This window comes from Flavobacterium sp. GW823-FHT04A11 (assembly GCF_058796535.1).
The window spans coordinates 865,071-980,413 of sequence record NZ_CM179503.1 but is presented as its reverse complement, the minus strand read 5'-3'; the positions used below and the strand labels follow the sequence as shown (position 1 = coordinate 980,413).

Annotated in this window: 78 protein-coding genes (1 of these 78 only partly in view); 54 read left to right on the top strand and 24 right to left on the bottom strand. The window is 35.5% G+C overall.

What is annotated here, in order from left to right; genetic code table 11:
- Positions 1-29 precede the first annotated feature (29 nt).
- The 4 genes from AC3QL1_RS04315 to AC3QL1_RS04300 all read left to right on the top strand — a co-directional run bounded on the left by AC3QL1_RS04315 (position 30) and on the right by AC3QL1_RS04300 (position 2,902).
- Positions 30-974 (top strand): OmpA family protein, encoded by a 945-nt coding sequence (locus AC3QL1_RS04315; RefSeq protein WP_492497529.1) that lies wholly within the window; start codon positions 30-32, stop codon positions 972-974.
- Between the two features lie 165 nt (positions 975-1,139).
- Complete coding sequence (locus AC3QL1_RS04310; protein ID WP_492495399.1) at positions 1,140-1,391, top strand: hypothetical protein; 252 nt, start codon at positions 1,140-1,142, stop codon at positions 1,389-1,391.
- Entirely contained in the window at positions 1,384-1,680 is a 297-nt protein-coding gene (locus AC3QL1_RS04305; protein ID WP_492495397.1) for a type II toxin-antitoxin system RelE/ParE family toxin, read from the top strand. Before AC3QL1_RS04310 ends, AC3QL1_RS04305 begins: the two co-directional genes overlap by 8 nt.
- Positions 1,681-1,864: 184 nt before the next feature.
- On the top strand, positions 1,865-2,902 hold the full coding sequence (locus AC3QL1_RS04300) for an aldo/keto reductase (RefSeq protein WP_492495395.1): 1,038 nt from the start codon (positions 1,865-1,867) through the stop codon (positions 2,900-2,902).
- A 114-nt stretch (positions 2,903-3,016) separates the two neighbouring features.
- Here the strand turns inward: AC3QL1_RS04300 and AC3QL1_RS04295 are convergent, their stop codons facing one another.
- The 6 genes from AC3QL1_RS04295 to panC all read right to left on the bottom strand — a co-directional run bounded on the left by AC3QL1_RS04295 (position 3,017) and on the right by panC (position 9,537).
- Positions 3,017-3,463: a DUF4262 domain-containing protein gene (locus AC3QL1_RS04295; RefSeq protein WP_492495394.1), complete on the bottom strand. Its 447-nt coding sequence runs from the start codon at positions 3,461-3,463 to the stop codon at positions 3,017-3,019.
- Positions 3,464-3,466: 3 nt separating this feature from the next.
- Positions 3,467-5,431 (bottom strand): transglycosylase domain-containing protein, encoded by a 1,965-nt coding sequence (locus AC3QL1_RS04290; protein ID WP_492495393.1) that lies wholly within the window; start codon positions 5,429-5,431, stop codon positions 3,467-3,469.
- 147 nt (positions 5,432-5,578) lie between these two features.
- Positions 5,579-6,940 (bottom strand): DNA repair protein RadA, encoded by a 1,362-nt coding sequence (gene radA / locus AC3QL1_RS04285; RefSeq protein ID WP_115845021.1) that lies wholly within the window; start codon positions 6,938-6,940, stop codon positions 5,579-5,581.
- Positions 6,940-8,094, bottom strand: coding sequence for an alpha/beta hydrolase (locus AC3QL1_RS04280; RefSeq protein ID WP_492495392.1), 1,155 nt, complete (start codon positions 8,092-8,094; stop codon positions 6,940-6,942). Before AC3QL1_RS04280 ends, radA begins: the two co-directional genes overlap by 1 nt.
- Before the next feature lie 199 nt (positions 8,095-8,293).
- On the bottom strand, positions 8,294-8,644 hold the full coding sequence (panD, locus tag AC3QL1_RS04275) for an aspartate 1-decarboxylase (protein ID WP_026727479.1): 351 nt from the start codon (positions 8,642-8,644) through the stop codon (positions 8,294-8,296).
- A 14-nt stretch (positions 8,645-8,658) separates the two neighbouring features.
- Positions 8,659-9,537, bottom strand: coding sequence for a pantoate--beta-alanine ligase (panC, locus tag AC3QL1_RS04270; protein ID WP_492495391.1), 879 nt, complete (start codon positions 9,535-9,537; stop codon positions 8,659-8,661).
- Between the two features lie 78 nt (positions 9,538-9,615).
- Here panC and AC3QL1_RS04265 point away from each other — a divergent pair, with 78 nt between their 5' ends.
- From AC3QL1_RS04265 to AC3QL1_RS04210, 12 genes are all read left to right on the top strand, one after another.
- Positions 9,616-10,422: a glycogen/starch synthase gene (locus AC3QL1_RS04265; RefSeq protein WP_264535504.1), complete on the top strand. Its 807-nt coding sequence runs from the start codon at positions 9,616-9,618 to the stop codon at positions 10,420-10,422.
- A gap of 21 nt (positions 10,423-10,443) precedes the next feature.
- Positions 10,444-12,060: a BamH family beta-barrel-assembly machinery protein gene (bamH, locus tag AC3QL1_RS04260; RefSeq protein WP_492495389.1), complete on the top strand. Its 1,617-nt coding sequence runs from the start codon at positions 10,444-10,446 to the stop codon at positions 12,058-12,060.
- A gap of 9 nt (positions 12,061-12,069) precedes the next feature.
- Entirely contained in the window at positions 12,070-13,920 is a 1,851-nt protein-coding gene (glmS, locus tag AC3QL1_RS04255; RefSeq protein WP_492495388.1) for a glutamine--fructose-6-phosphate transaminase (isomerizing), read from the top strand.
- A 460-nt stretch (positions 13,921-14,380) separates the two neighbouring features.
- On the top strand, positions 14,381-17,197 hold the full coding sequence (locus tag AC3QL1_RS04250; RefSeq protein ID WP_492495386.1) for a carboxypeptidase-like regulatory domain-containing protein: 2,817 nt from the start codon (positions 14,381-14,383) through the stop codon (positions 17,195-17,197).
- Positions 17,198-17,268: 71 nt separating this feature from the next.
- Positions 17,269-18,738 (top strand): SGNH/GDSL hydrolase family protein, encoded by a 1,470-nt coding sequence (locus AC3QL1_RS04245; protein ID WP_492495385.1) that lies wholly within the window; start codon positions 17,269-17,271, stop codon positions 18,736-18,738.
- 233 nt (positions 18,739-18,971) lie between these two features.
- Positions 18,972-20,483, top strand: a complete 1,512-nt coding sequence (gene atpD, locus AC3QL1_RS04240; RefSeq protein WP_115845029.1) for a F0F1 ATP synthase subunit beta — start codon at positions 18,972-18,974, stop codon at positions 20,481-20,483.
- Positions 20,484-20,564: 81 nt separating this feature from the next.
- Positions 20,565-20,846 carry a F0F1 ATP synthase subunit delta/epsilon gene (locus AC3QL1_RS04235; protein WP_492495383.1) on the top strand — a complete coding sequence of 94 codons (282 nt, stop codon included), beginning with the start codon at positions 20,565-20,567 and terminating at the stop codon, positions 20,844-20,846.
- Between the two features lie 239 nt (positions 20,847-21,085).
- Entirely contained in the window at positions 21,086-21,721 is a 636-nt protein-coding gene (locus AC3QL1_RS04230) for an NAD(P)-dependent oxidoreductase (protein WP_492495382.1), read from the top strand.
- Positions 21,722-21,801: 80 nt separating this feature from the next.
- Positions 21,802-22,938, top strand: a complete 1,137-nt coding sequence (locus AC3QL1_RS04225; RefSeq protein WP_492495381.1) for an aminotransferase class I/II-fold pyridoxal phosphate-dependent enzyme — start codon at positions 21,802-21,804, stop codon at positions 22,936-22,938.
- Positions 22,939-23,035: 97 nt separating this feature from the next.
- Positions 23,036-23,653, top strand: a complete 618-nt coding sequence (gene bioD / locus AC3QL1_RS04220) for a dethiobiotin synthase (RefSeq protein ID WP_492495380.1) — start codon at positions 23,036-23,038, stop codon at positions 23,651-23,653.
- A 101-nt stretch (positions 23,654-23,754) separates the two neighbouring features.
- Positions 23,755-25,026 (top strand): adenosylmethionine--8-amino-7-oxononanoate transaminase, encoded by a 1,272-nt coding sequence (bioA, locus tag AC3QL1_RS04215; RefSeq protein ID WP_492495379.1) that lies wholly within the window; start codon positions 23,755-23,757, stop codon positions 25,024-25,026.
- Between the two features lie 142 nt (positions 25,027-25,168).
- Positions 25,169-26,338 (top strand): beta-ketoacyl synthase N-terminal-like domain-containing protein, encoded by a 1,170-nt coding sequence (locus AC3QL1_RS04210; RefSeq protein ID WP_492495377.1) that lies wholly within the window; start codon positions 25,169-25,171, stop codon positions 26,336-26,338.
- Positions 26,339-26,419: 81 nt separating this feature from the next.
- Here the strand turns inward: AC3QL1_RS04210 and AC3QL1_RS04205 are convergent, their stop codons facing one another.
- From AC3QL1_RS04205 to AC3QL1_RS04195, 3 genes are all read right to left on the bottom strand, one after another.
- Entirely contained in the window at positions 26,420-29,422 is a 3,003-nt protein-coding gene (locus AC3QL1_RS04205) for a DUF8693 domain-containing protein (protein WP_492495376.1), read from the bottom strand.
- A 267-nt stretch (positions 29,423-29,689) separates the two neighbouring features.
- Positions 29,690-33,826 carry a DUF8693 domain-containing protein gene (locus AC3QL1_RS04200; RefSeq protein WP_492495374.1) on the bottom strand — a complete coding sequence of 1,379 codons (4,137 nt, stop codon included), beginning with the start codon at positions 33,824-33,826 and terminating at the stop codon, positions 29,690-29,692.
- A 476-nt stretch (positions 33,827-34,302) separates the two neighbouring features.
- Entirely contained in the window at positions 34,303-34,773 is a 471-nt protein-coding gene (locus tag AC3QL1_RS04195; protein ID WP_492495372.1) for a regulatory protein RecX, read from the bottom strand.
- A 287-nt stretch (positions 34,774-35,060) separates the two neighbouring features.
- Between AC3QL1_RS04195 and AC3QL1_RS04190 the strand changes: the two genes are divergently transcribed.
- The 3 genes from AC3QL1_RS04190 (at position 35,061) to AC3QL1_RS04180 (ending at position 51,770) form a co-directional block, all read left to right on the top strand.
- Positions 35,061-40,565 (top strand): DUF8693 domain-containing protein, encoded by a 5,505-nt coding sequence (locus tag AC3QL1_RS04190; protein WP_492495371.1) that lies wholly within the window; start codon positions 35,061-35,063, stop codon positions 40,563-40,565.
- Between the two features lie 594 nt (positions 40,566-41,159).
- The gene (locus AC3QL1_RS04185; RefSeq protein ID WP_492495369.1) at positions 41,160-47,732 is read left to right on the top strand and encodes a DUF8693 domain-containing protein; all 6,573 of its coding nucleotides are present in this window, start codon (positions 41,160-41,162) and stop codon (positions 47,730-47,732) included.
- A 189-nt stretch (positions 47,733-47,921) separates the two neighbouring features.
- Positions 47,922-51,770 (top strand): DUF8693 domain-containing protein, encoded by a 3,849-nt coding sequence (locus AC3QL1_RS04180; RefSeq protein WP_492495367.1) that lies wholly within the window; start codon positions 47,922-47,924, stop codon positions 51,768-51,770.
- Between the two features lie 49 nt (positions 51,771-51,819).
- Here the strand turns inward: AC3QL1_RS04180 and AC3QL1_RS04175 are convergent, their stop codons facing one another.
- From AC3QL1_RS04175 to AC3QL1_RS04160, 4 genes are all read right to left on the bottom strand, one after another.
- Complete coding sequence (locus AC3QL1_RS04175) at positions 51,820-52,686, bottom strand: cupin-like domain-containing protein (protein ID WP_492495365.1); 867 nt, start codon at positions 52,684-52,686, stop codon at positions 51,820-51,822.
- Between the two features lie 81 nt (positions 52,687-52,767).
- On the bottom strand, positions 52,768-53,856 hold the full coding sequence (bioB, locus tag AC3QL1_RS04170; RefSeq protein WP_492495364.1) for a biotin synthase BioB: 1,089 nt from the start codon (positions 53,854-53,856) through the stop codon (positions 52,768-52,770).
- A gap of 173 nt (positions 53,857-54,029) precedes the next feature.
- On the bottom strand, positions 54,030-54,467 hold the full coding sequence (locus tag AC3QL1_RS04165; protein WP_492495362.1) for a hypothetical protein: 438 nt from the start codon (positions 54,465-54,467) through the stop codon (positions 54,030-54,032).
- A 352-nt stretch (positions 54,468-54,819) separates the two neighbouring features.
- Positions 54,820-55,749, bottom strand: a complete 930-nt coding sequence (locus AC3QL1_RS04160; protein ID WP_492495360.1) for a bifunctional riboflavin kinase/FAD synthetase — start codon at positions 55,747-55,749, stop codon at positions 54,820-54,822.
- 194 nt (positions 55,750-55,943) lie between these two features.
- Here AC3QL1_RS04160 and AC3QL1_RS04155 point away from each other — a divergent pair, with 194 nt between their 5' ends.
- The gene (locus AC3QL1_RS04155) at positions 55,944-58,586 is read left to right on the top strand and encodes a zinc-dependent metalloprotease (protein WP_492495358.1); all 2,643 of its coding nucleotides are present in this window, start codon (positions 55,944-55,946) and stop codon (positions 58,584-58,586) included.
- A 60-nt stretch (positions 58,587-58,646) separates the two neighbouring features.
- Here AC3QL1_RS04155 and AC3QL1_RS04150 read toward each other — a convergent pair whose 3' ends face one another.
- Positions 58,647-59,222, bottom strand: a complete 576-nt coding sequence (locus AC3QL1_RS04150) for a ComF family protein (protein ID WP_492495357.1) — start codon at positions 59,220-59,222, stop codon at positions 58,647-58,649.
- A 203-nt stretch (positions 59,223-59,425) separates the two neighbouring features.
- Between AC3QL1_RS04150 and AC3QL1_RS04145 the strand changes: the two genes are divergently transcribed.
- From AC3QL1_RS04145 to AC3QL1_RS04125, 5 genes are all read left to right on the top strand, one after another.
- Positions 59,426-60,964 (top strand): glycine--tRNA ligase, encoded by a 1,539-nt coding sequence (locus tag AC3QL1_RS04145; protein WP_492495355.1) that lies wholly within the window; start codon positions 59,426-59,428, stop codon positions 60,962-60,964.
- A 265-nt stretch (positions 60,965-61,229) separates the two neighbouring features.
- Entirely contained in the window at positions 61,230-62,033 is an 804-nt protein-coding gene (locus tag AC3QL1_RS04140) for a LytR/AlgR family response regulator transcription factor (RefSeq protein WP_492495354.1), read from the top strand.
- 177 nt (positions 62,034-62,210) lie between these two features.
- Positions 62,211-62,462 carry a hypothetical protein gene (locus tag AC3QL1_RS04135; protein ID WP_492495352.1) on the top strand — a complete coding sequence of 84 codons (252 nt, stop codon included), beginning with the start codon at positions 62,211-62,213 and terminating at the stop codon, positions 62,460-62,462.
- A 104-nt stretch (positions 62,463-62,566) separates the two neighbouring features.
- Positions 62,567-64,624: an ATP-binding protein gene (locus AC3QL1_RS04130; protein WP_492495351.1), complete on the top strand. Its 2,058-nt coding sequence runs from the start codon at positions 62,567-62,569 to the stop codon at positions 64,622-64,624.
- Entirely contained in the window at positions 64,614-65,312 is a 699-nt protein-coding gene (locus AC3QL1_RS04125) for a response regulator (protein ID WP_492495349.1), read from the top strand. Before AC3QL1_RS04130 ends, AC3QL1_RS04125 begins: the two co-directional genes overlap by 11 nt.
- Before the next feature lie 84 nt (positions 65,313-65,396).
- Here AC3QL1_RS04125 and thiL read toward each other — a convergent pair whose 3' ends face one another.
- On the bottom strand, positions 65,397-66,443 hold the full coding sequence (gene thiL, locus AC3QL1_RS04120) for a thiamine-phosphate kinase (RefSeq protein WP_492495347.1): 1,047 nt from the start codon (positions 66,441-66,443) through the stop codon (positions 65,397-65,399).
- A gap of 200 nt (positions 66,444-66,643) precedes the next feature.
- On the opposite strand from thiL, the gene AC3QL1_RS04115 reads away from it, so the two are divergent.
- Positions 66,644-67,576 carry a 1-phosphofructokinase family hexose kinase gene (locus AC3QL1_RS04115; protein ID WP_492495345.1) on the top strand — a complete coding sequence of 311 codons (933 nt, stop codon included), beginning with the start codon at positions 66,644-66,646 and terminating at the stop codon, positions 67,574-67,576.
- A 427-nt stretch (positions 67,577-68,003) separates the two neighbouring features.
- Complete coding sequence (locus AC3QL1_RS04110) at positions 68,004-68,486, top strand: DinB family protein (RefSeq protein ID WP_492495343.1); 483 nt, start codon at positions 68,004-68,006, stop codon at positions 68,484-68,486.
- Positions 68,487-68,549: 63 nt separating this feature from the next.
- Here the strand turns inward: AC3QL1_RS04110 and AC3QL1_RS04105 are convergent, their stop codons facing one another.
- The 3 genes from AC3QL1_RS04105 to lepA all read right to left on the bottom strand — a co-directional run bounded on the left by AC3QL1_RS04105 (position 68,550) and on the right by lepA (position 72,662).
- Positions 68,550-69,509, bottom strand: coding sequence for a helix-turn-helix transcriptional regulator (locus tag AC3QL1_RS04105; RefSeq protein WP_492495341.1), 960 nt, complete (start codon positions 69,507-69,509; stop codon positions 68,550-68,552).
- Between the two features lie 264 nt (positions 69,510-69,773).
- Positions 69,774-70,394, bottom strand: coding sequence for an outer membrane beta-barrel protein (locus AC3QL1_RS04100; protein ID WP_492495339.1), 621 nt, complete (start codon positions 70,392-70,394; stop codon positions 69,774-69,776).
- Positions 70,395-70,865: 471 nt separating this feature from the next.
- Entirely contained in the window at positions 70,866-72,662 is a 1,797-nt protein-coding gene (gene lepA / locus AC3QL1_RS04095; RefSeq protein WP_492495337.1) for a translation elongation factor 4, read from the bottom strand.
- A gap of 466 nt (positions 72,663-73,128) precedes the next feature.
- Here lepA and AC3QL1_RS04090 point away from each other — a divergent pair, with 466 nt between their 5' ends.
- Positions 73,129-73,359 carry a hypothetical protein gene (locus AC3QL1_RS04090; RefSeq protein ID WP_492495336.1) on the top strand — a complete coding sequence of 77 codons (231 nt, stop codon included), beginning with the start codon at positions 73,129-73,131 and terminating at the stop codon, positions 73,357-73,359.
- 37 nt (positions 73,360-73,396) lie between these two features.
- On the opposite strand, the gene AC3QL1_RS04085 is transcribed toward AC3QL1_RS04090, so the two are convergent.
- Complete coding sequence (locus AC3QL1_RS04085) at positions 73,397-74,131, bottom strand: NUDIX hydrolase (protein WP_492495334.1); 735 nt, start codon at positions 74,129-74,131, stop codon at positions 73,397-73,399.
- On the bottom strand, positions 74,131-74,847 hold the full coding sequence (locus tag AC3QL1_RS04080) for an NUDIX hydrolase (RefSeq protein WP_492495332.1): 717 nt from the start codon (positions 74,845-74,847) through the stop codon (positions 74,131-74,133). The genes AC3QL1_RS04085 and AC3QL1_RS04080 overlap by 1 nt, the downstream gene beginning before the upstream one ends.
- A gap of 389 nt (positions 74,848-75,236) precedes the next feature.
- On the opposite strand from AC3QL1_RS04080, the gene AC3QL1_RS04075 reads away from it, so the two are divergent.
- From AC3QL1_RS04075 to AC3QL1_RS04005, 15 genes are all read left to right on the top strand, one after another.
- Complete coding sequence (locus tag AC3QL1_RS04075; protein ID WP_492495330.1) at positions 75,237-76,730, top strand: xylulokinase; 1,494 nt, start codon at positions 75,237-75,239, stop codon at positions 76,728-76,730.
- Positions 76,731-76,732: 2 nt separating this feature from the next.
- Positions 76,733-78,052 (top strand): xylose isomerase, encoded by a 1,320-nt coding sequence (gene xylA, locus AC3QL1_RS04070; protein WP_115847780.1) that lies wholly within the window; start codon positions 76,733-76,735, stop codon positions 78,050-78,052.
- 47 nt (positions 78,053-78,099) lie between these two features.
- Positions 78,100-81,231 (top strand): SusC/RagA family TonB-linked outer membrane protein, encoded by a 3,132-nt coding sequence (locus AC3QL1_RS04065; RefSeq protein ID WP_492495328.1) that lies wholly within the window; start codon positions 78,100-78,102, stop codon positions 81,229-81,231.
- A gap of 10 nt (positions 81,232-81,241) precedes the next feature.
- A complete protein-coding gene (locus AC3QL1_RS04060; protein ID WP_492495326.1) occupies positions 81,242-82,813 on the top strand; it encodes a RagB/SusD family nutrient uptake outer membrane protein in 1,572 nt (523 codons plus the stop codon).
- A gap of 23 nt (positions 82,814-82,836) precedes the next feature.
- The gene (locus AC3QL1_RS04055; protein ID WP_492495325.1) at positions 82,837-84,207 is read left to right on the top strand and encodes a hypothetical protein; all 1,371 of its coding nucleotides are present in this window, start codon (positions 82,837-82,839) and stop codon (positions 84,205-84,207) included.
- Positions 84,208-84,284: 77 nt separating this feature from the next.
- Positions 84,285-86,768, top strand: coding sequence for a beta-galactosidase GalB (galB, locus tag AC3QL1_RS04050; protein ID WP_492495323.1), 2,484 nt, complete (start codon positions 84,285-84,287; stop codon positions 86,766-86,768).
- A gap of 28 nt (positions 86,769-86,796) precedes the next feature.
- The gene (locus tag AC3QL1_RS04045) at positions 86,797-89,193 is read left to right on the top strand and encodes a glycoside hydrolase family 31 protein (RefSeq protein WP_492495321.1); all 2,397 of its coding nucleotides are present in this window, start codon (positions 86,797-86,799) and stop codon (positions 89,191-89,193) included.
- Between the two features lie 272 nt (positions 89,194-89,465).
- Complete coding sequence (locus tag AC3QL1_RS04040; RefSeq protein ID WP_492495319.1) at positions 89,466-91,472, top strand: glycoside hydrolase family 97 protein; 2,007 nt, start codon at positions 89,466-89,468, stop codon at positions 91,470-91,472.
- Positions 91,473-91,549: 77 nt separating this feature from the next.
- Positions 91,550-93,130, top strand: coding sequence for a GH39 family glycosyl hydrolase (locus AC3QL1_RS04035; RefSeq protein WP_492495317.1), 1,581 nt, complete (start codon positions 91,550-91,552; stop codon positions 93,128-93,130).
- Between the two features lie 47 nt (positions 93,131-93,177).
- A complete protein-coding gene (locus AC3QL1_RS04030) occupies positions 93,178-95,415 on the top strand; it encodes a glycoside hydrolase family 3 C-terminal domain-containing protein (RefSeq protein ID WP_492495316.1) in 2,238 nt (745 codons plus the stop codon).
- A gap of 144 nt (positions 95,416-95,559) precedes the next feature.
- Positions 95,560-96,798, top strand: coding sequence for a glycoside hydrolase family 5 protein (locus AC3QL1_RS04025; protein WP_492495314.1), 1,239 nt, complete (start codon positions 95,560-95,562; stop codon positions 96,796-96,798).
- 104 nt (positions 96,799-96,902) lie between these two features.
- The gene (locus AC3QL1_RS04020; RefSeq protein ID WP_492495312.1) at positions 96,903-98,852 is read left to right on the top strand and encodes a sialate O-acetylesterase; all 1,950 of its coding nucleotides are present in this window, start codon (positions 96,903-96,905) and stop codon (positions 98,850-98,852) included.
- Positions 98,853-99,084: 232 nt separating this feature from the next.
- On the top strand, positions 99,085-101,430 hold the full coding sequence (locus AC3QL1_RS04015; protein ID WP_492495310.1) for a glycoside hydrolase family 95 protein: 2,346 nt from the start codon (positions 99,085-99,087) through the stop codon (positions 101,428-101,430).
- A gap of 190 nt (positions 101,431-101,620) precedes the next feature.
- On the top strand, positions 101,621-102,079 hold the full coding sequence (locus AC3QL1_RS04010) for a Panacea domain-containing protein (protein ID WP_492495308.1): 459 nt from the start codon (positions 101,621-101,623) through the stop codon (positions 102,077-102,079).
- Between the two features lie 7 nt (positions 102,080-102,086).
- Complete coding sequence (locus tag AC3QL1_RS04005) at positions 102,087-102,449, top strand: hypothetical protein (protein ID WP_492495307.1); 363 nt, start codon at positions 102,087-102,089, stop codon at positions 102,447-102,449.
- Between the two features lie 21 nt (positions 102,450-102,470).
- On the opposite strand, the gene AC3QL1_RS04000 is transcribed toward AC3QL1_RS04005, so the two are convergent.
- A complete protein-coding gene (locus AC3QL1_RS04000; RefSeq protein WP_492495305.1) occupies positions 102,471-103,034 on the bottom strand; it encodes a CvpA family protein in 564 nt (187 codons plus the stop codon).
- A gap of 293 nt (positions 103,035-103,327) precedes the next feature.
- Here AC3QL1_RS04000 and AC3QL1_RS03995 point away from each other — a divergent pair, with 293 nt between their 5' ends.
- The 3 genes from AC3QL1_RS03995 (at position 103,328) to AC3QL1_RS03985 (ending at position 105,383) form a co-directional block, all read left to right on the top strand.
- Positions 103,328-103,684 carry a hypothetical protein gene (locus tag AC3QL1_RS03995; protein WP_492495304.1) on the top strand — a complete coding sequence of 119 codons (357 nt, stop codon included), beginning with the start codon at positions 103,328-103,330 and terminating at the stop codon, positions 103,682-103,684.
- A gap of 109 nt (positions 103,685-103,793) precedes the next feature.
- Positions 103,794-104,813 carry a phenylalanine--tRNA ligase subunit alpha gene (locus AC3QL1_RS03990; protein WP_115847795.1) on the top strand — a complete coding sequence of 340 codons (1,020 nt, stop codon included), beginning with the start codon at positions 103,794-103,796 and terminating at the stop codon, positions 104,811-104,813.
- Positions 104,814-104,975: 162 nt separating this feature from the next.
- Complete coding sequence (locus AC3QL1_RS03985; protein WP_053473414.1) at positions 104,976-105,383, top strand: hypothetical protein; 408 nt, start codon at positions 104,976-104,978, stop codon at positions 105,381-105,383.
- Between the two features lie 132 nt (positions 105,384-105,515).
- Here the strand turns inward: AC3QL1_RS03985 and AC3QL1_RS03980 are convergent, their stop codons facing one another.
- From AC3QL1_RS03980 to AC3QL1_RS03970, 3 genes are all read right to left on the bottom strand, one after another.
- Positions 105,516-106,511 (bottom strand): NAD(P)H-dependent glycerol-3-phosphate dehydrogenase, encoded by a 996-nt coding sequence (locus AC3QL1_RS03980; RefSeq protein WP_492495302.1) that lies wholly within the window; start codon positions 106,509-106,511, stop codon positions 105,516-105,518.
- Between the two features lie 382 nt (positions 106,512-106,893).
- On the bottom strand, positions 106,894-108,051 hold the full coding sequence (locus AC3QL1_RS03975; RefSeq protein WP_492495301.1) for an iron-containing alcohol dehydrogenase: 1,158 nt from the start codon (positions 108,049-108,051) through the stop codon (positions 106,894-106,896).
- A 166-nt stretch (positions 108,052-108,217) separates the two neighbouring features.
- The gene (locus tag AC3QL1_RS03970; protein ID WP_492495299.1) at positions 108,218-108,982 is read right to left on the bottom strand and encodes a type 1 glutamine amidotransferase domain-containing protein; all 765 of its coding nucleotides are present in this window, start codon (positions 108,980-108,982) and stop codon (positions 108,218-108,220) included.
- An 85-nt stretch (positions 108,983-109,067) separates the two neighbouring features.
- Between AC3QL1_RS03970 and AC3QL1_RS03965 the strand changes: the two genes are divergently transcribed.
- The 8 genes from AC3QL1_RS03965 to AC3QL1_RS03930 all read left to right on the top strand — a co-directional run.
- On the top strand, positions 109,068-109,973 hold the full coding sequence (locus tag AC3QL1_RS03965; RefSeq protein WP_492495298.1) for a LysR family transcriptional regulator: 906 nt from the start codon (positions 109,068-109,070) through the stop codon (positions 109,971-109,973).
- A 123-nt stretch (positions 109,974-110,096) separates the two neighbouring features.
- Entirely contained in the window at positions 110,097-110,789 is a 693-nt protein-coding gene (locus tag AC3QL1_RS03960; protein ID WP_492495297.1) for an NUDIX hydrolase, read from the top strand.
- 74 nt (positions 110,790-110,863) lie between these two features.
- A complete protein-coding gene (gene prs / locus AC3QL1_RS03955) occupies positions 110,864-111,697 on the top strand; it encodes a ribose-phosphate diphosphokinase (protein WP_492495295.1) in 834 nt (277 codons plus the stop codon).
- Positions 111,698-111,808: 111 nt separating this feature from the next.
- Positions 111,809-112,144: a hypothetical protein gene (locus AC3QL1_RS03950; protein WP_078006797.1), complete on the top strand. Its 336-nt coding sequence runs from the start codon at positions 111,809-111,811 to the stop codon at positions 112,142-112,144.
- Positions 112,145-112,146: 2 nt separating this feature from the next.
- Positions 112,147-113,007 carry a hypothetical protein gene (locus tag AC3QL1_RS03945; protein WP_492495293.1) on the top strand — a complete coding sequence of 287 codons (861 nt, stop codon included), beginning with the start codon at positions 112,147-112,149 and terminating at the stop codon, positions 113,005-113,007.
- Between the two features lie 167 nt (positions 113,008-113,174).
- Positions 113,175-114,263: an adenylosuccinate synthetase gene (locus AC3QL1_RS03940; RefSeq protein ID WP_492495291.1), complete on the top strand. Its 1,089-nt coding sequence runs from the start codon at positions 113,175-113,177 to the stop codon at positions 114,261-114,263.
- A gap of 7 nt (positions 114,264-114,270) precedes the next feature.
- A complete protein-coding gene (gene ybiA, locus AC3QL1_RS03935; RefSeq protein ID WP_492495290.1) occupies positions 114,271-114,798 on the top strand; it encodes a riboflavin biosynthesis intermediates N-glycosidase in 528 nt (175 codons plus the stop codon).
- Positions 114,799-114,812: 14 nt separating this feature from the next.
- On the top strand, positions 114,813-115,343 hold the 5' portion of the coding sequence (locus AC3QL1_RS03930; protein ID WP_492495289.1) for an ADP-ribosylglycohydrolase family protein. Its footprint extends 417 nt past the window's final position; the window shows 531 of its 948 coding nt (coding positions 1-531); it begins with the start codon at positions 114,813-114,815; the stop codon falls past the right edge of the window.

Genomic DNA, 115,343 nt, shown 5'->3' with positions numbered 1-115,343 from the left:
AGCCCCAAATAAAAACCAAAAGAATAATGATGATTAAAAAAGCCTCCATTGGATTACTCGTTGTAGCGTTATCCATGACTTCGTGTGTTTCTAAGAAAATTTACAACGATCTTGAATCAAAGTATTCAGATCTTAAAAAAGAAAACCGTTCTATCGCTGATCAAAATGCTGATTTACAAAAAGCCAAAAATCAGTTGGAATTAGATCGTGATAAATTAACAAAAGATCTTGCAAGTACAAAAGATGATCTTGCCAAACAAAAAGCAGATTTAGCAGCAGAGCAAAAAAAGTACAAAGTATTACAGGATTCATACAATGCGCTTGAAAAAAACAGTAACGATGCTTTAGAAAGTAACATGGCTAAAAACCGTGAATTACTGGCACAGTTAGAAGCAAAATCAAAAAAATTAGCCGAAGAACAAGCACGTCTGGATAAAACAGCAAGCCGACTTAACGAACTTGAAGCAATGATTGCAGCCAAAGAAGCAGCAATGAAAAAACTGAAAGAAACGTTGTCTAAAGCTTTAAATGGTTTTGAAGGTAAAGGTTTGACAGTAGAACAGAAAAACGGAAAAGTGTATGTTTCTATGGAAAACAAATTACTTTTCAATTCAGGAAGCTGGGCTGTAGGCACAGAAGGTAGAAAAGCCGTTGTAGAACTTGGAAAAGTATTGGGAGACAATCCTGATCTTTCGGTTCTTATTGAAGGACATACAGATGATGATCCGTATGCCGGTTCAGGACCAATTGCAAACAACTGGGATTTATCTACTAAAAGAGCAACAGCAATTGTAGCTATTTTAAGTGAAAACACTAAAATCAACAAACAAAAATTAACAGCAGCAGGTCGCAGCGAATTTTCTCCCCTTGCGAGTAATGCTACCCCGGAAGGAAAAGCAAAAAATCGCAGAATCGAAATCATCTTAACACCAAGATTAGATGAAATCGCTGATATGTTGAATAGTATAAATTAAGTTGCTGAGGCTCTAAGAGGCTAAGTTTCTAAGTTTTTTATAAAAAGGTTCAAAGTTTTACTTTGGGCCTTTTTTGTTTTTGAAAGTTTCAATATTAGGTTATTTAAAGTCATACTTATATTGAATTTATATTTTTGTAACTTTGAAATTCAAAAAACTAGAATTATGGGACTTCCCGAATTAAAAGATAAAATACGAAATCAATTAGATTTAGCAGATGAGAAAGTACTCCGTATTGTCTCTTCAGTATTTGATAATTATTTAAACGAAGTTGTGTCGTACGATGCAAACGGAAATCCTTTGACCTTATCTGAATATCATAATAAGGTTGAAGAAGGCTTGAATGACGTTAAATATAATCGAATAATTTCGCAAGAGGATTTATCAAAAGAAATGCAGGATTGGGATAATGAGTAATATTAAAATTGAAGTTTTCTGGACAAATGCTAAACAGGATTTAAAAGAAATTTACATTTTAATAAAAAAGAAAATATCTAAAGAGACGGCGCTTAAAATAAGAGATGAATTATTTAATAGTCCAAATGATATCGTTTTTACTGAACAATTTCAATTGGACGAATACAGATTGGATTGCAGAAGAATTATAGTAAGAAATTTTAAAATTCTTTATCAAATAAAAGAAAATTCAATTTTTGTGATTAGGGTTTTTAATTCATTTCAAGACCCGATAAAAAGTTTAAAATAAAAAGGTTCAAGTAAAACTTTGAACCTTTTTTGTTTATCAAAAACAAAACTTAGCAACTTAGAATCTTAGCCACTCAGAACCTTTAAAATAAACCTTATCCTTTTTTTAACTTTTGTAAAATTTTCATTTGCAAAATCCCTTTGTACCTTTGGGCCTATGCCACTTTGAACCTTAAAAAGAAAAAATGAAATACACTACTTTACCCAACACAGATATAAAAGTTAGTAAAATATGTCTCGGAACAATGACTTTCGGGCAACAAAATACAGAAGCTGAAGGGCACTCCCAAATGGATTATGCGCTGGAACGCGGCATTAATTTTTTTGATACTGCCGAAATGTATTCTGTTCCTGCAAGCGAAGCCACTTATGGAAGTACAGAAAAAATTATTGGAACGTGGTTTAAGAAATCAGGAAATCGTGAGAAAGTAGTTTTGGCTTCAAAAATTGCGGGACCAAATGCGAATTTTGGCTATATGCGCGAAAAAGTCGATTTCTCGCCTGCAAGTATTAAATATGCATTAGAAAATAGTTTAAAACGTCTGCAAACAGATTATATCGATTTATATCAAATGCATTGGCCGGAACGACAAACCAATTATTTTGGACAACGCGGTTACAAAGATTTTGATGACCAATGGGAAGATAATTTTAGAGAAGTTCTGGAAACTTTTGATGGATTTATCAAAGAAGGGAAAATAAAACACATTGGTGTCTCAAACGAAAATGCGTGGGGAATGATGCGTTTTCTCGAAGAAAGCAAATACCAGAATCTTCCAAGAATCAAAACGGTTCAAAATCCGTATAATTTACTAAATCGTCTTTTTGAAGTTGGTTCTGCCGAAGTTTCAAAACATGAGAATGTTGGTTTATTGGCGTATTCTCCTTTAGCATTTGGCGTTCTAACAGGTAAATTTTTGACTGGAGAAGCACATCCAAATGCGAGAATCAATCTTTTTCCGCAATACACGCGTTACAATAGCGAGCAATGTGCACAAGCAACAAAATTGTATCAGGAAATCGCTCAAAAGCATGGATTAACGTTAACAGAACTTGCAATGGGATTTGTTTTGCAGCAGCCATTTCTAACAAGTGCAATCATTGGTGCAACAACAATGGAACAATTAAAAGAAAACATCGATACAATTGATGTCTTTTTATCAAAACAAATTTTAACCGAAATCGCCGCAGTTCAGGCAATAATTCCAGATCCTGCACCGTAATTAGAGATTTATATAAATACGAATTCCACAAATTTTCACAGATTAATAAGTGAAGTTTGTGGAATTTTTTATTTATTAGAGTTGCTGCTAATTAATCTGTTTTATAGGTCAAATTTAAAAATCTCCAAATATTTTTTGATCGTAATTGTAATTAGTTTCATTTGGGAAATTTCCATTTAAATCTGGGAAAATCAACTGTAGATATTCATATTTACGATCTTCATAAAATTTAATAGAAGTAAGAACATATTCTTCTAAATCTTCATTGTTAACTTTTATAAAATAAACGGGAAATCTATCGGTTAAATCACCAATCTTTATATTTAATGGAATTTTTTCGAATTTATATTTTTCGACATAACTTTCAATTAATTGACCTGAGAGATTTGGTCCAAGTCCAGAAATAAATAATTCAGGAACTTTAAAATTTTCAAATATTCCGGTTGAATATGCAAAAGGTGTAAAGTCTTTTTCTTCTAATATTGCTGTAGTATGATAACCAATGTTTTTGATGTTGTCATAAACTCGCTTAAAATATATTTCCCTTTTATTTTCCTCCATCTTTTAAAGATCAAATTCCTCTTCCATAGATAAAGAATCGTTTTTAACCGCAATTGAATCCGGTGCTTTTATTCTAATCAACGAGCGCGCATTTCCAGAAATATAAACCGGTAATTGACCAATCGTATCTTCTGGAATTAATAAGCCACGGCGGAACATCAAGTTTCTTAAGAATTTTTGATTCTTAACGGCGTAATCTTTTAGGTTTCCTTCATCGTTAAACTGATACATGAATTTTCTCGGTTTCGGAATAATAGTAGCCAAAAACAAACATTCATCTACATTTAAAGCCGAAGGACTTTTCTGGAAATAAAAATGACTCGCTTCGCCAATTCCGTATACATTTGGTCCCCATTCAATAATGTTGAAATATACTTCGAGCATTCTTTGTTTGCTTACTACACGATTATTTTCGAGAATATAAACAAGCAAAATTTCTTCCAGCTTACGCGAAAGTGTTTTTTCGCGGGTCAAAAAAACGTTTTTAATCAATTGCATGCTAATCGTACTGGCACCGCGAGAGAATTTCTTAGTTCGGATATTCTTTAGAATAGATTGTTTGAAAGCTTCATTTATAAATCCGCGATGAGAGAAGAACGATGGATCTTCTGTCGTTAAAACACATTTTTGTAAATAAGGTGAAATTTGATCCAAAGGTGTATAATTCGGATTTGCATTTCCAACTAAAACAGGACGCTGCAATACATTTTGAATAATAGCACGATAAACGAATTCACCGTTTAATTTATTCAGATCGGCTTCGCCATATTTCGTAATTCTTAAATCTTGTTTGTTTAGTTTACTGTCAAAAACTAATGTATTTGGTTTGTTTTTATTGAATTTGAAATCCAGATTATAATTGAAATCCCCCGTTGCTTCCATTCCCTGAAAGTGCGTAAACAATCCGTCAGGTAATGAAACAATAAAATCCTGAGCCTTCATTTTCGGAATATCAACTTTCAAAGTATAAACCGTGTCTTTTTCAGTATTATAAGAAATATAAGGTTTTACTTTTATCTTATTCAATTGCATTGTCGAAGTGCTGTCAATCGAAATAAAATCGTCGCCCAATAAAAAACGATAATCAAAACGGGCATTTTTAATGACAACATCTTTGCTGGCAATTTTTGGATGGTTGATTTTTAAATTAGTGATAGAAGTATAACCGTCAATGTGCAATTCGCTTCCGTCTTTATCAATGTTCGCCACATTAAGGCGAATCGAATCAAAACTCGCTTTAAAATTATAACGTTCATCCAAATAAGGAACACGAATGGCGCCGGTATCTAAATTGAAAAAACGAATATCTGCTTTTTTATTTCTCGGATCTGCAAAACCTTTTATGTTCCAGCGCTGATCAAAATTCTTGCTTTGAACATGAAGATTGGTTTCAAGCTGTTTGTTGTCTAAAACGAGTTTATTGATCGCAATAGAAGCTTTTTTGCCATTATCATCAATTTTAAAATTCAGGTTTTCCAATTTCATATCCGTCGGAACCAAATTCAGTAATTTCGAAATAATTCTATAGGCAAATGTCCCGTATTTACGCTTTTCATTGGTGTCAGAATCTTCTTTGTCTCTTTTTAAAAAGGCATCAAAGTTGCGGACTTTTCCTTTTTTTACGAATTGAATGTAGCCGTTGTTGATTTTTAAAGTTCCAACCTGAACATCTCCAATAAGTAAACTGGACAAGCTAATGCTGGTTTCAATTTTTTGAATGTGACAAAGTGTATCGGCATTATTAGGAACTAAAATTACATCTGTTAGTTTAATCCCGGACAATCCTTCAAAAGAAGCTGATTTTACAGAAAATTTACTGTCATATTCGGTATTCATTTTCAGGGTTACTTTTGCAATGGCTTGCTTTAAAAGCGAATCACGAAAAAAGTATAAACCTAAAAAAAGCACTCCTAATACCAGAACAAGTATCAGAAGTGCTTTGTATATTTTTTGTTTTGGAAATTTCATAAAGTGGGTTTATAAAAATTTAAGGTATGTCTGGCATAAATATTTTTTTGCCACGAATTTCACGAATTAAAAAATGCCATCAAAATTGCCTGTAGGAATCAATAAATTTAAATAAAATTGGTGCTAATTTGTGGCAAACAAAAAAAATTAACCAAAAAGAAAACTGGCGACATCTTCAATTTTAGCCACGAGTTCAATTTTGATTCCTGTATTTTTCAGGGCGATTTTATTGTATTTGGAAACAAAGATAGTGTTGAATCCTAGTTTTTCGGCTTCCTGAATACGCTGGTCCACACGATTTACGGGGCGAATTTCTCCGGATAAACCAACTTCGCCGGCAAAACAAAATCCTTTCGTTATCGGAATATCTTCATTTGAAGATAAAATAGCGGCAACAACAGCTAAGTCAATTGCAGGATCATCAACAGAAATTCCTCCGGTTACATTCAGGAAAACATCTTTTGCGCCTAGACGAAATCCGGCTCTTTTTTCTAAAACTGCCAGAATCATGTTTAGCCTTTTGGCGTTGTAACCAGTCGTACTGCGCTGTGGCGTTCCGTAAACTGCTGTACTCACCAAAGATTGTATTTCGATCATTAGCGGACGCATACCTTCCATAGTCGTGGCAATTGCAGTTCCCGACATTTCTTCGTCTTTATGCGAAATCAATATTTCAGACGGATTGCTGACTTCTCGCAAACCGCTTCCTAACATTTCATAAATTCCCAATTCGGCAGTAGAACCAAAACGGTTTTTTAGCGAACGCAAAATTCGGTAAACGTGATTTCTGTCGCCTTCAAACTGCAAAACGGTATCGACCATATGTTCCAGAATTTTTGGTCCGGCGATGTTTCCGTCTTTCGTAATATGGCCAATTAAAATAACCGGAATATTGGTTTCTTTCGCAAACTTGATCAACTCGGCGGTTGTTTCTCTAATTTGAGAAATACTTCCGGCTGTTGATTCAATATAATCGGTATGTAAAGTCTGGATTGAGTCGATAATGACAATTTCCGGTTCAATAGCTTCAATTTGTTTGAATATATTTTGCGTTTTGGTTTCGGTCAAAATATAACAATTGTCACTGTTTGGCGTGATTCTTTCGGCACGCATTTTTATTTGTTTCTGACTTTCTTCTCCAGAAACATATAAAGTTTTATAAGGTAATTTTAATGAAATTTGAAGCAAAAGCGTACTTTTTCCAATTCCCGGTTCACCGCCTAAAAGCGTTAATGACCCTGGAACCAAGCCTCCGCCAAGAACACGATTCAATTCGCCATCAGTAGTATTCATTCGAATTTCCTGAGCTGAATCAATTTCATTAATTTTTAACGGGCGTGGCGCTTTACTGGTAGAAGTCGGTTCACTTTTCCACGCCACTTTTTCCTGCTTCTGAATAATTTCTTCGGCAATAGTATTCCATTCTTTGCAGGCATTACATTGCCCTTGCCATTTGGCATATTGGGTTCCGCAATTCTGGCAAAAAAAGGAAGTTTTAACTTTAGACATTATTTTGTTTTTTTAGCAAGCGTATTCATTTCGTCGATTTTCTCGTACATCACATCTTTATTCAAATCGCCAATTGGCTCCATTTGCGAAGCGTTTTGGTATTTTTTTGAAGCTCTTTTAGGATCTCCCATTTTTTCGTACATCAATCCCAATTCATATTCTCCAAGCATTGCTTTAGGATAATTTACGTTTCCAATTTCGGCCATTTTGCCTAATTCGTCGTACGCATTCTTTTTTAAGATCAGGTTTTCAATGATTTTGAAATCACTCATTCTTACCGGAATCTGAACGCCTAAAACCTTTGACATTACATTGTATTTATTTTCCAGATAATCGGCATAACCCGTTTCAAGAACAGCAATTTTATCATTGTATTCGGCAGAATTTATAGGCCTGTAAACTTCAAAAATCTGATATAAAGCACTCGGAATCGAATGTAGAACTTCAGTGTAATGTGTTGTTCCTTTAAACAAATCGTATTTATAATTTACCAAAGGATTATTGGCAAGCTTAATATTACTGTCTAATTTTTCGATTGGTTCTTTGATTTTTTTGTTATCACCATCGGCAGCAGACAAGTAGTAGAAGAAAGGTTCTGTTACTTTAGCAAATTTCTCTGGAATTCGAACTTCCATTTTAGGAGCAAGTTCAGGACTTAAACAGATATAAGCATTAAAAAGAGGCTGTTCTTTATACAAATAAAAATTGATAAAACTTGCCGTAACATCATGACCGGCAATGATTCTGAAAGGTGCAGTACGGTATTTCTTTTCGATATACGGAACTAATTCTGCTCCAATAAACTCAAAAAATTCAGCTCCTTTTTCAAAAGGAAGTCCGGTATTTTGATCGATTGTTGTATCGTCTTCGCGTTCGTCATTTTTATTTTGGTGAACACCAATAATAATCATCTCAGGCAAATCGCCCCAATAAGAGCCATAACTTACAGCTCCGGAAAAAGGATCAAATAAATAATCACCGTCTAATAAATATAAAACAGGATATTTTTTTTCAGGATTAGCTTCGTAAGATTCCGGAAGTCCGATGGTTATTCTTCGTTCTTCTCCAAGTTTTTCAGATTTAATGTTGTCGAATTTCTTTTGTGCAAAAGCAGAAATAGAAATTAAAGCAAATAGTAAGTAAACTTTTTTCATGATTTGGGGTATTTCAGTGAATTAAAAAGTATTGAAATAGTGTAGCAATATAACATTTTATTTGCTTTTTTATTATTGTAGGAATTTTAAAAATAACATTGAGTTTTTATCTTTAAAAATAATATTGAATTAAAGCCAATAAAATACTGTTTGTTCCAAGGAAAATGGCACAAACTAAATGAATAAAGTATAGGAAAGCTTATGTTAGCGAATTATCGTTTTCATTTGGGAAAATGATCCATGGTTTGAAGGTTTTTGCTTCTTCAAATTCCAGGGTTGCATAAGATATAATAATGATGATATCATCTTTTTGAACTTTTCTGGCTGCAGGACCGTTCAGGGTAATTTCGCCTGAATTTTTTTCTCCCTTAATAGCATAAGTTTCAAAACGTTCTCCATTATTAATGTTAACGATAGATACTTTTTCGCCTTCAATTATGTTTGAAGCCTCTAGTAAAGTTTCATCAATAGTAATACTGCCAATATAATTTAAATCGGCTCCGGTTACTTTTACTCGATGAATTTTAGATTTTATAACTTGAATTTGCATGTTGCAAAGGTAAATTAATTTAATGAAATGGTGTCAATCAACCTGATAGAATTAACAAATACTGCTATAAATGCGCGGTAATTTTTGTCTTTACTTTTGTGATCGATAGGTAATAATGTGGATTCGTCAGCAATAACAAAATATTCCAGGTCAAACTTTTTGTTGTCTTTGAAAGAATTTTCGACGAATTCAATTGTTTCTTCCGGACTTTTGGTTTTGAATATTTCTTTTGCTTCGGTTAAGGTTTTGTAAATAATCGCTGCTTCTTTTCTTTCGTCAGGAGTTAAACGTTCGTTACGGGAACTCATCGCGAGCTGATTTTCTTCTCTAAAAATAGGGCATCCCACAACATTTACCGGCATATGGTTTTTTTCGACCATTTTTTTAACAATCTGCAATTGCTGAAAATCTTTTTCACCAAAATAAGCATTAGTTGGCGTTACAATTTCAAATAGCCTTTTTACGATCGTGCCAACACCATTAAAATGTCCAGGTCTGAATTTTCCTTCCATTTGATTTTCTAATCCGTCAAAATCAAAATCCTGAGAAACGGTGTTTCCTTCGTAAATATCTTCAACAGATGGAGCATATAAAATCATTTTATCGCTCAAACCACGCATTTTTTTAACGTCTTCTTCTAAAGTTCTTGGGTATTTTGCAAGATCTTCAGGGTTGTTGAACTGAGTAGGATTGACGAAAATACTTACTACGGTATCGTCGTTTTCTTTAAGAGATCTTTGCATTAAAGCCAGATGCCCTTGGTGTAAAGCGCCCATTGTAGGAACAAACCCGATGGTCGAATTTGCCGTTTTGATAGTTTTTAAATAGGCTATCAAAGCTACTTTACCGTAGAAAATATGCATGTTGGTATTATTAAAATTTAGTGCAAACATAATATATTAGTTATAAACTGCATAAATTTTTGTAATTTTGCAACGTTTTTATTACCAAAAATTAAGTAAAATACTATTATGAAAGATAAGAGGATATTATATGTATCATCTGAAGTCGTGCCTTATTTGGCTGAAAATGAGGTTTCTTTAATGTCTTACGACGTTCCGAAAATGATTAATGATCAAGGAGGTCAGATAAGAATTTTCATGCCAAGATATGGAAATATCAACGAAAGAAGACACCAGTTGCATGAAGTTATCAGACTTTCAGGGATGAATTTGGTAGTGAATGACTTAGATATGCCATTGATTATTAAAGTAGCTTCAATTCCGAAAGAGAGAATTCAGGTGTATTTTATTGATAATGATGAATATTTCAAACGTAAAGCAACTTTTGCTGACGAAGAAGGAGCGCTGTATCCTGACAACGACGAAAGAGCGATATTTTTCGCAAAAGGAGTTGTTGAAACAGTAAAAAAACTAAACTGGGTTCCGGATATTATTCACGTTCACGGTTGGCTGGCTGCAATGCTGCCAATTTACATGAAGCACTACTATAAAAACGAAGCTTTATTTTCTGAAACAAAAATTGTAACCTCAGTTTATGGACAATCTTTTGATGAAAATCTGGATTTGGAAATGATCAATAAGGTTAAATTTGATGGAGTTCCGCATGAAGCAATTGCTGATTTAGAAGTTCCAAATTACGAGAATGTTCTAAAAGCTAGTATATTACATTCTGATGCTGTTATTATCGCATCTGAAAATGTATCTCCAAGTTTAACAAAATTTATAGAATCTTCAGGAAAACCTTTTTTACCTTTCGCCACGAAAGATGCATTCGCAGAAGCGTATACAAATTTCTATAAAACGATGGGGCTTTAAATTTTAACTTTATTTTTAAACATGTATAATACTTCTTTCTTTAAGAAAATTCTATTAATAAGTACAGTAGTTCTTTTATATTCTTGCGACAAAGATTTTAATGCGATTGGTGATGATTTGATTGGAGACGATCATTTTGGTCTTGAAGCAGAACACTATGATGTTTTGGCTTACAATCAGGAAATAACTCCTATTCAGTCAAATTCTTTAATAGTTAATGCTTTAGGAATTTATGATAATCCTGTTTTAGGCACTACTACCGGAAACTTTGCTACACAAGTTGCTCTTTCAAGTTATGCACCAAGTATTGGCGAAGAGCCAGAAATAGTTAGTGTAGTATTAAGTATACCTTATTTTAGTCATGGAACTAGTATAAGTGCTGAAGGCGTAACTACATATAAATTAGATTCTATTTATGGTGCTCCAAACGGAAAAATCAAATTAAGTGTTTATGAATCAGGTATTCAGATGCGTGCTTCTTCTTTTGAGAACGGAACAGAGACAGCTCAGTTATATAATACTGATATGGATACAGAAACAGGTGTTTCAGATTATCTAAATTTTAATACTAAAAAACTTGGCAATCGACTAAATGATAGTAGTGTTCCATCACAAAATGAAGAGTTCTTTTTTGATTCCAGCGAAATAAGTGATGTAACTACTGGCACGGATGGTAAAGATGTTACTACCAAAGTTGCACCTGAAATGCGTTTAAATTTAAATAAAGCTTTCTTTGTAGATAAAATTTTAAAAGCTCCTGCTGCAAAATTGGCTTCTGCTGATGTTTTTCAGGAATATTTTAGAGGATTATATTTTAAAGCAGAAAAGTCAGGAAGCAATCCAAGCAATATGGCTTTGATTAATTTTGCACAAGGTAAAATTACGATTAAATATAGAGCTAAAACTGATATTACTACTGATGGAGATACCAAAGAGGATAGAAGTTTGGTAATTAACCTGACAGGAAGTACTGCTAGTTTGCTTAATGATGTTAAAGATTCAAATTATCTTAATGCAATACAGAATCCGAAGGCAACTGGAGATGACAGGCTTTACTTAAAGGGCGGTCAAGGATCTTTAGCAGTTTTAGAACTTAAGGACTTTGCTTCTAAATTACAAACCATCCGAGATAATAAATGGATGGTGAATGAAGCCAATTTGATTTTTCATATTGATGCGGATAAAATGGCCGTAAAAGGTGCTGATAATTTACAAGCTAATGAGCCAAAAAGAGTTTATTTATATGATTTAGATAATAATATTCCTATTGTTGATTATGCTGCAGATGGATCGTCAAGTATTACATCTGATCCAAGAATGACAAAAGTTATTTATGGAGGTATTATAAACTTGGATGAAACTACTAAAAGAGGTACAACTTATAAAATTAGGTTAACAAGTCACATTCGAAATCTTATCAAAGATGCAACTGCAAAAAATGTACGATTAGGATTAGTTGTTGTTGATGATATAAATGTTGTAGCTTCAAATAAATTGAAATTAAAAAACAGTGTTATTTCAGAAGCACCGAGAGCAACAGTTTTAAATCCGTTAGGTACGGTGTTATTTGGAGGCACAAGTGCTGTTCCTGATGCTAATAAACTACAGCTTGAAATTTACTACACGAAACCAAATTAATAAATATATATGTGTGGAATTGTTGGATATATAGGTCATAGAGAGGCTTATCCTATTGTAATAAAAGGCCTCAAGCGGCTGGAATACAGAGGATATGACAGTGCCGGTGTTATGTTATATGATGCCAAATCTGGTGTAAAAGTCTGTAAAACAAAAGGTAAAGTTTCTGATCTTGAAGCAAAAGCTAAAGATGATTTTAAAACAAGCGGAACTATAGGAATTGGGCATACACGTTGGGCAACTCACGGAGTTCCAAATGATGTAAACTCACATCCGCATCTTTCAAACTCAGGTGAATTAGTAATTATTCACAACGGAATTATTGAAAATTATGCACCGCTTAAAGAAGAATTAATTAAAAGAGGCTATACTTTTAAATCAGATACAGATACAGAAGTATTGGTAAACCTGATTGAAGAAGTTCAGAAAAAAGAAAATATTAAACTGGGTAAAGCAGTTCAGATTGCTTTAAATCAGGTTGTAGGCGCTTATGCGATTGCGGTTTTTGACAAGAAAAATCCAAACGAAATAGTAGCAGCAAGATTAGGAAGTCCGTTAGCAATTGGGGTTGGAGAAGGAGAGTTCTTCATTGCCTCTGATGCTTCGCCTTTTATCGAATATACTTCGAATGCAATTTATCTGGAAGATGGTGAAATGGCAAATATTAGATTGCACAAGCCTCTTAAAGTTAGAAAAATAAAAGATGACTCTTTAGTCGATCCTTATATTCAGGAACTTCAAATGAACTTGGAGCAGATAGAAAAAGGCGGTTACGATCATTTCATGCTTAAAGAAATTTACGAACAGCCAAGCGTTATTAAAGATACCTACAGAGGAAGACTTCATGCAAATGAAGGAATTGTTCAAATGGCAGGTGTTGAAGATAACCTGGAGAAATTCTTAAACGCAAAACGTATTCTAATTGTTGCTTGCGGAACTTCATGGCACGCAGGTTTAGTAGCAGAATATATTTTTGAAGAGTTTACCCGTATTCCTGTCGAAGTAGAATATGCTTCAGAATTCAGATACAGAAATCCAATTATCAATAAAGATGATATTGTTATCGCTATTTCTCAATCAGGTGAAACGGCAGATACAATGGCGGCTATTAAATTAGCAAAAGAAAACGGTGCTTTTGTTTTTGGAGTTTGTAACGTAGTTGGTTCTTCTATCTCAAGAGAAAGTCATGCAGGTGCTTATACGCACGCTGGACCAGAAATTGGAGTGGCTTCTACAAAAGCATTTACAACTCAAATTACTGTTTTAACCATGATCGCATTGCGATTAGGAAAAGCAAAAGGAACGTTGTCAAATTCTGATTTCCACGCTTACTTGCAAGAATTAGAAATAATCCCTGAAAAAGTAGCAGAAGCATTAGAAACTAATGACAGAGCAAAAGAAATTGCAGCAGCTTTTAAAGATGCTCCAAACTGTTTGTACTTAGGTCGTGGATATAACTTTCCAGTTGCTTTGGAAGGTGCTTTAAAACTAAAAGAGATCTCTTATATTCACGCAGAAGGTTATCCGGCTGCAGAAATGAAGCACGGTCCTATTGCCCTTATTGATGAGCATATGCCAGTTATTGTAATTGCGCCAAAACAAGGTCATTATGATAAAATCGTAAGTAATATTCAGGAAATAAAATCAAGAAGCGGTAAAATTATTGCCGTAGTTACAAAAGGTGATACACAAGTGCGTGAATTGGCCGATTATGTAATCGAGATTCCTGAAACTTCAGATGCTTTATCACCGCTTATTACTACAATTCCGTTGCAATTACTTTCTTATTACATTGCTGTAATGAGAGGTTGTAATGTCGATCAGCCACGTAACCTGGCAAAATCAGTTACTGTAGAATAAAAGTTTATAGATATAGAATGTTAAAAAGCGAGACTTAGGTCTCGCTTTTTTTTATGGTTTAAAGTAAGGTGATTTACTATTGATAGAAATTTGATTCTGTGGTTTTTCATTCAACATAAGTTAAAGTCTGCGAATGAAGTAAAAGCTCACAAACTAAACTTATGATAAAGCATAAATGTTAAAAAAGCGAGATTTATGTCTCGCTTTTTTTATTTGTCGAATTTTTTTTATCGCCTATGTATTTTTATTAAATCCGCATTTTTTGGGTCTATTTTTATATGTATGCATACTATTTAAGTTTTGAAAAGCTTCGTTGTTGTAGTTAATTTAACAAAAGCGAATATGGAAAAGTTAAAATAGTGGCAAAAAACATATGGTATATTAATTTTTTTTAACGTTTTTTTATTAATACTAAAATTATTTGTAAATTGGTTGCATAAACTAACAAAAACCTAAACCAATGAGAGGATATTTACTAATTATGTTGTTTTTCTGTGGGATTTCCTTTGCGCAGAATACAGTTACCGGTACAGTGACCGATAGTAACAAACAATCTATTCCCGGAGCCAATATTAATGTAGTGGGAAGTTCGACCGGAACTTCTACTGATTTTGATGGTTCTTTTAAATTGAATACTGCTGCTAAACCGCCTTTTACAATTAAAGTTTCGGCAGTGGGATTCGAAAGTAAAACAATAAATGTGACTTCGTTAAACCAAAACATTAGTGTGGTTTTGAAAGATGAAGAAACTAAATTAGATGAAATTGTGGTTTCGGCTTCGAGAACTCCTGAGCGTGTAATTGAGTCTCCGGTTACTATTGAAAGAATGGGACTTCAGGAAATCAAGAATACTACCGCAGCTACTTTTTATGATGGTTTAGAAAACTTAAAAGAGGTTAACTTTAATACCAGTAGTATTTCCTTTAAATCGATAAATACTCGTGGTTTTGCTACAGTGGCCAATACGCGTTTTATGCAGTTAGTTGATGGAATGGATAATTCGTCACCGGCTTTAAACTTTGTGTTGGGTAACTTAATTGGTATTTCTGATATTGATGTAGCAAGTGTCGAACTTTTACCTGGAGCTTCTTCTGCACTTTATGGTGCTAATGCTTTTAACGGTATTATGTTTATGACGAGTAAAAGTCCTTTTGCAAATGAAGGAATAAGTGTTTATTATAAATATGGACAAACAAGTCAGGATGCTGCAGGAACAAACGATTACAATGATTTTGGAATCAGAGCTGCAAAAGCATTTACCAAACATTTTGCATTGAAGGCAAACTTCACTTATATGGAGGCTTCTGAATGGATCGCAGCCGATACGAGAAGTATGACAGGGGGTTCTGTTGGACATGCAATGAATCAAAATTATGATGGATTGAATATATATGGAGATGAGGTTACGACTTTTATTCCAAATGTTGGACAGGTTAGCAGAACCGGATATCGTGAGCAGGATTTAACGGACAATAAAGTTAAAAGTATGAAGGCTGATTTTAGTGCTCATTTTAAACCTTGGGCAAACGATACTGAAATAATCTTACAATATAAAATTGGTACAGGAAGTACTATTTATCAGGGAGCAAACAGATATGCCTTAAAAGATTTCTTAATGCAACAGGGTAAATTTGAGATAAAAGGGAAAAACTTTTTTGGAAGAGTTTATTTTACAAGTGAAGATGCGGGAAATTCTTATGACATGAGATTTGCTGGCTGGAACGTTAACAGATTAGCAAAATCAGATAAAAACTGGTTTACAGATTACGGAACAGCTTTTCAATTGTCTTCTGCTGTACTTGGTCTTAATGCAAATGACGCTGCAAATTATGCCAGAAATTTTGCTGATTATAATGTGTCACCAAATTTACCATTAGTTCCAAATACAGATCCTCTTAATCCAGGTGCTCCAAGATCACCAAGATTTGAGCCGGGTTCTGCGCAATTTAAGAATGCACTTAATACGGTTACTTCTAATCCTGACTTAACTGAGGGAGCTAAATTTATCGACCATTCAAAATTATATCATTCAGATGTCAATTATAACTTTAGAGATATTATCAAATTTGCCGAAATTCAGGTAGGTGGTTCATGGAGAAAATACATCATGGATTCTGAAGGAACAATCTTTACAGATTATGATGGTCCAATCGAATATAAAGAATACGGGGCTTATGCACAATTGCAAAAAAAATGGATGGACGACAGATTGAAATTTACAGGATCTGTACGTTATGATAAAAGCCAGAATTTTGATGGTAATATTTCTCCAAGAATCTCTTTTGTGTATTCTGCAGGTGAATCGAAAAGACATAATTTCAGAGTATCTTATCAAACAGGTTTCCGTAATCCAACTACTCAGGATCAATATATTGGTTTAGATTTAGGGCCATTTGCTTTAATTGGTTCTGCAGCAGACAACTTAGATCGTTTTCAGGAAACTCAACCGGTTAGTGCTGCTGGTCAGGCTATCCCAGGCGCAGGTATTGGACCAACAGTTAACTTATCAGGACGCAGTGCTTATGAAAACTCGTATACATTAGCCTCTGTTCAGGCATTCGTAGCATCTTCAAACCCTGCTGATCTTAAAGTAGCAAATCCAAGATTAGTAAAGCCGGAAGAAGTACAGGCTTTTGAAGTAGGATATCGTACAGTTGTTCAAAATGATTTGTCGATTGATATCAACGGATATTACAATATTTATAATGACTTTATGAATACTTCAAGAGTAATCACGCCTTATTACGGAACAGTAGGGACAAATCCTGCAGATGCAAGCGTTGCGTTAGGTTATGCTGCTTTGGCTTTTGGTGACAGAAGAGTGTATCAGGTTTATACGAATACAACTGCTCAAATCACATCGTTAGGTTTTGGAGTTGGTTTATCTAAAAAAGTATATAAAGATTTTGAAGTAGGAGTTAACTATAATTATGCTCAATTTGATTTTGATCAAACAGAAGATCCAAGTTTTGTTGCCGGATTTAATACTCCGAAACACAGAATTAAAGGTTCCTTCGGTAATGCCAAAGTAACTAAAAACTTAGGTTTTAATGTGAATGTAAGATGGAACACCGAATATTTATGGCAATCTTCTTTTGGAGATGGAATGATTCCGGAAAACACAGTGCTTGACGCTCAGATTAATTATGGTATTCCAAAATTAAAATCAGTTATTAAAGTGGGAGCCACAAATCTTTTTGGAAAAGATTATCTTCAGGTAGTGGGTGCAGGTATGATTGGTCAAATGTGGTTTGCTTCATGGATAATTAATCCATAAATGAAAATGAGTTGATCAAAGTTTTTTCTTTCAATAAAAAAGAAAGAGGTAATAATTTAAAAGTTAATAACATGAAAAAAAATATAAAATGGCTATTATTGGTTTCTTTAACCTTTATGGCGGCTTGTAATAATGATGATAATGATAATACGCCAGAAGAGGTTCCTGTAACAGCCGGATCTGCAGTTTTTGCAAAATATGTGGCTCTTGGGGATTCTTTTGCAGCAGGTTATAGTGATAATGCCTTATTTAAAAAAGGTCAGGAAAACGGCTATCCTAATATATTGGCGCAGCAGTTTGCAGCAGCAGGTGGTGGTACTTTTACAACTCCATTTATGAATGATAATATTGGAGGATTGCTTTTGGGAGGAAATGTTGTGGCAGGAACTCGTCTGTATTTTAATGGGACGGCACCGGTTAATGTGGCTGCAAAACCAACAACAGAAGTTACGGCACATCTTACGGGTTCGTTTGGTAACTTAGGTGTTCCGGGTGCTAAAAGCTTTCATTTGCTGGCTGCTAATTATGGAAACGTTGCCGGAGTAGCATCAGGAGCTGCAAATCCGTATTTTGCCAGATTTGCCAGTACACCTTCAACAACAGTTTTGGCAGATGCCGTAGCGCAGGATCCAACATTCTTTTCTCTTTTTATTGGGGGAAATGATGTTTTGGCTTATGCAATTTCTGGAGGAGCCGGAAAAGATCAAAAAGGAAATCTGAATCCTGCTACCTATGGAAGTAATGATATAACAGATCCAACTGTTTTTGCAAACGTTTATTCAACTTTAGTTACAGGTTTAACAGCAAAAGGAGCAAAAGGAGTTTTGGCAAATTTGCCATATATTACTGCTTTGCCTTATTTTACAACCGTTCCTTATAACCCTGCAACGCTTACAGAAGCTTTAGCTACACAGTTAAATGCTGGTTACGCACCTTATAATGCTGGTTTGAAGCAGTTAAATGATGGTAAAATCTTGTCAGACGATGAATATGCCAAAAGAAAAATAGTTTTTAAAGCAGGTCTTAATGCAGTAGTAATTGTAGATAGTTATTTAACAAATTTTTCAGCTGCAGGTCTTCCATCGTATAGACAAGCAACAAAAGAAGATTTAGTTGTGTTATCTGCAAGAACTTTTATAGGAACAACTGTGGGTGGTGATCCGACAAAAGTTAATGGGCTTTCTGTTCCATTAGCAGATAATTGGGTTTTAACGAAAGACGAAGCGCTGGAGGTTAAAAATGCGACAGATGCCTACAACACAACAATTTCCGCAATTGCAACCGAAAAAGGTTTGGCATTTGTTGATACGAGAGCTGTTTTGACACAATTATCAAGCGGAGGAATTAAATTTGGAAATTTTAGTTTAACATCAGCGTATGTTACGGGAGGAGCTTTTTCTTTGGACGGAATTCACCCGAGTGCAAGGGGCTATGGCTTAATTGCTAATATATTCGTAGATGCAATTAATACAAAATACGGTTCAACATTGCGCCATGTTGATTTGAGTACTTACCCAATTCAATATCCTGCATCATTATAAAAGACCATTTTTTTTCGAAAAAAGCCGCTCATTTAAAAATGCAGTGGCTTTTTTTATTTGTGAAAAAAATTACCATTTTAGATATTTGAAGCCTGACTTTTAGGAATCAAACAAAATCATGGTATTTTTTATGAAAAAAAAATTGATTTTATATTTTAAAAAATTATCTTTGCGCTCTGAAAAAAGAGGTATTTTCGATAAACCTAAATAGCTATTTAATAAATACATAAGTAATGTCAAAAGTAATAGGAAAAGTTGCTCAAATCATTGGACCAGTAGTTGACGTAGTTTTCAACGGTAAGGATGTTGAACTTCCAAAAATTTATGATTCACTAGAAATCACTAAAAAAGACGGAACATTGTTAGTTCTAGAAGTGCAATCTCACATTGGAGAAAACACTGTTCGTACCATTTCTATGGACTCTACAGACGGTTTGTCAAGAGGATATGAAGTAGTTGGAACAGGAAATCCAATCCAAATGCCAATCGGTCCAGATGTATATGGAAGATTATTTAATGTAATTGGAGATGCAATTGATGGTTTAGGAAACTTGCCAAAAGATGGTGATAATGGATTGTCTATTCACAGATCTGCACCAAAATTCGAAGATCTATCAACTTCATCTGAAGTTTTATTCACAGGTATTAAAGTAATCGATTTGATTGAGCCTTATGCAAAAGGAGGTAAAATTGGATTGTTTGGTGGTGCTGGTGTTGGTAAAACAGTATTGATTCAGGAGTTGATCAACAATATCGCAAAAGGTCACGGTGGACTTTCAGTATTCGCAGGAGTAGGTGAAAGAACACGTGAAGGAAATGACTTGCTTCGTGAGATGTTAGAGTCAGGAATTATTAAATACGGTGATGATTTCATGCACTCTATGGAAAATGGAGGATGGGATTTATCTAAAGTAGATATGCCAGGAATGAGAGAGTCTAAAGCTACTTTCGTTTTCGGACAAATGAATGAGCCTCCTGGAGCTCGTGCACGTGTGGCACTTTCAGGATTATCTATCGCTGAGTATTTCCGTGATGGAGCAGGAACTGATCAAGGTAAAGACGTATTGTTTTTCGTTGATAACATCTTCCGTTTTACACAAGCAGGTTCTGAGGTATCAGCACTTTTAGGTCGTATGCCTTCTGCAGTAGGATACCAACCAACTTTGGCAACAGAGATGGGAGCTATGCAAGAGCGTATTACATCTACAAACAAAGGATCTATTACATCTGTACAAGCGGTTTACGTTCCTGCGGATGACTTAACTGACCCGGCGCCTGCAACAACGTTTGCTCACTTAGATGCTACAACAGTATTGTCTCGTAAAATTGCTGAGTTAGGTATTTATCCAGCGGTTGACCCGTTAGATTCTACTTCAAGAATTTTGACTCCTCAAATTTTAGGAAATGAGCACTACGACTGTGCACAAAGAGTAAAAGAGATTCTTCAAAAATACAAACAATTGCAGGATATTATTGCGATCTTAGGTATGGAAGAATTGTCAGAAGAAGATAAATTATCAGTATCAAGAGCACGTCGTGTTCAACGTTTCTTATCTCAGCCATTCCACGTAGCGGAACAATTTACAGGTATTCCTGGAGTTTTGGTTGACATTAAAGATACTATCAAAGGATTCAACATGATTATCGACGGTGAGTTAGATCATCTTCCTGAAGCAGCTTTCAACTTGAAAGGTTCTATTCAGGATGCTATCGAAGCTGGAGAAAAAATGTTAGCTGAAGCTTAATATAATTATGAATTATGAGTTATAAATTATGAGTTTCAACTCACTTATAACTCATAACTTATAACTCATAACTAAAAAAAGATGATTTTAGAAATAGTATCACCAGAAGCAAAATTATTTTCAGGAGAAGTAACATCTGTTACATTGCCTGGAGTTGATGGAAGCTTTCAAATATTGAATAATCACGCTCCTATTGTTTCTATTCTGGAAAAAGGAACTGTAAAAATTGCAGCTCCAAAATTTAGTTTTTCTAAAGAAGTAGCGGGCAAATTCACGAAAGTAAATGAACAGACCTATACATTAGAGATCAATTCAGGTACAATCGAGATGAAAGACAATAAAGTAATTGTTTTAGTTGACTAAGACGATTTCAAAATAAATTTAAAAGCCATTCGCTAATGTGAATGGCTTTTTTATTTGGAAAAAACATAAATAAACAAAAGCCAGTCAATCATATTTGGCTTTTATTTTTTATTTTTGAAGTATTAGAATCTCTTTATAAAATATTGATCGTTACATAAAAGCTCAGTAAGCTTTTGTGATTGTGCTTTTCAAGTTGATAAAGCATAATATACCTATGTCAAATTTTATAAAGAAATCTCATGAAAAATATAAATAAAGTTGCCGTTTTAGGCGGTGGAGGAAGAACTGGAAAATATCTTGTAAACCAGTTATTAAAAGAAGGATTTAGCGTAAAACTTTTACTTCGACATCCTGAAGATTTTACAATCCAAAATACAAACATCGAAATCATCAAAGGTGACGCAATTGATTCTAAAAGTATTCAATTGTTGCTTGAAGGCTGTGATGCTGTTTTAAGTACAATTGGTCAGCGTCAGGGCCAACCACTTGTGGCAAGTGCAGCAACAATAAATGTGCTCAAGTCGATGAAAGATTTAAATATCAATCGCTACATTTTATTGGCCGGAATAAATATCGATACACCTTTTGATAAAAAAAGTGCTAAAACTACTTTAGCTACAGACTTTATGAAAACCAATTATCCCATAATTCAGGAAGATCGCCAAAGAACATATGATCTTTTGGTAAATAGTGTTGTAGATTGGACATTGGTTCGGGTTCCGTTTATTGAATTCACTACTGTCAATTCAGATATTATAGTTGATCTTGAGGATTGTCCGGGTGATAAAATAAACGCCGGAGATATTGCAAACTTCATGATTGATCAGATTAAGGATGATAAATTCATTAGGAAATCTCCGTTTATAACCAATTAATAAAACTTTAAACATTAACGGCGGGCGATATCAAACCCGCTGTTTATTTATATTGAGATCAATTTCATAACTTTGCTTTTATGAAATTACCTGAAAATCTTATACAGAAACTAGAGAATCGAAAGCAAAATAATTCGTTGAGAAAATTGCCGAGTTTTAATAATCTTGTCGATTTTTCTTCTAACGATTATATTGGGTTTTCAAAGTCAGAAGCTATTTTCAAGCATACGCATCATTATTTAGTTGAAAACGAAATCATACAAAATGGCGCAACAGGTTCCAGGCTAATTTCGGGGAATCATGATGCATATCAAAATGCGGAAATTTTTATTGCGCATTTTCATGAATCAGAATCGGCTTTAATTTTCAATTCGGGTTACGATGCCAACGTTGGTTTTTTTAGCGCTGTACCGCAACGAAATGATGTTATTTTATATGATGAATTAAGTCATGCTTCTATTCGCGATGGAATTGTAATGTCGAATGCTAAATCGTATAAATTTAATCACAATGATTTTGAAGATCTGGAGCGATTAATTCAAAAATTTCCAGATACAAATATCTACATAGTTACAGAAACCGTTTTTTCTATGGATGGCGATAGCCCGAATTTGGAAGAATTAGTTTCACTTTCTGAAAAATACAATTGTTATCTGATTGTTGATGAAGCGCATACTTTGGGTGTTTTTGGTGAAAAAGGAGAAGGTTTAACCCAATATTTAAATCTTCACGATCGAATTTTTGCCCGAATAATGACCTTTGGAAAAGGTTTAGGTTGTCATGGTGCAGCAGTTTTAGGCAGCTCTGATCTAAAAGAATATCTGGTCAATTTTGCACGCAGTTTTATTTACACCACGGGATTATCACCACATTCTGTTATTACGATTCTTACCGCTTACCAACATTTGGAAATCGAAAAAGAAACAATTGAAAAATTGCGTCAGAATATTGTGTTTTTTAATCAGCAAAAGAATTTATTAGGATTAAAGCCAATGTTTGTCCGAAGTAAATCTGCCATTCAATCCGCTATAATTCCGGGAAATGAAAACGTCAAAAAGCTGGCGCAACAACTTCAGGATAAAGGTTTTGATGTAAAACCAATATTGTCGCCAACCGTTCCGGAAGGTCAGGAGCGTTTGCGTTTTTGTATTCACAGTTATAATTCAGAAGAAGAAATTAATGCTGTTTTAGCGTTATTGGCTAACTTTGTGTTCTAATAATTTTTACACAGAGCTTCACAAGAAAAAGCACAAAGCAGCACAGAGATTTTGTGAATCTTTTTTTGCTTTGTGAATCTCTGCGAAACAAAAGCTTATGAAACTATTTATAACCGGTATTTCTACCGATGTTGGTAAAACAATAACTTCGGCAATTGTTGTTGAAGCGCTGGAAGCAGATTATTGGAAACCTATTCAGGCAGGAGATTTAGATAATTCTGACAGTCATAAAGTAAAGTCTCACATTTCAAATTTGAAATCGCAATTCTATCCCAATTCTTATCAGTTAAATACACCCGCAAGTCCGCATTTAGCAGCAGAAATTGACGGAATTACAATTGATTTGAAACAAATTTTGGAACCAAAAACAGAAAATCATTTAGTAATTGAAGGTGCCGGCGGAATTTTTGTTCCGTTAAACGAAAAAGATTCGATTATTGATTTAATTCAACCCGATTATAAAGTGATTGTAGTTTCAAGGCATTATTTAGGAAGTATAAATCATACTTTATTGACTATTGAAGCCATTCAAAACAGAGGATTTAAGGTGGCCGGAATTATCTTTAGCGGAAGCGAAAACAAATCAACCGAAAGTTTAATTCTGAACAAAACCGGAATAAAATGTATCGGCAGAATTGATGAAGAACCATATTTTGATCAAAATGTAATTAAAGAATACGCTGATTTATTCAGAGATAATCTTCTAAATTTATAGAGCAATGAATATAGAATAAAGAAAATAGACTTTCCTATCTTTGTCAAAATTATAGAAGTCTAGTCTTATTTCTATACTCTCTATTCTATTTTCTAAATACCATGACTTTAACAGAAAAAGACAGCCAATACCTTTGGCATCCTTATACACAGCACAAAACATCTCAAGCTCCAATCGCTATTTCAAGAGGAGAAGGAGCATTGCTTTGGGACGAAAACAATAAAGAATATATTGATGCAATCGCCTCTTGGTGGGTAAATCCGTTTGGGCATAGTAATAAATTTATTGCCGATGCGATTTACAAACAGTTAACCACCTTAGAACATGTTTTGTTTGGAGGTTTTACACACGAACCCGCGATAAAAGTTGCTGAAAAACTGATAGAGATTTTGCCTAAAAATCAACAAAAAGTATTCTTTTCGGATAATGGTTCTACAGCAGTTGAAGTTGCTATAAAAGTCGCTTTACAGTATTTCTTCAATAAAAATGAAAAGCGAACAACGATTATTGCTTTCGAAAATGCATTTCATGGCGATACTTTTGCCGCAATGGCAGCAAGCGGAATTTCATTTTATACGCAGGCATTTCAGGGAATGTTTATTGATGTAGTTCGAATTCCGGTTCCGGTAAAAGGGCAGGAGCAGGCAAGTTTTGATGCTTTACAAGAAGTAATTAAAAATCATAATTGTGCCGGATTTATTTTTGAACCTTTAGTACAAGGAGCAGCGGGAATGGTGATGTATGAGCCGGAAGCTTTGGCGAAACTGATTCAGATTTGTGCAGCAAATAAAGTCCTGACGATTGCTGATGAAGTGATGACAGGTTTTGGTAAAACAGGAAAAACCTTTGCAATGGATTATGTTTCAGAGCAACCGGATATGATTTGTTTGTCCAAAGCCTTGACAGGAGGAACAATCCCGATGGCGATCACGACTTTTACGCAAGATGTTTTTGATGCTTTTTATGATGATGATATTAATAAAGCATTATTTCACGGACATACTTTTACGGCGAATCCAACAGGTTGTGCGGCAGCTCTGGCGAGTATCGATTTATTGCAGACTGCGGAAATGCAGGCTAATATTGCAAGGATAAATGCAAGTCATTTGAAGTTTCAACAGAAAATTGAAAATCATGCAAAAGTGATTACCGCGAGAACTTTAGGTGTTATTTTTGCAGTTGAAATCAAATCAGATTCAGAAGAAAGTTATTACGGTTCAATGCGCACAAAACTCTATAATTTCTTTATTGATAAAGGCGTTATTTTACGTCCGGTTGGTAATATCGTTTATATTTTGCCTCCGTATATTATGACGGATGAACAGCTTCAAAAAGTATATAAAACAATTGAAGAAGCGATTGAAATGGTGTAATTTTGCTTTGCCCACAGATGGTACGGATTAAACGGATTTATGCGGTTGCTAAATTTATAATCGGTGAAAACCTGTTAGATCAGCGTCATCAGCGTGCCATTTTTAATAAATCTCCGCGGACTTTGCGGTTAAATAAAATATTTTGAATACACAAAAAATAGCCATAACAGCTTTTTCTTCCATTTCTCCTTTAGGAAATAATGTGGATGCTGTATGGGAAAAATATCTCGACGATAAACACTGTTTTTCCAAGCAGTTTTTAGATCAGCAGGAAACATCCGTAGCAGCTCTGGAACCTGAATCAAAACAAATTGTTGCAGAAGTTCGGGAATCTGATATCAAATATAAATTTCTGGATGATTCTGTTTTGTTCGCTTTGGAGGCTTCGCGAAAAGCGGTGCAAAAAGCGGGCTGGAAAGAAGATGATGTTTTTGGAATTAATATTGGTTCTTCCCGAGGAGCTACTGATTTATTCGAAAAACATTACAAAGAATATATCGATACAGGAAAAGCACAGACGCTGGCATCTCCAACAACAACTTTAGGAAATATTTCGTCCTGGATTGCACATGATTTACAAAGCGCTGGTCCCGAAATTTCGCATTCTATAACCTGTTCTACTGCCCTTCATGCATTATTAAATGGAGTTGCATGGTTAAAATCAGGCATGGCGGATAAATTTTTGGTAGGAGGAAGTGAAGCACCTTTAACTGATTTTACAATTGCCCAAATGCGTGCTTTAAAAATCTATTCCCGTATTGATCAGGAAAAAGAACCTTGGCCAAATCTTGCTTTTGATTTTGAAAAAACGCAAAACACTATGATTTTAGGCGAAGGCGCAGCGGTTTGTTGTTTAGAAGTCGGAGAAAAAGAAAATGCCATTGCGTATGTAACAGGAGTTGGTTATGCCACCGAAATTTTAGAGCATAATATTTCGATTTCAGCAGAAGCAGATTGCTTTCAAAAATCTATGAAAATGGCTTTGAAAGATGATAATTTAGAAGATATTGATGTAATCGTAATGCACGCGCCGGGAACTATAAAAGGCGATTTAACAGAATTGCGTGCCATAGAAAAAGTGTTTGGCGAAAAATTACCTCTATTAACGACTAATAAATGGAAAATAGGACACACTTTCGGGGCATCCGGAATATTGAGTCTGGAACTTGCACTTTTAATGATGGAGAAGAATACTTTTATAGATGTTCCTTTTTCAGAAAACCAAAACCAAACAAAACCCATTAAAAAAGTATTAATTAATGCTGTTGGTTTTGGTGGAAATGCAGTTAGTATTTTGATTGAAAAAGCATAAAACTTTACCAAAATATCAAATAAAAAAATCCCAAATTCCTATCTGGAATTTGGGATTTTTTTATTTGATGATTATAATTCTTTAATTAAAAATAATCTTTTTAGTAGCTGTAAAGTCATTATCCAGGGTAACTTTTACCAAAAGAACCTGATTGGCCGATGGCAGGTTTTGGATCTGAAGTTCGGTTGTTCCGACTTTCTTTTTATTGTAAAGCAGTTTTCCCGTTACATCAAAAATGGTTACTTCCTTAATATTTTCTTTTGAAGAAAGAACCTTGATGGTTTTCTCTTTTACAGAAATCACAAGTCCGTTTTCAGTGTTTTCAAAATCTCCTGTTCCCAGTGTTTTGTTCGTGTAACGCAGTACAAAACGATCGGCAAATGTTCCTTTTTCGGTTGTAAAGGTATAATCGCTTGTTTTCAGGTTGTTTATAGTCCCTGTTTTCTTGTCTTCCAGATAAATGTTCTGATTGGTTAAATCGCCGTCTACCTCATCAATGGAAATCGTGAAATCTCCCGCAACTGTAGTTCTGTATCCAATTGGAACCAAATCTGTGTCTGTAAAAGGCAATGAACGCGCCTGGATTACATAATTGTTGCCATTGGCCACACTGTAAAAATCAAGGTACGGATTGGCATCAAAACTCACCCCGTCGTATCTGTTTTCATATTCATTGGTGGCACCTTCCACATATCCTACCAGCATTTGCTTGAAGGCCCCTCCTGCATTTTTCATGTTCAGCCACACGCGGTGTCTTTCAGAGCTTGCAGCCGATTTGAAAAACTGGCTGTTGTTGGCCGCCCCAAGACGCATGCCGTTGTTAAAGGTAACCGTTCCGGCAGTAGCGGCGCTGATAAAAAAGGATTGTCCCGCTCCAACATCTCCTGATGGTTTGGCGTTATTATTTCCGGGAATGCTTCCGCTAAGGGCAGATTCCTGAGTTGCAACACCTCCCGTCTGGTTATAACTGGCATAATCCGTTGAGCTGTATTGGTATGCCCCTGATAAAACCACAGGGGTGTTATGGGTCCAGAAATAAAGTGTTCCGTCTAAAAACGTATTGTCATCCAAAAATTTCTTGGCATTCAGTGCTGACGGATAAGGGTTTCCTACCAGATAGTATTTCCCTGCAGTCATGGTTTCCCCTGTCAGGGTTCCGTTATTAGGAACACCTATGAAAGAAGCTGTATAATCTGCTTTTGCCGTATTGGAATACGTATTTGGTCCGCGGATGATATATCCTTTTCCTACCACCATATTGGTGTTTACATTGGTTGATACCCAACTGTTTCCGTTAAAGCCATAGAATTTATCGTAAGAAGATGCCGGTGAAACATCAATAAGCTTTTGAGGGCTTACCGGTGTTGACCAGTATACGTAATCGGCCTGGCGGATCTGCGCCGCGATACGTCTGTAGCTAATCTTTCCTGAGTTGATACCGGCCGTATTGTTTACCTGAACAAGGCTTGAGTGGTTGTCAAAAGTCAGCGATGCTGTTGGTGAAACGGTAAGTCCGTTTACGATGTTCAACGTTCTGCTCGAAGGAACCGTGATGCTGATTCCCGGATTAAGGGTCAGTGAACAGGCCGTTAAATCGGCAGATACCGTAAAAGCTCCGGCAATAACCGCCGCTTTTGTAGCATCAGGCGTGCCGTTTGACCATGCTGTACCGTTCCAGGTTGTGGAGGATTGGTCTGTAATTACCACATTTCCTGTTGCCGGAGATTTACAACCTGTACTATTTGTTACTCTAAAAGTATAGGTTCCTGCTGCAAGTCCAGTAACGGTATAACTTGTTCCTGAACCAGTAGTTGTAATAAGTCCGGGACTTCTTTCTAATGTCCATGTTCCGGAAGGAAGATCTGTTAATGTTACGGTTCCTGAAGCACTGCAATTTACAGGGCTTGGAGTTCCAACTGTTGGAGGCGTTAATAAAACAGTTGTTGTTGCAATATTATCATTAATTGTTTGTCCCGAAATATCTTCAACAACATTTAAGGAAGGATCTTTTCCTGTAACTTTTGCTGAATTAACCACTCTTCCGGCAGCAACATCTGCGGCGGTAATCGTATAAGTTCCGGTTAATGTTACCTTGTCTCCAGGTGCCAAATAAGCAATTGGATTACCAACAATAGTCGGCACTAGCGGATCTGTAACCTGAATATCAGTTATTGGCACATCTCTGGTGTTGGTAACTTCAAAAGTATAATTGATTTTATCTCCTAATTTGCCACAAGATGACATTGACGCTTTCTTAACAAGGCTTAGTTCTGCAATTTTTAAGGAGTTACTGTTAAAAGCAATGAAAGCACAATCTGAACTACCCGAAAAAGTAACTACAAAACGATCTACTTGCGCAGCATTACTTGCGTTTATGCCAAATGCACTTGCTTCAATTCCTAACATTCTAATATCTCTGGTGGCTGCAGGAGTAAAAGCAACAGCCCCATTATCAGCTCTGAACAAATCAAGGCTGTATGTACCAATTGCAGTAACGGCATCAAATTTTATAGAAAGTATCGTTCCCACAGTATTTCCTGAAGCATCTATAAATTTGAAGGTGTCATATTGGTTTCCCGGTTCGGCAACCTGAGTTACAATAATGTCCGGAACATTATCATTTAAACCGGCAATATTTATATTATTGGTTCCAATTTTAAATTCGGCTGTACCTGCTTTTATGTTTGCAATACCGGTTCCAATACTTAAACCATTAGTTCCGTCAGTAAGTCTGGAAGCAAGTTCTGCGCCCGTAGAAGTTGTTCCTGTTAATGGCGGACGTAAAGATGCTGTAGAAGCTGATTCGTCTATCATTGAACCTTGGAGATAATACATGCTTGTATCTAATCCTAAGGTTTGAATTTTTAAAGCCCTAAATTTTTGAGCATTATATGTTACTCCATTTGTATTAAGAGCGTTATCATTTACACCTGTAGAATAGGTAACTCCATTCCATGAAAATGCTAATAAATTGTTTTCTCTATCAGGTCGGTTTCCAGCTGCAGTTACAGCATTTGATGTCCAATATCCTTTCCAGTCCGTATGAATTCTTGACACAGGAATAATGGTACTTTGGCTTATCATTTTAAAAGAAATCAGAAAAAAAAGTATTCCTAAATTTTTTAAAAATAAAGAACGAATTGACAAAAGTCTTTTTGGGGTCATACAATTTTTGGGTTAGTTTGTTTTGATTATTAATTTGGGGATTGCTAAAGTCTCGGTAGGTTATTAAACTGCTAGCAATTAATTTTTAGATAGTTATAGTTATTATTCAATTTCGATATGCCATTACCCGAAAAATCCGGCAACTTTCGTTGTCGGATTTCTCATATCTTTATTTAAATTACAAAATCAATTAAAAATTATTTTCTTAGACATGACATAGCCATTTTCTAAAGTTACTTTGGCAATCAATATTTGATTACCTGATGATAAATTTGATACTTGTAATTCTGTTGTTCCTACTTTGTTTTTGTTATAAAGCTGTTTTCCTGTTATATCATAAATCGCAATTTGACTTATATTTTCCTGAGACGACACTATTTGTATTGCTTTATTTTTCACTGAAACTAAAACTCCGTTTTCAACATTTTCAAAATCTCCTGTTCCTAAGGTTTTGTTTGTATAACGAAGAACAAGACGATCGGTAAAAGTTCCTTTTTCGGTTGTGAAAGTATAATCACTTGATTTTAAATTATGTATTTCGCCTGTTTTCTTATCCTCCAGATAAATATTCTGATTCGTTAAATCGCCATCAACTTCATCAATAGAAATCGTAAAGTTTCCTGCAATTGTCGTGCGGTATCCTAAAGGAACCTGATCAGAATCCCTAAAAGGTAATGCACGAGCCTGAATAACATAATTATTTCCGTTGGCCACACTATAAAAATCAACATACGGATTGGCATCAAAACTAACTCCGTCATATCTGCTTTCGTAGTCATCAGAAGCTCCTTCAACATAACCTACCAACATTTGCTTGAAAGCTCCTTCTTCATTCGTCATGTTTAACCACACACGATGTTTTTCAACTTCTCCTGATTTTGCTGTAGCAGATTTAAAAAACTGACTGTTACTTGTTCCTCCAAGTCGCATTCCATTATTAAAAGTTACGGTTCCTGGAGTAGCTGCGCTTGCAAAAAAGGATTGACCTGCACCAATTTTTCCTGTTGGTTTACTATTATTACTTCCAGATTTGCTTCCGCTAATTGCCGGTTGTCCGCCAACACCACCTGTAATGTTATAACTCGCATAATCAGTTGAACTATATCTGTAAGCTCCTGCTAAAGTTACCGGAGTATTGTGAGTCCAGAAATATAGAGTTCCTTCTAAAAATGGATTGTTTGCTATAAATTTATCAGCATCCATTCCAGACGGATAAGGATTTCCTACCAAATAAAATTTACCGGCAGCTAATGTCTGGCCTGAAAAAGTACCATTATTTGGGACTCCAATAAATGAAGCCGTATAATCAGCTTTTTCAGTAGTCGAAAAATTGTTTGGAGCACGAATGATATAACCTCTTCCAACAATCATATTATTATTGACGTTGTTTGATACCCAATTATCACCACTAAAACTATAAAATTTATCCTGAGGCGATAAAGGCGACACGTCTATAAGTCTTTGAGGACTCACCGGTGTTGACCAATACACGAAATCTGCCAGACGAATTTGCTCGCTTGTACGTTTGTAAGTGATTTTACCTGTGTTAATATTATTTGCTGTATTCGTTTGTAATAAACTTGAATTATTTTCAAAAACTAAAGAACCATTTGCTTCTACTGTTATTGCATTTTCAATGGTTAAAGTATTTGTACTTTCTACTACCAATGAAGCTTTATTGTTTACAGTAAGATTGTATGCATTAGAAGATGCGTTGGTGCCAGAGATAGCCGGTTTGTTTGTAATATTCGTAAGATCTGGTATTACAACACAATCAGATGCAGTTGGCACTCCGTTTGGAGACCAGTTTGCAGCAGTATTCCAGCTTGTACTAGTTGCCCCTGTCCATGTTTTATTAGAAGGAGCATTAACAGTTACAGAGATTGTAGCAGATACACATCCTGAACTATTTTTTGTTGAAAGATTATAAGTTCCCACGGCAACTCCAGAAAATACACCGCTGGTATTTGAATAAGTTGTTCCGTCTATACTGTATGTTATTCCAGTGGCTGGTGTTGGTGCAGAAAATGTTATTGTTCCTGTGTTTACACCACAAGTTGGTTGTGCTGTTACAGATGCTGTTGGCGTAACAGGTTTTGGATTTGTAATAAAAGCTCCTGAAACAGCGCTGGTTGCAGTACCACATCTTCCAGTTACAATACAATAATAATATACTGTTCCTATAACACTTGATTGCGGAGTATAAGTATTTGTTCTTGCACCGTTAGCCGTATTTAATGAAGTTCCTCCAGTATTACTATTAGAATTATTGCTATACCATTGATAAGTTAATGTACCTGTTCCTGTTGCCGTTACTGATATTGGAGAAAATGAGTTTCCAATACATTGTGATTGTGTAGCAGTTGATTGTGAAGTTATTGCTGTTGGAGCATCAACATCTATTCTTGTTTCTATTGCATATTCTATTGGACAATTTCCAGATTTTATAACCGCTCTATAAGTTCTAAAGGCTGTTAAAGTTTCTGTTGGCGTATAAGTTGTTAAGTTTGCCGTACCTGGAATTGCAGTATACGTTGCATTATTAAAATCATCACTATACTCCCATCTCAAAACTTTACTTGCGTCAGGATAATCCAAATCGCCGCTTAAAGCATATAATTTTAAAGTTGGGTTTGTGTTCCCTGGACAAATATGAGTTCCGCCTTTCGTTCTTCCTCTGTCAATTACTGCTATAGTTACAGTCGCTACTGTAGAATAAGCCGAAGCACATCCTCCATTCGTTACTAAAGCTTTATAGTATCTTGTTGCATTAAGATTTCCCATTTGGGCACTTGTCAACGTTGCAGAAGTGGCTCCGTTAATATTTGTAAACGCATTATTATCACTAGAAACCTGCCATTGAATAGTTCCTGTATTTCCTGTTAATGTAATATTATCCGGTTGATTTCCTGAACAAATAGATTGTGATGAAGAAGCTGTACCGCCTACGCTTGCAGCATTTACAGTTATTCTTCCTGTTGCAGCTATATTGCCACAGCCCGTTACTAATGTAATATTATAATCAAAAACTCCTGATTGTGATGGTGTTCCCGAAATTGTTACTGTGGATTTATCAGCAGATAATGCCGCACTTACTCCTGTTGGAAGATTGGCTGATGAATTAATACTTGTTACTCCTGAAACAGTATGCGTAATTGCTGTTATAGCATTATTTATACATACTTGTGGACTCGATGAAGCTGTACTTACAGTATTATTCGCAACTGTTACAGTATTAGTTGCAGCAGAAGTTGTAGAACATCCGTTTGAATAATTTACAGTAACTGTTTTACTTCCAGCCGTTTTCCATTGCAATACAACTGAATTACTGGTTGCACTTGTTGATCCTGAAATAACGGTGTAATCTGTTCCTAGAGTTCCCGGAATACTCCAAACATAATTTGATTTTCCGGATTCTGTTGTATAAGTAACATTTGTGTTAGGGCAAACAGTTCCTGAAGGTGCTGTTGTAAATGTTGGAGTTGAACCCGAATTTACTGTTACAGCGATATTATTTGAAGCATTACTTGGGCAATAATAACCGCCTTTTGTTGTTGTTACCGAATAGTTTCCGGCAGTTGTAACCGTTATACTTCTTGTTGTCTGACCATTAGACCATAAATAATTATCCTCAAGACTTGAGGTTAATACTACACTACCGCCTTGGCAAAAGGTTGTAGAACCTGTTGCTGTAATTGTTGGAGTAGCAGTTTTATTTCCTGTTACGTTTACATATTTGTATTTTTTCGCATTCGTTTTACAGTCATTTGAAACTTCAACTGTTAAATTATCTTGTGAGCTTCCAACAGTTACCGTAATCGAGTTTGTGTTAGCTCCTGAAGTAATTGTCCATCCTGAAGGAACTGTCCAAACGTACGTTTTTGCATTTGCAACCGGAGGAATTGAATAAACCTGACCTGTGTTTCCCTGACATTGCGGAGACACTCCCGTTATTTCACCAGTAGCTCCTAAATCAGCAAAAACAGTAACCAGTTTTTGAGAAGTCTTATCAGAACATCCAGATTGCGTTAAAGTATAAATTACATAAGCAGTTCCCGGTGCTTTACCAACTGCATTGGCATTTTGTCCGTTAGGTGATACTTGTAAAACTGCAGGGTTTGAAGATGACCAAGTACCACCTCCCCAACCCGTCGAGTAAAAAGATTCTGTGGCGCCAACACATATTTTATCCGTATTACTATTTACTGTACCTGCATTTGCACCACATTGTGCATTTGAGATAGTAGAATTTAGTGCTAAAACAAAAATGATAAATGTTCTGATATAAATTTTAGAAAATTTTAGATCGGAAACAAATGGCATATTTCTTTTAGAAATTAAATTTTTCAAAAAATCTCCAAATGAAAAAGATAAATTAGTAAAAAGTGAAATACAAAAAAGTAAAGTTTTTTTCATGTTAAATGTTTTCTATCAGGTTGTTATGCTGGCATAATAAATTTGACCGAGCAAAGATAGATACATCTACGTGTTTGTATGAAACGAGGATTTCAGAAGAGCTGAATAATCGTTGAAATGTTAAAATAGTCGTTGAAATACACTTAAAAAATGACGATTCTGTGTTATTTCTTATAAATTGACAAAGTTAAAAATAAGAAAAATCGCTAATATATGCCCAAATCACATAATATTTTTGAGCTAATTATCAAAAAAACGTCAGATATGGTGAATTATTCTCAAAATAGTGATTTTCTGACATTTAGCAAAATTCTTAAATTTATAAGTTTTTTTTGATCCTAATAAGAAGTCTCAAAGCGATTTTACTCACAACTTTTTTTGGGCTAAAATTGATCCGGATTTTGTTCGAATTCTTTCATTTTATCATAAACCAAATTACTTTCATATCCTCTTCGTAATAAATAATCACAAAATTTCTTTCTTTTTTTGAGGCTGTTTTTTTCGTGAATACTTTCCCAGCATCTTTCTGAAAGCTGATCAAAAGTGTTTTGATATTCTTCTGCAGAAATTTCTTTTAATGCCAAAGTAATATTCGTCGCAGAAATTTGTCTGGCTTTCAATTCATTTGTAATTCTTATTCTGCCCCAATGTTTAATTCGGTGCTTACCTCTGGCAAAACTGCATGCAAATCGGGTTTCGTTCAAAAAATTATCTTCAATTAAACGAACAATAATAGTATCAATTTCTTCAGAAGTCATTTTTAAATCATAGAGTTTTGAAATCACTTCAGCGTGGCAGCGCTCCTGATAGGCGCAAAAATGTTCTAGTTTTTGTATTGCTTCAGTGATTGTCATGATTTAAGATGAAATTTAGTGGTGTTAAAATATTGTTGATTATTAGCAAAAAGTAGGAATTTGTAGATAAATGGGTATTTTTTTAAGAAAACAAATATATAAAACCTAAATATATATATTTTTTGTAAGTAAATTTTACTTTTATTTCATTAACTGTCTTTATTTCAGTAACTTAGATATAATGCGTTTTTAAGAAAAAAGATACATCCGGATTGATCACAATACTAATGATTTTTTTCCTTAAAGATACTATAAGCCAAATTATAATTAATCTAAATACCACCATTATGAAGCTAAAATTATCTTTACTATTATTTATTATCTGTGCCTCTTTATGGGCTCAACAAAGAATACATCAATTCACCGCAAGTGGTTCATTATTCGTTCCAGCCGGAATTACAAGCATAAATGCTCAGGCTTGGGGAGGTGGTGGTTCAGGTGGTGCGGCTAGCCAACCAGCTGTGCTAACTGGAAGAGGAGGGGCCGGAGGAGGAGGAGGAGCTTATGCCGCCGCTGCAATTACAGTAACACCCGGAACAACAATAAATACCGTTGTTGCATTACAGACGCCAGGGTCAACTGGTGATGGTGCTGCGGGTGGCTCTTCTACTATTACTGGTTTTACAAATGTTATTTTTGCTGGCGGAGGATCTGGTGGAGGAGCTAATTTAACGGGAAATACTCCTACCGGAGGCGCCGGTGGAATAGCAACATTTGGAACTACTAAAACAAATGGTGCAGCGGGAGGTGCTGGATCTACAGCAGCTTTTGCTTTATTAGTATCAGGAGCGGGAGGAAATGCCGCTAATACTGCGGGAGGTGGCGGAACCGGAGGAGCTGGTGTTGGAAGTGGACTTGGCACAGTTAATATAGCAGGAAATCCAGGAAACCTTTATGGAGGCGGAGGAAGTGGCGCAATGAACACTAATAACAGTGTAAGTGCTGTCTACAATGGAGGTGCTGGTGCTGCTGGTCATGTGACTCTCGATTATACCTGTACGACATATAGCCTTTCTGCAACGACAGCTGCCAATACATGTATCACATTAGGAACCACTACGGTAACCCTTACATCATCAGCAGCAAATTTACCTGTTGGAACTTATACAGTAACTTATAGCCGAAGCAATCCGTCTGCAACCGGACTTACCGCAAGTATGACAGTTACAACTGCAGGAACAGGAACTTTTACAGCAACCGGATTTACGAATGTTGGAACAAGTACAGTAACAATTACCAATCTGGCATCTGGAGATTGTACTTATGCCGTTACAGCAAATAATACATCAGCTGTGTTTACTATCTCTCCAGTATCTGTGGGAGGAACTGTTGGTGGCGGAACTACAATTTGTAGTGGTTTTGCAAGTGGTACATTAACATTAACCGGGAATACTGGTACAGTTGTAAAATGGCAATCTTCTGTAAACCCTTTTTCAACTTGGACTGATATTGCAAATACAGCAACAACTTATACTTCCGGAGCACTTACTCAAACAACGCAATTTAGAGCAGTTGTTCAAAGTGGAACATGTGCCGCTATCGAGTCAGCTTTCACGACAGTAACTGTAAATCCTTTGCCGACTATTACACTTGGAACGGTTGCACCAGTTTGTACAAGTGCAAGCGCGCAAAATACGACTTTAGCTTATACGTTAACTACAAATTCACCCACAACATACAGCATTACATGGAATGCGTCACCAACCAATACTTTTGCAGCGGTTACAAATGCTGCATTACCTGCAAGCCCAATTACGATTGCCGTACCTGCAGGAACAGCTGCAGGAACTTATACCGGAACAATAACAGTTAGAAATGCAAACAATTGTACTTCGAGCCCGGGAGTGAATTTTAGTGTTGTGGTAAATCCTTTGCCGACTATTTCGCTTGGAACGGTTGCACCGGTTTGTACAAGTGTGAGTGCGCAAAATACTACTTTGGCTTATACGGGAACTACAAATTCTCCCACAACATACAGTATAACCTGGAGTGCTTCACCAACATTTGCGGCGGTTACAAATGCTGCATTACCGGCAACGCCAATTACAATTGCCGTACCGGCGGGAACAGCTGCGGGAACTTACACCGGAACAATAACAGTTCGCAATGCAAATTCTTGTACATCAAGTCCGGGAGTTAATTTTAGTGTTGTGGTAAATCCGTTGCCAACAATTACGCTTGGAACGGTTGCACCGGTTTGTACAAGTGCAAGTGCGCAAAATACCACTCTGGCTTATACGGCAACTACAAGTTCTCCGACGACATACAGTATAACATGGAGTGCTTCACCAACCAATACTTTTGCAGCAGTTACAAATGCTGCATTACCCGCAAGTCCAATTACGATTGCCGTACCGGCGGGAACGGCTGCAGGAACTTATACCGGAACAATAACAGTTCGCAATGCAAATTCTTGTACATCGAGTCCGGGAGTAAATTTTAGTGTTGTGGTAAATCCTTTACCTACTATTACCCTTGGAACGGTTGCGCCGGTTTGTACCAGTGCGAGTGCACAAAACACGACTTTGGCTTATACGGCAACTACAAGTTCACCGACGACATACAGTATTACTTGGAATGCTTCACCAACCAATACTTTTGCAGCAGTTACAGATGCAGCATTACCGGCAAGCCCAATTACGATTGCCGTACCTGCGGGGACTGCTGCAGGAACCTATACCGGAACAATAACGGTTAGGAACGCAAATTCTTGTACATCAAGTTCAGGAGTAAATTTCAGTGTTGTGGTAAATCCTTTACCAACTATTACTCTTGGAGCGGTTGCACCAGTTTGTACAAGTGCGAGTGCGCAAAATACAACTTTAGCTTATACGGCAACTTCAAATTCGCCCACAACATACAGTATTACCTGGAATGCTTCACCAACCAATACTTTTGCAGCAGTTACAGATGCTGCATTACCCGCAAGTCCAATTACGATTGCCGTACCGGCGGGAACAGCTGCAGGAACTTACACTGGAACAATAACAGTTCGCAATGCAAATTCTTGTACATCAAGTCCGGGAGTAAGTTTTAGTGTTGTGGTAAATCCTTTACCAACAATTACTCTTGGAACGGTTGCACCGGTTTGTACAAGTGCAAGTGCGCAAAATACGACTTTGGCTTATACGGGAACTACAAATTCTCCGACGACATACAGCATTACATGGAGTGCTTCACCAACCAATACTTTTGCAGCGGTTACAAATGCTGCATTACCCGCAAGCCCAATTACGATTGCCGTACCGGCGGGAACGGCTGCAGGAACTTACACCGGAACAATAACAGTTAGAAACGCAAATTCTTGTACATCAAGTTCGGGAGTAAATTTCAGTGTTGTGGTAAATCCTTTACCTACTATTACCCTTGGAACGGTAGCACCGGTTTGTACAAGTTCGAGTGCGCAAAATGCATTATTAAATTATACAGGAACGACAAATTCTCCAACAACATATAGCATTGTTTGGAATTCAGTTCCTGCTAATACTTTTGCAGCAGTTACAAATGCTTCATTGCCTGCTAGTCCAATTACAATAGTTGTACCTGCCGAAACTCCTGCGGGAACTTACACCGGAACAATAACAGTGGGAAATGCTAACAATTGTAGTTCTGGCACAGGAGTAAATTTTAGTATTATTGTAAATCCTTTACCAACTGTAACACTTGGAACTATTACACCAGTATGTGCCAGCGTTAATGCACAAAATGTAACATTGCCTTATAGCGGAGCGACAAATTCACCAACAACTTACAGTATTGTTTGGAATTCATCTCCAGCTAATAGTTTTGTACCCGTTACAGATGCTGCTTTGCCGGCAAGCCCAATTACGATTGCCATACCTGCGGGAACTTTAGCCGGAACTTACATTGGAACTTTAAGAGTGAAAAACGCAAATGGATGTGCAACTGACCCGGGATTAAATTTCAACGTAACGATTAACCCGTTACCATCAGCTCCCGTAATTGGAACCATAACTTCGCCAACATGTCTTGTCCCTACAGGAAGCATTGCTTTGAGTGGATTGCCTCTTGGCGGTACGTTAATTAGATATCCGGGTGCTATTACAGAACCTTATTCCGGAACAACGGTTACTATAGCAGGTCTTTCTGCCAATATTTATACTTTTACAGTTAATAATGGAACATGTACTTCATTACTTTCTTCAAATGCCGTAGTGCCGGGATTAGTTACCAATACTTATACCACTTCCTGGTCTAATGGAACACCCACACTGGATCAGAATATTGTTTTTGCAGGAGATTATGTTTCAGCAGGCGGAGGTTCAGGAAACATAAATGCATGCAGCTGTACTGTCAATTCCGGGGTAAATGTTACAATACAATTCCTGGATACTTTGACTATTCTTAAAGCATTGACCAATAATGGAGGAACCGTAAGTTTTGAAAATAATTCCAGCTTGATACAAAATACAAACGCGGTCAATACAGGAAACATTTCTTATAAACGTACAAGTTCACAAATTCGCATGGCCGATTATGTGTATTGGTCGACACCGGTTAATCCGCAAAGACTTATTGATGTTTCACCATTATCGCCTTTGGATAAATTTTATGGTTTTAATGGTACAACATGGGTAGCAAACAGCCCATATAGCAATATGATAGTTGGTAAAGGTTATATCATTCGTGGACCAAGTAATTATTCAAATAGTGTAAAAACCGATTATACCGCTTCCTTTGTTGGTGTGCCAAATAATGGCAATCTATCTGGAGAAACAGTAACAGGAGGTAATTTTTATTTGCTTGGAAATCCTTACCCGTCGGCTCTTGATTCAAATCTCTTTTTAAGTGCCAATACTTTTTTAGACGGAACACTTTATTTTTGGACACATAACACTCCTGTTGTGTTGTCTGGTGCATATCAATACAATTCAGATGATTATGCAAGTTATAATTTGACCGGAGGCGTTGGTACAGGACAAGCTGCTCCAAGTGGTACGCCAGCAAATAACAATAGTGTTCCAACCGGTAAAATTGCTGCCGGACAAGCATTTTTCGCAACTGCAAATAGTGCCGGTACAGTATCATTTAGCAATGCAATGCGCTTGGGAGGAGCAAATAATACCCAGTTTTTTAAAGCTTCAGATGCCTCATCCGAAAGACACCGTTTATGGCTGAACATGACAAATACAGGTGGAGCTTTTAAACAAATGCTGATTGGTTATGTTGAAGGTGCGAGTAATGAATATGAAAGCAGTTTTGATGGAAAAACTTTCGACGGCAATCCGTATCTGGATTTTTACAGCATAGGTAATGATCGAAAATATGTTATTCAGGGTCGTGCATTGCCTTTTACAGAAACAGATGTTGTTCCCTTAGGTTATCGCAGTACAATTGCGGGTGATTTCACAATTTCTATAGATCATGCAGATGGCGATTTAAAGAATCATGCTGTTTTCATAGAGGACAAAGCGACTAATACCATTCAGGATCTGCAAGTTGGTAATTATACTTTTTCTACTTCAACCGGAACTTTTACAGATCGTTTTGTATTGCACTTTTCAAATAACACTTTAGGAATTGGTGAATTTGAAACAAGCAATCAAGATATTCTCGTTGCTGTACAAAATGAAGTCATTACCATTAGTTCAAATGCCGACAAAATAAGTACCATTTATATTTATGATCTGTCGGGCAAAATGATTTACAAAGAGACTAACGTTTCAGACACTGTTTTGAAAATTGATGATTTAAAAATTAAAAAACAGGTTCTGTTGGTAAAGGTAATTTTAGACACAAATACTACCAAAACCTACAAAATAATCTTCTAAAAAAGTAAGATTTAAAATTTTAAAAAAGTCCACTTATTTATTTTAAGTGGACTTTTTTTGTGGGAAAAAATAACTTATGGAGATTAAAAAATCTTACTTTTTCTTCTTTGAAAGATTTTTCTTTAACATAATAAAACGCATTTCTACACTTATTATGTTTTTTGGGAGAAAAGTTAATTTTTCAATGAAAACATTTGTAACAAACTCATTTTTATACTTTATTTGGAATAGAATAATCTTAAAAGGAATATTTTATTTTAAAAAGTTCTGATATTTAAATAGTTAGCTTTTTCAAGAAATTGAATAAGGTTTTGACTTATTATTTTCAAAAATTATTTTGTAAATAAATGCTTTCAAAATGTTAAAATTTATTTTAACACAAAGAAAATAAAACCGTTTCAATCGAAAAATCGTAAGTAATTAAACGTCAGGATTTTATTTTTTCCATAAAGAATACCAATAAAGCCCCAAAGACATAATCACAAATACCACTACATTATGATTAGAAAACTACTCCTACAAGTTCAATCTTTATTATTTAATTCTTCCCAAAAAAAGATTTTTATTCCTAGTGTAAGGCTACTTTGTCTGGGGATGTTTTTTGTTGTTTCATTTGCGAATGCGGCAACTTTTTATTCAAGACAAAGTGGTAATTGGAACACAAGAAGCACTTGGTCTTATACTTCAGGTGGTGGACAAGTTCCAAATGGAGTATATCCTGTAGCGGGAGATATCGTTCATATAGAAGGAGGCTATACTGTTACTTTAACAGCGAATGCGGCCTGTTCAACAGTAGATTTTTCAACTGCAACCAACAATTCATTAGTGCTTGCTGGTTTTACATTGAATGTATCCGGAAATATTACAATTCCAAGAGCTTCAAGCACACTAAACACTTTAAATGTTGGATCCGGTACTTTGACTGCCGCATCAATTGACTTTCCAACAACAGGAAGTGCGGTGAGACATAAAATAATTATTTCAACAGGTACAGTGACTGTTTCAGGAAGTATTGCTACAGATAGTCCTACTGCAACAAGTGCAACAATTGAGTTTACCGGTGCTGGTACATTAAGAGTTGGCGGAGATTTTTTCTCTAGTGGTGGAGGAGCATTAACGCAAAGTACAGGTACAGTTGAATTAAATGGAACAAATCAAACATTTAACAATTTTACTTATTATAATCTTATATTATCAGGAAGTGGTACCAAAACATTTTTTACAAATGCTGCAACTTCTGTTACAAATAGCTTAACTATAAATTCAGGAGTAAATGCAAATTTAGGTACATTCACTCATACTGCAAATAGATTAACATTGGGTAGTACTCAAGTACTTCCAAGTTCATGGGGAAGTTCAACTTCAAGTGCAACAAATAAAAGCGATGTATATTTTACAGCTACAACTGGCCAGATAAATGCTACAACAAGTACATGTTCAAATTTCTCTACAGTAACGCCAACTACAAATGTTTCTTTTAATACTTTAAATAAAACAACATTAGCCACAAGTACTACTGCTTATGAAGATTTCACAACTGATAGTCCAACTACGGTTGCCAAAACGCAATATTATGCTCTTACTGTAAAAGGAAATACTGGCGGTGATGTTAACGGTTATTATTCTGCGTTTTTTGACTGGAATAATGACGGTGATTTTGATGATTCTGGTGAATATTTTCAAGTAGGTACAATTAGAAATTCTTCAGGAACAGACTCAAAAGTGACTTCTGTTTATATACAAATTCCTTCTACTGCTTTTACAGGAACCATCAAAATGCGCGTAATAGGAAGAGTTGGAGGTTATAATACAACACCTTGTGCCATAAGTGGAAGTACAGGGCAAATGGAAGATTACAAAATCACTATTCAGGATGTTTGTACAGGAAGCACAGCTCCCGGGAATACTTTATCAACAGCAAATCCAGTTTGTGCAAGCACGCCACTTACATTATCATTACAAAATCAAAGCACTATATCAAGAGCCGCAACTTATGAGTGGGAATCTTCAATAGATGGCGGGGCTACCTGGTTAAGTGCTACTCCGGCACCAAAGAATTTTTTCTCTAGTGATTTTTCTACAGTGCCTGCAAGTACCAATGTTTATGGTGCAGCTTCTATTACAGGAGGTGAATTAGTTTTAACACCTGCTACAGGATCTCAAATGGGAGGCTTTGTTATTCAGACAACACCTGGTTCAAATATGAATCCGTTTACTGTTAATTTTAATTATACAGTTAGCGGAGGAAATGGAGCAGATGGATTTAGTTTAAGTTATGCTTCAAATATAAATAATGATGCAGGAGGAGGAGAAAGCGGAGAAGGATCTGGTATTGTTGTTCAATTCGATACTTATGATAATGAAGGAGTTGCGACAGGAAGCCGTGTTAGGATTCTTTATAATAGTGTTCAGCTTTTTGACACTGCCATTGATGCTCCTTTTAACCTTTTGACAGCAACTAAAAGAAATGTAAATTTAAATGTTGATGCAAATGGTGTATTATCACTTAGCATTGCCGGAACAGTTTTTATCGCAAATCTTCAATTGCCGGCAGCTTACCTTTCAGCTGATAAATCGGCCTGGAAATTTAAATTCTCAGGAAGAACAGGTGGAAATTACGATAAACACGCTATAGACGATTTGTCTATTAAATTCCTTGATGTTTCAAATGCAGCATCAACATATACAACTACACAAACAGTTCCAACTCAATATCGTGCTAAAGTAACATGTGGGGGTACAACATTAACTTCTACTGCAATAACAGTTAACATGATTTCTGCGGTAGTTAATCCAATTACTGCTTCAATTTGTTCGAAAATAGCTTTTACCGTAACACCAACAAACGGTACTAATGGAACTGTTCCATCAGGAACAACTTATACTTGGCCAATTCCTGTAGTAACAGGAGGAATAACAGGAGGTGCTGCAAGTGCTGGTACACCTGCGAGTATTACCGGAACATTAACAAACCCAACGACTGTTGCACAGACTGCTACTTATACAGTTACACCAACTACTTCAGGTTGTGTTGGAGTTCCTTTTACGGTAACGGTTACTGTAAATCCTGTACCGACACCAACATTTACTGCTCAACCAGTAACACCTACTTGTGTTGGTACTTCTGTAACTTATACAACACAAGCATCAATGAGCAATTATGTTTGGGGATTTCCTGGAGTTGCAGGAACAGATTATGTAATTGTCTCTGGAGGAACCAGTGCTGATAACACTGTTACATTAAGATATTTAACAACAGGCAGCAAAACAGTAACTATTAATTATACAAATGCAAGCACTTGTACGGCAGTTACGGCAACTTCTTCATCAGCAGTTACTGTAAATGCTTTGCCAACTCCAACATTTAATGCACAGGCACCAGCAACAACATGTATTGGTACTTCTGTAACTTATACGACACAAGGATCTATGAGTGCTTATGCATGGGGATTTCCGGGAGTTGCAGGAACAGATTATACAATTGTTTCTGGTGGTACAGCCGGAACAAATACTGTTACTTTAAAATATTTAACCGCTGGAAGCAAAGTAGTGACTATTAATTATACAAATGGGAATGGATGTTCTGCAGCTACGCCAACTTCTTCTTCAGCAAGTATTGTAAATGCGTTGCCAACTCCAACATTTACTGCAGAGCCAGGAGCATCAGCATGTATTGGTATATCTGTAACCTATACGACACAAGGATCTATGACAGGTTATACATGGGGATTCCCTGGAGTTGCAGGAACAGATTATACAATTGTTTCCGGAGGTACAGCGGGAACTAACACCGTTACTTTAAGATATTTAACAACAGGAAGCAAAACAGTAACTATTAATTATACAAATGGGAATGGATGTACTGCAGCTGCTGCGACATCTTCAACAGCAACTACTGTAAATGCATTACCAACTCCAACATTTACTGCACAACCGGGTACAGCAACTTGTATCGGTACTTCTGTAACTTATACTACACAAGCATCTATGAGTAATTATGTTTGGGTAATTCCGGGTATTGCAGGCACAAATTATGCAATCGTCTCTGGAGGAACTAGTGCTGATAACTCAGTTACATTAAGATATTTAACAGCAGGAAGTAAAACAGTAAATGTTAATTACACAAATGTTAGTGGTTGTACTGCTACTACAGCAACATCTTCAACGGCAACTACTGTAAATGCTTTACCAACTCCAACATTTACTGCACAAGCAGGAACAGCAACTTGTATCGGTACTTCTGTAACCTATACAACACAAGGCTCTATGACAGGTTATGCATGGGGATTCCCTGGAGTTGCAGGAACAGATTACACAATTGTCTCTGGTGGAACTAGTACTGATAACACTGTTACATTAAGATATTTAACAGCAGGAAGCAAAACGGTAACTATTAATTATACAAATGGAAATAGCTGTACGGCAACTGCTGCAACATCTTCAACAGCAACTACTGTAAATGCTCTACCAACTCCTACATTTACTGCACAAGCAGGAACAGCAACTTGTATTGGTACATCTGTAACTTATACGACGCAACCATCTATGAGTGCTTATGTATGGGGATTTCCTGGAGTTGCAGGAACAGATTATACAATTGTTTCCGGAGGTACAAGTGGAACTAACACTGTTACATTAAGATATTTAACAGCAGGAAGCAAAACGGTAACTATTAATTATACAAATGGAAATAGCTGTACGGCAGCTTCTGCAACCTCGTCAACAGCAACTACTGTAAATGCTTTACCAATTCCAACTTTTACTGCACAGCCAGCATCATCAACTTGTATTGGTACTTCTGTAACTTATACTACACAAGCATCTATGAGTAATTATATCTGGGGATTCCCCGGAGTTGCAGGAACAGATTATACGATTATTTCTGGAGGAACCAGTACTAATAACACGGTTAGTTTACAATATTTAACTTCTGGAAGCAAAATAGTAACTATTAATTATACAAATGGAAATAGTTGTACTGCAGTTGCAGCAACATCTTCAACAGCAGTTACAGTAAACCCATTACCAGTTATATCAACACAACCACAAGCTCTTGTAATTTGTGAAGGTTTAAATGGAAGTTTTATTGTTGCAACTTCTGCTACAAGCCCAACATTTCAATGGGAATATAGTGCAAGTGCATCAGGACCATGGACAATAACAAATGCTGCAGCTGGTGTTTCAGGGCATACTACAGCAGCTTTATCAATAACAAATGTTCCGGTAAGTTATTCTGGTAACTATGTTCGTTGTATTGTAACAAGTAATGGCTGCAGTACTATTTCAAATGCCGCTTTACTAACTGTAAACCCGGCACCAACAGCACCAACTTTAGGAACACCAACTACTGTTACGTGTACAACTTTAGGAAGCGTAACATTAACAAACTTGCCTGCAGGCAGCTGGACACTTAATCAAACTGGTTTTGTTTCAAACACAATAAACAATTCCGGAACAAGTTATACAGTTACAGGACTTGCAGCAGGAACATATCGATTTACAGTTAGCAATGGTACGTGTACTTCTGTAGTTTCAGCAGATGCAATTGTTGTTGACCAATCCTCCACAACTTGGAACGGTACAGCCTGGTCAAACGGCACGCCAGATGCTACAAAAGCGGCGGTTATTGCAGGAGCTTTCACGGTATCTGCCGATTTAACGGCCTGTTCACTGACCATTAATCCGGGAATCAGCATCACGGTGCCTTCAAGCAGAACCTTGAATATCGTAAACGGACTTACCGTTTCACCAACAGCATCGCTGACTTTTGACAACCACTCAAGCCTTGTTCAGGTAAACAATACGGCCGGTATCAACTCAGGAAAGATTACCTACAGACGTATCGCGGCGCAGATCCGCCAGGCGGATTATGTATACTGGTCAACACCGGTAAGCCCGCAAAAGCTTATTGATGTGTCACCGGCATCTTCTTACGATAAATTCTATGGCTTTAACGGAAACAGTTGGGTATCAACCAATGTAAACACCAATATGGTGGTAGGAAAAGGATATATCATCCGCGGACCAAACACCTATTCCAATACGGCAAAAGCAGATTATACGGCTTCCTTTATCGGTGTACCAAACAACGGAACCCTGACAGGGGAAACCATGACTGCAGGGAAATACTATCTGGTAGGAAACCCTTATCCGTCAGCACTGAATGCCAAGAAATTTTTGGATGACAATACGTTTTTAGACGGAACACTTTATTTCTGGACGCATAACACGCCTGTAGTTTTATCAGGGGCATACCAATACAGTTCAACGGATTATGCCAGTTATAACCTGACGGGAGGTGTTGCAACTCAGGAGTCTGCCCTTAGCGGAAGCATACCGGGTAACAACAATGCCAAACCATCGGGAGATGTTGGAGCGGGACAATCCTTTTTTATCAGCGCGGCTACTGCCGGAACGGTTACCTTTAACAACGGTATGCGTCTTGGGGCGGCCAACAACAGCCAGTTTTTCAAATCGGCTGCAGGCTCTGAAAGACACCGCGTGTGGCTGAACATGAAAAATGCAGGAGGGGCCTTCAAGCAAATGCTGGTAGGTTATGTGGAAGGTGCCACCAATGAATATGAAAACAGATACGACGGGGTGAGTTTTGATGCCAATCCGTACCTTGATTTTTACAGTGTGGCCAATGGCAACAATTATGTAATCCAGGCGCGTTCATTGCCTTTTACAGACACGGATTTGGTTCCACTTGGATACAGAACTACAGTTGCGGGAGATTTCACCATCTCTATTGATGAGGTAGACGGTGATTTAACCAGCCAGAATATTTATCTGGAAGACAAGAAAACAGGGACTATAAACAACCTGAAAACGAGCGATTATACCTTTACAACCGAAAAAGGAACATTTGCCGATCGTTTTGTACTGCGTTACACCAACAAAACACTGGGAACAGGAGATTTTGAAAACACAGAGAACGGACTTTTGGTTTCGGTAAAAGAGAAAACCATCAAGGTTCTTTCTTCAAAAGAAAATATTAAGGAAGTAACCATTTTTGATGTAACGGGAAAACTGCTTTATAACAAAAAGAAAGTCGGAACAACCGAACTGCAGATCCAAAACCTGCCATCGGCCAATCAGGTTCTTTTGGTAAAAGTTACACTGGATAATGACTTTACAACAACTAAAAAAATTATTTTTAATTAAAGAATAAATAAATTTGTTTCTAAAAAAGACCCGCTTATGCGGGTCTTTTTTTTTGGTTTTTTTAGTTAGAAAATGAGCTTATTAAAATAATTAAAATATCACGGTAAGTGGGTATTGCAGGATATTAAAACGAATTATAAATTTAGTCCGATTCTTACAAATAATTCTAACTAGATTTTTCTTTCCATTTTGATTAAAAGAATACTCCTTTCGTTTGTCTTGGCTTTATGCTTCATAAGTCCGAAACTTTCAGCGCAACAAGGCAAGGTCGACATCACTTTTAACACACTTGATGACGGATTAAGCGGAGATGGTTTCGACAATATAGTTCGGACTTTATCGATGCAACCTGATCAAAATCTGCTTGTTGGGGGAGATTATTTAAATCTTAACGGCGTACCTTCTCCTTATTTTACCCGATTAAGTCCTGAAGGTATAATCGATACAAACTTTCATACAGGAACTGGCTTTAATGGTAAAATTTATACTTCACATATTCAAAGAGACGGAAAAATAATTGTTGGAGGAAGTTTTACTTCTTATAATGGAAATAATGCAGGCAGACTTATCAGACTAAATCAAAATGGCTCAAATGATGCAGCTTTTACTACCAGTATTGGCGCAACAACCGGAATTATTTATGATGTTTGCGAACAGGCTGATGGAAAAATTATAATTGTCGGCAGCTTCACAAAGTACAATGGCGTTACAGTAAATAGAATTGCGCGTATTTTGCCCGACGGAACGCTGGATTCAACTTTTAATACCGGAATCGGATCACCATCAAATATTACAAATGTTGCAGTTTTACCCAATGGAAAAATAATATTGACTGGAAATTTTGTCAAATTCAATGGTATCGAATCTAACAAAATCGTTCGTTTACATCCGGACGGAATAGTCGATACAAGTTTCAACATCGGAACAGAATTTAATGATGATGTAAATGCGATGTTAGTTCAATCAGACGGCAAGATTTTATTAGGAGGAAAGTTTACAACCTATAATGATGTTTTGGCTAACCGAATTATTAGGATAAATGAAGATGGAACTTTAGATTCTTCTTTTTTGTCGGGATCCGGATTTAGTGGAGGTGCAGTTGAGGTTATCAAAACAGATTCTGCAGGAAATATTATGGCAGGCGGATCTTTTACAGGTAATTATAATGGTTTTGAGATCAATCGAATATGTTTTTTAAACTCAAATGGAACTATAAATACTGATTTGGATTTTGGTTCAGGGCCAGCATCGGCATCTGTTTTTGCATTAGAAAATGATGCAGAAGGATCTTGGTTTATTGGAGGATCATTTTCTGTTTTTGACGGATTAAATCAAGGTCGGTTAGCAAAAATTAATACAGATGGAGAATACGATACAGGTTATTTATCGGCAGGAATTGGGTTTGATAATTCTGTTTATAAAATGCTTTCTTTAGAAGATAAAAAAACAATGGTTTTTGGAAATTTTAAAAAGTTTAATAACGAATCAGCTTCCAGAATTGTTCAGCTTTTAGAAAATGGAACTTATGATGCCACTTTTAATCTGGGACATTCAGGAGCCAACAATTTAATTAAAACCGCTGTTTTACAAAAAGATGGAAAAATTATTCTGGGAGGAAACTTTACTAAATATAATGAAACAAATTGCAATCGTATCATCAGGATTTTGCCGGACGGATCGGTTGATAGTTCGTTCAATGTCGGCTTAGGTTTTAACAGTCAGTTATACGCAATGGCAATTCAATCGGATGGGAAGATAATTGCAGCAGGAAATTTTACAAATTATAATGGTTCGGCAAATCCTGCATCCCGAATAGTGAGATTATTAGCGGATGGAAGTAGAGACAACAGTTTTAACGTTGGCCGTGGCGCAGATGGTATTATTGAAGCAGTTATGATTGAGCCTGACGGAAAAATTTTGGTTGGCGGGAGATTTACAACTTTTGATGGAATTTCTACACCACGATTGGTTCGGTTAAATTCAGATGGGAGTATAGATTCAGGTTTTAATATTGGAGCAGGTTTTGATAAAAATATATACGCTATCGGGTTGCAATCTGATGGAAAAATTATTGTGGGCGGTTCTTTTTTGCTTTATAACGGAACATCCCAAAAACGAATCGTTCGCTTAAATAAAAACGGAACTTTAGATACAACTTTTGAGTCCGGTACAGGTTTCAACAAAGGCGATGTTCGAAGTATTTTAGTACAGCCCGATGATAAGATTTTGGTTGGCGGAACATTTTCAGGAACCTATAAAAATTTCCCTTCTTTGCGATTAGTGCGTTTACTGAAAACAGGAGAATTTGATGTTTCTTTTGATGCCCATTTAAATAGTAAACTCTTTGCAATGGCTTTTACTTCAGATTTTAAATTGATGATTGGCGGAGATTTTAATTCAGTTTCAGGAATATCCAAACATAGAATTGCCCGGTTGAAACTTTGTTTAGACTCAACAATTTGGAATGGTAAAACTTGGTCAAATGGTTTTCCGTCAGGCGGAAAACAGGTTTATTTTCAAGATAATTATTCGGCTTTAACGACATCAAACATTTGCAGCTGCTCCATCGAAGAAGGAAAAACAGTAACACTTTTAAGTGGAAATACTCTTGAAATTGAATTTGATCATTCGGGTTTAGGCACTTTAGTTTTAGAAGATACAGCAAGTTTATACCAACAAGACAATGATATTATAAATACAGGAATCGTTCACATAAAAAGAAAATCTTCACCAATATTAAACTTTGATTACACCTATTGGTCGTCTCCGGTTGAAAATCAAAAGCTAATAGACGTGTCACCGTATACATCTTTAGATAAATTCTTTTCGTATAATGCTATAACAAATTATTGGAAACAAGAAAATCCATCAGATAAAATGATTTTAGGCAAAGGATATATTATTCGCGGACCACAATATTTTTCAGCAACTGAACCCTCAAAATTTGAAGCGATATTTAAAGGAATTCCAACAAACGGAAAAATAAACTTGAGTTTCGGAAAACCTAATGCCTTTAATTTAATTGGAAATCCATATCCATCAGCCATTAATGCAGATGTTTTTTTGACTAAAAACACCGCAAACATTTCAGGAACTTTATATTTCTGGACACATAATACACCATTCACCAATAATAAATACGCTACGGATGATTATGCAGTTTACAATTTACTCGGAGGCGTTGGTACAAAAGCATTATCATCAGGAATTAATGATCAGATTATTCCCGATGAAACTATTCCATCAGGACAAGCATTTTTTGTAACCAATAAAGATTCTGAAGTTGTTGAATTTGATAACAGCATGCGTATTTCAGGACAAAATTCCAGTTTTTTTAAACAAGTAAAAGCAAATAAAAGGTTTGTCGAAAAACACCGAATTTGGTTAAATCTTAAAAACAATGAAGGCTTATTTAAGCAAATTTTATTGGGATATATGAATGTAGCAACCAATTTATATGATGAGAATTATGATGCAGAATCACTAAATGCAAATCAATATGTGGATTTTTATAGTATAAACGAAAATAAAAATTTGGTAATTCAGGGTCGAAGTTTGCCGTTTAGTATTGGTGATTCAATTCCTTTGGGATATCGTACTACGATTGCCGGAAATTTCACGATTTCAATAGATCACGCAGACGGGAATTTAAACAATCAGTCTGTTTATTTAGAAGATAAAGTAACCAGTACAGTTCATGATTTGCAAAAAAGTGATTATTCATTCAATACTTCAACAGGAACATTTGCAAATCGGTTTGTATTGCATTATACCGATGCATCGTTGGGAACAAGAGATGTAGAAAATCTTAAAAATGCTGTTTTTGTATCAGTAAAAAATAAAGTGATTCGATTAAATTCGGTAAAAGAAAATATTCACGAAGTAAGTGTTTATGATATTTCCGGAAAAGTCATTTATAATAAAAAGAAAATTGAAGCTGCTGAATTCGAAATAAATCTACGAACAACGGATCAGATTTTAATAATAAAAACAATTTTATCGAACGGTTATATAACCACAAACAAGATTGTACTTTAAGAGAAAAAGCCTTTGTAAATTTATAATTTCACAAAGGCTTTTTATTTGATTAGGCAGATTTTGCTAAATTTTCATGTGTATTCTCGATCGCTTTTTTGTTCTTATAATCGATCCATTTTTGTCCTTTAAATTTTCGCATCATAATATCAAAATAACGCATAATAAAAACATTATATGCCGCTTTTGATAAGTTAGTAATATTTTTTGGGAAAGCACGCAAACTCATAGAAAATCCCGGAGTCAGGTATTTCATATAGTGCCAATATCCTTCGGGCATATATAAAACTTCGCCATGTTTCAGGTTTGTAATATAACCTTCTGCATTTTTAAGAGCCGGCCATTTTTCGTAATCCGGATTATCAAAATCAATATCTTCTCTTGAAATTAAGGCATGTGGAACCTTGTACATATACTTCGACTGATCCGGCGCAAAAAGCATACATTGTTTTTCTCCATGAAAATGGAAATGCAGAATATTAGAATAATCAATATCATAATGCATAAAAACCCTTGAACTTTCTCCGCCAAAAAACAACATAGGCATTTGTTTGACTAAATTAAGACCAATATCCGGCCATAAAAAGTCATCTTTCAGAGTAGGCACTTCTTTCATAAGATTATAAAGAAAAATGCGATAGTTTGTGGGTTTCGATTCCAAAAGATCAATGTAATCGCTCATTTTCATTTTAGTATGCGCTTCATTAAAGCCATCTTCATGATTCACGGGTCTATCATCGTATAAAGGTACGATAGCATTGCCTGCGATTTCTTTCATATATGATAATTTCCATTTTGAATAAGCTGGCCAGTCTTCGGTCAGTTCTTCAATAACAACGGGAATTTGTTTTTTTACGTATTGGGAAATAAAATCTGATTTAGAGATCTTTTTTACCCTTTCGATTTGTTTTAAATTCATCTCAGTTTAATAAAAAAATTGCTTATAACACTTGTTATAAGCAATTTAAAAATATTTTTTGAGATTTATTAACTCAATAGCTTAAATTTTTGATTTGATCGAAGCTTCAAGATTTCTTTCAATAGTATGTCCTGGTCTTGACCATTTTGGCTTTTCGCCTAAAGGTGCAAATTGAGAATCTTCTGCCTCAACAGTTTTAGGCTGCGAAACTTTAACGAATGGTTTTTGCGGAATCAATCCTAACATTTCAAACATTTTCATGTCTTCGTGAACATCCGGGTTTGGAGTTGTAAGCAATTTATCTCCGGCAAAAATAGAATTAGCACCGGCAAAAAAGCACATTGCCTGTCCTTCGCGGCTCATATTTGTTCTTCCTGCAGATAAACGAACCTGCGTATCCGGCATTACAATTCTTGTTGTTGCCACCATACGAATCATTTCCCAGATTTCAACCGGTTTTTCTTCTTCCATCGGAGTTCCTTCAACGGCAACCAAAGCATTAATTGGCACAGATTCCGGTTGTGGATTTAAAGTTGAAAGTGCAACAAGCATTCCGGCTCTGTCTTCGATGCTTTCTCCCATTCCGATAATTCCTCCACTGCAAACCGTAACATTCGTTTTACGAACATTTTCGATAGTTTGTAAACGGTCTTCAAAACCGCGTGTTGAAATTACGTCTTTATAATATTCTTCAGAAGTATCTAAATTGTGATTATAAGCATATAAACCTGCTTCTGCCAAACGCTGTGCCTGGTTTTCGGTAATCATACCCAAAGTACAGCAAACCTCCATATCCAGTTTGTTGATGGTACGAACCATTTCTAAAACCTGATCAAATTCTTCACCGTCTTTTACGTTTCTCCAGGCAGCTCCCATACAAACGCGGGATGATCCGCTTGATTTTGCACGCAAAGCCTGTGCTTTTACCTGACTTACGCTCATCAGGTCATTTCCTTCAACACCCGTATTGTAACGTGCAGCTTGCGGACAATAACCGCAATCTTCAGGGCAGCCTCCGGTTTTAATAGATAATAATGTAGAAACCTGAACTACATTTGGATCGTGTTTTTGTCTGTGAATTGTGGCTGCTTCATACAGCAAATCCATCATAGGTTTATTATATATGGCGATTATCTCGTCTTTTGTCCAGTTGTGTTTTGTGATACTCATTAGGTACATTGTTTTTGAAGCTTCAAAAGTAACGAAATTGTTCTAATCAACCAATGATCAATTCTGTAAATGAACAATTGACAATTATTTTCAAAAAAGAAACACTCTAAAATCATATAATTATATCTTTTTATGATTTTAGAGTGTTTAAATGTTATTTTATGCTAAAAAAATTAATCAGTGGCATATTTATTATTCCAGTATAACATCATCATTAAAGTTACAATAACGGAAGATGCAAGCCCTTCAAATAATAAACAGATGCAGTAAGTTGGCACAGATGGATTTCCTCCAAACATAAAAGTTTCTGAAAGTGTTTTTACATAAGCGTCGCCACCTCGCGCATAACTGTAAACTAACAATCCAAAAACGCTCATTGACACCCCAACAACAGAGGTTGTCATTGCAGAAACCGCATTGGACACAAAATTAGTTTCGCCTTCGCGAAGATTCATCTGCATCGTTCTGTTTACTCCATAAAATATAAAAAATACATTTAGGGTTCTTAAATAGAACAAATCAGCAAGTCCTAAAACATTCATCAATAAAAAATAAATGCCAATTCCCAGAAAAATTAAAAAGCCGTTGGTTATTTCTTTAGGTAAATTCATAATGGTTATTTTTAAAGAAGTTAATAGTAAATGATTGACAAACAGAGTTGTACTATCAAATTTACTAAAAAAAGAAGTACGGTAATTAAAAATAACAAAAGAATGCAGCGCTATATTTAGAAAATATTCAATAGCTGAAAACTGTAGTCCTTACAGGACATTTGTTCAGGTCGGAATTGTTTTTGCTACCAATATTTAACTCCTAACGGAGTATGTTTTATTTGGGTTATAGGTCCCGTAGGGACAATATGTTGGTAGAAAGTTTGTTGAACGCGATATTTGTCCCGTAGGGACTACATATTTTATAGAATTTATTTTTGCTTGTGCTGAAAAAAAATGAATTCAAAACCATTTAAAGCTGGCTCACAAATTCCAAAGCAGTGTTTTTATCACGATTCAACTGTTCTTTCAGCAAATCTACAGAACCAAATTTTTGTTCTTCGCGAATGTATTCCAATAAAGAAATTTCTAGTTTCTGACCATAAATATCGGCATCAAAATCAAAAAGATTAACTTCGATGGTTTGTCGTTCTCCGTTTACAGTTGGATTAAAACCAATATTCATCATCCCAAAAACGGTTTTATTATCGATAACTGTTTTTACGATGTAAACACCATTTTTAGGGATTTTTTTATAATCCTCTTCAATATTTATATTGGCGGTTGGAAAACCAATTGTTCTTCCCAGTTGCTTGCCTTTTACCACTTCGCCGCTTAAAAAATAAGCATAACCCAAATAGTCATTTGCCAAAGCAATATTTCCTTCATCCAAAGCCTTTCTAATTTTGGTAGAACTTACTGAAACATCCTGAATTTCCTGAGCCGAAATTTGTTCCACTTCAAAACCATATTCAGCACCAAAAGCAATCAAATCGTCAATATTGGCGGTTCTGTTTCGTCCAAAACGGTGATCGTGACCAATAATTATTTTTTGAATATGAAATTGATCTACTAAAATTGAATGCACAAATTCTTCGGCCGTTAATCTTGAAAAACTTTCGTTAAACGGATGAATCACAAGATTTTCTATTCCGGATTCTTCTAATAATTTAGATTTTTCTGCAATGGTATTCAAAAGTTTTATTTCTGACTTTTCCTGTAAAACCATTCTTGGATGCGGAAAAAAAGTAAGTACTAAACTTTCGTATTTTCCGTTTTCAGTATTTTGGGTAATTCGTTCTAAAATTTTTTTGTGACCAATATGTACGCCATCAAAGGTCCCAAGAGTTAAAATAGTTTTCTTGGTTGATTGAAAATCGTTTATAGAATGAAAGAGCTTCAAAGCAAATTGTTTAAGATGGTGCAAATTTATGCTATCTATTTTAAATTTGACACTATGGTTAATTGATTTTTTAAAATTACTAAGTCACTTTTTGTGATAATTGGTTCACTCGTCGATAAAAATCCATTAATTGTCGTATATATGTAAGAATTTAATTTAATTCGTTTAATTTTGGTTTTCTAAACCCCTTGAGTATGAATAAACAGCTACTTTTTTTATTACTTATATTTTGTTGCGTCCAGATTCATGCTCAAAATGATGATTTATGGCAAAGAAGTTCCGGTTCGGTTTCTGGAAAAAGAATAAATTCAGATGATTCGAATACATTGTATTATAAATTAAATTCGGATTTTCTGAAAGCAAAACTTTCATCAGCAACTAATAAAAACTCCAATAGTAGCGGTTCAGAAATTACAATTCCTAATGCAGAAGGCGTTTTAGAAAAATTTTCGGTTTGGGAATCTTCTAATTTTGATCCGGAATTACAGGCAAAATATCCTGAAATAAGAGCTTATGAAGGCCGTGGATTAGATGATAAATCGGCAAAAATACATTTTAGCATTTCACCAATTGGAACACAAACAATGGTAATTCGTGCAGATAAAGCAACTGAGTTTATTGAACAAAATCCCGATAATAAATCTGAATATATTTTATTTACTTCTAATCAAACAGCGAAGTCAAAACTACTTTGTAAAACAGATGATGTTGCTTTAAATGATAATATTGCTGCAAAAACTGCAAAAGAAACTTCAAATGCAAAAGTGTTTAAAACAATACGTTTGGCATTGTCTTGTACAGCGGAATATACGACTTATTTTGGCGGAACAAAAGCTGGCGCACTTGCCGGAATGAATGCAACGTTGACAAGAGTTAATGGAGTTTTAAACAAAGATTTGGCTGTGCAATTGATTTTAATTGCGAATAATGATGCCGTAATTTATACAAATGCTACAACAGATCCTTATTCTAATGCTTCAACAGGTGCAGATGGAGCCTGGAATACAGAAGTACAATCTACTTTAACCAGTGTAATTGGTGAAGCTAATTATGATATTGGTCATTTATTTGGTGCTTCAGGCGGTGGTGGAAATGCAAATTGTATTGGATGTGTTTGCGTAAATTCTGAAAAAGGAAGCGCTTATACTTCACCTGCAGATGGAAAACCTCAGGGCGATACTTTTGATATTGACTTTGTGGCTCATGAAATCGGACACCAGTTAGGAGCAAATCATACTTTTTCGTACGATGGCGGAGAAAGAACTAATGTGAATGTTGAGCCAGGAAGCGGATCAACAATAATGGGATATGCGGGAATAACAGATTATAATGTTCAGAATAATTCTGATGATTATTTTGCTTATGCCAGCATTTTACAAATTCAAAATAATCTTGCCGGAAAGAGCTGTCCCGTAAGTACAACTATAGTAAATAATCCGCCGGTAATAAATGCAGGAGCAGATTACACAATTCCAATAAGTACCGCTTTTGTTTTAACCGGAACAGGTTCTGATCCTGAAGGCGATACTGTTACCTATAACTGGGAAGAAAATGACAATGCCACAACAACATCAAACGAAAACAGTTTTACATATTCTGCAAAACCGGATGGGCCATTGTTTAGATCAGTAATCCCAAATAGTTCGCCGGTTAGATATATGCCAAGTTTTAGCGCTGTTCGACAAAATAGATTAACCACAATCTGGGAATCTGTTTCGTCGATAGCCAGAACATTGCATTTTACTTTGACAGGAAGAGATAATGCAGCTTCAGGAAAAGCTCAGACAAATACTGATGAAATGATCGTAAATGTTGCTTCTTCAGCAGGACCATTTGCGGTTACTTCGCAAAACACTTCTAATTTAATCTGGGCGACGGGATCTTATCAGGTTATTACCTGGAGCGTTAATAATACTAATACTCTGCAAGGATCATCAAATGTAAATATTAAATTATCTACAGATGGAGGTTTAACATTTCCGATAATTTTAGCGGCAAATACACCAAATGACGGTTCTGAAACCATACTGCTTCCAACAAATTTAATTGGAACAAATTGTAGAATTTTGGTTGAACCAACATCAAATATTTATTATGCTTTAAATAGTAAAGAATTTTCAATAGGCTACACGCCATCAACAAGTTGTAATTCGTATAGTTTTGGTAATTCTTTTAATATTCCAAATTCAAGTAATTTTACAACAAGAACAGTAAATGTTCCTTCATCTGCTACAATATCAAATGTGAGTGTCAGTGTAAATGTAACACATGCAAGATTTTCTGATTTAGAAATTCAGATGGTTAGTCCAAGCGGTACCGTTGTTCAATTGTTTTATAGAGGCTGTACAGGTACAAATTCTACTCTGTTATTACAATTTGACGATTCTGGTGCTGCGTTAGATTGTGCGAAAACTACCACTCAAGTCGTTTTTCCAACGAATGTTTTAGGTGCTTTTAATGGAGAAAATCCTCAGGGAAATTGGACATTAAGAGTTCGTGATGATATTACGGGAAGTTTCGGAACAATAAACTCTGCATCGATAAACATTTGCAGTCAGACATTTACTTTAGGAACTCCTGATTTTGAAAATACTGTTTTTGCTGTTTATCCAAATCCAAATAAAGGAAATTTTACCATTCAATTTGAAAGTGATTCTCCTAAAACAGTAACTGTTTTTGTACATGATATTTTGGGTAAAACCGTTTATAATAATTCTTTTGCAGGAATGTCCAGTTTTAATCAAAATATTCAATTACAAGATGTTGCTGCTGGTATCTATTTTGTAACTGTTATTGATGGAGATAAAAGAACAGTAAAAAAGATTATCGTTTATTAAATTCCAATATTCAAATTCCAATTTATGGCATGCGATAAAATTGGAATTTGAAATTTAATTTTAATGCGCCATTGCCATACAAACAATGCTGATTTTAATTCCCGGAATTTTTAATAATGCTCGTGAACAGGCTTCAAGAGTAGCGCCGGTTGTAAGTACATCATCAACCAGTAATAAATGTTTGTTTTGATGTTTTTCTATTGAAAGTACATCAAATATGTTTTCTATGTTTTCAGATCTTCCTAAAAGATTCTTTTTTGATTGTGTTTTAGAATATTTTTTTCGAAATAAAACGGTGTCATCATAAGTAATTTCCAGACCTTCGGCTAAAGCTTTCCCAAAAGTCGTAACCTGATTATAACCTCGTTCTCTGAATTTTCTTTTGTGTAAAGGAACAGGAATTACAATATCAAAGGGGTTTTCTAAATTCAATGTTTTTAAATCTTGCACATACCAGTTTCCTAAAACAACGCCAATTTCTTCCAGGCCTTTGTATTTTAAATTGTGAATGAGTTCCTGAACAATTCCCTTTTTGTTGAAGTATAAAAACGCCGATGCATGTTCGATTTCAATTTTGCCGTAAAATTTCTTTACAGCTTCATTTTTTGTATCCAAATGGTATTGAGTGAGAGGCATTTCATGACGGCAATTTGTGCATAAAACAGTTTCGTTGCTAAATAAAAGCTTGCGGCATCCGGCACAAACTTTAGGGAAAAACAGGTTAAGAATGGAATTAAACACAAATAGACAGAATTTAGTTACAAAAATAACGAAATTAATGCTTCAATCTTTCGAGTTTTTCTTTTTTTTAAATGTACTTTTTATATTTTTGCATCACTATGGCAAAACAAGAAGATATATTTAAGAATGTGGTTTCGCACGCAAAAGAGTACGGATTTATTTTTCCCTCTAGCGAAGTATACGATGGATTAAGTGCAGTGTATGATTATGCACAAAATGGCGTCGAATTAAAAAAGAATATCCGTGAATATTGGTGGAAATCAATGGTTCAGATGAATGAGAATATTGTCGGCCTTGATGCTGCAATATTGATGCATCCAACAACCTGGAAAGCTTCAGGGCACGTTGATGCTTTCAATGATCCGTTAATTGATAATAAAGATTCGAAAAAAAGATACAGAGCAGACGTTTTAGTTGAAGAACATGCTGAAAAAATCAATCAAAAAGCTCAAAAAGAAATTGAAAAAGCAAGAGCTCGTTTTGGTGATGCTTTTAATGAAGAAGAATTTGTTACAACAAATGCCCGCGTAGTAGAATATCTTTCAAAATACAAAGAAATTTTATCAAGGCTTGCAAAAGGTATGACTGATGATCTTCAGGATGTAAAAGCTTTGATCGAAGAATTAGAAATTGCTGATCCTGAAACCGGTTCAAGAAACTGGACAGACGTAAAGCAATTCAACTTAATGTTTGGTACTAAACTTGGAGCTTCTGCAGATTCTGCAATGGATTTATATTTGCGTCCGGAAACAGCTCAGGGTATTTTTGTGAATTTCCTGAATGTACAGAAATCGGGTCGTATGAAAGTTCCTTTTGGAATTGCTCAAACCGGTAAAGCATTTAGAAATGAAATCGTTGCAAGACAATTTATTTTCCGTATGCGTGAATTCGAACAAATGGAAATGCAATTTTTCGTTCGTCCGGGAGAAGAAATGCAATGGTATCACCATTGGAAAGAAACACGTTTGAAGTGGCACTTATCTTTGGGATTAGGAAAAGAAAATTACCGTTTTCACGATCACGAAAAATTAGCGCACTATGCAAATGCTGCAGCTGATATTGAGTTCAATTTCCCATTTGGATTTAAAGAATTAGAAGGAATTCACTCTCGTACAGATTTTGATTTAAAAGCGCACGAACAATATTCTGGTAGAAAATTACAATATTTTGATCCGGAACTGAACGAAAATTACGTGCCATACGTAGTCGAAACTTCAGTTGGTTTAGATCGTATGTTTCTGGCTGTTTTTGCAACTTCATTACAAGAAGAAACTTTGGAAGACGGTTCAACAAGAACAGTTTTAAAATTACCATCAGTTTTGGCTCCGACAAAAGCAGCTGTTTTACCATTAATTAAAAGAGATGGCTTACCTGAACTTTCTAAAAAAATCATTGATGATTTAAAATGGGATTTCAATGTGGCTTATGATGAAAAAGATGCAGTTGGTCGCCGTTACAGAAGACAAGATGCACTTGGAACGCCATTTTGTATTACTGTAGATCACCAAACAATTGATGATCAAACCGTAACGATTCGCCATAGAGATACAATGAAGCAAGATCGCGTAAAAATCTCTGAATTGAAAGACATTATTGAAAACGAAGTTTCGATGAAAAACTGGTTGATGAAAATGTAACCTTTCAAATAGCAATATAAAAAATCCCAAATTCCAAAAGAGTTTGGGATTTTTTCGTTATAATCGTAGCTGATTTATTTAGGAAATCTGTTTTCAAATAATGTGGAAATATTTGTTCATAATGTATTAAAAATGAAAATTTTAAATGAATTGAAATGCGTAATTTTAGTTGCAGGTATATTTTGAAAAAGTACACTTTTTTAAATTATCAGGGAGAGATAAGAAATAGTAAGTCAATTTTGTTAAAAATCTACCACATTTAATATTGAAAAAGTATTCGTATATTATTATCGATGACGACAACGAAAGCATTTTGAAAACCAAAACAATTGCAGATGGTTTTTCAGAACTAACTTTTATTGCATCGGCGACGACTTATCAGGACGGATTAAATTTGACTTTAGAACACCAGCCTTCCTTCGTTTTTTTAGAAATTGATCCCATAAATACTCTTAGTAATTTATCACTTTCTTTAATAAGTGAATTATACAGGTACTTGTCTGTTGTACCTAAAATAATTATTACGACTTCTAAAAAAGAACTGGCATTTGAAGCAATTCAACATGGGGTTTTTGATTATGTTTTAAAACCTCTTATGTCAATCGATTTGCTTAAGATTATTCTAAAACTTGATCGGGTAACTTTAGAAACGGATTCCCTAAAAATTAAAAACGAAATTAAAGCTGCTGCGATGCCGGTTTTGCCAGTTAAAATTGATGAACCGCTTGTTTTATGCATCAAATCCTATGGAGATTATCGTTATATTGCAACAGATGATATTTGCTATTTTCAGGCCGATAACAATTCGACAGATATTTATTTAAATTCGGGCGAAATGGTAACCGCATTTAAAACATTAAAGCATTTCGAATTTGTTTTATCACACCCATTCGTAAGAATTCACAATAGTTATATCATCAATCAAAATTACATTTCGAGAATTCACAGCGGACACTCAGTTTGTTACATCAAAAATTCTCCGAAAAAGATTCCTTTCTCCAAGACCTATAAATCGAATGTAGATCTAATTATTGCTAATTTTTCTGCAGGAAATTACTTAGAAGTCTAAAAACTAAGTATTTACGCTAATTTGGTGCTCATTGACTATCAATTGGGCATGTTCTACCATAAACTGATTTTTTCATACAATTTTTTTTTGCTATCGGCTTAGCTTTGTCACATGATTTGCAACCAAAGCAATCATAAGCCCCAAATAAAAAAATCAAAAACTAAACACCTCAAAAACATGAAAAAAACAGCTTTAACAATCGGATTATTTTCTTTAGTAATGGTAGCAACATCTTTTACTACAGCTGAAAACGTAAATAATGTTTCTAATGAAATAGCAAGTATAAATCCTCCAACTTTTGGCAGTAGTGCAGGTGGAGGGAGAAAAATTGATATGATGCTTGAAAGCGAAAAATCATTAATAGAGATTAAGCAATCCAGCTTTGCTAATGTTAACCAGTCATTAAGTGGAAATAAAAAGCAAGACTAATTAATAGTTTTAAAGAAAATATAATTTTAGGCTGTCAATTTTTTTGACAGCCTTTTTTTTGTGTCTTTAGTTTTACTATTTTTGATGAATTCCAAAAATTAGTATTGAAAAAAAATATCCAAATATTATTGTTATTATTCTTTTTTTTTCTTGGATGTACTAAGAAAAATCAGTCAGAAAAAAAAATAATCTCTCCAGAGGATAGTCTTCCTGTTTATTTATCACTGGCTAATGATATCAATCTAAATTATGAATTTAAGCAAAAGTATAATCAAAAAGCTTTTTCGATAATTATCAACCAAAACAATGACTCTATTAATAGAGTTAATTTATTTAAGGTTGCAAATCGATATTACAACATGAATGATTTAAAATCATATCGCGTCATATCGCAATTGATTTTGGAAAGGTCAAAAAGGAGTAAAGATTCTGCAAGTATAGCAAAGGCATATACTTATCTTGGCGATTATTATGGTTCTCAGTCAATATCAGACAGTGCTTTCAGGAATTATTTTAAAGCTCAAAAAATTTATTTACAAATCCATGATCAATACAATCTGGCTAAAACATTCTTAAGCAAAGCAACTCTTCAATATAATGAAGGAGATTTTTTTGAAAGTGAAATAGCTGTTTTTAAAGCTTTAAGTATTTTAAAAGATAAAAAAAAGGTAAACGATCAGCTTTATGAATGTTACAATCTTTTAGGAATACTGTATAATCAAAGAGAAGAATATGATAAAGCTTTAGAATTTCAAAATAAAGCTTTAAATGTCTTAAATGATAAATCGATTCCGTTAGAACTTCAATTAAGAGCAACATCACTAAATAACATCGGGTTTATTTATCTGAGTATGCAAAATTATAAACAAGCAATCGTATATTTTAAAGAAGGTTTAGAGGAGAAAAATCTTTATCAGGAGAAAACAATGTTATATGCAATGTTGCTTGATAATTTGGCCTATTCTAAGTTCAAATCCCAACGAATGGACGGACTTCCGGATGACTTTTTTAAATCGTTAAAAATAAGGGATAGTTTAGGATTAAAAGAAGCTATAATATCAAACAAAATTCATTTATCTGAGTTTTATGCTTTCAAAAAAGATACTTTTAAGGCACTTCAGTTTTCAAAACAAGCATTGATTCTGTCTCGCACTTCGGGAAAATATAATAATACATTGCAGGCTCTGAAACAAATAGCAATTGTTGATCCAAAAAAAGCGTCTATTTACTCTGATGAATATATCCGTATTAATGATCGTATGCTAAAGGATGAACGTAAAATGGGCGAAAAATTCTCAAGAATTGAATATGAAACCAATGAAATAAAAGATCAGAATTCGAATTTACAAGAGAAAAATAAAACCTTAGTGTATGTTTTTAGCATTTGTACTTTGGTGGGATTATTTTTCTATGTCTACAAAACCCAACAAGCCAAGAACCGTGAGCTTCTTTTTAAGCAGCAGCAACAAATTGCAAACGAGGATATTTATAACCTGATGATTTCTCAGCAAAACGATATAGAAGCAACACGTATTAAAGAGAAGAAAAAAGTGGCGCAGGAACTGCATGACGGAGTTTTAGGCAGAATGTTTGGCATTAGAATAAGCCTTGACAGTCTGGAACAAATGGATGAAATCGAAGCGTCGCCAAAAAGAAGAAAATATCTAACAGAACTTAAAAATATTGAAGAAGACATACGCGAAATTTCTCATGATTTAAATAGAGAAAAATCCGAATTAATTAATAATTTTGTTTTAATTTTAAACAAATTGTTTGAAAATCAACAAAACACTTATGATTCTAAATTAATTACTTCGCTCGATCCCCAGATAAAATGGGAGTTGGTGAGTAATGCGGTAAAGATTAATTTGTACAGAATTATTCAGGAAGCACTGCAAAATTGTAATAAATATGCAGATGCAGAGACTATTACAGTTGAATTTAAAAGTGAGGTGAATTATTTGGTTTTATCAATTTATGATGATGGAGTTGGGTTTAATACCAAGAGAACAAAAAGCGGAATAGGTTTGCATAATATTGAATACCGGGCCGCAGAATGTAAAGGAAATATGTCGATTAAATCGGTTCTTGGACAAGGTACTTTACTGGTAGTAAAAGTGCCCATAGATCAAAAAATTAACCTACAAAAAAATGACAATTGAACAAAACCCCCCAGGTTCTCAATTAATTAAGCGTAACATATTAATTGTTGATGATCATCCTTTTATTATTGAAGGATACAAAAATGCGATAACACGCTACAATCCCAGGAAATATGATTTTGCTATTTCGCAGGCTTACGATTGCAGATCAGCTTATGAATTGATTGAAAACGAAGAAACACCCAATTTCGACGTTGCTTTTTTAGACATTAGTATGCCGCCTTATGAAGAAAAAGGACTTTTTTCTGGCGAAGATCTGGCAAAACTAATTTTAAAAAAAATGCCTCACTGCAGTGTAATTCTGCTGACAATGTACACAGAATTGCTAAAAATCAAAACGATTATCAGAACCATAAACCCCAATGGTTTAATCATTAAAAACGATCTTACGTTTGATGAATTGCTTTTTGCTTTTGATAAAGTAATGAAAAACGATAAATATTACAGTCAGTCCGTTCAGAAAATGCTGAATCAATCGCCTCATAATTCGATCGAAATAGATGAATTTGATAAGCAGATATTATTTCATTTATCCAAAGGAACCGCAACAAATGAAATGCCGCAATATATTCCGATTTCACTAAACGCAATCGAGAAAAGAAAAATCAATTTAAAAGAACTGCTAAAAATAAAATCCGGCTCTGATGAAGAATTGGTCAAAGAAGCCAAAAGCAAAGGGCTTTTTTAAAAAAGAAATTCCAATAAAAAATTCCAAATTCCAATGACTATTGTTATCGGAATCTGGAATTTTTTTATTTGGAATTTTTAAAATTTATTCACTCAAAGCATCCCAGCCGCGGGCTTTTAAAGGAATTTGTGTATTTGCGCGTGTCACTAAATTGATTCCTTCGCTTTCATCTGCCATATGGCCAATGATAGAAAAATTCGGATTTCCTTTTATCTTATCAAAATCATTAATGTCGATTGTAAACAACAATTCATAATCTTCACCGCCATTAATAGCAACCGTTGTGCTGTCAATATTAAATTCTTCGCAAGTCGAAATAAACTGCGGATCAAGCGGTAATTTGTCTTCATATAAATTACAACCCACTTTTGACTGTTTGCACAAATGAATAATTTCTGATGATAACCCGTCAGAAATATCAATCATCGAAGTTGGTTTAATTTCAAGAGCATGCAGTAAAGTACGAACGTCTTTTCGTGCCTCCGGTTTTAACTGGCGTTCCACCAAATACGTATAAGGATCTAAGTCCGGCTGATTATTCGGGTTTACCTGAAATACCTGTTTTTCGCGTTCCAAAACCTGTAATCCCATATAAGCAGCTCCAAGATCTCCGGTAACGACTAGCAAATCAGTTTGTTTAGCGCCATTTCTATAAACAATTTCATCTTCATTAGCCTCACCAATTGCGGTAATGCTAATAATTAATCCTTTTTGAGATGAGGTTGTATCTCCGCCAATAACATCCACCTTATATTCTTTTGCAGCGTGTGTAATCCCTTCAAATAATTCTTCTAATGCTTCCAGAGGAAAACGATTAGAAACGGCCACAGAAACCGTTATTTGCGTTGGTCTTGCATTCATCGCGCAAATGTCAGACACATTTACCACAACAGATTTGTAACCCAAGTGTTTTAACGGCATATAAGCCAGATCAAAATGTACGCCTTCGATCAATAAATCGGTAGAAACAATTACTTTTTTATCCTTAAAATCAAGAACTGCGGCATCATCGCCTATACTTTTTAAAGTCGATTCCTGAGTAACATCAAAATTTTTGGTTAAATGTTCAATCAGGCCAAATTCACCTAATTGCGCTAAACTGGTACGTTGCGGATTTTTATCTTCTATCATTTCTTTTTAAGTTCCAAAGTTTCTAAGGCGCAAAGGTACAAAGGTTTTGTCGAATTAAAAGAATGTTATCTCTGAACCCTTTATTTATATATAAAGAAAGGCTGCTGTGGGGTTCTTTAATTCACTTCTCTGCTTTTTGAATTTTATTTTCTGCAAACAACATTTTTTTCGGATCTTTAATAGAATTAAAAAACAAAAAAATGAAACCATTTGATATAGTTACACTAACCGTAAATCCATCAGTAGATAAAAGTACCCACTTTTCGGGCTTAATTGCAGAGCAAAAAATAAGATGTAAAGATCCTCAGTTTGACGCAGGCGGTGGAGGAATAAATGTTTCTAAAGCAATTGCACGCTTGCGCGGAAATTCATTAGCCGTTTTCACATCGGGCGGACCGGTGGGAGAAATGCTGAAAAATTTAGTAAAAAATGAAAAAGTAGATTTTGAAGTGATCGAAACCAAAACTGCTACAAGAGAAAATTTTATTGCTGTTGATGATCACACAAATTCGCAATATCGATTTGGATTTTCAGGAGATGTTTTAGAAGAATCAGAAGTAGAGAAAATTTTAGAAACAATTTCAAATCTTAAACCCAAATTTTTAGTTGCCAGCGGAAGTCTGAACGAAGGTTTGTCTGATGACTTTTACCAAAAAGTAGCTGAAATTGCCAAAGCATCAAATGCGAAGTTAATTGTGGATACATCCGGTGAAGCTTTAAAGAAAGTTTTAGAAACCGGCGCTTATCTTATAAAACCAAACGTAGGCGAACTGGCAAAATTAATTGGTGTTGAACGCCTTGAAATGGAAGAAGTAGACGATGCCGCCAAGAAAATAATTGCAAAAGGCGGAGCAGAAATTGTAATCGTTTCGCTTGGTCCGCAAGGCGCAGTCTTAGTTACAAAAGATGATTGCGAGTTTGTTCCCGCGCCAAATGTAGCTAAGAAAAGTACCGTTGGAGCAGGAGACAGTATGGTTGGCGGAATAGTTTGGGCATTATCACAAAATAAAAGCCTGAAAGAAGTAATTCGCTGGGGAGTTGCCTGCGGATCTGCTGCAACAATGAATGAAGGAACACAATTGTTTAAATATGAAGATGCGAATCGTTTGTTTGAATGGCTGAAAAACAGGTAATCAAGTAATCAAGTTATGAGTTAGAAGTTATGAGTTATGGGTTGGCTTGCGATGAACCTTTGTCAAAGTTTAAACTTTGACAAAGGTTTGTAGAGGCGCGTTTCAGGCATTGGAAATTACATAACGTAAACCCGACAGGTTTTAAAAACCTGTCGGGTTTGAAGCCGATTGAAAATTTACGTAAAGATTTTAAATGTAGAGACGCACAGCAGTGCGTCTTACGTCCAGTAACCACAATTTATTCCGCTTTAAATTATCATTAATCAACTAATGTAAATAAAATGAGGTTACGTTGTGTGAGACGCACTGCTGTGCGCTTCTACAGAGGAAAAAAAATAATTTTAAAATATTTTTTTTCCTCCTGACAAGCCGTTGTCACCGACCCTCAATAATTTTGAAGTATTAAACAAATTAAAACTTTAAAATCATGAAAACATTAGCTGCCCAGGTAATTACTCCCGAAGATTTATTAAAACACTGGCAAGGTCATCGTGCCCTTACTCGTCGCGTAATTGAAGCTTTTCCTGAAAAAGACTTTTTTGAATTTTCAATTGCAGGAATGCGGTCTTTTTCTAAATTGACAGACGAACTTTTGGCTATCGCAGTTCCGGGACTTAGAGGAATTGTAAATAAAGAAGTGAAGTCATTTACCGAAGAAGAAACAGAAAAATTAATTTTTAAAGCACAATATCTGGAAAAATGGGATAAAGCAACAGAAGAAATTAATGAATTCTGGGAGAAATTATCCATTGAAGATTTTAATGAAAACTTTAATCTATTTGGTCAGTATGAATTTCCTGTTATCCAGAATATTTTGTATTTTATTGATAATGAAATACATCACCGCGGACAAGGATATGTGTATTTAAGAGCTTTAGGAATTGAACCTCCTTTTTTCTGGGAAAGATAAATCCTTTGAAGAGTAAACATAAAAAACTCCTAAGTTGAAATTCAGTTTCAACTTAGGAGTTTTTTATAAAAGTCTTTTTCTAGTTGTTTCTAATAATTCTAAAGCTCTGACTTTAAGTCTTTCCGGCTCCAGAATTGTGGCGTAATCACCGTACATTAAGAACCAACGTGGAAAACCATTTTCAATATCCCGGCACATAAACGTCATTTCTATTTGATCGCCAACTTCTTTTTCAGAAACAAAACCGTGGTATTTCCGCTCATAAGTTAAATATTTTGCAATCTTCTTTTCGATCAAAATTCGAACTTTTGTTGTTGGAATAGTTTCTATTTTATTCAAATAAGTTTCCAGAGAATCATGTTCGATTGTAAAATCGCATTCTGTTTTTTTAATCTCCAAAATCCTGTCTGTTCGAAATTGTCTGTAATCTTTTCGCAAGTGGCAATATCCTAAAAAATACCAATTATTGTGATCGTGAAAAACGCCTACAGGTTCTATTTTTCTGGTGGTAGGTTCTTCGGCTTCAAGGGTTTTGTACGAAAGAAGAATTTGTTTTTTCTCGGCAATACTTTCAAATAAAACAGCCAGAGTGTTCGGTGAATTATCATTGAATAATGGCTCAGCAGTTTGCATCAAAATTCTCGATTCAACATTCGAAAGCCAGTCTTTGTCGTTACTTCTCAAAACCGATTTCAATTTATACATCGCCGATGCATAATGATTTCCAAGAGACGGATCTGTAAATTTTTGCACAAGTTTTTCGGCAGCAATAAAACTGCTTACTTCTTCGCGTGTAAACATAACCGGAGGCAAACGATAACCATCCATTAAGGCATAACCAACTCCGGCTTCACTGTAAATAGGAACTCCGGAAGCTTCAAGAGTTCGAATATCCCGATAAATAGTCCGTAAACTCACTTCAAAACGATCTGCCAATTCCTGGGCTTTTACAATTTTTTTAGATTGTAACTGAATCAGAATCGCAACAATTCGATCAAATCGTTTTGGGGTTTCGTCGAGCATTTTTTTGTTTTAGAGGTGCAAAGTTCAAAGATACAAAGGTTCAGAGTTTAAAGAAATAAAAGTCTGTTCCAAATTAGGACAGAATTATCGCTTAGAAAAATATTCGCAATCTGCAATCTGTATTCATCATGAAATAAAAACAAAAAACCCGATAAAAATTATCGGGTTATGATTTGTTTTGAGGGGTTTAGAATCCCAATTCTTTAGGATTTGATTTGTGTAAGATTTTAATGCTAAAACTTAATGTCCGAAACTAATTAAGCATTAAAATCTATACAACAATCCAAATTGAGGCTGATCGAAGATATTTTCAAATAAATTAATATTTAAATTGAAAGTATCTGATGAAGGTCCGTTTTCAGGAGAAACACTGTTGTAAGCTAATACATTGGCTAATGTAAAAGTCACCGCGATATTTTTGGTAACAAAATAGTTTAAACCAACAGTAATATCTGCTGTAATGCTGTTATCAGTGTCGTCTTCGATTCCTTCAATTTTAGTTTTATTTTGTCCGTAACCTAAACCAGCTTCGGCAAAAGCTTTAAAACGTTTTTTGTCTAGTTCTAAAAAGTAATATCTCGCAAAAGCACCAACTCCGAACACATTGGTTTTTGTTTCCGGAACTGTTTCTTCTTTTTCACTCGAATAATTTAGTTTGGCTCCAACGGCAAATTTATCATTCAGGAAATAACCAAATTTTGGACTAAAACCATAATAATCTGATTCGCCGCCTGTGCTAATTTTGATAGAACCTTCGAGAAACATATCACCATTTTGAAAAGTGACCCCTTTTGCTGAATTCATTTCGTCTTCTGCTTCCACCTGCTGTGCATTGGCGAAAGAAAAAGTCAGCATTGATAAAATAATAAAAAATTTAGTTTTCATAATAAAAGCTTTTAATGTTTGTAGGATTAAAATTATATTTTAAAAATTAATTTTTTAAGTATCTAAATCGAATGCATTAAAAATGTAGTTATTGAGTTAATAATCCTACATTTTAATAAGTCTTTACGTGTTTATTTTTAAGATTATTTATGGAATATTTGCCGTAATTATTGAGGTTTACGAATAAAAAAATGATTTTTGAGATAAAAATCCTTGTCATAATTGATGTGTTTTGTGTTAAAGAAACACACAAAATATTAATTTAGAATTTGCATTAATTGTGCATATACTTTGCGGGAGACGCACTGCTGTGCGCCTCTACATATCTGAGGAGAAATATAGATGTGGAGAATTGAATTTTATCAATTATATTTTCACAATCTACACAATCCATATTTAAACAAACAAAAAACCCGACAACTTTCGTTATCGGGTTTAATCTATATTCTTTACTCTTTATTCTAAAAAAACTTAATCGTTAAGTTTCAAAACAGCCATAAACGCTTCTTGCGGAATCTCAACGTTTCCTACTTGTCTCATACGTTTTTTACCTTTTTTCTGTTTCTCAAGCAATTTACGCTTACGCGAGATATCTCCACCGTAACATTTTGCGGTAACGTCTTTACGAAGTGCTTTAATGGTTTCACGAGCAATAATTTTAGCCCCAATTGCAGCCTGAATCGGAATATCAAATTGTTGTCTTGGAATCAATTCACGTAATTTCTCGGTCATTTTTTTACCGATGTTATAAGCGTTGTCTTCGTGAATCAAAGCAGAAAGTGCATCAACCGTTTGTGCATTTAAAAGAACATCCAGTTTTACTAATTTTGAAGTTCTCATTCCGATAGGAGAGTAGTCAAAAGAAGCATACCCTTTAGAAACCGTTTTAAGACGATCGTAAAAATCGAATACAATTTCGGCCAATGGCATATCAAAAGTCAATTCAACTCGTTCAGTCGTCAAATACGTTTGGTTGGTAATTAAACCACGTTTTTCGATACACAAACTCATTACGTTTCCAACAAAGTCGGCTTTTGTAATGATCGTTGCTTTAATATAAGGTTCTTCCACTCTGTCTAAACGAGAAGGTTCAGGCAAATCAGAAGGATTGTTTACTACAAATGCAGTTTCAGGATCTTTCTTGGTGTAAGCCAAATACGAAACGTTAGGAACTGTAGTAATTACAGTCATATCAAACTCACGTTCTAAACGTTCCTGGATAATTTCCATGTGAAGCATTCCTAAGAATCCGCAACGGAAACCAAAACCTAACGCTGCAGAACTTTCAGGTGTAAAAACCAGCGAAGCATCATTCAATTGCAATTTCTCCATAGAAGAACGCAAATCTTCATAATCTTCAGTATCAACTGGGTAAATTCCGGCGAAAACCATTGGTTTTACATCCTCAAAACCCGTAATCATATTGGTAGTTGGTGTTTTGGCATCCGTTAGTGTATCACCAACTTTTACTTCTTTGGCTTCTTTAATTCCAGAAATCAAATAACCAACATCACCTGCAGAAATTACATTTTTCGGAACCTGATTTAATTTTAAAGTTCCAATTTCGTCAGCAAAATATTCGTTTCCGGTGGCCATGAATTTAATTTTCTGTCCTTTTTTGATTTCACCGTTTACAACTCTGAATATTACTTCGATTCCACGAAACGGATTGTAAACCGAATCAAAAATTAGAGCTTGTAATGGTTCGTCTTTATTTCCTTTTGGAGCTGGAATTTTTTCGATAATCGCAGCGAGAATATTTTCAACACCAAAACCTGTTTTTCCGGATGCATGAATAATATCTTCTAGTTTACAACCTAATAAATCGATGATATCATCACTAACTTCTTCCGGATTAGCACTTGGTAAATCGATTTTATTTAAAACCGGAATAATTTCCAGGTCATTTTCTAAAGCAAGATATAAGTTAGAAATCGTTTGTGCCTGAATACTTTGTGCCGCATCAACAATCAAAAGAGCGCCTTCGCAAGCAGCAATCGAACGCGAAACTTCGTATGAAAAGTCAACGTGACCCGGAGTGTCAATAAGATTTAAAATATATTCTTCTCCTTTATAAGTATATTCCATTTGAATGGCGTGACTTTTAATGGTAATTCCACGCTCGCGCTCCAGATCCATGTTGTCAAGCAATTGTGCTTTTTCTTCACGAGCTGTAACGGTTTGTGTAGCGCCCAATAATCGGTCCGCCAATGTACTTTTACCGTGGTCAATGTGTGCAATAATGCAAAAGTTACGTATCTTCTTCATTTTATAATGTCAATTCTCTATACGAGTTTTTAAGTATTTCGGGTATAAATGTACTCTGTGGCAATTGCTTTAGAGCGTGTAATTAAGGGGCAAAGATAGCGCAAAGTTTTGGATTCTGGAATGTAGTTGTTCGATTTTGAATTTTAAGGCTATAAAGTTGTCTTTTAGAATCTTAAATGGCGATAACCTGAAATGTTACAAGTAACATATTATTAAAGAATGTTTTTATTCGGGCAACTAATTGTTTGAATGTTTGCCAAATAAAAAACAGAAATTGACTTTAAATGCTAATTCACTATTTTTTGTACGAATAATTGTCGGTTACGGAAAATATAGCTAAACTTGTAGTCATTATAACCATAAGGTTGATCAGTTTATGGTTTTTCAATTTTTATAAAAATCTGTGTACAGGATTTCTATAAAACAAGTGTTTTTATTTTTTACTAATTTAATAACCCAACAAATTATGGAAAAACAAACCATGAAGCTGGCTGAAAAATTTGGCAGGCTTTCAAAAGAAGAACTGAAAGGAATAAAGGGTGGTAATATAGGAACCGTTTGCGGTCCAAGAGGTGTTCCTACTTCTATTTGCGCAAGCGGACGAGGAATTGCAGCCAATTCAGGAGATCAGGATCCTAATCAATTTCAAGGAATTGTAGAAGGGTATTGTAATGTAATTATTGTTTGTATGCCTTAAAACTTAAAATGCCTGAAGATTTTCTTTGGGCATTTTTTTAGAATTCAAAATTAAACCCTTTTTCGGTCAGTTTTTTGTAGATCTCCGGATCGAATTTGTACAACTTTGCCGCTCTGTGCGAAACATCCTGTTGCTTCTCATCAAGCGCAACTAATAATTTCATGTGCAGTATCTTTCTGCGAAAGTTGGACTTATCCAGTTCGATTCCTAATATTTCTTCGTAAAGATGCATTAATTGCAATAAAGTAAATTTTTCAGGCAGCAGATTAAAACCTATTGGAGCCTGACGAACGCGATTTCGCAATTGCATCAGACTAAATTCGAGAATTTCATTGTGGTCAAAAATCAAATTTGGGATATCCTTAATCTTGTGCCATTTTGCTTCAATTACCGAAACACTGGCTTTAATATTATAATCTTCGCGATTGACCAAAGTATAATATCCTACTGTTATAACTCTGGTACTTTTTACACGATCAGGATCTGTAAAAGCTTTTAACTGTTCCAGATAAATGTTGTCTAGACTCGTAAGTTCATATAATATTCGCAAAGCAGCATTATCAACACTTTCTTCCAGATATAAATTTCCTCCCAAAAGTCCCCATTTCCCAATACTTTCTCCTTCTGCGTGTTGAACTAACAGAACTTCAAGGTTTTTTTTATCGAAAGAAAAAATAACACAATCAATAGAAATACCCTCTATAACCGATTTTGAATCTTTGGTTAGAACAGTATTGGTTTGCAGAATATTTTTAAAAGAGGAAGATGTCATTAAAACTCAAAATTAAAACCTTTTTCCGTCAGTTTTTTGTAAATATCTGGATCAAACTTATACAATTTTGCGGCTCTGTGTGAAACGTCTTGTTGCTTTTCATCTAAGGCAACCAATAATTTCATGTGAAGAATTTTTCTGCGAAAGTTGGATTTATCCATCTCGATTCCCAAAATTTCTTCATATAGATGCATCAATTGTAATAAGGTAAATTTTTCAGGCAAAAGATTAAATCCAAGCGGCGCCTGACGAACCCTGTTTTGAAGATGTTTTAAACTATAAGCAAGGATTTCATTATGATCATAAATCAAATCCGGAATACTATTTATTTTGTACCATTTGGCATCAGATGCTGTAAAACCGGCTTTAATATTATAGTCTTCTCGTTTTACCAAAGCATAATAACCAATCGTAATAACGCGTCGAAGCGGGAAACGGTCCGGGTCGCCAAATGCTTTTAACTGCTCCAGATAAATATTGTCAAGTCCTGTAAGTTCATTCAATAAACGATGTGCGGCGTCGTCTGTACTTTCTTTTTTATAGATCCAACCTCCCGGAAGTCCCCATTTTCCTTTACTGATTCCTTCTCCGTGCTGTACCAAAAGTACTTCTAAACTTCCTTTATCAAAACCAAATATCACACAGTCAATCGTGATCGCGTTCATTGCGGTCTGCTCGCTTTTTAAAGCTGAATCGTCGGATACATTTTTAACCATATGCTATTTAAATTTTGACAAATTAAATAAATAAAATGAATAATAGCTTTCACAAAAGCTTTATATTTTTTTTAACGTAACAATTTTCTGATAATCAGGGTATTGTTTAATTGCTAATTTTTCTATTTTCGAATTTTAATCCTTAAATGTCTGATTGTCAAATTCATAATTCGTTATTTTTTTGACAATTTTTATTTCACTTTCAATCGATATTTTGATGTATCTGTAAAAATGAATATCTAATAATCTGAATAGCCAAAAAAAACACCTAATATTTTGTTAATATAGAAAAAATGTTTTACACTTGTAGTCAAAATAACCATAAGATAAGTTCAGTTTGACTATAAGTTTGAATGGACAAATCTATAACTAATTAAAAAGTACCACAAATGTTTTTTTTAGGAATTGATTTAGGAAGCTCTTCAATAAAATTATCAGTTTTCGATCCTGAAAAAGGAACGACGATTGGCGCAGTAAGTGTTCCTGATTTTGAAATGCCAATTATTGCACAACAATTTGGTTGGGCAGAACAAGATCCTGAATCGTGGTGGCAATATGTTCAAGACGGAATCAAGCAATTAGGTTCAAAATCTAATATTGATTTAAAGAAAATTGCCGGAATTGGAATTGCCTATCAAATGCACGGTTTGGTTTTAACCGATGAAAATTTGAACCCGGTTCGTTCCTCGATTATTTGGTGTGATAGCCGCGCCGCGATTATTGGCGATGAAATTTATGCTAAAATTGGTGCCGAAAACTCCCAAAAACAAATTTTAGGAAGTCCGGGAAATTTTACCGCTTCAAAACTTAAATGGGTAAAAGACAATCAGCCGGAAATTTTCGCGAAAGCAAAATACATGATGCTTCCGGGCGATTTTATTGCTGCGAAATTATCAAAAGTAGCCCAAATCAGTACTTCAGGATTGTCAGAAGCTGCTTTGTGGAATTTCTCTGAAGGAAAACTGGCCACAGAAATCCTTTCTCAAATGGGATTATCTTCGGATATCGTTCCGGAAATTGTTTCCAATTTTGGAATTCAGGCTACCATTCACCCGGAAATTGCTCAGCAATTAGGATTGAATCCGGATGCTAAAATTACATACCGCGCAGGGGATCAGCCCAACAATGCATTGTCATTGAATGTTTTGAAACCTGGCGAAATCGCTACAACAGCAGGAACTTCGGCAGTAGTTTATGCCGTAAGCGATCAGGATGCGTACGACAAACAAAATAGAATCAATACTTTTTTACACGTCAATAATACAGAAACCGAAAAACGCAACGGAGTTATGTTGTGTATTAACGGTTCGGGAATTTTATACCAATGGTTGCGTAAAATTATGTCAGTCGACAGAAGTGAGTTAATTGCCTATGAAAAATTAAATGCCGAAGCTGCAAAAGTAGAAGCGGGAAGCAACGGACTTCGTTTTTATCCTTTTGGAAATGGCGTTGAGCGTATTTTCAACAATAAAAATGCAACCTCTGGAATTCAGAATTTAAATTTTAATATACATCAGCCGTCACATTTGGTGCGCGCGGCCTGCGAAGGAATTGTGTTTGCCATGAATTATGGTTTTGATGTAATGAAAGAAGTTGGAGCTTCAGGAACTGTAGTTCGCGCCGGAAATTCAAACTTATTCTTAAGTCCGGTTTTCAGGGAAATTTTTACCAATACAACGCAAACAACTCTAGAATTATACAATACATCCGGAGCCGAAGGTGCTGCAAGAGGCGCTGCTTACGGTTTAGGTTTTTACAATTCGCTTGACGAAGCTTTCGCAGGATTGCAATGCTTAGACCGAATTGAACCCAACAAAATTCTGACTTCTCAATATCAGGATTTATATCAGGAATGGAAAAATCAAATTAAAATAGAACAATAAGAATGAGCACAACTAATCAATATTTTAAAAACATCGATACAATTAAGTTCGAAGGCAGAGAAAGTGATAATCCGTTAGCTTTTAAATGGTACGATGAAAATCGCGTTGTTGCAGGAAAAACATTGAAAGAGCACTTGCGTTTTTCAATGGCTTACTGGCATACGCTGTGTAATACCGGAGGAGATCCGTTTGGAGCTTCGACTGAAACTTTTTCATGGGATAAAAATGAAAATGCCATTTTAAGAGCCAAAGACAAAATGGATGCGGCTTTTGAATTTATGACAAAATTAGGTTTGCCATATTATTGTTTCCATGATGTTGATGTGGTGGATGATGCGCCAACATTAGCAGAATTTGAAACTCGTATTCAGACTATGGTTGAATATGCGAAACAAAAACAACAGGAATCCGGAATTAAATTGTTGTGGGGAACTTCAAACTTATTCAGCAATCCTCGCTACATGAACGGTGCGGCAACGAACCCAAATTTTGATGTTTTGGCGTATGCCGGAGCTCAGGCAAAGATTGCTATCGATGCTACTATTGCATTAGGCGGTGAGAATTATGTTTTTTGGGGAGGACGCGAAGGATACATGAGTTTGTTGAACACAGACATGAAAAGAGAATTAGACCATTTAGGCAGATTCTTAAATACTTGTAAAGATTATGCCCGTAAAGAAGGTTTTAAAGGAAACTTCCTGATCGAACCAAAACCAATGGAACCAACCAAACATCAGTATGATTTTGATGCTGCGACTTCATTAGGTTTCATTAATAAATACGGACTTCAAAATGATTTCAAATTAAATCTTGAAGTAAACCACGCAACACTTGCAGGACATTCTTTTGAACATGAACTACAAGTTGCAGTTGATGCCGGAATGTTAGGAAGCATTGATGCCAATCGTGGCGATTACCAAAACGGCTGGGATACAGATCAGTTCCCAATCAATCTTCAGGAAGTGACTCAGGCGATGTTGGTTATCCTTGAAGGTGGAGGAATTCAGGGTGGTGGAGTAAACTTTGATGCTAAAGTGAGAAGAAATTCAATCGATTTAGAAGATAAATTCATTGCGCACATTTCAGGAATGGATGTTTTTGCAAGAGGATTAATCTGCGCAGATCACATACTACAAAATACAGATTACAGAAAATTACGCACACAGCGTTACAGTTCATTTGACGGTGGAAACGGAGCGAAGTTTGAAAACGGAGAATTATCTCTTGAAGATCTAAGCAAAATTGCCCGTGCAAGTGGAGAGCCTCAGCCATTAAGCGGCAGACAAGAATTATTCGAACAGATTATTTCGAATGCGTATTAAATCATTACAGGTAACTAACTATAAATTTAAACCAATTCTTAATTATTATGAAAAGCAAATATTGTATTAAAACAACAATGCTTCCGTTTTGTATGGCGCTCCTGCTAAGCGTTTTTACAATACAATCTGGTTTTGCTCAAGAGCAATCTCAAGCTGTAAGCGGAACTATAAAATCAGCAGAAGACGGTATGGGAGTTCCAGGAGCGACAGTCGCAATTGAAGGTACCAAAACCGCAACATCAACAGATTTTGATGGAAATTTTAAGCTTGAAGCAAAAACAGGTAGCGTAATCGTGATCAGTTTTATGGGGTTTAAAACGCAACGTATCACCGTTGGAACTCAAAGAGTACTTAATATTACCTTACAAACAGAAGCGGCAGATCTTAAAGAAGTTGTCGTTATTGGTTATGGTTCACAGAAAAAGACACTTGTAACAAATGCTGTTACTCAGGTTAGTGGAGAAAATCTTGCCAAAACGAATACAACAAATGCGCTACAGGCACTTCAGGGGCAGGCAGCAGGTATCCAGATTACATCTACTTCGGGACAACCGGGAGAAGGATTAAATGTTGTCATCAGAGGTGTTGGTTCAACAGGTGGAAGTAGCCCGTTATATGTTGTAGACGGAATACTTACTACAGATATCTCGTATTTAAGTAATTCGGATATCGAATCTATTTCTGTATTAAAAGATGCGGCATCTGCTGCTATCTATGGATCTCAGGCTTCTAACGGAGTTGTTTTGGTAACAACAAAAAAAGGAAAAAGAGGTTCTGCAGGACAAGTTACTTTTGATCAGTATTACGGAGTACAATCAGTAGCGAGAAAAGCAGATATGTTAGACGCAACTGAATATGCTACTATTTTAAATGAGGCAGCTGTAAATTCAGGAAAAGCGCCTTATTTTACTAATGCTCAAATTGCCGGAATGGGTTCTGGAACAAATTGGATGGATAAAGTGTTAGTGGATAACGCTGCAACTAAAAACTTCTCATTTGGTGCTTCCGGTGGTTCAGATACTTCTGTTTATTCGTCATCTTTGTCTTATTTAGGACAGGAAGGAGTTGTAGGAGGTAAAGATTTATCAGACTATGAGCGTTATAATTTCAGATTCAATTCAGAACATAAATTGTACAAAGATGTATTGACTTTCGGGCAGAACTTAAGTTTTGCTTACATCAATAAAAACGGAATTGGAGTTGGAAATCAGTACAGTAATTCTTTAAGAAGTGCTTTCCAGGCATCACCGTTATTACCAATGTACGATGCAAACGGTAACTATTACAATAGTACCCCAAACAGCGAACCTTGGTTGGCAGGTCAGGCAAATCCTTATGCATTAATGGTGTATAATAATCAGAATGAAAACAATAACCAAAAATTGCTTGGAAATGTTTATTTGCAAATTGAGCCAATAAAAAACTTAACGTTCAAAACTACTTTAGGTCTTGATTATTATGCAGGTGAAGGACATTCTTACTTCCCTAAATATCAATTGTCTATTTATGCAAACAGTCTTGCTGATAAAGTAACGCAATACATGAACAAAGGTAAAACACTTACGTGGGATAACTTATTGACGTATAAATTTAATGTTGCAGAGACACATCGTTTTGAGGCAATGGTAGGAACATCATCTATTAATTTTGACGGAACTACTATACAGGCTACAAATGCAGATTCATTTTTTGATGATTTAGAGCATGCCTGGTTAGACAATACTACGAATAAAGACGGAGCTAAAATTGCTTTAGAAGGTATCAAGCAACAGACTAAAAGAATGTCTTATTTTGGAAGGTTAAACTATAATTTTAGAGAAACCTATTTGTTAAATGCTACTTTTAGAGTGGATGGATCCTCTATTTTTTCTAAGCAAAATGAATGGGGATATTTTCCATCAGTTTCAGGAGGTTGGATTGCATCAAACGAAGCATTCTTAAAAGATTCAAAGGTAATAAACTTTCTTAAATTGAGAGCGAGCTGGGGACAAGTAGGAAATCAGAATGCAAGAGCTTTCCAATACTTATCACCAATAAAAGTAAATAATACCAATTATAATTTTGGAAACGAAGAAGGAGTTCTAACTCCGGGAGCTTACCCTGACAGATTATCTAATCTGGATTTAAAATGGGAAACTTCAGAGCAGATTGACCTTGGTCTTGACGCAAGATTTTTAGACAATGCATTAAATCTTACTGTTGATTTTTATAAGAAAACCAACAAAGACTGGTTAATATTAGCGCCAATTTTAGCGACTGCAGGTGCAGATGCACCATTTATTAACGGAGGAAATGTTGTGAATAAAGGGGTTGAGGTGAGTTTAAATTACCAAAATAATATTGGAGATTTTAAATACAGTGTTAGTGCAAATGGAGCTTACAACAAAAACACAGTTGGAGAAATACCTACAGCAGATGGAATGATTCATGGATTACCGAATGAACTTTATGATAATTCACCTGAATTCTACAGAGCACAAAACGGATATCCGTTAGGGTATTTCTGGGGATATAAAACCGGTGGTGTTTTCCAAAATCAGGCACAAATTGACAATTATAAATCGGCAAATGGAGTAGTATTACAACCAACTGCGGCTCCTGGTGATCTTATTTACGTAAATACAAACGGAGATGATAGAATTGACGCTACTGATAAAACAAGTATCGGAAATCCAAATCCTGATTTTACTTATGGATTCAACTTATCTGCAAGTTACAGAGCTTTTGACTTTTCGCTTTTGGCAAACGGAGTAGCAGGAAACCAAATTGTACAATCATACAGAAACCAATCAGGTGCTTACGGAAACTATACTTCTGCAATATTAGATCGTTGGCACGGAGAAGGTTCTTCTAACACAATACCAAGAGTAACAGAAGATAACAGAAACTTTACACAATTTTCAGATTTATATGTTCAGGATGGTGATTTCTTAAGAATTAGCACTGTAACGTTAGGATTTGATTTGGCGAAAATGAAACAATCAAAACCATTTTTTGCAAGCCAGTTTAGAGTTTACTTTTCAGTATTAAACCTTTACACTTTCACGAAATACAATGGTATGGATCCTGAAATTGGATTTGGTTCTTCAAACGATGACCAAAAATTTTCATCAGGTGTAGATGTTGGATATTATCCAAGACCAAGAACATTCATGATGGGGTTAAATGTTAAACTTTAATAATAAAAAGATGAAAAATACATATTTATATATTTTCTGTTTGGGTTTATTGTCTTTGGGTTCTTGTAGTTTAGAAACAGAACCTTTGACACCAATAGATACAAGTTTTTACAAAACAAAAGACGATGCTTATGTAGCATTAGTTGGTTGTTATGATGGAATGCAGGTTGCAACAGGCGGTGCAGGAATGGGAGTTCCTGTAATGAGCGAAGTAATGTCTGATGATTGTTTTGGAGGTACCGGAAATTCAGATGGTTACAATTATGCAGCCATAGACGAGTTTGATATTTCAAGATCTCCTTCAGATGTTGATATATTAAACACAAACTGGATTGCTTATTATAAAGGAATTTACCGTTGTAATATGTTATTATCCAAAATGGATCAGATTGAATGGGGTGGAGATACTGCTTTAAGAAATACATACGAATCTGAAACTAAGTTTATCAGAGCTTATCTTTATTTTGAAATGGCTCGTTTGTGGGGAAGTGTACCTTTAATAACAGTACCAACTTCTGAAAATGTACCACAATCGACTCCTGAAGAAATTTATAAATTGATCGCTGAAGATTTAGTATTTGCTTCAAATAATTTGCCTACAGAAGCTTATAATGTTAAACCAAACGGACGTGTTACAAAATGGGCAGCAAAATCTTTACTGGGACGTGTTTATTTATTTTACACAGGATATTATGGTAAAACTGATTTAGCCGGTGTGGTAACTAAAACTCAGGCTTTAGGACATTTGGAAGATGTTATTACTTCTAGCGGACATGGTTTAGTAGCTGATTTTTCTACTTTATGGCCGGCAGCTTCAGTAGAGAAATATGCTGGTGAAGCCAATCAGGAATTTGTTTTCTCTATAAAATATACTTACACAAGTGATTATAACGGAAACACAGATAGTAACCAATGGATGGTAATGTTCGGAATGAGAGAATTCTCATCTTATCCTTATGGCCGTGGTTGGGGTGTTACGGTAAATTCAAAATTATGGAATGCTTACAATGCAACAGATACAAGACGTACAGCAAGTATAATTGGTGTTGATGAAGAAAAAATAAAATTTGATAAAAAGAACAGCCAGAGAGAATACACAGGTTATTATAACAAAAAGTATTCTCCAATGGTGAATAAAGATGGAGTAGATCTTCCGATTGCTATGGGAAGCCAGTTTTGGGATATAAGCCAATTTCAGGATTACGTAGTATTAAGATATTCAGACGTTTTATTAATGGCTGCAGAACTTGGTAGTGGAAATGCACAACGTTACTTTGATGAAGTTAGACAAAGAGCTTACAAAGAGAATTTTGTATCATTACCGGTAAATGCTGATAATATTATGAATGAGAGACGTCTTGAGTTTGCTCTTGAAGGTATAAGATACTACGATTTATTACGTCAGGGTATTGGAAAAGCTTCTACTGCTATTGCAGAAACGACAACTTTGCTAAGTGGTGGAGTAGCCGGAACAAAAACAATTTCTGCCGGTAAAATTTTGGAAACAAAAGGACTGGCACAAATTCCAAATACTCAGATTACATTATCAGGAGGAGTTTTAAAGCAAAATACCGGTTGGTAATTTTAACTAAAAAATCAAAGAAAATGAAAAATATTAAATTATTAATTACATCATTTTTGGTGTTAGCGCTAATGCTGGTTTCATCTTGTTCTCCAGACTCCTATTCTCTGGACGGTGCGATGGATAAATCGGATATACATTATGAAATTACTCAGGATTTAGCTGTAGATCCGGCTGGTAATACTGTAATACTAAAAAATACAACTCCAGGAGTTATATTGAATTGGGATTACGGAACAGGAAAATCAAGCAAAGCTGTAGAAACAGTAAAATATGCTTTTAAAGGTACTTACACGATCAAAATTTCTGCAACAACCGGTGGTGGTATTGTTGAGTTAGATCCGGTAACGATAACAGTAAGTGCAGATAACTTAAATTACGTTAATGATCCTCTTTGGACTGCATTATCTGGTGGAGTTGGTCACAAGAAATCATGGATTATGGATAATGGTCAATATGGCTTGGCACCAGGTGCAATGTCTTTTGCAGATCCTTCAGGTGTTGTAGAATGGGGGAAATTTTCTCCAAACTGGGAACCGGCAGGAAATGCTAATGCAAGTACAGATGCTGATATGCACTGGGGAAGATACATGACATTCAGCCTTGATGGCGGACCATTCATGACCGTTCATGAAGCTGATGGAACGACTATTGAAAGTGGAGCATACTTCTTAGATATCAATGCTCATACACTTACAACAACAAATGTAACAATTCTAAGACCGGATAATTATATTGCAAATGCAAGTAACTGGACAGATAATATTAAAGTATTAACACTTACAGATAATCAGTTAAGAATTGCAATTAAGAGAACTAATAGTGAAGGTCCATGGTGGTATATCTGGAATTTTGTTTCTAAAGAATATGCAGACAACTATGTTCCTGTAATTACAGATCCTGTTCTTGATGAAGGTTACAATCCTACTTTTGCTCCTGGTGAGCTATTGACAATGTTAACTGGAGGAGCTGGTGCAGGAAGAGTTTGGGCTTTAGATGCAACAGGAAATCCTGTAGACTGGATTGGAAAAGGGATTGGTTGGACAACTGGACCTGGTAGTTCTTCAGATTGGGGATGGAACCCTGAATGGGCAACAATAGCTGGTAATTCATGGATACGTTTTGATCAATGGGGAGGTAAACTTAACTATACCCGCAGTCAAAATGGAGTAGTAACTTCAGGAATTTTTACTATAAATGCGGCAACCAACGAAATTAATTTAGGAACAGAAACACTGATCCAAAATTCAAATAGCTGGATGAATCCAACAACAAATGTGATTAAAGTAGTTAAAGCATATAATACAGGATTTCTGCAAAAAGGTATTTGGTTAGGAACATCTTATGATGCTACTAAGGATGAATGGTTCGTTTTCCATTACATCATTCCTTAAACTTTTACAGTTTTTAGTTTAACAATAACCTGAAAGCAGTTCAATTGCTTTCAGGTTATTTTAAAATTTATACTACTATGCTTCACCTTACTTTATATAAAAAAATAGGATTACTTTTTGCGTGCTTTCTTCTTTTGACAGCATGTGAAACATCGGGTGATCAAAAATTTAATAACCGCAAAGTTTCTTTTAATTCAGATTGGAGTTTTCACCTAAATGATACTCTAACAGATAAAGATACCATTGGAACTTCAACAAAATGGAGAACCTTAAATGTCCCGCATGACTGGAGCGTTGAAGGGAAATTTGATGAAAAAAGCCCGGCCGGATATGGAGGCGGAGCATTGAATGGAGGATTAGGTTGGTATAAAAAAACTTTTAACATTAGTGCTTCTGATAGCAGTAAAGTAATATCAATAACCTTTGATGGAGTTTATAAAAACAGTGAAGTCTGGGTAAACGGACATCATTTAGGGAAACGTCCAAACGGATATATTGGCTTTCAGTATGACATGACGCCTTACTTAAATTACGGCGATAAAAACAATGAAATTATTGTAAAGGTTGACAATTCAAAACAACCAAATTCACGCTGGTATTCAGGATCAGGAATTTTTAGAAATGTCTGGATCGAAACCACCGATAAATTACACGTTACACAGTGGGGAACTTATGTGACAACACCAAAAGTTACTGCTCAAAAAGCTTCGGTTAATTTTGAAACTACAATTCAGAATCAAAATGCAGCTTCAAAAAAAGCAACAATAACCACTACTATTTTTAAAGAAGATACCAAAGTAACATCCGTTACACAAAATATAACCATTGCAGCAAATGCATACCAAACCATTAAACAAGAAACTCAGGTTGAAACGCCAGTTTTATGGTCTGTAGAAAAACCTGAATTGTATACTACAGTTACAGAGATTTCGGTAGATGATAAAATTGTAGATCAATATAAAACCAATTTCGGAATCAGAGATTTTAAGTTTGATGTCGACAAAGGTTTCATTTTAAATGGCAAACAAGTAAAAATTAAAGGAGTTTGCATGCACCACGATTTAGGTCCGCTGGGTTCTGCAATTAATACGCGCGCCATCGAACGTCAATTGGAAATTTTGAAAGAAATGGGCGTAAACGGAATCAGAACTTCTCATAATCCGCCCGCTCCGGAACTTTTAGACCTTTGTGATAAAATGGGTTTCATTGTCATGGATGAAGCATTTGACATGTGGAAACAGACCAAAACCAAATACGATTATGGAAATGATTGGGACAAATGGCACAAGAAAGATCTAACCGATCAATTGCTTCGTGACCGTAACCATCCAAGTATTTTTATCTGGAGTATTGGAAATGAAATTCCGGAACAATGGAACGAAAACGGAGTGGCAATTGCCAAAGAATTAGCAGCAATAACACGTCAATACGATAAAACACGTCCGTTGACAGCAGCGATGAATCCGCCGGTAAACATGAATATTGATGCCGTAACGTTACAGTTCGAAAAAAAGAACGTTCAGTTTAATGCCATTGCAAAATCGGGTGTTTTAGATCTTATAGGATATAATTACGCGCATCAAACGTATGAACATCATCAAAAGAATTTCCCTGGAATTCCTTTCATCGCAACCGAAACAACTTCTGGTTTACAAACTCGCGGTTATTATGATGCCGTTTCAGACACGATCAAAAAATGGCCGGTAAGATGGGATCTTAAATTTACAGAAGGAAATCCCGGAAACACTGTTTCCGCTTACGATCAGGTGCAGGCGCCTTGGGGATCAACTCATGAAGCAACCTGGAAAGTGATTAAAAAACACGATTTTCTTTCCGGAATGTACATCTGGACCGGTTTCGATTATATCGGAGAACCAACTCCCTACGAATGGCCGTCTATCAGTTCTTATTTCGGAATTGTAGATTTAGCCGGTTTCCCAAAAGATGTGTATTATATGTACCAAAGCGAATGGACAGACAAAACGGTTCTGCACATTTTCCCACATTGGAACTGGAAAGCAGGACAAACCGTAGATGTTTGGGCATATTATAATAAAGCCGATGAGGTGGAACTTTTCCTTAACGGAAAATCAGTTGGAGTTCGCAGTAAAAAAGGAGATGATTTACACATTATGTGGAGAATTCCTTTTCAGGCCGGAACACTAAAAGCAGTTTCCCGTAAAAACGGAAAAACAGTTTTGGAAACCGAAATTAAAACAGCAGGAAATCCATCCAAATTAAAATTAACCGCAGACAGAAGTACGATAAAAGCAGACGGAAATGATTTGTCGTTTGTAACCGTTGATATTTTAGACGAAAAAGGAACTTTGGCACCAAATGCAAATAACGAAATCAACTTTTCATTAAACGGAAAAGGAAAAATCGTAGGCGTTTGCAGCGGAGATCCGGTAAGTCATGAATCCTACAAAGGTTCAAAACATACCGCTCTTAACGGAAAATGTCTGGTAATTATTCAGTCTGATACTAAAACCGGAAGACTGGAATTAACCGCTAAAGCGAATGGATTAAAACCCGCAACAATTGTAATTACAGCAGAATAACCACTATAAACAAACTAAAAAAGACACAATGAAAAAAATAAAGATAGCCTCATTATCTCTATTCATGGGTTTTGGATTGCTTTCGCCAAAAGCGTCTGCACAAATTCAAAATGCCGATGTGCTAAATGCTCCAATAGATATCAGCAAGGATTTTCAGAATTACCTGAACACTTTTTATTTTGCCGATGAGCTAACGGGTTTTGATCCTGCAACAGGAAAAGGAACGATAAAATATTTGAGATATAATTATAAAACACGTCAGGCTTTCAACAACATGATGATGAAACCTGATGTAGAAAAACCAAACGAATTTCCAACAACAGAATACGAAGTTTCTCCGGAATTACCTTTCGAAATTCAATTTGTTTCAGACAGAACCATCAGAATAAAAACGACTTCAGGACCGCAATTTCATCCTCAAAAAGAGTCTTTAATGCTGGTTAATGGCGTTGCGCCAAATCATCCTGAATTATGGAAATACTCTAAAATCGAAGGCGGACACAAATACACCAGCAAACATGGAGTTGTAGAAATTTTATCAAAACCATGGCACGTAAAAATCTATGATGAAACCGGAAAATTATTAACAAGTACACTTCACGATACCGATTTTAAAAACAGTTATACACCAACACTTCCGTTCTCGTATGTGCGCAGAAACAGCGATTATTCCAGAAGTATGGGCGCGGCTTTTAGCTTAGAACCGGACGAAAAAATATTTGGTTGTGGAGAATCTTTCACGCAATTCAACAAACGCGGACAAAAAGTAGTTTTATGGACGGATGACGCAAACGGAATCCAGAATGAAACGATGTACAAACCAATTCCGTTTTACATGAGCAGCCGTGGTTACGGAGTTTTCATGCACCATTCAACACCAATTACAGTAGATTTTGGAAGATACTTTTCAAGCGCTAACGAAATGTATATTGGTGATGACGAAGCCGATTTATTTTTCTTTATCGGAGAACCAAAAGACGTTTTAGACCAATACACAGATTTGACCGGAAAAGCAGCAATGCCACCGCTTTGGTCATTTGGTTTCTGGATGAGCCGAATCACTTATTTTACTGAAAAAGAAGGTCGCGATGTAGCAAAAGATTTGCGTAAATATAAAATTCCAACCGATGTAATTCACTTTGACACAGGTTGGTTTGATGTAGACTGGAGAAACAATTATGAATTTGCAAAAGCGCGTTTCCCTGATGCTCAAAAAATGATGTCAGATTTAAAAGACGATGGTTTTCATGTGTGTTTATGGCAATTGCCTTATTTCACGCCAAAAAATACTTTGTTTAATGAAATCATGGACAAAAACTTAGCCGTAAGGGACCGTAAAGGAAATCTTCCGTATGAAGATGCTGTTTTGGATTTCTCAAATCCGGAAACGGTAACCTGGTATCAGGCAAAACTGAAAAAATTATTTGATCAGGGCGTTTCGGTTTTCAAAGTTGATTTCGGAGAAGCTGCTCCGCCAGACGGAATTTACCATTCAGGCAGAACAGGTTTTTACGAACACAATTTATATCCATTAAGATACAATAAGGCTGTAGCCGAAATTACCCAAAAAGAAAAAGGATATACTTTAATCTGGGCGAGAAGTACGTGGGCTGGTTCTCAGCGTTATCCACTACACTGGGGTGGAGATGCCGAAACTTCAAACGGAGCAATGTCGGCAGAATTACGCGGCGGACTTTCATTAGGATTAAGCGGATTCAGTTTCTGGAGTCATGATGTGGGAGGATTTGCAACAAAATCTCCGGAGAATTTATACAGAAGATGGGCGCCTTTCGGGATGTTTACTTCACACGTAAGAAGCCACGGTGAACCTCCGCGCGAACCATGGTTGTACTCTAAAGATTTCCTTGAAGGATTTAGAAAAGCAGATAATATGCGTTACGAATTAATGCCATATATCTACGCTCAGGCCAAAGAAAGTTCTCAAAAAGGATTGCCAATGATGCGTGCTTTATTTGTAGAATATCCAAATGATCCGGGCGCATGGTTAGTTGACAATGAATATTTATTCGGTTCAAGTATGTTGGTTGCACCACTTTTCGAAGAAGTAACAGAAAGAGACGTTTATCTTCCGGAAGGAACTTGGATTGATTACCAAACTAAAAAAATATACCAATCAGGATGGCATAAAATCAAAGCCGGCGAAGTGCCAATCGTAGTTTTAGTAAAAGACGGAACAGCTTTGCCTCACATCGCTTTAGCACAATCTACAAAAGACATGGATTGGAGTAAATTAACCTTGAAAGTATACGCAAGTGATAAAACAACTTCGGCGACAGCCAAAGTATTTCTACCGGATGGCGATGCAGTGCAAGAAATAAAAGTAACCAAAAACGGAAACAATTTTGATGTAACTGCAAATCCGTTAAACGGAAAAACCACTTTCAAAACGGAGTGGGTTAAGTAAAAAAGTTAGCCACGAATTCACGAATTTAATCTCTATAATTCGTGAATTCGTGGCGAAAAAAATAAACACATAGAAACATAGACTTTTTGTTTCTGAAAAAGAGAATAAAAAGAAACTAGTTTCAACACATAGCTATGTGAATTTAAACAAGTGAAACGCCTTTTTTTTAGTTTCAAATAAACTATGATTCTATGTGTTTAAAATAATCTAGCCAAAGATTTAATTAATAAAATTCGTGAATTCGTGGCTAAAAAAATATAATTCCAAAAAACATGAAAAACTATCTAATTCTCCCAGCCGTACTGCTTTCGATTACGATTGGATACAGTCAGAAAAATAAAAATGCTTACGAATTGGCTTCGCCAAACGGGCAGAACAAAATCAAATTTGAGTTAGTAAAAAACGCTCCTAAATATGCTGTTTCACACGGAAAAACCGAAGTGATAACACCATCTGATATGGGATTTTTATTAAAAGGAAATGAAAATTTAAGTTCAGATTTTGAAATCAAAAGCGTCAAAAACTCGACTTTTGATGAAACCTGGGAACAAGTTTGGGGAGAAAAGAAAAACATCAGAAATCACTACAATCAGTTATCGGTTCAATTACAGCAAAAAGCGGGAAACAAACGTAAACTAGAAATTCAGTTTCGTGCGTTTGATGACGGAATCGCTTTTAGATATGTCTATCCAAAACAAAGTGTAAAAGACAGTATTTTCATTATGGATGAAAAAACGACTTTTAATCTAAAAGAAGATGGAAAAGCATGGTGGATTCCGGCAAACAGAGAAAACCGTGACGAATATCTTTTTAAAGATGCTCCGGTAAGTACGCTTGATACCGTTTTGACTCCGCTTACAATCGAAAGCAAAAGTGGTTTAGCTTTAAGTTTTCACGAAGCAAATCTGGTAGATTTTGCGAGTATGACTTTGGTTAATACAACCGGAACGCAACTAAAATCTGATTTGGTGCCGTGGGCAGATGGTGTAAAAGTGCGTGTAAAAGATACCTTTACATCTTCATGGAGAACGCTTCAAATAGGAGAAACTCCGGCAGATTTAATTACGTCTTATTTGATTTTAAATCTAAACGAACCAAACAAATTAAAAAACACAGCAAGTTATTTCAAACCATACAAATACTTCGGAATCTGGTGGGGAATGCACATCGGAAAATATACTTTTTGGGAAAGCGACAAACAAGGTGCAACAACCAAACACGCCGAAGAATATATTGATTTTACGGCAAAAGAAGGTTTCCATCATTTATTAATCGAAGGCTGGAACAAAGGCTGGACACCACAATGGTATGAAAACCACATGCATATGTTTAGCTTCACAAAAAGTGCAGACAATTTCGACTTAGAAAAAGTGGTGGAGTATGGAAAGAAAAAAGATGTAGAATTGATTGGTTACCATGAAACGGGTTCTAACTTAATCAATTATTTAAAAGAAGTTGACGAAGGTTTTGCCTTATACAAAAAACTGGGAATTCATTCGGTTAAAATTGGACACGTAGGTTCAAAATTAAACATGAAACAAATGCACTTCGGACAATTTGGAGTGAATTATTTCAGATATATTCTTGAAAAAGCAGCTCAATATGATCTAGCGGTTTTATATCATGAATCAATAAAAGATACCGGAGAAAGAAGAACTTTCCCGAACATGGTTTCAAGAGAAGCAGCACGCGGACAGGAATATAACGCTTGGAGCGAAGGAAATCCACCAAACCATTTGACGATTATTCCGTTTACAAGATTGCTTTCAGGGCCAATGGATTTTACACCGGGAATTTTTGATGTTGAAGTAAAACAAGGATATCCGGGAAAAAGAGTTCACGGAACAGCAGCGCAGCAATTGGCGTTGTACGTAACGATTTATGCTCCGATACAAATGATGGCGGATCTTCCTGAAAATTACGAAGGAAAACCAGCATTACAATTCTTAAAAGATGTTCCAACAGATTGGGAAGACACAAAAGTCTTGGAAGGAAAAATTGGGCAATACATCACAACAGCACGTAAAGACAGAAACAGCAACGATTGGTATTTAGGAACAATCACAAATGAAAATGCAAGAGACGTAAATGTTTCATTGTCATTTTTAGATCCAAATGCAACTTACGAAGCACAGATTTATGCTGACGCTGAAGGAACAGATGAAACTCACAATCCAGCTGAAGTAGCGATTTCTAAGAAAACCGTTAAAGCCTCAGATTCACTAAAATTACATTTAGGCGGAGCGGGAGGAACAGCAATAAGATTTAAAAAATTATAAATATAGATTGGCAAACCCGACAGGTTTCAAAAACCTGTCGGGTTTAATAACGTAACGATTATAAATACTATCATTCAATGAAAAATTATTCAACAATACTATTTATTTCATTACTTCTAATCAATATTAATTTGTTTGGACAAAATCCTGTTGCAGAAAACAGAATCATAAAAGTAGATTACAATAAAACTTCAGGAGCATTAAATACCATGTTCAAAGAATGTATTGGCGCCGGAAGAGCCAATGAAGGTTTGCGCGCCGACTGGCAGCAGCAATTGGCCATGACCAAAAAAGAATGTGATTTTAAATACATCAGAATGCACGGTTTATTGTCTGATGATATGGCGGTTTACAGAGAAGATTCAAAAGGAAATCCCGAATACAATTACCAGTATATTGATGTTTTGTATGATTTTCTTTTGAGTATTAAAATGAAACCTTTTGTTGAATTGGGTTTTATGCCTTCAGCACTGGCAAGTGGAAATCAGACTATTTTCTGGTGGAGAGGAAACGTTACGCCTCCAAAAGATTATAAAAAATGGGAAGATTTAATTCGAAATTTAACTCAGCATTTCACAGAACGTTACGGAGCTGAAGAAGTAAAAACATGGTATTTTGAAGTTTGGAATGAACCCAATTTATCGCCAGGTTTCTGGACAGGAACTCAGGCAGAATATTTCAAGTTATATGAATACGCAGCACGCGGAATCAAAAGCGTAAATCCTGCCTATAAAGTTGGCGGACCAGCAACAGCGGGTGCAGGCTGGGTTCCGGAAACAATAGATTTCTGTGCGAAGAATAATATTCCGTTAGATTTTATTTCGACACATACTTACGGAGTTAAACAAGGATTTCTGGATGAATTTGGAACTTCGGGAACCGTTTTAAACAAAGAAGAATCGAGTATAAGCGGAGACGTAATCAATTCACGCAAACAGATTTCAAATTCGGCTAAGCCAAAATTAGAATTGCATTATACAGAATGGAGTTCTTCCTATACTCCCGCAGATCCTGTTCACGACAGTTATCATTCGGCAGCTTATATTCTCCAAAAATTAAAACAAGTTGGCAATGCCGCAAACTCGATGTCATATTGGGTTTTTACCGATATTTTTGAAGAAGCAGGACCAAGATTTACGCCTTTTCATGGCGGTTTTGGGTTATTGAATACGCAGGGAATCAAAAAACCGGCTTATTTCTCCTATTCATTTTTGAATAAATTAGGAGAAACAGAACTTCAAAATAAAGACACATCTTCATGGGCAGCCAAAAATGCAAAAGGAGATGTTCAGTTATTGTTTTGGGATTTTACCAACACACATCCGGGAGATTCCGTAAATAATCAGAGTTATTACATTCAGGATTTACCGGCTAAACCAAAAGGAAGTGTAAAAATTGAAGTTGATGGTTTGCAAAAAGGAAATTACACTTTAGAAATTTATAAAGTCGGATATAAAAATAATGACGCTTACGCTGATTATTTAGCAATGGGAAAACCGGCTCAGCTAAGCCGTGAACAGGTAAAAATTATAAAAGAAAAAAATAATGGTGCCTTGATCGCCAGTGAAAAAGTGACCATTAATGCAAAAGGAACGTACAGCAAAGAGTATAAAATTAATGAGAATGATGTGGTGTTATTCAATTTTATAAAACAATAATTTCCTTTAAAATACGAATTCAAAAAACTAAAATAAAATTATTAAGCATGAAAAACAAAATCATATACCTATCAGCGGCATTGGCTTTTGCAGTATTTACTTCTTGTAAAAATGATACACAAAGTTCAGGTTCTGATTCGGCTCAAAAAGAAGAATACAAAGGAAAAGAAATAGGTTCAGAATTTGACGCCGAAATCGACAAGTTAGTGGCTCAAATGACGCTTGAAGAAAAAATCGGAATGCTGCACGGTAACAGCATGTTTACTTCCGGCGGTGTCAAACGTTTGGGAATTCCGGAACTTAAAATGGCCGACGGACCACTAGGAGTTCGTGAAGAAATCTCACGTGATAATTGGGCTCCGGCAGGATTAACAAATGATTTTGCAACTTATTATCCTGCAGGCGGAGGTTTAGCCGCAACATGGAATGCTGAAATGGCGTATACTTTCGGAAATAGTGTTGGACAGGAATTACGTGCCAGAGACAAAGATATGCTGCTTTCGCCAGCCATAAATATTGTTAGAACACCGCTTGGAGGAAGAACTTATGAATACATGAGTGAAGATCCATTTTTGAACAAAAAAATTGCGGTGCCGTTAATTGTTGGTTTACAGGACAACGATGTTATGGCTTGCGTAAAGCACTTTGCAGCAAACAATCAGGAAACAAATCGTGATTTTGTCGATGTTAGAATGGACGAACGAACACTTCGTGAAATTTATTTACCAGCATTCGAAGCATCGATAAAAGAAGCTCACGCTTATGCGGTAATGGGCGCTTACAATAAATTCAGAGGAGAATATTTATGTGAAAACGATTATATGCTGAACAAAATCCTTCGTGAAGAATGGGGATTTAAAGGCGTTGTCGTTTCAGATTGGGCTGCGGTTCATTCAACAGTAAAATCTTTACAAAGCGGATTAGATATTGAAATGGGAACTCCAAAACCATTCAATGAATTTTTCCTTGCCGATAAATTAATCGCTGCTGCAAAAAACAAAGAAATCTCAGAAGCAGAATTGGATAAACATGTAAAAAGAATTTTACGCACTTTATTCCAGGTAAAAGCAATGGGCGCAAAAGGTCGTGTAAAAGGAAGTATTGCAACCGAAGCACATTATCAGGACGCCTACAAAATTGCGGCTGAAGACATCGTTTTATTGAAAAATGAAAATAACGCACTGCCATTAAAGTTAGACGGAGTAAAATCTATCGCCGTAATTGGAAACAATGCAACAAAGAAAAACGCTCTTGGCGGATTTGGTGCCGGTGTAAAAACCAAAAGAGAAGTTACACCACTTGAAGGTCTAAAAAACAGATTGCCATCTTCGGTAAAAATCAATTATGCAGAAGGATATTTGGAGCGTTACGATGAAAAAAACAAAGGAAATTTAGGAAATATTACTTCAAATGGTCCTGTTACAATCGATCAGGTAGATCCAGCAAAAGTTCAGGAAGCGGTTGAAGCAGCTAAAAAATCTGATGTTGCGATCATTTTTGCGGGTTCAAACCGTGATTACGAAACAGAAGCATCTGACAGAAGAACTTTAAAATTACCTTTTGGACAAGAAGAATTAATTCAGAAAGTAATCGCTGCAAATCCAAGAACAATTGTTGTTTTTGTTGCCGGTGCACCTTTTGATATTGATGCAGTAAGCAAAAAAGCGCCGGCTGTGGTTTGGTCATGGTTTAATGGTTCAGAAGGAGGAAATGCTTTGGCCGATGTAATTTTAGGAAAAGTAAATCCATCAGGAAAATTACCTTGGACAATGCCTAAAAACATCATGGATTCTCCGGCACACGCCACAAACAGTTTCCCTGGAGGAAAAACCGTTAACTATGCTGAAGGAATTTTGGTAGGATACCGTTGGTTTGATACTAAAAACGTTACACCATTATATCCTTTCGGATTTGGATTATCATACACCACTTTTGCTTTTGATAATGCAAAAACGGACAAAACTTCGTATGCACAAAACGAGACAATCTCAGTTTCTGTTGAAGTTAAAAACACAGGAAAAGTCGATGGAAAAGAAGTTGTTCAATTATATTCTTCAAAATCTGATTCGAAAATAACGCGTGCTGCACAGGAATTAAAAGGTTTCAATAAAGTATTGGTAAAAGCAGGAAGTTCAGCAACAGTAACCATAAAAGTTCCGGTTAAAGAATTGGCTTATTATGATGTAACTGCCAAAAAATGGACAATTGAGCCAGGGAAATATACTTTAAAATTAGGAAACTCTTCAAGAGATATCAAGAAAGAAGTTGTCGTAACAATTAAATAAAGCTTGAAATATTAATGCTCTTTGATTTTTATTAAAGAGCATTATTTTAACCCTTTGGGTGTAATTGTTTTAACACATAGAAACATAAATAGAAATGAAGTTACCTGAATAAAACTGAGAACTAACTATTAAACCAAACCACAAATGAAAAACACTGTAAAAAGTTACCTGTTTACTGCCGTTTTATCTTTTTCTTTTTTAAGTCTTTGGGCTTGCAGTTCTGATAAGGAAGAAACCAAAAAAGAAGAACCAATTGAAGTCGCAGGTTTATACCCAAGCTACAATACAAACCCAATTCCTGCAGATGCAACCGGAATGTCAAGTACTGCCGTACAATTAGCAGCTAAAATAAAAATAGGCTGGAACATCGGGAACACGCTTGAAGCAACAGGCGGCGAAACTGCCTGGGGAAATCCAAAAGTGACGAAAGCACTAATCGATGCTGTAAAAGCAAATGGTTTTAATGCGATCAGAATTCCGTGTTCGTGGAACCAATACTTAGAAAATTCGGCTACTGCCAAAATTAAAACAGACTGGCTAAACCGTGTAAAAGAAGTCGTGCAATATTGTATAGACAATGATATGTACGTTGTTGTAAACATTCACTGGGACGGCGGCTGGTTGGAAAACAATATTACCGAAGCCAAAAAAGAAGAAAACAACGCCAAACAAAAAGCATTTTGGGAACAAATTGCAACACATTTACGTGGATTTGACGAACATTTACTTTTTGCCAGTGCCAATGAACCGGCAGTTGAAGATGCCGCGCAAATGGCAGTTTTAACTTCCTATCACCAAACTTTTATTGATGCCGTTCGTTCAACCGGAGGAAAAAATGCGAATCGTATTTTAGTAGTTCAGGGACCAACAACGGATATTGAAAAAACAAACAAATTAATGCTGACTTTGCCAACAGACAAAGTGGCAAACAAAATGATGGTCGAAGTGCATTATTACGCTCCGTGGAATTTTGCCGGATTAACAAAAGATGAAACTTGGGGAAAAATGTTCTACTATTGGGGAGCTAATTACCATTCGGCAACAGATACAGAAAGAAATGCAAGTTGGGGAGAAGAAGCTGACTTAGAAAAAAACTTCAAATTAATGAAAACACAATTCATTGATAAAGGAATTCCTGTTTTGTTAGGAGAATTTGGAGCCATTCGCAGAACAACTTTAACCGGCGATGCCTTAACTTTACATTTAGCTTCAAGAGCCTATTATTTAAAAACGGTAGTAAAAACAGCAAAAGTAAATGGTTTATTGCCTTTTTATTGGGATGAAGGAAGTTTGAATGATAAAGGTTTTGGAATTTTCAACAGATCAAATAATACCGTTTTCGATACTCAGGCATTAACTGCTTTAAAAGAAGGATTACAGTAATAAAAAACAAATTTACCATATAAGTGATATAAGTAAATATAAGTTCAGTACATGTGAAAATCTTATATTTACTTATATCACTTACATGGTTTAAAAACAGCACAATGAAGAAAAGTATAATCTTTATTTTTTTAATATTCAGTATAATGGCAAATGCCAATGTAAGAATGCCTTTAATATTTTCTGACGGAATGGTGTTGCAGCGCAACAAGGAAATTCCGGTTTGGGGCTGGGCAGATCCAAATGAAAAAGTTGAGGTTCATTTTAACCAACAAACCAAAACAATTCAGGCCGATAAAAACGGAAAATGGATGATAAAACTGTCGGCTGAAAAAGCGGGCGGGCCATTTGAATTATCTATTACAGGAAAAAACAAAATCACCATCAAAGATGTTTTGGTAGGCGAAGTTTGGATTTGCAGCGGACAATCGAACATGGAATTTCAGATGTACAAAACCATGAACGCCGAAAAAGAAATGGCAGATTCCAATTATCCTACGATTCGTCATTTTGGTGTTGCTCAGGATTTAAGCGGAACACCAAAAGAAGATTTAAAACAAGGAAAATGGGCAGTTGCTAATAAAGATAATATCCGTGATTTTACGGCAGCAGGTTTTTTCTTTGCCAAGAAATTATACGCAGAATTAAAAATCCCAATCGGAATCATCAATACTTCGTGGGGGGGAACCAATGTAGAAACCTGGACAAGCCGAGAAGCATTCCAAAAAAGTGATGAATTTAAAGCGATGATCGCCGATGTTCCACAAGTGGATATGGATGCGGTTTTTGAAGTATATAAAAAATCAGTTTTAGATAATATAAAGAAAATTCAGGGTTTTGATGTTTCCATGGAAAATGAAAACCAATTCAAAGAATTTAATTTTGAAGATAAAAACTGGCCGGAAATTAAAGTGCCGTCTTTATGGGAAAACCAGCAAATTGGTAATATCGACGGAGTAGTCTGGATGCGGAAAACAATCACATTAACGGCAGAACAAGCCAAATCTGAAGCCGTTTTACATCTTTCAAAAGTAGACGACGAAGATATCACGTATATAAATGGTGTTGAAGTAGGAACCAACAAAATCTGGGAAGCACTAAGAATTTATAAAATTCCGGCAGGGACTTTAAAAGAAGGTAAAAACGTAATTGCAGTAAGAATTGCAGATTATTCAGGCGGCGGCGGAATTTACGGCGATCCGGCTGATCTTAAAATTCAGTTCAAAGACACGAATATTCCACTCGAAGGACTTTGGAAATTCAATGTCGTTCAGGTAAAAATTGCCGTTTCACCAAACAGTTATCCATCGTTATTATACAATGCCATGGTAAATCCGTTGGTTCCGTATGCGTTTCAGGGCGTTTTATGGTACCAGGGCGAGGCCAATGTTTGGCGTGCAAAGCAATATAAAAAGTCATTTCCGTTAATGATTACAGATTGGCGAACAAAATGGAATCAGGGCGATTTTCCTTTTTATTTCGTTCAATTATCAACTTTCAACGAATTTAACGGAAACAGTAAAGTGGGAAGCCGTTGGGCAGAACTTCGTGAAGCGCAATCAGAAACTTTGAAATTAAAAAATACCGGAATGGTCGTAACCACAGATATTGGGAACGCAAAAGACATTCACCCAACAAACAAGCAAGATGTTGGTTTGCGTTTGGCGGCAATTGCGCTAAACAATGTTTACGGCAAAAAGCAAATCTACAGTGGACCAACTTTTAAGTCTCAGGAAATAAAAGGAAACGAAATAATCCTTACTTTCGATAATATCGGAAGCGGATTAACAGCTTCTGACAATTCACAAAACGTAAAAGGATTCGAAATCGCCGGAGCCGACAAAGTTTTTCATTCCGCGAAAGCGATAATTAAAAACAACAAAATAATCGTTTCAAGCGACGAAGTAAAAAATCCCGTTGCCGTTCATTATGGTTGGGCTGACGACGATACCGAAATCAATCTTTTCAACAAAGAAAAATTTCCTGCCTCGCCTTTCAGAACCGATAATTGGGAAATGATTACGGCAAATGAGATATATAAGGTTAGTAAATAATATTTGGGCGTGACCCTTTTTACAAAAGGCGCTATTTAACAAACCGCTTATGAACGCCTTTCGCAAAGAGGGTCGGGCTATCCGTACTACTGCGGTAGCGAGCTCCTATCCCTCACGCGCGAAACAGGTAACGATAGATTTAAATTTCATAAGATAATTAAAAGAGTAATTCATGAAATCAACGCTCAAAAAAATATTTCTCATTTTACTATTCGCCTTTTTCTGCCTAAACATGTCAGCACAATCCAGTCATGTTTTATGGTACAATCAGCCGGCAGAATTTTTTGAGGAAAGTCTTGTTTTAGGAAACGGGAAAATGGGCGCGACTGTTTTTGGCGGTGCAAACTCAGATAAAATTTATTTGAATGATATTACGCTTTGGTCGGGCGAACCTGTAAACGCTAAAATGAATCCGGAAGCTTACAAAAATATCCCGGCAATTCGCGAAGCACTAAAAAACGAAAATTATAAGTTAGCCGAAGAATTAAACAAAAAAATCGAAGGCAAAAACTCCGAATCTTTTGCGCCTTTAGGAACATTAGAAATCAATAATTCCGAGAAAGGAAAAGCAGTCAATTATTACAGAGAACTTGATATTTCGAATGCCATATCAAAGGTAAGTTATGAAATGAACGGGGTTAAATTTACGCGTGAATATTTTGTTTCGGCACCGGACCAAATTATGGTAATTAAATTGACGAGCAGTGTAAAAGGAAGTCTGAATTTTGATATTAATTTAAAGAGTTTGCTAAAATCAAATCTTGAAGTAAGAAATAATATTCTGGTAATGACAGGTGCTGCGCCAATTCATGAAAATGCGGGATATACTGTTTTACCAAAATATCTGGACATAAAAGAAAGAGGAACAAAATTTACCACTTTAATCCAAATCAAAAAAACGGACGGAAAAATTACAAATTCCAGAGAAACTTTAACCTTAAAAGATGCAACAGAAGCCATTATTTATGTTTCTGTTGCAACAAGTTTTAATGGTTTTGATAAGAATCCCGCAACAGAAGGAGTTGACGATATAGCAATTGCATTGCAAAATATGAATAAGGCTTATGCAAAGCCATTCGATCAATTAAAAGCGTCACATATTGCCGATTATCAGAAATTCTACAATCGTGTAAATCTGGATTTGGGAAAAACAACCGCACCGGATTTACCAACTGATAAACGTTTATTGCGCTACGCCGATGGAAGTGAAGATAAAAATCTGGAAATTCTATATTTTAATTACGGACGTTATTTGCTGATAAGCAGTTCAAGGACTTTAGGCGTTCCGGCAAATTTACAAGGAATTTGGAATCCGCATTTAAATCCGCCGTGGAGTAGTAATTATACCATGAATATCAATCTGGAAGAAAATTACTGGCTGGCAGAAAATACCAATCTTTCAGAAATGCATTTGCCGCTTTTAAGCTTTATAAAAAATCTTTCGGTAACAGGGAAAGTTACGGCAAAGACTTTTTATGGCGTAAATGAAGGCTGGGCCGCCGCGCATAATTCTGATATTTGGGCAATGACAAATCCGGTTGGTCAATTTGGCAAAGAAGATCCCATGTGGGCGTGCTGGCCAATGGCCGGAGCCTGGTTGAGTACGCATATTTGGGAACATTATGTTTTTACGCAGGACAAAGAATATTTAAAAAAAGAAGGTTATCCATTGATGAAAGGCGCAGCCGAATTTTGTCGTGGATGGCTCGTAGCGGATAAAAAAGGAAATTTAATTACCAGTCCTTCTACTTCGCCGGAAAATCAATATATAACACCGGATGGTTTTGTTGGCGCTACGATGTATGGCGCTACAGCCGATTTGGCAATGATAAGAGAATGTTTCGACAAAACAATTAGGGCAGCAAAAATTCTAAATATTGATGCTGATTTCAGAGCTGAACTCGAAAAAGATCTGGCCAATTTACATCCGTATGAAATTGGTAAAAAAGGAAATCTGCAGGAATGGTATTTTGACTGGGAAGATAAAGACCCGAAACACCGTCATCAATCGCAATTATTCGGACTTTTTCCGGGCAATCATATTACGCCTTTAAAAACGCCTGATTTAGCCGAAGCTTCTAAAAAAACTTTGGAAATAAAAGGCGATGAAACAACCGGCTGGTCAAAAGGCTGGAGGATTAATCTTTGGGCAAGACTTTGGGACGGAAATCGTGCTTATAAAATGTTCCGTGAATTATTAAGATATGTCGATCCCGACGGAAAGAAAACTGAAACGCCAAGAAGAGGCGGAGGAACATATCCGAATTTATTCGACGCACATCCTCCATTTCAAATTGACGGAAATTTTGGCGGCGCTGCAGCCGTTGCCGAAATGCTGGTACAATCTGATGAAAATGAAATTAGATTATTGCCTGCTTTACCAGACGCTTGGGAAACGGGTTCTATAAAAGGAATTTGTGCCCGCGGCGGATTTGAAATCGAAATGAACTGGGAAAATAAAATTCTGAAAAAAGTGACGGTTTCTTCAAAAATTGGAGGAAAAACGACTTTAATAAATGGTGATAAAAAACAGAATATAACTTTGAAAAAAGGTGAAAAGTTAGAAATAAACTGGTAAATAGTTGATTTTGAAAAACCGAATGTCATCCTGAGCGAAGTCGAAGGCTTGATTTACGTAAAAGGGCTTGTCCCGAAGTCTCGGGACGCTCAGCCTGACAAAAATTAAAACCATTGATTTACATGACAATAAGTTGTCAAATTTTTGTTACAAATTTATTTTAGTTAACTTTGATTAAAATATTTCAATTATGACTTACAATCCAACAACAGTCGCTAATTATTTCATTGATAAATATTCCAAAACAGGAAATCTTACGCCAATGAAAATAATCAAGCTAACTTACATTGCGTACGGCTGGTATTTGGCTTTAACAGACAAAAAAGAAAGATTAATTGACGAAAGTCCGATTGCGTGGGATTTTGGACCTGTTTTTCCTTCTTTATATTACAGCATCAAACAATACAAGAAAGAGAAAATCACAGAGAAAATTCCGAATGCTGTAAAAGATGAAAAAATAACGAGCGAAGACGAGAAGTTTTTAGATAAAATCTGGGAAGTCTACGGACGATTTGATGGTATTTATTTAAGTGCTTTAACGCACAATGACGGTACGCCGTGGAGAAAAGTATATCGCAAAGATTCTAATGCTGTTATTTCTGATGATGATATTTTTGAACATTATAAAACTAAGTTAAAACCAATTTAAGCTTTTTATGTCGTCCCTAAATCTAAATCAAATTTCAATATCAAATAGTTCTTCCTTAACTCCCGAAGATCTTAGCAGTGCGCGTTTGCAAAATCAAATTCTTGAAGACAGGTTGGGCAGCGCTAAAGTGGGAAGATTTTTGGAAGATACCAGATTAAGAAGGCATTTAACCTATATTTTTGCCGGGATTATTTTTCTTTGGTTAGCTTCTGTAGTGTCTATTTTATATTTTAATGACAATTTACTGAAGCTGAATCTTTCAGAAAATGTACTGATTACATTGCTGACAACTTCGTCTGTAAATGTGATTGGGATGATGTTGATTATTCTGAAAAATTTATTTCCAAAACCGCTTAACGACGATGAATAAGCGATAGTTTCTTTAGTAAAACTATTCTTTCTCTGTTTCCTTTTCTGTTTCCGTTTTATTTTCTTCAGTTGATTTTTCAGCGTGTTCTTTTTTATAATCGTCATACCATTTTTCGATAGAAGGATAAACAAAACCCGCTACTTTTTTAATCGGATTATAAAAAATAGATTGGTCAAGAGTTTCCTTTTTGGCAAACATGTTGTTGAAATTGACTTTCTCAAAAAGAGCAATCAAAATACTTAAAATCAGTATTGTTTTCAGGATTCTGAAAAAACCGCCGCCTAATTTATTCAGCCATCCCAATTGGGCAAAATCTGCAATTCCCGTTAAGGCTTTCGCCAAAAGATAAACGCCAACGACAACCAGAATAAAAGTTAAAATAAAAGCCGTAGCCTGAATGGTATTTGGGTTCCAGGAAACATGTTTTGAGATGATTTCTTTCATAAAAGAAGAAAATTTGATGGCTAAATAAATACCCAGCAATAAAGAAATAAACGAAGCAATTTCTACAAAAAGTCCGTTTTTAATTCCCTTGTATAAACTGTACGCCAAAAGCACACCAAAAATCATATCCAAAACACTCATATTCCCGTCGTTTTATTGTGGCGCAAATATAAACGAATTATCTGTTCTTTTAGGTTCATAGGTTCAGAGATGCAAAGGTTCATAGGTTTTTAATATGTATGAGAAAACTAATTTTTTAATGATCCTGTTATAAAGTTAAATCTATGTTTCTATGTGTTTAATTTTTTAAGGTCTTTGTCTCCGAAGTCCGTATATTTGCAAATCTAATTTTAGAGTTCAGATTGCAGATTTTAAGTCTTAAAACATCAAATCAGCAATCAATAATCTAAAATCAACAATCTAAAATCATATTAATGTCCAGAGATACACAACTAAAAGAGCGTTGGGAAAAGCTCGTCGATATACTTTCTAATCAGTTTTCGCAAGGCGAAGATTTAGATTTAGATGCTATTATTTACCTAATTGGAGTTCAGGAGTTTGGAAAAATACACCGCGAATTCAAAAAAGATGAAAAATTAAACTTAATGCATATCGCTATTTGCCGATTATTAGAACCGTACGGATTTTACGAATTTGAATATTTTGATGAAGACGGATGGCCGCATTATAAAGTAAAAGAAGAATTGCCGCCGTTAAAAGCAGGCGAACAATCGGTTTTGATGAAAGAAGCGATTGTGAATTATTTTTTAGAAAGAGAAGTTATAGAGTAGTTTTTAGTCTCTGTCACAGTTTTCAGTTGCAGTATTCTTAAAACTGCGACTGCGACTGCTAACTTTAAACTAAAATCACTAAATTTGTTCTCTCAATTATTGAAGGAAAATGATAGACAAGATAAAACAACATATAGAGGAAGCTAAGGCCTTTAATGAGAAAAATAAAGAATCTTTAGAACAATTCCGTATTAAATATTTAGGCAGTAAAGGATTGTTGAAAGAACTTTTTACCGAGTTTAAAAATATTCCAAACGATCAGAAAAAAGACTTTGGACAAGTAATAAATACTTTAAAAGCTGTTGCTGAAGAAAAAGTAAGAGTTATTCAGGAAGAGCTTGAAAGTAAAGAGGAAGTAAAAGGAATTTTTGGTGATTTAACCAGATCTTCTGAGCCTGTTATTATTGGTTCACGTCATCCTATTTCTATCGTTAAAAATCAAATTATAGATATTTTTGCCAATATTGGTTTCAACGTTTCCGAAGGTCCGGAAATCGAAGACGACTGGCATAACTTTACCGCATTAAACTTACCGGAATACCATCCGGCGCGTGATATGCAGGATACATTTTTCATTCAGACAAACCCTGATGTGTTGTTGCGTACGCATACATCATCTGTTCAGGTGCGTTATATGGAAAATCACAAACCGCCAATTCGTACGATTTCTCCGGGACGTGTTTTCCGTAACGAAGCAATTTCGTCACGTTCACACTGTATTTTCCATCAGGTGGAAGGATTATACATCGACAAAGACGTTTCTTTCGCCGATTTGAAACAAACCTTACTTTATTTTACGAAAGAAATGTTCGGGAAATCAAAGATTCGTTTGCGTCCATCGTATTTCCCATTTACAGAACCAAGTGCCGAAATTGATATCTATTGGGGTTTAAAAACCGAAACCGATTATCGTATCACAAAAGGAACCGGCTGGTTAGAAATTGGTGGCTGCGGAATGGTAGATCCAAACGTTTTGAAAAACTGCGACATCAATCCGGACGAATTCAACGGTTTTGCTTTCGGAATGGGAGTAGAGCGTATTGCAATGTTGTTGTACCAAATTGGTGATATTCGTATGTTTTATGAAAATGACGTACGTTTCTTAGAGCAATTTAAAGCAAATATTTAGGAGCTGTTTCCTGCTGTCCGCTGTATCTTTTATTTTTTAAAGAAAAAAACAAAAGGATGCCGCTTCCATCAGGGCTAGGGCTTTACGTTATAAATTACCTTTACAATAAACAAACCTTTGTTGAAGCTTCAGGCTTTGACAAAGGTTTTTAAAATTTAATTAATGAAAAAAGATATAACAATCCCCGAAGTAGAAAACGTATTTCTTGCCGCTGTTCAGGAATGGAGCGATGATTTTATGGAAAAAGTGTGGTACGCTTATCTTGTAAACGACAGCGACTTTAATTTAGACAGCGTAATGGTGGTTTCAAAAGCATTCGGAACAATTGATGGCGAGATGAAAAAAACCTCTGTTTTGCGTCATGCTTTTGTGGAAGTTCCGGCTGTTTCTGTAGTAAAAATCGAAATGATAGAAAAAAGTCTTTTGGTTTTAAACAATGAATTCATGGTCACTTTCTTCATTGGAAATACTTTATACGACAAGAAATTCATCTTCAAATCAAATCTAATCAACGAAAATAATACGGAAGAAGTGCCGATTTTGTTTGTTGAAGGAATTATGGTGAAGTAGAGAAAATAGAGTAAAGAAAATAGACTTTTGTCGATCATAAAAAAGAGCCAAGAACTAAATAATTAGTCTTGGCTCTTTTTTCTTTTTTCTATTCTCTATATTCTTTATTCTTTATTCTTTATTCTTTTCTCTTTAATCTAAAGATTCCGTTAATTTCTTAAACACAGCTTTAGCATCTTTTCCTTCGTATAAAACGGCATATACAGCGTCGATAATTGGTGTTTTGGCACCGTAGCCCTGATTTAGTTTATAAGCGCTTTTTGTGGCATAATAACCTTCGGCAACCATGCTCATTTCCATCATCGCACTTTTTACAGTGTAGCCTTTTCCAATCATGTTTCCGAACATTCTGTTTCTCGAGAATACAGAATATCCTGTAACCAATAAATCGCCCAAATAAGCCGAATCATTAATGTTACGTTTCATTTTATGCACTTTTCTGATGAATTTCTTCATTTCACGAATTCCGTTACTCATCATAACCGACTGGAAATTATCACCATAACCTAAACCGTGTGCAATTCCGGCAGCGATCGCATAAATGTTTTTAAGCATTGCTGCATATTCCGTTCCGATAATATCGTCTGAAATTTTTGCTTTAATATAATTTCCTGATAAAGATTTTGCTACGATGCTGGCTTTGTCCGGATCACCGCAGGCAATTGTCAGGTATGAAAGTCTTTCTAACGCCACTTCTTCTGCGTGACAAGGACCTGTGATAACACCAATATTGTAGTAAGGAATATCGTATTGAATATGGAAATGTTCTCCAACAATTAAACTCGTTTCAGGAACAATCCCTTTAATAGCCGAGAAAATAATTTTATCTGCTAATGAAACTGTCATGTTTTTTAACTCAGCATCCAAAAAAGCAGACGGAATCGCGAAGATTACATAATCCGCATATTCAATTGCCTCGTTGATATTGTTGGTTAATTTAAGTTTGTTAGTGTCAAACTCAACAGAACTTAAATAGTTAGGATTGTGTTTGTATTTTTGAATGTGCTCGATTGCGGCATCATTGCGCATATACCACGAAATTTCGGAAAGATTTACACAAAGCATTTTTGCAATTGCCGTTGCCCAACTACCTCCTCCAATTACTGCAAATTTTAAATTTTCGCTCATTATTTTAATAATTTAAAACAAAAGTACTTAATAATGTAGTAATAACACAAAGTCTCATTTAAGAAATTTAAAATTGACCTCTAAAAGCAATGGTTTTCAGCAGCTTTTAAAAATATTAAAATAGTTTATGCTGCTAAACAATAAAATGTCGATTGCTGCGTTATAAGTATTTATAAATTAGAATTTTAATGAGTTTAGCAAAAATTGAGTTAGTTAGTTTTGTTTTAGTATTTTAAAAAGGCGTTCCTGAAAATTCAAGAACGCCTTTTTTTAGTTTTCAGTTTACGGTCACAGTTTACAGTTTGAACTGCGACTGAATACTGCGACTGAATACTATTTTAAGTTTTCAATTTGAACTGCGACTGAATACCGCGACTGAATACTAATAACTAAGTTCAACAATCGATTTCACTTTATCTAAAGTTACCAATTGGTTTTCGCCAAGACCTTTCCAGCCTCTTTCATCAAAACGATTTACGATAAAATCAGCTGTTTTTGTGTAATCATCCGTGTATTGCGAAAGTTTCGTATCCATTCCCATTGTATGGAAAAATTCAACTGTTTTATTGATCGCTTCTTTAGCAACTTCTTCATCAAAACCTGTTAGGTTAAAAATTCTTCTTCCGTATTGCGCCAATTTTCCTTTTTTAGTTTCAAACATTACATTATATAAACTTGGACCTATTATCGCCAAAGTACGTGCATGATCGATTCCGTAAAGCGCCGTTAATTCGTGACCAATCATATGTGTTGCCCAATCAGACGGAACACCTTTTTGAATCAATCCGTTTAAAGCCATTGTACAGCTCCACATAAAATTTGAAGCCAAAGCATAATCCGTTGGGTTTTCTACCACTTTTGGACCAACTTCTATTAAAGTCTGTAAAATTCCTTCGGCTATTCTGTCTTGTAAAAAACCTTCGTGCGGATACGTTAAATATTGTTCCATTACGTGCGTATAGGCATCTACAACACCATTTTGAATTTGTCTTTTTGGCAATGATTCAATAACGGTAGGATCGCAAATAGAGAATTTTGGGAATAAGGCACTTCCGCCAAAAGCGAGTTTTTCCTGAGTTGCTGCAATTGTAACTACAGAACCGGAATTCATCTCGCTTCCCGTTGCAGGCAAAGTAAGAACCGTTCCAAATGGCACCGCATTTTCTTTAATCAGAATTCGTTTTTGTAAAATATCAATTGGGTTTCCGTCAAAGTTTACGGCAGCCGAAATAAATTTCACACCATCAATAACAGATCCACCTCCAACAGCCAGAATAAAATCAATTTTTTCGGCTTTGATTACTTCAACGGCTTTCATTAAAGTTTCAAAATGTGGATTTGGCTCAATTCCGCCAAATTCAACAATATCAAAACCTTTAAGATTATTGATTACTTGTTCGTGAACGCCGTTTTTAAAGATACTTCCACCACCATACGCCAATAATATTTTAGCATCTTTTGGTACCAAAGTCGAAAGTTTTTCAATTTGTCCTTTTCCGAAAATTAAATTTGTCGGATTGTATAATTCAAAGTTTAGCATTTTTTTTAAGTTTCTGAGATACTGAGTTGCTAAGGTTCTAAGTTTTTTTTTGAAACTTATTCAGCAGCTTAGTATCATTGTTTTTTTTAATTATGGAATAAGAGATTGAGTTTTTAAGTTCCTAAGAGAAAACCTTAGAACCTTAGCAACTCAGAACCTTAGTGCCTTATTTACTCAATTTTTCTAATAATTTACCGGCTACTAATTTAGATGATGCCGGATTTTGTCCTGTAATTAAAAGTCCGTCTTCTACAGAATATGGTGCCCAGTTTGGTCCTTTTGAGAATTTACCTCCGTTTTGAGTTAAGACATCTTCTAATAAAAATGGAACCACTTTGGTTAAACCTACTGCTTCTTCCTCTTCATTGGTAAATCCGGTTACTTTTTTGCCTTTCACCAAAAATTCACCATTTACTTTTACATTTTTTAAAACTGCCGGAGCGTGACAAACAAAAGCAACCGGTTTTTTATGTGTGTAAAATGATTCAATTAATGCGATTGAGTTTTTATCTTCTACTAAATCCCAAAGCGGGCCGTGTCCTCCAGGATAAAAAACGGCATCATAATCTTTTTGATCAATAGTCGAAAGTTTATGAGTGTTTTTTAATTTTTCCTGTAATACTTTATCCGCATCAAAACGTTTTGTGTCTTCTGTTGCTGATGACGGATCTGCACTTTTAGGATCTATTGGCGGCTGACCTCCAAGCGGAGATGCGATTGTAATTTCGACACCTTTATCTAATAGTTCATAATAAGGTGCAGCAAATTCTTCTGACCAAAATCCTGTTTTTTCTCCTGTATTGCCCAGTTTATCATTACTGGTAACAACAAATAATACTTTTTTCATACTTTTTTTATTTGATTTTTGAGCTGTAGCCGATGTGCCAAAAGTTGCAAATGCTATAATTGCGAGTAATGCTATTTTTTTCATCAATTTAAATTTTTAACAAATTTACAGTTAATGTGATATTAGTAAAAATAAAATAAACTATGTTTGTTATAAATAAATTTATGTCATGGTAAATCTGGAATGGTACAGAACTTTTAAGTCTGTGTATAAGAATGGAAATTTTTCTATTGCTTCAAAAGAGTTGTTTATGAGCCAGCCTGCAGTGAGTCAGCAAATAGCAATGTTGGAAGCACATGTAGGTTATAAATTATTTAACCGAAAATCTAAAGGCGTAGAACCAACCGAATACGCTAAGTTACTGAATAATTTGATTATAGATGCACTTGACAGGCTTGAAACTGTCGAAAATGGATTCAGGGCAAAAGCAGAAGATTCTGTGCGATTGATTTCTGTGGGTGTTTCAAAAGATTTATTCAATAGCTGCGGCAGTATTTTAATTTCAAAATTTGATTTTATCGATTTTACTTTTGCCGAAGATGACGCTCTTTTTGCACTTGTCGATGCTAAAAAACTCGACTTTGCCATCACTACAAAACGATATGATACGTTTGATACTATTTATGAAATCGTCGGTAAAATTAAATTGATCATGGTCGCGCCAATGAGTTTGGATGCATCAGAATTCCGTCAAAAGCTGAAGTCTGATAAATATGCAGAAATCGAACAATGGCTAAACGAACAAAAATGGTACAGTCATGATGCCCGAATTCCGCATATAAAATTATTCTGGCTTCATGCCTTCAATAAAAAAAGACCGGCAATGGTACCTAATTATATCATTCCGTCAGAATCTGAAATGCTCGAACTGCTTTCTAAAAATACCGGAATTGCCGTGACATGGAATTGCAACGCCCGAAAATATATTAAAGAAAACAAATTGCAATTGGTTTGGAATAGTTTTCACGTTCCGGAGGAGTTTGTTTATTTATTGACGGCAAAAAACAATAATCTAAATACGTTTTTTGAAAGTATTGCCAAAGAATTGAAACTGTTTTTAGGCAATAGAATGTAGTTTTCTGTCAAGGATTTTTTTTAGCCACGAATTCACGAATTAATATTTTGCGAATTGTTGAGGAAAAAAATTAGTAAAAATTAGTGCAATTCGTGGCAAACCTTTTTTAATGTGTGAGATAGTATGGAAAATTTTCAAAATATAAGAATAGCTGTTGACGCTATTGTTTTTGGATATAAAAACAATAGTTTATATGTGCTTTTGATAGAACAAAAGTTCGGTTCGGCAGAGAAATATTGGGCGTTGCCGGGCGGTTTGGTAAAAAATGAAGAATCATTAAGTGATGCGGTAATCAGGGAATTACATGAGGAAACGAATGTAAAGCTGAATTTTATGGAACAGCTTTACACTTTTGGAGATGATATCTTCAGAGATTCCAGAAACAGGGTAATTTCTGTTGCGTATTATGCTTTGGTCGATGCTTCGAATCTGGAAATTAAAGCGGATACAGATGCCGAAAGAGTGCAATGGTCTAAAATTGACGAAGTTCCCTCTTTGGCATTTGACCATAATTTAATTGTTGAAAAAGCCATTTCAAGATTAAAAGCCAAACTTACTTACGAACCTATTGGTTTCGATTTACTTTCCGAAGAATTTTTATTTTCTGATTTGGAAAACCTTTATTGCACCATTTTAGAAAAGGAAATTGACCGTCGAAATTTCAGAAAAAAAATTCTCAGTTATGGATTTTTAGAAGAAACAGAAAAATTTTCACCAATAAAAAGCGGAAGACCGGCAAAATTATTTCGATTTAATAAACTGAAATACAATGAATTAATCAATAAAGGCTTTCACTTCGAAATAAAGTTTGCGTAAATTTTACACAAAATAAATTGTTTATTAAATAATTAAATCTATATTTGCGTATAATTAACGCAAACTAAAAAACTATGATACTTAACCTAGACCCAAAATTCGCTCCTTTTCAAAATCAGGAAGAAATCAAATTTCAAAGTTTTACATTTTCTGGAGGAGAACCTCACATTAAAATCAATCCTGATTTTGATGCCACTCAAAAAGTAACCATCACACATAGATTAAATTCATTCAACGATTTAGGATTGTTGTGTATTACGGTAGATGCTTTACGCAGAATGGATGTTAAAGTAATCGATTTGTTTATTCCGTATTTTCCGGCTGCAAGACAAGATCGTGTCATGATTCCCGGTGAACCATTATCTGTAAAAATATATGCCGATATTATAAATGCCATGCAATTAAACAAAGTTTTTGTTTTTGACGCGCATTCTGAAGTGACTCCGGCTTTATTGAACAACAGCACAGTTATTCCAAACTATACTTTCATTAAAGAAGTTTTAAACGTAATAGGCGAAAACGTAAAATTAATTTCTCCTGATGGCGGCGCTCTGAAAAAGATCTACAAAGTTTCTGAATTTTTAGGTGGTGTTGATGTGGTAGAATGCAGCAAAAGCCGTGATGTAAAAACCGGAAAATTGTCTGGTTTCAAAGTGTACGAAGACGACTTAAACGGAATTGATTGCTTAATTGTAGATGATATTTGTGATGGAGGCGGAACTTTTGTTGGCTTAGCCGAAGAATTAAAAAAGAAAAACGCCGGAAAATTATACTTAGCCGTAAGCCACGGAATCTTCAACAAAGGTTTTGAAGTTTTAAATTGTTTCGACAAAATATTTACTACAAATTCAGTAAAAGACTTCGAAGGCGAAAGTGTTCAAGTGGTAAAGTTAGATCAATTGATTTAAAAGTTTTAAGTTTTTTTAGTTTCAAGTTTCATGTTACTGCTGAGAACTTGAAACTTGAAACCTGAAACAAAAAAAACTGAAACAAAAACTATAACCAAACAACTAGAAATTATGAGTGACGATTTAAAACCAAGATTTATTGAGTCTTTAAGAAGAAACAATGATCAGATTAGAGAAGACAGAGCCAAAACAATTGGTGAGGATTCTGAATTAATTTACAGACGCCGAGTTGAAGATATCGAACTGAAAATAAAAAGACTCGAAAGAGAGCAGGAAGGTCTTATCGATATCAGTCCGCTTGATAAAAATAGTTTGACTTTTGCCGATTTTCAACCGGAAGCATTTGTGCAAAGAGATATGGAATTATCATTAACAATCAGAAATTTAAATATTCAGTTTGAAGTGACAAAAAAGAGATTCGAATATTTATTTGGTAAAACATTTTAATTATGGGAGGTACAAGATACGATTTAGGCGCTCGCGATAGCAGAGCCAAAAAAGCAGGATACGGATTTAAATCTGCCAGTGAGATTTTTGTTCAAAATCAAATTGGTGTGGCACATGAATCTATGAATCCAAACGGAATTACGTTTAGAGAAGCCAGAGATTCTGAAGTGCATCCTAATACAGTTCCTATTATTTTGGGATTGGATGTGACGGGAAGTATGGGACATATTCCGCATGAATTGATCAAAGAAGGACTTCCAAAATTAATGGGCGGAATTATTCAGGGCGGAGTTCCGGATCCGGCACTTTTGTTCTTAGGAATTGGCGATCACGAATGCGACAGATTTCCATTGCAGGTTGGGCAATTTGAATCTGGCGATGAAGAATTGGATATGTGGCTTACGAGAACTTATATTGAAGGAGGAGGAGGAGGAAATGCTGGAGAAAGTTATCTTTTGGCGTGGTATTTTGCAGCCTTTCATACCAAAACAGATGCTTTCGAAAAAAGAGGTCAAAAAGGATTGTTGTTTACCGTAGGTGATGAACCAAATTTACCAACACTTCCGGCATCTGCCATAAAAGAAATTATGGGTCAGGGACAGCAAACCTACACGCATCTTGAATTGTTGAAAGAAGCGCAAAAACGTTATGAAGTCTATCACATTAGTGTTTTACATTCAGATCAGGCTGTGAGAGCAAATGTTGCCTGGAAAGAATTATTAGGAGAAAACTGTTTATCAATCGAAGATCACAGAGAAATCCCGAATGTAATCAAGAAAATTATTTGTGATAAACATAAAAGTTCAGGATCAGGTTTAGGAACAATTCCGCTTGACGGATTAGATAATATAGAAATGCTTTAAATATTTAACACATAGGAATATAGGTTTTTTTAAATTAAAAATTGAGAATTAAAAATTAAAAATTTTTGAGACCTTATTCACATACTGCTATGAGATTTATTTTAAGTGAAACGACTTTTTAGGTTCTGCAAAGCTATGTTTCTATGTGTTTAAATAATATTTACAAAATGAAAACAGCTCAAATAGTTATAGGTTTAGGATTTGGTGATGAAGGAAAAGGAATTACAACAGATTTTCTGGCGAAGCAAAATCCTGAATCTATAGTTATTCGGTTTTCAGGAGGACAGCAAGCAGCGCATACGGTTATGATTGGTGATAAAAAACACGTTCATTCCAGCTTTGCAAGCGGTGCTCTTCGCGGTTTGCCTTCTTATTTTAGTGAACACTGTACGATTCATCCTGTTTTTTTATTCAATGAAAGAAAAGAACTGGAAGATTTAGGCGGGAACATTGAACTTCATATTCATCCTTTAGCCAAAATCACAACACCTTTTGATGTTTGGCAAAATCGAAATAACGTGAGAAATCTGGATCACGGAACTTGCGGTAAAGGAGTTGGAGCGACTATGAAACGTAACGAAGGTCAATACAAATTATATGCAATTGATTTGATTGCGCCTCGCCAAATGCTTTTGGAGAAACTGGAAAAAATCGCGTATTACTATGGTTTTTTAAACGAAAGTGAAATTGATGAGGAAGTAAATCATTACGTCGAAGTTATCGATCAAATAAAATGGAATATCAGCGATTATAGCTTTTTAGAAAAGTATCAGAATCTTATTTTTGAAGGAAGTCAGGGCATTTTACTCGATATGGATCACGGTGTTTTCCCGAATGTAACGTATGCCAATACAACATCAAAAAATGCATTTGAAATCTGTAAAAAATTGCAAATTGAGGATATAGAAATGTATTACGTAACCAGAAGTTATTCAACCCGACACGGAAGTGGCTGGATGAGTAATGAAAGGGAATTAAAATTAAAAAATAACGAAGAAGAAACTTGTGTTTACAATGATTTTCAAAAAGAATTGCGAACCGGCGATTTAGATTATGATCTTTTAAATTATAGCTTAAAGTTAGATGCGGCTTATAGTCCAAACGCAAAAAGAAATCTGGTTGTAACGTGTATGGATCAGATTGAAATTGAAATTGAATATGAATTTGAAAAGTTAACAACAGAATTCAAAGAAATCTACGGTTCATTTTCACCGGATTCAAAAGATTTTAAACAGATAACTTCTTTGTTTCAATAAAGAAAAAATGAAATACAATATAGAAAACATAGCCGCAGAAAGTAAGTTTTTATTTTTCTGGGGACATCAGCCAAGCAAAGATGAAACAATAACAAAAACCTGTTTCAGTCAATGGTGGTTAAGTTCTTTTGAAGTCGATAAAGTGATTTACAAAACTGCAGAACACTGGATGATGGCTAAAAAAGCCGAATTGTTTAATGATAAGGATGTTTTGGAAAAAATCATTAAAGCAAATTCTCCTGCAGAAGCCAAAAAGTTAGGTCGGGAAGTTAAAAATTATGATGACAAACTTTGGTTGGCAAACCGATATGAGATTGTAAAACAAGGTAATTATCATAAGTTCAGTCAGAATACAGATTTAAAAACGTTTTTGCTGAATACCAAAGACAGGGTTTTAGTTGAAGCCAGTCCGGTTGACCCAATTTGGGGAATTGGTATGGCAAGTGATCATAAAGATGTTATGAATCCGGAGAAGTGGAAAGGTTTGAATTTGTTAGGCTTTGCTTTGATGGAGGTTAGGGATGAATTGAGATAGTATAAGGATTAAAAATGAAAGAGAAAATAGAATCTGGATTATTTGGTTTAGCGATTGGTGATGCCTTGGGTGTTCCGGTAGAATTTTATTCGAGGTCTTCCTTAAAACAAAATCCTGTTTCTGAAATGATTGGTTATGGAACACATTATCAACCTTTAGGAACATGGAGTGATGATAGTTCACTTGCTTTTTGTTTAGCTGAGAGCTTATATAATGGTTTTGATTTATTTGATATAGCCAGAAACTTTGTAAAGTGGTATAGTGCCGAATTATGGACACCGCACGGAAGAGTTTTTGATATTGGAATTGCTACAAGAAATGCAATCCATAATATTGCAAAAGGTCATGAACCGGAATTGTGTGGAGGTTTTGAAGAAAAAGATAACGGAAATGGCTCTTTGATGCGTATCTTACCATTAGTTTTTTATCTTAAAAATGAAAAAGACATTGAAGTAATTTATCAAAAAGTCAAGGCGGTTTCATCAATTACTCATGCACATTTTCGTTCGGTATTTGCTTGTTTTATTTATGTTATTTATTGTTTG

What these genes read in the sequence shown, in the direction of transcription:
- AC3QL1_RS04315 (WP_492497529.1), top strand. Translation starts at nt 30, where the DNA reads ATGATTAAAAAAGCCTCCATTGGATTACTCGTTGTAGCGTTATCCATG.
- AC3QL1_RS04310 (WP_492495399.1), top strand. Translation starts at nt 1,140, where the DNA reads ATGGGACTTCCCGAATTAAAAGATAAAATACGAAATCAATTAGATTTA.
- AC3QL1_RS04305 (WP_492495397.1), top strand. Translation starts at nt 1,384, where the DNA reads ATGAGTAATATTAAAATTGAAGTTTTCTGGACAAATGCTAAACAGGAT.
- AC3QL1_RS04300 (WP_492495395.1), top strand. Translation starts at nt 1,865, where the DNA reads ATGAAATACACTACTTTACCCAACACAGATATAAAAGTTAGTAAAATA.
- AC3QL1_RS04295 (WP_492495394.1), bottom strand. Translation starts at nt 3,463, where the DNA reads ATGGAGGAAAATAAAAGGGAAATATATTTTAAGCGAGTTTATGACAAC.
- AC3QL1_RS04290 (WP_492495393.1), bottom strand. Translation starts at nt 5,431, where the DNA reads ATGAAATTTCCAAAACAAAAAATATACAAAGCACTTCTGATACTTGTT.
- radA (WP_115845021.1), bottom strand. Translation starts at nt 6,940, where the DNA reads ATGTCTAAAGTTAAAACTTCCTTTTTTTGCCAGAATTGCGGAACCCAA.
- AC3QL1_RS04280 (WP_492495392.1), bottom strand. Translation starts at nt 8,094, where the DNA reads ATGAAAAAAGTTTACTTACTATTTGCTTTAATTTCTATTTCTGCTTTT.
- panD (WP_026727479.1), bottom strand. Translation starts at nt 8,644, where the DNA reads ATGCAAATTCAAGTTATAAAATCTAAAATTCATCGAGTAAAAGTAACC.
- panC (WP_492495391.1), bottom strand. Translation starts at nt 9,537, where the DNA reads ATGTTTGCACTAAATTTTAATAATACCAACATGCATATTTTCTACGGT.
- AC3QL1_RS04265 (WP_264535504.1), top strand. Translation starts at nt 9,616, where the DNA reads ATGAAAGATAAGAGGATATTATATGTATCATCTGAAGTCGTGCCTTAT.
- bamH (WP_492495389.1), top strand. Translation starts at nt 10,444, where the DNA reads ATGTATAATACTTCTTTCTTTAAGAAAATTCTATTAATAAGTACAGTA.
- glmS (WP_492495388.1), top strand. Translation starts at nt 12,070, where the DNA reads ATGTGTGGAATTGTTGGATATATAGGTCATAGAGAGGCTTATCCTATT.
- AC3QL1_RS04250 (WP_492495386.1), top strand. Translation starts at nt 14,381, where the DNA reads ATGAGAGGATATTTACTAATTATGTTGTTTTTCTGTGGGATTTCCTTT.
- AC3QL1_RS04245 (WP_492495385.1), top strand. Translation starts at nt 17,269, where the DNA reads ATGAAAAAAAATATAAAATGGCTATTATTGGTTTCTTTAACCTTTATG.
- atpD (WP_115845029.1), top strand. Translation starts at nt 18,972, where the DNA reads ATGTCAAAAGTAATAGGAAAAGTTGCTCAAATCATTGGACCAGTAGTT.
- AC3QL1_RS04235 (WP_492495383.1), top strand. Translation starts at nt 20,565, where the DNA reads ATGATTTTAGAAATAGTATCACCAGAAGCAAAATTATTTTCAGGAGAA.
- AC3QL1_RS04230 (WP_492495382.1), top strand. Translation starts at nt 21,086, where the DNA reads ATGAAAAATATAAATAAAGTTGCCGTTTTAGGCGGTGGAGGAAGAACT.
- AC3QL1_RS04225 (WP_492495381.1), top strand. Translation starts at nt 21,802, where the DNA reads ATGAAATTACCTGAAAATCTTATACAGAAACTAGAGAATCGAAAGCAA.
- bioD (WP_492495380.1), top strand. Translation starts at nt 23,036, where the DNA reads ATGAAACTATTTATAACCGGTATTTCTACCGATGTTGGTAAAACAATA.
- bioA (WP_492495379.1), top strand. Translation starts at nt 23,755, where the DNA reads ATGACTTTAACAGAAAAAGACAGCCAATACCTTTGGCATCCTTATACA.
- AC3QL1_RS04205 (WP_492495376.1), bottom strand. Translation starts at nt 29,422, where the DNA reads ATGATAAGCCAAAGTACCATTATTCCTGTGTCAAGAATTCATACGGAC.
- AC3QL1_RS04200 (WP_492495374.1), bottom strand. Translation starts at nt 33,826, where the DNA reads ATGCCATTTGTTTCCGATCTAAAATTTTCTAAAATTTATATCAGAACA.
- AC3QL1_RS04195 (WP_492495372.1), bottom strand. Translation starts at nt 34,773, where the DNA reads ATGACAATCACTGAAGCAATACAAAAACTAGAACATTTTTGCGCCTAT.
- AC3QL1_RS04190 (WP_492495371.1), top strand. Translation starts at nt 35,061, where the DNA reads ATGAAGCTAAAATTATCTTTACTATTATTTATTATCTGTGCCTCTTTA.
- AC3QL1_RS04185 (WP_492495369.1), top strand. Translation starts at nt 41,160, where the DNA reads ATGTTTTTTGTTGTTTCATTTGCGAATGCGGCAACTTTTTATTCAAGA.
- AC3QL1_RS04175 (WP_492495365.1), bottom strand. Translation starts at nt 52,686, where the DNA reads ATGAATTTAAAACAAATCGAAAGGGTAAAAAAGATCTCTAAATCAGAT.
- bioB (WP_492495364.1), bottom strand. Translation starts at nt 53,856, where the DNA reads ATGAGTATCACAAAACACAACTGGACAAAAGACGAGATAATCGCCATA.
- AC3QL1_RS04165 (WP_492495362.1), bottom strand. Translation starts at nt 54,467, where the DNA reads ATGAATTTACCTAAAGAAATAACCAACGGCTTTTTAATTTTTCTGGGA.
- AC3QL1_RS04155 (WP_492495358.1), top strand. Translation starts at nt 55,944, where the DNA reads ATGAATAAACAGCTACTTTTTTTATTACTTATATTTTGTTGCGTCCAG.
- AC3QL1_RS04150 (WP_492495357.1), bottom strand. Translation starts at nt 59,222, where the DNA reads ATGCCTCTCACTCAATACCATTTGGATACAAAAAATGAAGCTGTAAAG.
- AC3QL1_RS04145 (WP_492495355.1), top strand. Translation starts at nt 59,426, where the DNA reads ATGGCAAAACAAGAAGATATATTTAAGAATGTGGTTTCGCACGCAAAA.
- AC3QL1_RS04135 (WP_492495352.1), top strand. Translation starts at nt 62,211, where the DNA reads ATGAAAAAAACAGCTTTAACAATCGGATTATTTTCTTTAGTAATGGTA.
- AC3QL1_RS04125 (WP_492495349.1), top strand. Translation starts at nt 64,614, where the DNA reads ATGACAATTGAACAAAACCCCCCAGGTTCTCAATTAATTAAGCGTAAC.
- thiL (WP_492495347.1), bottom strand. Translation starts at nt 66,443, where the DNA reads ATGATAGAAGATAAAAATCCGCAACGTACCAGTTTAGCGCAATTAGGT.
- AC3QL1_RS04115 (WP_492495345.1), top strand. Translation starts at nt 66,644, where the DNA reads ATGAAACCATTTGATATAGTTACACTAACCGTAAATCCATCAGTAGAT.
- AC3QL1_RS04110 (WP_492495343.1), top strand. Translation starts at nt 68,004, where the DNA reads ATGAAAACATTAGCTGCCCAGGTAATTACTCCCGAAGATTTATTAAAA.
- AC3QL1_RS04105 (WP_492495341.1), bottom strand. Translation starts at nt 69,509, where the DNA reads ATGCTCGACGAAACCCCAAAACGATTTGATCGAATTGTTGCGATTCTG.
- AC3QL1_RS04100 (WP_492495339.1), bottom strand. Translation starts at nt 70,394, where the DNA reads ATGAAAACTAAATTTTTTATTATTTTATCAATGCTGACTTTTTCTTTC.
- lepA (WP_492495337.1), bottom strand. Translation starts at nt 72,662, where the DNA reads ATGAAGAAGATACGTAACTTTTGCATTATTGCACACATTGACCACGGT.
- AC3QL1_RS04090 (WP_492495336.1), top strand. Translation starts at nt 73,129, where the DNA reads ATGGAAAAACAAACCATGAAGCTGGCTGAAAAATTTGGCAGGCTTTCA.
- AC3QL1_RS04085 (WP_492495334.1), bottom strand. Translation starts at nt 74,131, where the DNA reads ATGACATCTTCCTCTTTTAAAAATATTCTGCAAACCAATACTGTTCTA.
- AC3QL1_RS04080 (WP_492495332.1), bottom strand. Translation starts at nt 74,847, where the DNA reads ATGGTTAAAAATGTATCCGACGATTCAGCTTTAAAAAGCGAGCAGACC.
- AC3QL1_RS04075 (WP_492495330.1), top strand. Translation starts at nt 75,237, where the DNA reads ATGTTTTTTTTAGGAATTGATTTAGGAAGCTCTTCAATAAAATTATCA.
- xylA (WP_115847780.1), top strand. Translation starts at nt 76,733, where the DNA reads ATGAGCACAACTAATCAATATTTTAAAAACATCGATACAATTAAGTTC.
- AC3QL1_RS04065 (WP_492495328.1), top strand. Translation starts at nt 78,100, where the DNA reads ATGAAAAGCAAATATTGTATTAAAACAACAATGCTTCCGTTTTGTATG.
- AC3QL1_RS04060 (WP_492495326.1), top strand. Translation starts at nt 81,242, where the DNA reads ATGAAAAATACATATTTATATATTTTCTGTTTGGGTTTATTGTCTTTG.
- AC3QL1_RS04055 (WP_492495325.1), top strand. Translation starts at nt 82,837, where the DNA reads ATGAAAAATATTAAATTATTAATTACATCATTTTTGGTGTTAGCGCTA.
- galB (WP_492495323.1), top strand. Translation starts at nt 84,285, where the DNA reads ATGCTTCACCTTACTTTATATAAAAAAATAGGATTACTTTTTGCGTGC.
- AC3QL1_RS04045 (WP_492495321.1), top strand. Translation starts at nt 86,797, where the DNA reads ATGAAAAAAATAAAGATAGCCTCATTATCTCTATTCATGGGTTTTGGA.
- AC3QL1_RS04040 (WP_492495319.1), top strand. Translation starts at nt 89,466, where the DNA reads ATGAAAAACTATCTAATTCTCCCAGCCGTACTGCTTTCGATTACGATT.
- AC3QL1_RS04035 (WP_492495317.1), top strand. Translation starts at nt 91,550, where the DNA reads ATGAAAAATTATTCAACAATACTATTTATTTCATTACTTCTAATCAAT.
- AC3QL1_RS04030 (WP_492495316.1), top strand. Translation starts at nt 93,178, where the DNA reads ATGAAAAACAAAATCATATACCTATCAGCGGCATTGGCTTTTGCAGTA.
- AC3QL1_RS04025 (WP_492495314.1), top strand. Translation starts at nt 95,560, where the DNA reads ATGAAAAACACTGTAAAAAGTTACCTGTTTACTGCCGTTTTATCTTTT.
- AC3QL1_RS04020 (WP_492495312.1), top strand. Translation starts at nt 96,903, where the DNA reads ATGAAGAAAAGTATAATCTTTATTTTTTTAATATTCAGTATAATGGCA.
- AC3QL1_RS04015 (WP_492495310.1), top strand. Translation starts at nt 99,085, where the DNA reads ATGTCAGCACAATCCAGTCATGTTTTATGGTACAATCAGCCGGCAGAA.
- AC3QL1_RS04010 (WP_492495308.1), top strand. Translation starts at nt 101,621, where the DNA reads ATGACTTACAATCCAACAACAGTCGCTAATTATTTCATTGATAAATAT.
- AC3QL1_RS04005 (WP_492495307.1), top strand. Translation starts at nt 102,087, where the DNA reads ATGTCGTCCCTAAATCTAAATCAAATTTCAATATCAAATAGTTCTTCC.
- AC3QL1_RS04000 (WP_492495305.1), bottom strand. Translation starts at nt 103,034, where the DNA reads ATGAGTGTTTTGGATATGATTTTTGGTGTGCTTTTGGCGTACAGTTTA.
- AC3QL1_RS03995 (WP_492495304.1), top strand. Translation starts at nt 103,328, where the DNA reads ATGTCCAGAGATACACAACTAAAAGAGCGTTGGGAAAAGCTCGTCGAT.
- AC3QL1_RS03990 (WP_115847795.1), top strand. Translation starts at nt 103,794, where the DNA reads ATGATAGACAAGATAAAACAACATATAGAGGAAGCTAAGGCCTTTAAT.
- AC3QL1_RS03985 (WP_053473414.1), top strand. Translation starts at nt 104,976, where the DNA reads ATGAAAAAAGATATAACAATCCCCGAAGTAGAAAACGTATTTCTTGCC.
- AC3QL1_RS03980 (WP_492495302.1), bottom strand. Translation starts at nt 106,511, where the DNA reads ATGAGCGAAAATTTAAAATTTGCAGTAATTGGAGGAGGTAGTTGGGCA.
- AC3QL1_RS03975 (WP_492495301.1), bottom strand. Translation starts at nt 108,051, where the DNA reads ATGCTAAACTTTGAATTATACAATCCGACAAATTTAATTTTCGGAAAA.
- AC3QL1_RS03970 (WP_492495299.1), bottom strand. Translation starts at nt 108,982, where the DNA reads ATGAAAAAAATAGCATTACTCGCAATTATAGCATTTGCAACTTTTGGC.
- AC3QL1_RS03965 (WP_492495298.1), top strand. Translation starts at nt 109,068, where the DNA reads ATGGTAAATCTGGAATGGTACAGAACTTTTAAGTCTGTGTATAAGAAT.
- AC3QL1_RS03960 (WP_492495297.1), top strand. Translation starts at nt 110,097, where the DNA reads ATGGAAAATTTTCAAAATATAAGAATAGCTGTTGACGCTATTGTTTTT.
- prs (WP_492495295.1), top strand. Translation starts at nt 110,864, where the DNA reads ATGATACTTAACCTAGACCCAAAATTCGCTCCTTTTCAAAATCAGGAA.
- AC3QL1_RS03950 (WP_078006797.1), top strand. Translation starts at nt 111,809, where the DNA reads ATGAGTGACGATTTAAAACCAAGATTTATTGAGTCTTTAAGAAGAAAC.
- AC3QL1_RS03945 (WP_492495293.1), top strand. Translation starts at nt 112,147, where the DNA reads ATGGGAGGTACAAGATACGATTTAGGCGCTCGCGATAGCAGAGCCAAA.
- AC3QL1_RS03940 (WP_492495291.1), top strand. Translation starts at nt 113,175, where the DNA reads ATGAAAACAGCTCAAATAGTTATAGGTTTAGGATTTGGTGATGAAGGA.
- ybiA (WP_492495290.1), top strand. Translation starts at nt 114,271, where the DNA reads ATGAAATACAATATAGAAAACATAGCCGCAGAAAGTAAGTTTTTATTT.